Source organism: Streptomyces sp. CA-111067, from assembly GCF_050956065.1.
Classification (GTDB): Bacteria; Actinomycetota; Actinomycetes; order Streptomycetales; family Streptomycetaceae; genus Actinacidiphila.
Genome location: NZ_CP192103.1, coordinates 2,597,438 through 2,711,550 on the forward strand (window position 1 = coordinate 2,597,438; position 114,113 = coordinate 2,711,550).

The 114,113-nt window shown below is 72.1% G+C and carries 97 protein-coding genes, 1 tRNA gene and 1 pseudogene (1 of these 99 cut by a window edge); 46 read left to right on the forward strand and 53 right to left on the reverse strand.

Annotation, left to right across the window (positions count from 1 at the left end):
- Both ACQPW6_RS11240 and ACQPW6_RS11245 read right to left on the reverse strand, forming a co-directional pair.
- Positions 1–243: the start of an ABC transporter ATP-binding protein gene (locus ACQPW6_RS11240; protein WP_433889431.1), read on the reverse strand. It extends 1,515 nt beyond the left edge of the window; only the first 243 of its 1,758 coding nucleotides appear in the window; it begins with the start codon at positions 241–243; its stop codon lies beyond the left edge, outside the window.
- The gene (locus tag ACQPW6_RS11245) at positions 240–2,069 is read right to left on the reverse strand and encodes an ABC transporter transmembrane domain-containing protein (RefSeq protein WP_433889432.1); all 1,830 of its coding nucleotides are present in this window, start codon (positions 2,067–2,069) and stop codon (positions 240–242) included. Before ACQPW6_RS11245 ends, ACQPW6_RS11240 begins: the two co-directional genes overlap by 4 nt.
- 201 nt (positions 2,070–2,270) lie before the next feature.
- Between ACQPW6_RS11245 and ACQPW6_RS11250 the strand changes: the two genes are divergently transcribed.
- Entirely contained in the window at positions 2,271–2,642 is a 372-nt protein-coding gene (locus tag ACQPW6_RS11250) for an STAS domain-containing protein (protein WP_433889433.1), read from the forward strand.
- Positions 2,643–2,679: 37 nt separating this feature from the next.
- Here ACQPW6_RS11250 and ACQPW6_RS11255 read toward each other — a convergent pair whose 3' ends face one another.
- Positions 2,680–4,200, reverse strand: a complete 1,521-nt coding sequence (locus tag ACQPW6_RS11255) for a VWA domain-containing protein (RefSeq protein ID WP_433889434.1) — start codon at positions 4,198–4,200, stop codon at positions 2,680–2,682.
- A 196-nt stretch (positions 4,201–4,396) separates the two neighbouring features.
- Between ACQPW6_RS11255 and ACQPW6_RS11260 the strand changes: the two genes are divergently transcribed.
- Positions 4,397–4,720, forward strand: coding sequence for a hypothetical protein (locus tag ACQPW6_RS11260; protein WP_433889435.1), 324 nt, complete (start codon positions 4,397–4,399; stop codon positions 4,718–4,720).
- A gap of 279 nt (positions 4,721–4,999) precedes the next feature.
- Complete coding sequence (locus ACQPW6_RS11265) at positions 5,000–5,491, forward strand: MarR family transcriptional regulator (protein ID WP_433889436.1); 492 nt, start codon at positions 5,000–5,002, stop codon at positions 5,489–5,491.
- A gap of 50 nt (positions 5,492–5,541) precedes the next feature.
- Here ACQPW6_RS11265 and ACQPW6_RS11270 read toward each other — a convergent pair whose 3' ends face one another.
- Complete coding sequence (locus tag ACQPW6_RS11270; RefSeq protein ID WP_433889437.1) at positions 5,542–5,949, reverse strand: hypothetical protein; 408 nt, start codon at positions 5,947–5,949, stop codon at positions 5,542–5,544.
- 39 nt (positions 5,950–5,988) lie between these two features.
- Positions 5,989–6,393, reverse strand: a complete 405-nt coding sequence (locus tag ACQPW6_RS11275) for a nitroreductase family deazaflavin-dependent oxidoreductase (protein WP_433889438.1) — start codon at positions 6,391–6,393, stop codon at positions 5,989–5,991.
- Between the two features lie 198 nt (positions 6,394–6,591).
- Here ACQPW6_RS11275 and ACQPW6_RS11280 point away from each other — a divergent pair.
- Positions 6,592–6,795: pseudogene (locus ACQPW6_RS11280) on the forward strand (sigma factor-like helix-turn-helix DNA-binding protein); the annotation flags it as partial.
- Here ACQPW6_RS11280 and ACQPW6_RS11285 read toward each other — a convergent pair.
- The 21 genes from ACQPW6_RS11285 to fabD form a co-directional block, all read right to left on the reverse strand.
- Positions 6,780–8,198: a cation:proton antiporter gene (locus ACQPW6_RS11285; protein ID WP_433889439.1), complete on the reverse strand. Its 1,419-nt coding sequence runs from the start codon at positions 8,196–8,198 to the stop codon at positions 6,780–6,782. The pseudogene ACQPW6_RS11280 and the gene ACQPW6_RS11285 overlap by 16 nt on opposite strands.
- 45 nt (positions 8,199–8,243) lie before the next feature.
- The gene (locus ACQPW6_RS11290; RefSeq protein WP_433889440.1) at positions 8,244–8,609 is read right to left on the reverse strand and encodes an antibiotic biosynthesis monooxygenase family protein; all 366 of its coding nucleotides are present in this window, start codon (positions 8,607–8,609) and stop codon (positions 8,244–8,246) included.
- A 75-nt stretch (positions 8,610–8,684) separates the two neighbouring features.
- On the reverse strand, positions 8,685–9,233 hold the full coding sequence (locus ACQPW6_RS11295; protein ID WP_433889441.1) for a flavin reductase family protein: 549 nt from the start codon (positions 9,231–9,233) through the stop codon (positions 8,685–8,687).
- The gene (locus tag ACQPW6_RS11300; RefSeq protein WP_433889442.1) at positions 9,230–10,528 is read right to left on the reverse strand and encodes a cation:proton antiporter; all 1,299 of its coding nucleotides are present in this window, start codon (positions 10,526–10,528) and stop codon (positions 9,230–9,232) included. Before ACQPW6_RS11300 ends, ACQPW6_RS11295 begins: the two co-directional genes overlap by 4 nt.
- A 76-nt stretch (positions 10,529–10,604) precedes the next feature.
- Entirely contained in the window at positions 10,605–12,116 is a 1,512-nt protein-coding gene (locus ACQPW6_RS11305; protein WP_433889443.1) for an FAD-binding oxidoreductase, read from the reverse strand.
- Between the two features lie 88 nt (positions 12,117–12,204).
- Positions 12,205–13,902, reverse strand: coding sequence for an NAD(P)/FAD-dependent oxidoreductase (locus ACQPW6_RS11310; RefSeq protein WP_433889444.1), 1,698 nt, complete (start codon positions 13,900–13,902; stop codon positions 12,205–12,207).
- Between the two features lie 263 nt (positions 13,903–14,165).
- Positions 14,166–14,816, reverse strand: a complete 651-nt coding sequence (locus ACQPW6_RS11315; protein WP_433889445.1) for a hemerythrin domain-containing protein — start codon at positions 14,814–14,816, stop codon at positions 14,166–14,168.
- A gap of 43 nt (positions 14,817–14,859) precedes the next feature.
- Positions 14,860–16,518, reverse strand: a complete 1,659-nt coding sequence (locus tag ACQPW6_RS11320) for an MFS transporter (RefSeq protein WP_433889446.1) — start codon at positions 16,516–16,518, stop codon at positions 14,860–14,862.
- A gap of 152 nt (positions 16,519–16,670) precedes the next feature.
- On the reverse strand, positions 16,671–17,486 hold the full coding sequence (locus tag ACQPW6_RS11325; RefSeq protein WP_433889447.1) for a dienelactone hydrolase family protein: 816 nt from the start codon (positions 17,484–17,486) through the stop codon (positions 16,671–16,673).
- Positions 17,487–17,545: 59 nt separating this feature from the next.
- Positions 17,546–17,770, reverse strand: a complete 225-nt coding sequence (locus tag ACQPW6_RS11330) for a hypothetical protein (RefSeq protein WP_433889448.1) — start codon at positions 17,768–17,770, stop codon at positions 17,546–17,548.
- A 78-nt stretch (positions 17,771–17,848) separates the two neighbouring features.
- On the reverse strand, positions 17,849–18,493 hold the full coding sequence (locus ACQPW6_RS11335) for a nitroreductase/quinone reductase family protein (RefSeq protein ID WP_433889449.1): 645 nt from the start codon (positions 18,491–18,493) through the stop codon (positions 17,849–17,851).
- A 57-nt stretch (positions 18,494–18,550) separates the two neighbouring features.
- Positions 18,551–21,811, reverse strand: coding sequence for an FAD-dependent monooxygenase (locus tag ACQPW6_RS11340; protein ID WP_433889450.1), 3,261 nt, complete (start codon positions 21,809–21,811; stop codon positions 18,551–18,553).
- A 1-nt stretch (position 21,812) separates the two neighbouring features.
- The gene (locus tag ACQPW6_RS11345; RefSeq protein ID WP_433889451.1) at positions 21,813–22,757 is read right to left on the reverse strand and encodes an aromatase/cyclase; all 945 of its coding nucleotides are present in this window, start codon (positions 22,755–22,757) and stop codon (positions 21,813–21,815) included.
- Positions 22,758–22,829: 72 nt separating this feature from the next.
- The gene (fabG, locus tag ACQPW6_RS11350; RefSeq protein WP_433889452.1) at positions 22,830–23,615 is read right to left on the reverse strand and encodes a 3-oxoacyl-ACP reductase FabG; all 786 of its coding nucleotides are present in this window, start codon (positions 23,613–23,615) and stop codon (positions 22,830–22,832) included.
- 143 nt (positions 23,616–23,758) lie between these two features.
- A complete protein-coding gene (locus ACQPW6_RS11355) occupies positions 23,759–24,019 on the reverse strand; it encodes an acyl carrier protein (RefSeq protein ID WP_433889453.1) in 261 nt (86 codons plus the stop codon).
- Positions 24,020–24,086: 67 nt separating this feature from the next.
- On the reverse strand, positions 24,087–25,304 hold the full coding sequence (locus ACQPW6_RS11360) for a ketosynthase chain-length factor (RefSeq protein WP_433889454.1): 1,218 nt from the start codon (positions 25,302–25,304) through the stop codon (positions 24,087–24,089).
- Positions 25,301–26,557 (reverse strand): beta-ketoacyl-[acyl-carrier-protein] synthase family protein, encoded by a 1,257-nt coding sequence (locus ACQPW6_RS11365; RefSeq protein ID WP_433889455.1) that lies wholly within the window; start codon positions 26,555–26,557, stop codon positions 25,301–25,303. The genes ACQPW6_RS11360 and ACQPW6_RS11365 overlap by 4 nt, the downstream gene beginning before the upstream one ends.
- Positions 26,558–26,611: 54 nt before the next feature.
- On the reverse strand, positions 26,612–26,944 hold the full coding sequence (locus ACQPW6_RS11370; RefSeq protein ID WP_433889456.1) for a TcmI family type II polyketide cyclase: 333 nt from the start codon (positions 26,942–26,944) through the stop codon (positions 26,612–26,614).
- A gap of 78 nt (positions 26,945–27,022) precedes the next feature.
- The gene (locus tag ACQPW6_RS11375; protein ID WP_433889457.1) at positions 27,023–27,940 is read right to left on the reverse strand and encodes a hypothetical protein; all 918 of its coding nucleotides are present in this window, start codon (positions 27,938–27,940) and stop codon (positions 27,023–27,025) included.
- The gene (locus ACQPW6_RS11380) at positions 27,937–28,746 is read right to left on the reverse strand and encodes a response regulator transcription factor (protein WP_433889458.1); all 810 of its coding nucleotides are present in this window, start codon (positions 28,744–28,746) and stop codon (positions 27,937–27,939) included. The genes ACQPW6_RS11375 and ACQPW6_RS11380 overlap by 4 nt, the downstream gene beginning before the upstream one ends.
- Before the next feature lie 158 nt (positions 28,747–28,904).
- Positions 28,905–29,891: an ACP S-malonyltransferase gene (gene fabD, locus ACQPW6_RS11385; protein WP_433889459.1), complete on the reverse strand. Its 987-nt coding sequence runs from the start codon at positions 29,889–29,891 to the stop codon at positions 28,905–28,907.
- A gap of 1,306 nt (positions 29,892–31,197) precedes the next feature.
- On the opposite strand from fabD, the gene ACQPW6_RS11390 reads away from it, so the two are divergent.
- The 8 genes from ACQPW6_RS11390 (at position 31,198) to ACQPW6_RS11425 (ending at position 39,053) form a co-directional block, all read left to right on the forward strand.
- Entirely contained in the window at positions 31,198–31,881 is a 684-nt protein-coding gene (locus ACQPW6_RS11390; protein WP_433889460.1) for a hypothetical protein, read from the forward strand.
- Entirely contained in the window at positions 31,878–32,099 is a 222-nt protein-coding gene (locus ACQPW6_RS11395; RefSeq protein WP_433889461.1) for a hypothetical protein, read from the forward strand. The genes ACQPW6_RS11390 and ACQPW6_RS11395 overlap by 4 nt, the downstream gene beginning before the upstream one ends.
- A 206-nt stretch (positions 32,100–32,305) precedes the next feature.
- The gene (locus ACQPW6_RS11400) at positions 32,306–33,229 is read left to right on the forward strand and encodes an SIS domain-containing protein (protein ID WP_433889462.1); all 924 of its coding nucleotides are present in this window, start codon (positions 32,306–32,308) and stop codon (positions 33,227–33,229) included.
- A 327-nt stretch (positions 33,230–33,556) separates the two neighbouring features.
- Entirely contained in the window at positions 33,557–34,432 is an 876-nt protein-coding gene (locus ACQPW6_RS11405) for a class II fructose-bisphosphate aldolase (RefSeq protein WP_433889463.1), read from the forward strand.
- Positions 34,433–34,584: 152 nt separating this feature from the next.
- Positions 34,585–35,985, forward strand: coding sequence for an NAD(P)/FAD-dependent oxidoreductase (locus ACQPW6_RS11410; RefSeq protein WP_433889464.1), 1,401 nt, complete (start codon positions 34,585–34,587; stop codon positions 35,983–35,985).
- Positions 35,986–36,083: 98 nt separating this feature from the next.
- A complete protein-coding gene (locus ACQPW6_RS11415) occupies positions 36,084–36,809 on the forward strand; it encodes a DUF1365 domain-containing protein (RefSeq protein ID WP_433894502.1) in 726 nt (241 codons plus the stop codon).
- Entirely contained in the window at positions 36,806–38,194 is a 1,389-nt protein-coding gene (locus ACQPW6_RS11420; RefSeq protein ID WP_433889465.1) for a class I SAM-dependent methyltransferase, read from the forward strand. The genes ACQPW6_RS11415 and ACQPW6_RS11420 overlap by 4 nt, the downstream gene beginning before the upstream one ends.
- Before the next feature lie 46 nt (positions 38,195–38,240).
- Positions 38,241–39,053 carry a DUF1295 domain-containing protein gene (locus ACQPW6_RS11425; protein WP_433889466.1) on the forward strand — a complete coding sequence of 271 codons (813 nt, stop codon included), beginning with the start codon at positions 38,241–38,243 and terminating at the stop codon, positions 39,051–39,053.
- A gap of 53 nt (positions 39,054–39,106) precedes the next feature.
- Here ACQPW6_RS11425 and ACQPW6_RS11430 read toward each other — a convergent pair whose 3' ends face one another.
- Genes ACQPW6_RS11430 through ACQPW6_RS11440 form a run of 3 tightly spaced genes read right to left on the reverse strand, consistent with a single transcriptional unit; the run spans position 39,107 to position 41,845 of the window.
- Positions 39,107–40,495, reverse strand: a complete 1,389-nt coding sequence (locus ACQPW6_RS11430) for a cryptochrome/photolyase family protein (protein ID WP_433889467.1) — start codon at positions 40,493–40,495, stop codon at positions 39,107–39,109.
- Positions 40,488–41,261, reverse strand: a complete 774-nt coding sequence (locus ACQPW6_RS11435) for an anti-sigma factor (protein ID WP_433889468.1) — start codon at positions 41,259–41,261, stop codon at positions 40,488–40,490. Before ACQPW6_RS11435 ends, ACQPW6_RS11430 begins: the two co-directional genes overlap by 8 nt.
- Positions 41,258–41,845, reverse strand: a complete 588-nt coding sequence (locus ACQPW6_RS11440; RefSeq protein ID WP_433889469.1) for a sigma-70 family RNA polymerase sigma factor — start codon at positions 41,843–41,845, stop codon at positions 41,258–41,260. The genes ACQPW6_RS11435 and ACQPW6_RS11440 overlap by 4 nt, the downstream gene beginning before the upstream one ends.
- A gap of 258 nt (positions 41,846–42,103) precedes the next feature.
- On the opposite strand from ACQPW6_RS11440, the gene ACQPW6_RS11445 reads away from it, so the two are divergent.
- Entirely contained in the window at positions 42,104–42,307 is a 204-nt protein-coding gene (locus ACQPW6_RS11445) for a helix-turn-helix transcriptional regulator (protein WP_433889470.1), read from the forward strand.
- A gap of 3 nt (positions 42,308–42,310) precedes the next feature.
- Here ACQPW6_RS11445 and ACQPW6_RS11450 read toward each other — a convergent pair whose 3' ends face one another.
- Entirely contained in the window at positions 42,311–44,545 is a 2,235-nt protein-coding gene (locus ACQPW6_RS11450) for an MMPL family transporter (protein ID WP_433889471.1), read from the reverse strand.
- A gap of 123 nt (positions 44,546–44,668) precedes the next feature.
- On the opposite strand from ACQPW6_RS11450, the gene ACQPW6_RS11455 reads away from it, so the two are divergent.
- Positions 44,669–45,304, forward strand: coding sequence for a TetR/AcrR family transcriptional regulator (locus ACQPW6_RS11455; protein ID WP_433889472.1), 636 nt, complete (start codon positions 44,669–44,671; stop codon positions 45,302–45,304).
- Positions 45,305–45,350: 46 nt separating this feature from the next.
- On the opposite strand, the gene ACQPW6_RS11460 is transcribed toward ACQPW6_RS11455, so the two are convergent.
- The 7 genes from ACQPW6_RS11460 to ACQPW6_RS11490 form a co-directional block, all read right to left on the reverse strand.
- Positions 45,351–46,172, reverse strand: a complete 822-nt coding sequence (locus ACQPW6_RS11460; protein WP_433889473.1) for a DedA family protein — start codon at positions 46,170–46,172, stop codon at positions 45,351–45,353.
- A gap of 151 nt (positions 46,173–46,323) precedes the next feature.
- Positions 46,324–47,073 (reverse strand): SDR family NAD(P)-dependent oxidoreductase, encoded by a 750-nt coding sequence (locus tag ACQPW6_RS11465; RefSeq protein WP_433889474.1) that lies wholly within the window; start codon positions 47,071–47,073, stop codon positions 46,324–46,326.
- Between the two features lie 425 nt (positions 47,074–47,498).
- A complete protein-coding gene (locus ACQPW6_RS11470; RefSeq protein ID WP_433889475.1) occupies positions 47,499–48,788 on the reverse strand; it encodes a citrate synthase in 1,290 nt (429 codons plus the stop codon).
- Positions 48,789–48,912: 124 nt separating this feature from the next.
- A complete protein-coding gene (gene recD2 / locus ACQPW6_RS11475) occupies positions 48,913–51,129 on the reverse strand; it encodes an SF1B family DNA helicase RecD2 (protein WP_433889476.1) in 2,217 nt (738 codons plus the stop codon).
- A gap of 287 nt (positions 51,130–51,416) precedes the next feature.
- Positions 51,417–52,256 carry a sugar phosphate isomerase/epimerase family protein gene (locus ACQPW6_RS11480; RefSeq protein ID WP_433889477.1) on the reverse strand — a complete coding sequence of 280 codons (840 nt, stop codon included), beginning with the start codon at positions 52,254–52,256 and terminating at the stop codon, positions 51,417–51,419.
- Positions 52,257–52,282: 26 nt separating this feature from the next.
- Positions 52,283–53,437 carry a dihydrodipicolinate synthase family protein gene (locus ACQPW6_RS11485; RefSeq protein WP_433889478.1) on the reverse strand — a complete coding sequence of 385 codons (1,155 nt, stop codon included), beginning with the start codon at positions 53,435–53,437 and terminating at the stop codon, positions 52,283–52,285.
- Entirely contained in the window at positions 53,434–54,585 is a 1,152-nt protein-coding gene (locus ACQPW6_RS11490) for a Gfo/Idh/MocA family protein (protein ID WP_433889479.1), read from the reverse strand. The genes ACQPW6_RS11485 and ACQPW6_RS11490 overlap by 4 nt, the downstream gene beginning before the upstream one ends.
- 275 nt (positions 54,586–54,860) lie before the next feature.
- On the opposite strand from ACQPW6_RS11490, the gene ACQPW6_RS11495 reads away from it, so the two are divergent.
- From ACQPW6_RS11495 to ACQPW6_RS11510, 4 genes are all read left to right on the forward strand, one after another.
- Positions 54,861–55,949 (forward strand): LacI family DNA-binding transcriptional regulator, encoded by a 1,089-nt coding sequence (locus tag ACQPW6_RS11495; protein WP_433889480.1) that lies wholly within the window; start codon positions 54,861–54,863, stop codon positions 55,947–55,949.
- 214 nt (positions 55,950–56,163) lie between these two features.
- Positions 56,164–56,586, forward strand: coding sequence for an ester cyclase (locus tag ACQPW6_RS11500; RefSeq protein WP_433889481.1), 423 nt, complete (start codon positions 56,164–56,166; stop codon positions 56,584–56,586).
- Positions 56,587–56,634: 48 nt separating this feature from the next.
- Entirely contained in the window at positions 56,635–56,946 is a 312-nt protein-coding gene (locus tag ACQPW6_RS11505) for a putative quinol monooxygenase (protein WP_433889482.1), read from the forward strand.
- Between the two features lie 146 nt (positions 56,947–57,092).
- On the forward strand, positions 57,093–57,542 hold the full coding sequence (locus ACQPW6_RS11510) for a VOC family protein (RefSeq protein ID WP_433889483.1): 450 nt from the start codon (positions 57,093–57,095) through the stop codon (positions 57,540–57,542).
- 255 nt (positions 57,543–57,797) lie between these two features.
- Here ACQPW6_RS11510 and ACQPW6_RS11515 read toward each other — a convergent pair whose 3' ends face one another.
- A complete protein-coding gene (locus tag ACQPW6_RS11515; RefSeq protein ID WP_433889484.1) occupies positions 57,798–59,324 on the reverse strand; it encodes an MFS transporter in 1,527 nt (508 codons plus the stop codon).
- Between the two features lie 314 nt (positions 59,325–59,638).
- Between ACQPW6_RS11515 and ACQPW6_RS11520 the strand changes: the two genes are divergently transcribed.
- A complete protein-coding gene (locus tag ACQPW6_RS11520; RefSeq protein WP_433889485.1) occupies positions 59,639–60,790 on the forward strand; it encodes an acyltransferase family protein in 1,152 nt (383 codons plus the stop codon).
- A 107-nt stretch (positions 60,791–60,897) separates the two neighbouring features.
- Here the strand turns inward: ACQPW6_RS11520 and ACQPW6_RS11525 are convergent, their stop codons facing one another.
- Complete coding sequence (locus ACQPW6_RS11525; RefSeq protein WP_433889486.1) at positions 60,898–61,824, reverse strand: ScbA/BarX family gamma-butyrolactone biosynthesis protein; 927 nt, start codon at positions 61,822–61,824, stop codon at positions 60,898–60,900.
- 147 nt (positions 61,825–61,971) lie between these two features.
- On the opposite strand from ACQPW6_RS11525, the gene ACQPW6_RS11530 reads away from it, so the two are divergent.
- The 3 genes from ACQPW6_RS11530 (at position 61,972) to ACQPW6_RS11540 (ending at position 64,741) form a co-directional block, all read left to right on the forward strand.
- A complete protein-coding gene (locus ACQPW6_RS11530) occupies positions 61,972–62,595 on the forward strand; it encodes a ScbR family autoregulator-binding transcription factor (RefSeq protein ID WP_433889487.1) in 624 nt (207 codons plus the stop codon).
- Positions 62,574–63,560 (forward strand): NAD-dependent epimerase/dehydratase family protein, encoded by a 987-nt coding sequence (locus ACQPW6_RS11535; RefSeq protein ID WP_433889488.1) that lies wholly within the window; start codon positions 62,574–62,576, stop codon positions 63,558–63,560. Before ACQPW6_RS11530 ends, ACQPW6_RS11535 begins: the two co-directional genes overlap by 22 nt.
- A 203-nt stretch (positions 63,561–63,763) precedes the next feature.
- Positions 63,764–64,741 (forward strand): hypothetical protein, encoded by a 978-nt coding sequence (locus ACQPW6_RS11540; RefSeq protein WP_433889489.1) that lies wholly within the window; start codon positions 63,764–63,766, stop codon positions 64,739–64,741.
- A gap of 32 nt (positions 64,742–64,773) precedes the next feature.
- Here ACQPW6_RS11540 and ACQPW6_RS11545 read toward each other — a convergent pair whose 3' ends face one another.
- Complete coding sequence (locus ACQPW6_RS11545; RefSeq protein ID WP_433889490.1) at positions 64,774–65,991, reverse strand: IS701 family transposase; 1,218 nt, start codon at positions 65,989–65,991, stop codon at positions 64,774–64,776.
- 390 nt (positions 65,992–66,381) lie between these two features.
- Between ACQPW6_RS11545 and ACQPW6_RS11550 the strand changes: the two genes are divergently transcribed.
- Positions 66,382–66,972, forward strand: a complete 591-nt coding sequence (locus ACQPW6_RS11550; protein WP_433889491.1) for a ScbR family autoregulator-binding transcription factor — start codon at positions 66,382–66,384, stop codon at positions 66,970–66,972.
- 142 nt (positions 66,973–67,114) lie between these two features.
- Positions 67,115–67,768: a DsbA family oxidoreductase gene (locus tag ACQPW6_RS11555; protein WP_433889492.1), complete on the forward strand. Its 654-nt coding sequence runs from the start codon at positions 67,115–67,117 to the stop codon at positions 67,766–67,768.
- A gap of 77 nt (positions 67,769–67,845) precedes the next feature.
- Here ACQPW6_RS11555 and ACQPW6_RS11560 read toward each other — a convergent pair whose 3' ends face one another.
- The 6 genes from ACQPW6_RS11560 to ACQPW6_RS11585 form a co-directional block, all read right to left on the reverse strand.
- Positions 67,846–68,682 carry an SDR family NAD(P)-dependent oxidoreductase gene (locus ACQPW6_RS11560; protein WP_433889493.1) on the reverse strand — a complete coding sequence of 279 codons (837 nt, stop codon included), beginning with the start codon at positions 68,680–68,682 and terminating at the stop codon, positions 67,846–67,848.
- Between the two features lie 79 nt (positions 68,683–68,761).
- Entirely contained in the window at positions 68,762–70,306 is a 1,545-nt protein-coding gene (locus tag ACQPW6_RS11565; RefSeq protein ID WP_433889494.1) for a GMC family oxidoreductase, read from the reverse strand.
- Positions 70,307–70,341: 35 nt separating this feature from the next.
- Positions 70,342–71,817, reverse strand: coding sequence for an MFS transporter (locus ACQPW6_RS11570; RefSeq protein ID WP_433889495.1), 1,476 nt, complete (start codon positions 71,815–71,817; stop codon positions 70,342–70,344).
- Between the two features lie 206 nt (positions 71,818–72,023).
- Positions 72,024–73,412, reverse strand: a complete 1,389-nt coding sequence (locus ACQPW6_RS11575) for a maltokinase N-terminal cap-like domain-containing protein (protein WP_433889496.1) — start codon at positions 73,410–73,412, stop codon at positions 72,024–72,026.
- The gene (gene treS, locus ACQPW6_RS11580; protein ID WP_433894503.1) at positions 73,409–75,118 is read right to left on the reverse strand and encodes a maltose alpha-D-glucosyltransferase; all 1,710 of its coding nucleotides are present in this window, start codon (positions 75,116–75,118) and stop codon (positions 73,409–73,411) included. The genes ACQPW6_RS11575 and treS overlap by 4 nt, the downstream gene beginning before the upstream one ends.
- Before the next feature lie 128 nt (positions 75,119–75,246).
- The gene (locus ACQPW6_RS11585) at positions 75,247–77,199 is read right to left on the reverse strand and encodes an alpha-1,4-glucan--maltose-1-phosphate maltosyltransferase (RefSeq protein ID WP_433889497.1); all 1,953 of its coding nucleotides are present in this window, start codon (positions 77,197–77,199) and stop codon (positions 75,247–75,249) included.
- A 295-nt stretch (positions 77,200–77,494) separates the two neighbouring features.
- On the opposite strand from ACQPW6_RS11585, the gene ACQPW6_RS11590 reads away from it, so the two are divergent.
- The 10 genes from ACQPW6_RS11590 (at position 77,495) to ACQPW6_RS11635 (ending at position 88,836) form a co-directional block, all read left to right on the forward strand.
- Positions 77,495–78,322 (forward strand): type 1 glutamine amidotransferase domain-containing protein, encoded by an 828-nt coding sequence (locus tag ACQPW6_RS11590; RefSeq protein ID WP_433889498.1) that lies wholly within the window; start codon positions 77,495–77,497, stop codon positions 78,320–78,322.
- Between the two features lie 88 nt (positions 78,323–78,410).
- Positions 78,411–80,018 (forward strand): thiamine pyrophosphate-binding protein, encoded by a 1,608-nt coding sequence (locus ACQPW6_RS11595; RefSeq protein WP_433889499.1) that lies wholly within the window; start codon positions 78,411–78,413, stop codon positions 80,016–80,018.
- A 71-nt stretch (positions 80,019–80,089) separates the two neighbouring features.
- Positions 80,090–80,563, forward strand: coding sequence for a nuclear transport factor 2 family protein (locus tag ACQPW6_RS11600; RefSeq protein ID WP_433889500.1), 474 nt, complete (start codon positions 80,090–80,092; stop codon positions 80,561–80,563).
- A gap of 165 nt (positions 80,564–80,728) precedes the next feature.
- Positions 80,729–81,340 (forward strand): DJ-1/PfpI family protein, encoded by a 612-nt coding sequence (locus ACQPW6_RS11605; protein WP_433889501.1) that lies wholly within the window; start codon positions 80,729–80,731, stop codon positions 81,338–81,340.
- 21 nt (positions 81,341–81,361) lie between these two features.
- Entirely contained in the window at positions 81,362–83,182 is a 1,821-nt protein-coding gene (locus ACQPW6_RS11610) for an AGE family epimerase/isomerase (RefSeq protein WP_433889502.1), read from the forward strand.
- Between the two features lie 123 nt (positions 83,183–83,305).
- Positions 83,306–85,342 carry a glycogen debranching protein gene (locus tag ACQPW6_RS11615; RefSeq protein ID WP_433889503.1) on the forward strand — a complete coding sequence of 679 codons (2,037 nt, stop codon included), beginning with the start codon at positions 83,306–83,308 and terminating at the stop codon, positions 85,340–85,342.
- 3 nt (positions 85,343–85,345) lie between these two features.
- The gene (locus tag ACQPW6_RS11620; protein ID WP_433889504.1) at positions 85,346–85,684 is read left to right on the forward strand and encodes an STAS domain-containing protein; all 339 of its coding nucleotides are present in this window, start codon (positions 85,346–85,348) and stop codon (positions 85,682–85,684) included.
- A gap of 52 nt (positions 85,685–85,736) precedes the next feature.
- Positions 85,737–86,534 (forward strand): sugar phosphate isomerase/epimerase family protein, encoded by a 798-nt coding sequence (locus ACQPW6_RS11625; RefSeq protein ID WP_433889505.1) that lies wholly within the window; start codon positions 85,737–85,739, stop codon positions 86,532–86,534.
- 29 nt (positions 86,535–86,563) lie between these two features.
- The gene (locus ACQPW6_RS11630) at positions 86,564–86,914 is read left to right on the forward strand and encodes a hypothetical protein (RefSeq protein WP_433889506.1); all 351 of its coding nucleotides are present in this window, start codon (positions 86,564–86,566) and stop codon (positions 86,912–86,914) included.
- A 95-nt stretch (positions 86,915–87,009) separates the two neighbouring features.
- Positions 87,010–88,836 (forward strand): glycoside hydrolase family 3 protein, encoded by a 1,827-nt coding sequence (locus tag ACQPW6_RS11635; protein WP_433889507.1) that lies wholly within the window; start codon positions 87,010–87,012, stop codon positions 88,834–88,836.
- A gap of 69 nt (positions 88,837–88,905) precedes the next feature.
- On the opposite strand, the gene ACQPW6_RS11640 is transcribed toward ACQPW6_RS11635, so the two are convergent.
- Positions 88,906–92,787, reverse strand: a complete 3,882-nt coding sequence (locus tag ACQPW6_RS11640) for an ABC transporter ATP-binding protein (protein ID WP_433889508.1) — start codon at positions 92,785–92,787, stop codon at positions 88,906–88,908.
- Positions 92,788–92,976: 189 nt separating this feature from the next.
- Positions 92,977–93,936: an agmatinase gene (gene speB, locus ACQPW6_RS11645; RefSeq protein WP_433894504.1), complete on the reverse strand. Its 960-nt coding sequence runs from the start codon at positions 93,934–93,936 to the stop codon at positions 92,977–92,979.
- Between the two features lie 172 nt (positions 93,937–94,108).
- Between speB and ACQPW6_RS11650 the strand changes: the two genes are divergently transcribed.
- The 3 genes from ACQPW6_RS11650 (at position 94,109) to ACQPW6_RS11660 (ending at position 96,847) form a co-directional block, all read left to right on the forward strand.
- Positions 94,109–94,909: a phosphatase gene (locus tag ACQPW6_RS11650; protein WP_433889509.1), complete on the forward strand. Its 801-nt coding sequence runs from the start codon at positions 94,109–94,111 to the stop codon at positions 94,907–94,909.
- A 73-nt stretch (positions 94,910–94,982) separates the two neighbouring features.
- Positions 94,983–95,666 carry a response regulator gene (locus ACQPW6_RS11655; protein ID WP_433889510.1) on the forward strand — a complete coding sequence of 228 codons (684 nt, stop codon included), beginning with the start codon at positions 94,983–94,985 and terminating at the stop codon, positions 95,664–95,666.
- Positions 95,663–96,847, forward strand: a complete 1,185-nt coding sequence (locus tag ACQPW6_RS11660) for a sensor histidine kinase (protein ID WP_433889511.1) — start codon at positions 95,663–95,665, stop codon at positions 96,845–96,847. The genes ACQPW6_RS11655 and ACQPW6_RS11660 overlap by 4 nt, the downstream gene beginning before the upstream one ends.
- A 148-nt stretch (positions 96,848–96,995) precedes the next feature.
- On the opposite strand, the gene ACQPW6_RS11665 is transcribed toward ACQPW6_RS11660, so the two are convergent.
- From ACQPW6_RS11665 to ACQPW6_RS11675, 3 genes are all read right to left on the reverse strand, one after another.
- Positions 96,996–97,850, reverse strand: coding sequence for an acyl-CoA thioesterase (locus tag ACQPW6_RS11665; RefSeq protein ID WP_433894505.1), 855 nt, complete (start codon positions 97,848–97,850; stop codon positions 96,996–96,998).
- 71 nt (positions 97,851–97,921) lie between these two features.
- Entirely contained in the window at positions 97,922–99,079 is a 1,158-nt protein-coding gene (locus ACQPW6_RS11670; protein ID WP_433889512.1) for an acyl-CoA dehydrogenase family protein, read from the reverse strand.
- 56 nt (positions 99,080–99,135) lie between these two features.
- Positions 99,136–99,747 (reverse strand): SACE_7040 family transcriptional regulator, encoded by a 612-nt coding sequence (locus ACQPW6_RS11675; protein ID WP_433889513.1) that lies wholly within the window; start codon positions 99,745–99,747, stop codon positions 99,136–99,138.
- Between the two features lie 85 nt (positions 99,748–99,832).
- On the opposite strand from ACQPW6_RS11675, the gene ACQPW6_RS11680 reads away from it, so the two are divergent.
- From ACQPW6_RS11680 to ACQPW6_RS11695, 4 genes are all read left to right on the forward strand, one after another.
- Positions 99,833–101,461 carry a carboxyl transferase domain-containing protein gene (locus ACQPW6_RS11680; RefSeq protein WP_433889514.1) on the forward strand — a complete coding sequence of 543 codons (1,629 nt, stop codon included), beginning with the start codon at positions 99,833–99,835 and terminating at the stop codon, positions 101,459–101,461.
- Positions 101,462–101,531: 70 nt separating this feature from the next.
- The gene (locus tag ACQPW6_RS11685) at positions 101,532–103,580 is read left to right on the forward strand and encodes an acetyl/propionyl/methylcrotonyl-CoA carboxylase subunit alpha (RefSeq protein ID WP_433894506.1); all 2,049 of its coding nucleotides are present in this window, start codon (positions 101,532–101,534) and stop codon (positions 103,578–103,580) included.
- Complete coding sequence (locus ACQPW6_RS11690; protein WP_433889515.1) at positions 103,577–104,566, forward strand: hydroxymethylglutaryl-CoA lyase; 990 nt, start codon at positions 103,577–103,579, stop codon at positions 104,564–104,566. The genes ACQPW6_RS11685 and ACQPW6_RS11690 overlap by 4 nt, the downstream gene beginning before the upstream one ends.
- Positions 104,567–104,568: 2 nt before the next feature.
- A complete protein-coding gene (locus tag ACQPW6_RS11695) occupies positions 104,569–105,735 on the forward strand; it encodes an acyl-CoA dehydrogenase family protein (RefSeq protein ID WP_433889516.1) in 1,167 nt (388 codons plus the stop codon).
- Between the two features lie 88 nt (positions 105,736–105,823).
- Here ACQPW6_RS11695 and ACQPW6_RS11700 read toward each other — a convergent pair whose 3' ends face one another.
- The gene (locus tag ACQPW6_RS11700) at positions 105,824–107,509 is read right to left on the reverse strand and encodes a beta-N-acetylhexosaminidase (RefSeq protein WP_433894507.1); all 1,686 of its coding nucleotides are present in this window, start codon (positions 107,507–107,509) and stop codon (positions 105,824–105,826) included.
- Between the two features lie 246 nt (positions 107,510–107,755).
- On the opposite strand from ACQPW6_RS11700, the gene ACQPW6_RS11705 reads away from it, so the two are divergent.
- Both ACQPW6_RS11705 and glmS read left to right on the forward strand, forming a co-directional pair.
- Positions 107,756–108,031: a hypothetical protein gene (locus tag ACQPW6_RS11705; RefSeq protein WP_433889517.1), complete on the forward strand. Its 276-nt coding sequence runs from the start codon at positions 107,756–107,758 to the stop codon at positions 108,029–108,031.
- A gap of 67 nt (positions 108,032–108,098) precedes the next feature.
- Positions 108,099–109,913, forward strand: a complete 1,815-nt coding sequence (gene glmS, locus ACQPW6_RS11710) for a glutamine--fructose-6-phosphate transaminase (isomerizing) (RefSeq protein WP_433889518.1) — start codon at positions 108,099–108,101, stop codon at positions 109,911–109,913.
- 285 nt (positions 109,914–110,198) lie between these two features.
- On the opposite strand, the gene ACQPW6_RS11715 is transcribed toward glmS, so the two are convergent.
- The gene (locus ACQPW6_RS11715) at positions 110,199–110,720 is read right to left on the reverse strand and encodes a universal stress protein (RefSeq protein WP_433889519.1); all 522 of its coding nucleotides are present in this window, start codon (positions 110,718–110,720) and stop codon (positions 110,199–110,201) included.
- 828 nt (positions 110,721–111,548) lie between these two features.
- Here ACQPW6_RS11715 and ACQPW6_RS11720 point away from each other — a divergent pair.
- The 3 genes from ACQPW6_RS11720 to ACQPW6_RS11730 all read left to right on the forward strand — a co-directional run bounded on the left by ACQPW6_RS11720 (position 111,549) and on the right by ACQPW6_RS11730 (position 113,714).
- A complete protein-coding gene (locus ACQPW6_RS11720; RefSeq protein ID WP_433889520.1) occupies positions 111,549–112,910 on the forward strand; it encodes a GlxA family transcriptional regulator in 1,362 nt (453 codons plus the stop codon).
- Between the two features lie 10 nt (positions 112,911–112,920).
- Positions 112,921–113,565: an oligoribonuclease gene (orn, locus tag ACQPW6_RS11725; protein ID WP_433889521.1), complete on the forward strand. Its 645-nt coding sequence runs from the start codon at positions 112,921–112,923 to the stop codon at positions 113,563–113,565.
- A gap of 76 nt (positions 113,566–113,641) precedes the next feature.
- Positions 113,642–113,714: transfer RNA gene (locus ACQPW6_RS11730), tRNA-His, on the forward strand.
- Positions 113,715–114,113: the final 399 nt, after the last annotated feature.

A 114,113-nucleotide genomic window follows, 5' to 3' on the forward strand; every position in this document is an offset into this window, starting at 1 on the left:
CAGGACGGTGAAGACGACGATGAGCAGCGCGTAGCGGTCCACGGTGTGCACCGCGGACGGTCCCGGCGACTTCTTGACGGTGTTCACGATGTCGCCGAGCAGCCGCGGGCCGACCAGGCCGGCCGCCGCCGCGCACGCGTTGAGCAGCAGGATCAGGGCGAACGCCCGCCGGTCGACGCGGATCTCGCCGCCGAGGGCGCGGCGGACCCGGCCGGCGTCGGCGACCGGCAGCGACTGGCTCATCGGGACGGCTCCAGGTCGGCGTCCCGCGGATCGTCGTCCGGCGAGTCGTCATCACACAGGCCGTCCGGCAATTCGTCCCGCATGTCCTCCCGCGAGTCGTCCCCCGCGCCGTCCCCCTGGTCGTCCTCGTCGCGGGAGACCAGCGCGCGGTAGCCGGGATCCGCGGCGAGCAGGTCGTGGTGGGTGCCGGTGGCCGCGGCCCGGCCGCCGACCAGGTGGATCACCAGGTCGGCCTGTTCGAGCACCAGCGGCGAGGTGCTGGTGACGACCGTGGTGCGACCGCCGCGGGCGGTCCGCAGCCCGGCGGCCATCGCGGCCTCGGTGTGCGCGTCCACGGCGGAGGTCGGCTCGGCGGCGAGCAGCACGTCGGGGTCGGCGTGCAGGGCGCGGGCCAGCCGCAGCCGCTGCCGCTGGCCGCCGGAGAGCGTGCGGCCCTGGGTGGTGAGCGGGGCGTCGAGGCCGCCGGGCAGCGCGTCCACGACGTCGGCCGCGACGGCCGCCTCGATCGCGGCCCGCACCGCCTCGTCATCCGGCTGCTGGCGGCGGCCGGCCACGCTGTCCCTGACCGTGCCGGCGAAGAGGTACGCGTCGGGGTCGGCGACCAGCACCCGGTCGCGGAGCCGGCCGAGCGCGACGGAGTCCAGCCGGATGCCGCCCCAGTGCGCGTCGGAGTCGGTGTAGCGGCCGAGCCGTTCGATGACGGCGGCGCCGTCGGCGGGGCGGGCGGCCGCCAGCACGGTCAGCAGCCCTGGCGGCACCTCGACGCCGGACCGGGGGTCGGACAGCACGCCCGACGGCAGCGGGCCGTCCGGCTGCTCCGCCGGGCCGGCGGGCAGGTCGGGGGTGAGGGACAGGAAGCGGATCGCCCGGGCGGCGGCGACCTTGCCGGCCGCGAACTGGGCGCCGCCCTCGATCATGGCCTCCACCGGGACGACGAGGACGGCCACGTAGCCGTACACCGCGACGAGCTGGCCGATGCTGATCGAGCCCTCGGCGGCGGTCCGGGCGGCGAGCCAGGTCACCGCGGCCAGGAAGAGCGCCGGCAGCCCGGTGGCGAGCGCGCCCACCCAGCTGTTGATGGCGCCGACCCGGTACCCGCTGTCGCGCAGCGCCGCCGAGTCGCGGTGGTAGCGGGCGGCGTAGGACTGCTTGCCGCCGAGGCCGTTGAGGATGTGCAGCCCGGTGACCAGGTCGACCAGCCGGGCGGTCAGCGCGCCCTGCTGCTCCCGGTAGCCCGCGCCGACCTGCTGCAACCGGTTCAGCAGCGGTCCGACGGTGACGGCGAGCAGCGGCACGCCGGCCAGCACCACGACGGCCAGCAGCGGGGAGATGGTCAGCAGCAGTACGGCGACCACGACGTAGGCGACGGCGCCGCCGATCCCGGGACCGGTGATGGTCAGCGTCTCGGCGACGGTGAGCACGTCGCTCATCCCGATCGAGACCACCTCACCGGTGCTGACCTGCCGCTGGAGGCTCGCGCCGAGCACGGTGGAGTGCCGGACGGTGGCCCGCGCGGTCCTGAACGCGGCGTCCATCCTGATCCGGGTCATGGTGCGGTGCCTGGTGATGCCGATCAGCGCGTTCAGCACGCCGACGCCGCACAGCAGCGCCGTCCAGCCGGCCAGTGCGCCGCCGTCTCCGGTGCGCAGGCCGTCGTCGATCGCGTGCGACAGCAGGTACGGCGGCACCGCGAGCCCCACCATCCAGGTGATACCCAGCGTCGCCCCGGCCGAGATCCGGCGCCGCTGGCTGACCACCAGCCACCACAGGAACCGGACCGGGCCACGGATGTCGGCTGGTCCTGGCGGGGTGAAGTCGGCGGCCATCAACTCACCCTAACGGCTCACCGCCGCAGGCCGGAGCCGGGTCAGAACGGGGCCGGAGCCGGGTCGGCGCGGGGTCGGCGCACGCCGGCGGGCGGTGCGCACCCCCGAAAAAGGCCCCGGACATCGCGGTCAGGCGACAGTTGTACACGCGTTCGGGGATTGGGGATCTACGGCGCGGCCCCGCGGCCCATAATGCTGGTCATGTCGATCAGCGGCGAAGACTGCGAGTCGGATCCCCCCGTGCCGGGGCAGGTCGTCGCGGGGCAGTACCGGGCCGGCGGGGCGTGGGTGATCACCGCTCGGGGGGACCTGGATCTGGAGAGCCTGCCGCCGCTGCGGGCGGCGCTCGATGCGGCCGCGGCGGCGCACCCGGTGGTGGTCCTGGACGTCGGCGCGGTGACCTTCGGCGACTCGACGTTCCTCGGGGTGCTGCTGGCCGTGCGGCAGCTCACCGCGCTGCGGGTGGCGGGCGCCGGGCAGACGCTGCTGCGGCTGTTCTCGGTGGTCGGCGCGGATCTGGTGCTCGACCTGTACGGCAGCGTCGAGGAGGCGCTCGCCGCCGAGCCGGCCTGACCCGGGAGGCCCCCGGGCCCGACCGGGCCCGACCGGTTCAGCGCAGGATGCCGGCCGCCCGGGCGGCCTTCAGCCAGGACGGGAACTCGGTCAGCAGCCGGTCGTACAGCTCCGCGTCGGACAGCGTGGCGATGTCGTCCACGGCGAAGAAGCCGACGTTGTCCACCCGGCGGCCGGCCATCGTGTCGAAGCGTTCGAGCACGCCGTAGTTGGAGTGGCCCATGCCGACGAACTGCCAGAACAGCGGCTCCTCGACGGCCCCGCGCAGCTGGCTCTCGATCTCGTCGTTGCGGTAGACCCCGCCGTCGGAGAAGAACAGCACGAACGTCGGCTCGGGCACCGGGTTGGCGCGGACGTAGTCGCGGACCTGCGCGATGACCTTCTGCTCCTCGTTGCCGAAGCCGACCTGCCGCATGTCCACCTGGCCGGGCTTGAGGCCGCGCGGCGGGCGCTTGCGGAACAGGCCGAGGGCTCCGACCCGTACGTGCAGCGGGATCCACTCGGGCAGGTCGCCGAGCGACAGGTCGGGCAGCCGGGCCGGGTTGCTGGCGAAGGTCCACGCCTGGAGGACGCCGTCGTCGTTGAGCTGCGCGGCGACCGCGGCCATCCGCTCCACCACGCCGGCCACGACGCCCCTGGAGTACAGGCCCGACATCGAGCCGGACGCGTCGAGCACCAGCACGATCCGGGCCCGCACGGACTCGGCGCCGTGCTTGCGCAGGCTGACGGCGACCTGCTCCTTGCGCAGCGACAGCCGCTTGCGCATGTCGATCGGGAGCTGGTCCTCGCCCTTGACCATCCGCGGCGGACCGGCCTGCGGGCCGGGCTGCGGTGCCGCCTGCGCGGGGGCGGCGGGGTACGGGGGCGGGGCCGCGGCGCCCGGCGGGGGCGGCAGCGGCGCGGCCGGGCCCTGCGGGGGCGGCGCCGCCACGGGCGCGGGCCAGGTCGCGGGCCGGGTGGGCGGAGCCGGGGGCGGCGGCGGGGGTGACGGGAGCGGCGCGGCTGCCGCGGCGGCGCTCGGCGGCTCCTCGTCCACGGTGATGCCGAAGTCGGTGGCGAGCCCGGCGAGCCCGGCCGCGTATCCCTGGCCGACCGCGCGGAACTTCCAGCCGCCGCCGCGCCGGTACAGCTCGCCGCCGACGAGCGCGGTCTCGCTGCCCGCGGTGAAGGGGAAGGACGCCAGCTCGGCGCCGCTCGCCGCGTCCAGCAGCCGCAGGCCGAGGCCCGCCATGCTGCCGAAGGTGCCGCCGTCGGCGGACGCGCAGAGCAGCACCCGGTCCACGGCGGGCTCGACCCGGTCGAGGTCCACCTCGATGGTGTCGGTCACACCGGCCGGGGTGCCGCGCTGCTTGCCGGCGTGCCGGACCGCGCCCGAGGTGTGCCGGGGCTGGTTGTAGAAGACGAAGTCGGCGTCGTCACGCACCCGGCCGGCCTCGGTCAGCAGCAGCGCGGAGGCGTCCGCGTCCACTCCCCCGGACTCCGTCCAGCTCAGTACGGCCCGCACCGCGGGGACGGCGACCGGCACGTTGGCACCCTTGCTCAGCGGCGTAGACGTCATGCGGCCAGTCTGCCGCCGATCGGGCCCGGATGTGCGGCAGTCGGGGCGTTATCCGAGGTGACCCGCGGTGCCGGACGGGGCGGCCGTCACCCCTGGTGACCTGAGGTGACCGCGTTGTTCGGGTGCCGGAACCGGCCACACGCCGACCCGCCTCGCTTATCGCACAGACGTTCGAACATGTGCCAGAATCATCGGCATGCCCCACACCTTCCCCGCCGACCTCGTCCAGGCGCAGCGCGACTGGTACGCCACCTACCGCCAGCTCGCGGGCACGAGCACCGCACCGGGCAGCGGCGGTACCCAGGCCACCGTGCTGCGCCGCCGCCTCGTCCGCCTCTCCGTCCAGGTCACCGCCCATCCGTACTGGACGACGATCCCCGGCACCGCCCCCGCGGCCCGGATGGAGCTCAAGCAGCTGGCCTGGGCGGAGGAGCCGGGTCCCGAGTGGGACAGAACCGGGCGGGAGCCCGCGAACCGGCCGTGGGCGGGCGGCGGCGGGCGCGCCGCGGCCGGCGGCTGACGTCCGCGGCCGGCAGCCGGCCGTGCCGGAACTGTGCGCCGGCTGAGAATGCCGCTGCCATCACGCTGTCCCCGCCTGTCCCAAGGACCGGGCGGGGGCAGGATTGTTTTGTGGAACTCGTATCAGTTGGTATTGCGGCTGTGAGAAGGTGTCGACTTGGCGCAACAGTGCCGGCGGCCGATACGGCGGCCGGCAACCCGAAGGCCGCCCGGCAGCCGATTCGGGGCCATGAGGTAGCTTTTACTTCTCCGCGTGCTATCGATGCGAGGATCGTTACGTATGGATTCCACCCTGCCCGGGGCCGCGTCTGCAGCACGGCGGCGGCGGCGGTTGAACCACCGGATCAAGGACGCTCTGCGAGACCTGAGCGTCCAGCTGGCGCTGCTCAACCACCAGGTGGGCGCGCATCTGGATCTGCGGGACGCCGACCTGGAGTGCCTCGACCTGATCAGCCGCTACGGGCCGCTGGGCCCGACGGCGCTGGCCAAGCGCGCCGGGCTGCACCCGGCCACGCTGACCGGGGTGCTCGACCGGCTGGAGCGCGGCGGCTGGGTGGTGCGCACACCCAACCCGAGCGACCGCAGGGCGATCCTGGTCCAGGTGATCAAGGAGCGGGAGACCGAGGTGGCCCGGCTGTTCTCCGGGCTGAACAACGCGATGGACGGCATCTGCTCGGACTACGACGACTCCGAGCTGGTGATGATCGCCGACTTCCTGCTGCGGACCGCGCGGGCGGGCCGGATCGCGACCGACGACCTGGCCGAGAGCTGAGCCCCGCTCCGCAGCCGGTGCGGGGCCCGTCGGAGAGGGGAGGCGGACGGTCAGCCGTCCGCCCGCCGCTCCGGGTGCCAGTGCGGGGCCGCGTCCGCCAACGAGCCGCCACCTGAACCCTCCAGCCCTGACAGGTCCTGGCTGCCGCGCAGACCGCGCAGATCGCGCAGCACCGCGGGGTCCTTCAGTCCGCCGGGTTCGATCCGGCCGTCGCTGATCACCGACCTGAGCCCGGACTCCTCCGAGGTGCCGACGCCCTCCCACCAGTTGTCGGCGCGGGTCCGCCACCAGCCGGGCATGGCCACTCCGGTGGCCACCGCGCCGAGCGAGATCAGGCTGCGCATCAGCAGCCGCCACAGATAGCGGGCGGCGGACCGCCCCAGCGAGCCGGCCGACCAGCGGAGGACGGGCCGGCTCGGCGCAGCACGGTCGGGCGCGGGCCTGCGGGACACGGGCATGGCAAACCTTCCCTGCGGCAGGCGGGTTCAGGATACGGGTCAGACCGGCTGCCCGGTACGGACCTCCTCGTCCACGATCTTCAGCGAGAGGAACTCCACCGCGTTGAACCGGCGCAGCGACCAGGCCAGCACCCGCGGGATGTCGGGGCTCTCGTCCACGTAGACCTGCGGGGCGACGACCGGAATCCGCCGGCCGCGGGTCTTGATCTCGCAACCGCCGGCCGCGACCACGTTCTTGACCCAGTCGGAGTCGGAGCCGTAGGGCAGCGACAGCACGATGTGCCCGTTCTTCCGGAACACCTTGACCGGTGTGCGGTATTCGCGGCCGGATTTGCGGCCCTTGTGGTAGACCGCGCCGAAACCGGGCATCAGGGGGATGATCCGGCCGACGATCCTGTTGCCGAAATACTTGTTCAAACGGGCCAGCCGCCGACGAACGGACATGCCTGTGCTCCTTCTTTGATGGACGGTCACCGGAAAGGAAAGAAAAAGAGAAGCAGCTGAAAGAACAGGAACACATCGCGTGTGTTTCCCGTGCGATGTCACACTCGCCCGGCGCCGGCCATCTCAGGAGCGCAGGGGTGGAAGTGCGCGTGCCACGGGAGGGCGACCATGTCAGAGGAACCGGCGCGACCGCCGGACGACGGGGTGTCGACGGCGCTGCTGGTGGTGCTGGAGACGCTGACCCCGCTGGAGCGGGCGGTCTTCCTGCTGCACGAGGTCTTCGGCTACGGGCACGGCGAGATAGCCGAGATCCTGGACAGCAGCCCGTCGGCCGTCGGGCAGTTGGCGCTCCAGGCCCGCGAGCAGGTGCAGAACCGCAGGCCGCGCTATCTGACAGGACCCGACGGGCTCTCCTGACGGAGCTGGGTCTGCCGCGCGGCGAGCGCCTCCGCGGGGGCCGCGTGCGCGGCGGCCTCCGGCACGCCCTGGAGGGCCAGCACCCGCTGCTCGCGCAGCTCCTCCTCCACGGTGTGCTCGATCCGCTTCATCGCGATCCGCAGCAGCGGCGGCGCCATCAGCGGGGTGAGGATGGCGATCAGCACGATGATGCTGTACATCGCGGTGGTCAGCAGGCCGAGTCTGACGCCGACCACCGCGATGACGATCTGGATCACCCCGCGGGCGTTGATGCCGGCGCCCAGCGCCAGCATCTCCCAGCGGCTGAGCCGGCCGAACAGGCCGCCGACGAAGGCGCCGAAGAACTTGCCCGCGACCGCGACCAGCAGGGCGATCAGGCCCCACATCGCGATCTTGGGGTGGGTGAGCGAGGTCAGGTCGATCCGCAGCCCGGCGAGCGCGAAGAACAGCGGGGCCAGGAACGACATCACGGTCGCGTTCAGCGGCTCCAGCCGCCTGGCCTGGTTCTCCGGGGCGGTGGCGCCGATCAGGATGCCGCACAGGAAGCCGCCGAAGACGGCCTCGAAGCCCAGCGCCTGGGTGCCGGCGCCGGCCAGCACGATCAGGATGACGGTGGCGCCGATGGTGGTGCCGCGCGAGTCGGAGCGGCTGGCCGCCGCCATCACCCGGCGCACCAGCCAGCGGCCGACGGTCAGCAGGACGACGATGACCACCACGATGTGCCACAGCGGGGTGGCGATCTCGTGCGCGCCGACCCCGGTGACGGCCATGGCCGTCACCACCGAGACCAGCAGCCAGCCGACGGCGTCGTCGATGGTGCCGACGACCAGGATCAGCTGGCCGACGTTGCGGTGGATCAGCTTCATGTCCACCAGTACCCGGCCGATCACCGGGATCGAGCTGACGCACATGGCCACCCCGACGAACCAGGCGAACACCGTCGGATCGGCGTTCGCCGGCCGCAGGCCGGCGGGCAGCGCGTAGCCCAGCCAGAGGCCGAGCGCCATGGTGGGCAGCAGGTCGGCGGCGCTGACCGCCGCCGCCCTGCCACCTTGTCTGCGGACCACGCCGAGGTCCAGGTGCATGCCGGTGAACCCGACGAGCAGCAGGACGCCCAACTGCCCGACGGCGTCGAGCAGGTGCATCTGGGTGGCGTCCTGCGGGAAGAGCCAGCCGGACAGGCCGGGGGCCGCGTGCAGCAGCAGCGACGGCCCGAGCAGCACCCCCGAGGCCAGCTCCCCCACGACGGTTGGCATACCGCACCGCTGGGCCAGCCGGCCCAGGACGAGCGCCAGCACGAGCAGGGCGCTGATCTGGAGCAGGAACACCAGCAACGTGTGCTGGGGAAGCGGGTCGACGGTCTCGCCGGCCGTACTCACCAATCTCATCCGACTGCTCCTCGCTGAGGCACGATGGCGGGGTCCGGTGAGCGGTCAGGCGACGCAGATGCCCTCGACGGCGACCTTCTCGCACAGGTACGGGCGGACGATGACGCCCTCGGGGTAGCCGGCCGCCTTGGCCTGGAACTCCGGGTCGCTGAACGCCTTGAACAGCGTCTCGGTGGACTCCCAGACGGCGACGTTGATCAGGATGTCGCTGCCCGCGGTGCCGCGGTGCAGCTGGGTGGAGATGCAGCCCGGCGCGGCCTTCATGAAGGCCGCGTCCACCGCCCAGCTCTCCAGCACCTCGTCCATCAGGCCGTCGGGCACGATGACGGTGTTCACCAGGACGACGGTGCCGGTCTTCTCCTGGAGCTGGGCCTCGAACGGGATCTTCTGGTCAAGGGACTCGAACTGCATGACGTTTCCTCTCGGTCGGACTACCTGAGATGAACTGCCTGACATGGCTCGGGTGCGGTGCTCTGTGCTCGGTGCTCAGCCGTCGAAGATCGGGTGCACGCCTCGCGGCTCCTCCTCCAGCGCGCCCAGCGAGCCGCGGAAGAAGATGAGCGGTTCCTGGTGCTCGCGCGGAACTCCCAGCTCCACGACCTGACCGAGGAAGATGGTGTGGTCGCCGCCGTCGAACTCGCTGACCAGCCGGCAGGCGAGGAACGCCAGCGCGTCGCTGAGCACCGGCATCCCGTCGGCGGACCTGTGGTGCTTGACGTCGGTGATGGCCGCGGTGCCCCGGCCGGCGAAGGCGCGGGCCAGCGGTTCCTGCGGTCCTGACAGGAAGTTGACGACGAAGGACCCGGACTCGTCCACCACCGCCCGCAGCCTGGACTCCTTGTGCAGGCAGAACAGCACCAGCGGCGGATCCAGCGAGACGGAGGTGAACGAGTTGACGGTGGTGCCCTCCGAACTGCCCTCGGCGCCGCTGGTGATCACCGTGACGCCGGTGACGAACAGCCCGCAGACGTTGCGCAGCAGCCTGCCCTCGACCGGCTCGGGCTGGTGCAGGGCCTCCGTGCTCGGGGCGGTCATGGGGTGGCCCTTTCCGGGGTGCCGACAGGGACGTCCACGGTGGCGCCGGCCATCAGCTCGCTGGCCTTGGGGAGCAGTGGTCCGGCCAGCGCCGTGGTGACCAGCGCCATGATCACCATCATGGTGAACATCTGGCCGTCCAGGACGCCGAGTTGGACCGCGGTGTTGAGGATGATCAGCTCGGTCAGGCCGCGGGTGTTCATCAGCAGGCCGAGCGCCCCCGACTCCCGCCAGCCGAGGCCGGCGATCCTGGCCGGCAGTACCGCGCCGACCAGCTTGCCCGCGCAGGCGACCGCGACGATCGCGGCCAGCTCCGCGTACTGGTAGGCGTGCAGGCCGCCCAGGTCCACGCCGAGGCCGGTGATGATGAAGAACACCGGCAGCAGCACCGTACTGATGTGGCCCAGCGGCTTGCGCAGGTTCTCGGCGAGCTTGACGGCGGGCTCGCGCGGCATGATGAAGCCGAACAGGAAGCCGCCGAAGATGCTGTGGATGCCGATCCAGGTGGTGGCGTAGGCGGACAGGAAGGTGCCGGCCGCCAGGATCACCAGCAGCTGGCGCCACTGCTGGCGGTCGGAGAAGTACCGCACGACCGCCGCCAGCAGTGGCCGGACCACCCAGAACATCGATAGCACGTAGCCGGCGCTGAGCCCGAGCACCTGCACCAGGTCCGACGGGCCGCCGGAGGTGACCAGCGCGGAGACGTAGGCCAGCATGCACCAGGCGAGGATGTCGTCCACGGCGGCGCTGGCCAGGGCGAGGGTGCCGACCCGGGTGTGGGTGAGCCGGTTGTCGGTGAGGATCCGGGCGAGGACCGGGAAGGCCGTCACCGACATCGCGGCACCCATGAAGGTGGAGAAGACCAGGAACGAGATGTGGTGCCCGTTCACGGTGTTGTGGTGCGGGTAGAGCAGGGCCGACACCCCGACGCCGAGGCCGAAGGCGAGGCCGACCGAGCACACCGAGACGGCCGCGGCCATCCCGCGGTGCGGGCGCAGCAGCCGCTTCTCGAACTCCCAGCCGACCATGAACATGAACAGGGTCAGGCCGACCTGGGAGACCGCGTTGAGCAGCGGACGCACGTCGGTCGGGAACAGCTTGTGCGACAGGTCGCCCGGCAGCAGGCCGAGCAGGCTGGGGCCGAGCGCGATCCCGGCCAGGATCTCGCCGATGACCGCCGGCTGCCTCACCTTCTTGGCCAGGGTGCCCAGCAGGATCCCGACGAGCAGGACCATGGCGATTCCGGCCAGCATCGTGGCCATCTGCAGATCGGAGTGCGGCGCGAGGCTCTTCATCGGCAGTCCTCCTGGGGACCGGGGAGATGACAGCGGTCGTCAGACCTGGGCCGGCGTCAGCGGATGCCAGAGGCGGTCACAGGACGCTCTGGGCGAAGGAGAAGGCGCCGTGCGGGTCGTACTTGAGCTTGGTCAGGGCCAGCCGCGGGAAGTTCTCCGCGTAGTACGACTGCCGCCAGTCGGCCAGTTCGGGGTCGATGAAGTTCTGGTAGGTCTCACCGGCGGACTGCGGGTCGACGATGTCGAAGCCGTCGTCCACGAACTGCTGGCCGGCGGCCCGGCCGGCCGGATCGGCGGCGGCCGCGGTCTCGATGTCGGTCAGGAAGTTGACCGTGAACAGCGCGTCGCGGTGCACGAACGCGGTGTCGGTGCGGCGCAGGTCCTTGACGGCGCCGCCGAGCGGCAGCACCTCCATGATGTGCGCCTGGCCGGGCACCCGCAGCGTCTCGAACAGCGCGGCGGCGTTCTCCCACACGCTCTTGGACGGCAGCCGGTTGAACATCCGGCTGCGCTGGAGGCCGAAGACCGGCCGGGTCAGCTGGCCGCCGGGGGTGGTGTCGGCGCGGTGGCAGCCGGTGATGTTGTCGGCCGCGCACCGGTAGAAGCTCAGCATCACGTCCTGGTACGGCAGCACCGCGGCCGGTGTCTGCTGCACCGGGGCGCCGGTCAGCGCGATCAGCCTGGCCACCTCGCTGTTGAGCTCGGCGGTGGTCCCGGTGGAGGCCAGGAAGGCCATCGGGATGCCGGGGGCGCCGGGGGCGGCCTCGGGCAGCTGCAGGAAGGCGCCGCCGCCGATGGTGCGGGGCGCGTCCACCGACCAGCGGGCGTAGCCGTCGAGCATGTCGGCGGCCTTGGACCAGTCCCAGACCAGGTTGACCAGGCCGACCTGGGAGATCGCGGCCGGGGTGATGTCGTAGGAGGTGACGACGCCGAAGTTGCCGCCGCCACCGCCGCGGACCGCCCAGTACAGGTCGCGGTTCTGGGTCGCCGAGGCGGTGACGGTACGGCCGTCGGCCAGCACCACCTTGGCCGCGGTGATCCGGTCCGAGCCGACGCCCGCGGCGCGGGTGAGCAGCCCGAGGCCGCCGCCCTGGTAGTAGCCGCCGACGGCCACCGTGGGGCAGTAGCCGCCGGGTATCGCCAGGCCGCGCGGGGACAGGGCGCTGATGGCGTCCACGCCCTGGACCCCGGTGCCGACCGTCACCTTGTTCTGGCCCACGCTGATCGAGTTCAGCCGGGAGACGTCGATGACCAGGCCGGTGGAGGTGGAGTACCCGCCACCGCTGTGCCCGCCGCTGCGGATCGCGAACGGCAGGCAGTTGTCCTGCGCGAACTTCAGGCTCAGCGCCACGTCGGCGGAGCCGGCGCAGTAGGCCACCGCCTGCGGGTGGACGACGTCGAACTGCTGGAGGTCCAGCTGCTTGGCCGTCTGGTACCCGGGGTCGGTGGGCAGGACGAGCTGACCTTGCAGGTGCGAGCGCAACTGGCTCCAGGGGAGCCCGCTGCCGGCGAATCCGGCGGTGGTCCGCAGGCCGGTCAGCGCCACGGCGCCCGCGCCGGCACCGAGGACTGTTCTTCGACTGATCATGCTTCGGCTCAACTTTCGGTCAGGTGGTCACCGGGTGGGAGGGACGATCAGTTCAGACAGTGGCCGACAGCGGGCCCGTACGGGGCGGTCAGAGCAGCTTCTTGCCCTTGATGCCGGAGCGGACGATTCCCGACAGGGTGTCCCGGGCCAGTTCCTTCATCTGCTCCGGCGCCTTGCGGGTGCCCCAGTACATGAACCTGGCCATCATCAGAGTGCTGGGCAGCACGAACTTGACCTCGGGGTCCGTCCACTGGAACACCGGGTTGACCAGCTCGCAGTCGCGCAGGCTCTTCATGATGATCTCGGCGGCCTGGTCGCCGTCGAGGCTGCCGGCCTCGTACTTCTCGCAGGTTTCTGCCATCAGGTCGAGGATCTGTTTGAACTCGTGGCTCTCGGGCCACCACAGGCCCGGGTGCAGGGTCTCCTCGAGCGCGTCCAGCCACTTCACGTCCCGGTCCAGGGCGTAGTTCTGCCGGGCCCGGGTCAGCCGCATCACGCCGGGGGTCAGGAAGGCCGACCAGACGCGGAAGACCGCGTTCCACAGCGGGAAGTGGTTGAACGAGATGTACGAGCTGTTGACCAGCGCGTCGTTGTAGTGCAGCAGCCCGCGTTCGAGGGTCTCGACGTACTCGAACCGCTCGACGGCGAAGTCGTCCTCGTCCAGGGCCGGCAGCAGCCGGGTCATGAGGGCGTAGACCACCTCGAAGGTGTTGGACAGGCCGCGGGAGAACAGCGGGTCCAGGAAGCCGGCCGCGTGCGACATCAGGCACCAGCGGTGGCCGATCGACTGCTTGGAGCTGTACTGGAGCCGCTCGGTGGAGATCCACTCGCGGACCCGGGTGGCGCCCTCGAACTGCCGCTTCACCGCCGGGTACATGTCCAGGTACTTGTTGAACTCCTCTTCGGGAGTCATGTCCTTGGGCTTGGGGTACAGCCGCTCGTCGAAGGTGAGCCCGACGCTGGTGATCGGGTTCATCGAGTCCTTGAAGTTGTTGAACGGGATGATCCAGAACCAGCCGCGCTCGATCATGTGGTGCATCGTGCCGCCGCTCCACGGGGCCGCGGCCGGCGGGCGCAGGCTGTTGGGGTGGTGGCAGACGTCGTCGAACGGCTTGACGCCGATGTAGTGCGTGAACAGCGACCGCGAGTGGTGCTTGAAGCGGGCCGGGGTCTCGCGCAGGTCGAACTTGTCGGCCAGCAGCGAGCGGAAGCCGGAGGCGTCGATCAGGTAGCGGGCCCGGAAGACCTCGCCGTTCTGGCCGGTGACGGTGACCCCGTCGTCGTCGAAGTCCAGGTCGGAGACCCGCCAGTTCTGCCGGGTCACGGTGCCGTAGCTCGCGGCGACGTTGAAGTAGTACGTGTCGGTGTCCTGCCGGAACAGGTGGCTGGCCTCGGTCAGCAGCTTCGGGATGACGAACTGGGTCGCCTCGCGCGGGTCGGGCTCGTTGCCCGGGGTGTGCCGCATGAAGCCGAAGCTCTGCTTGCGGCCGTGGTGCGGGCCGATGTACTTCGTGACCGCCTTGATGTCGAGCAGGTGCTTCAGCTCGGGCACGTCGTAGCGCAGCGCGAGGATGTGCAGCCACTCGATCAGCTGCGGGGTCATCGACTCGCCGATGGCCATCCGGGGGTGGCTGGCGGCGTCCACCATGACCACCTTCTTGCCCTGCCGGGCGAGGATCGACGCGCTCACCGAGCCCGCCAGGCCGGAGCCGATGATCAGTACATCGCACTCCTCGGCCGCCTTGGTGTTTACCGCCGGCACTGCTTCCTTGGGCTTGCTGGGCACGGAGCGCCCCTCTCTCCTCGAATCAGTGTGGGATCAGCTCGCGGTACGCGCGGCGCGCCGGAAAAGGGCATGCGATTGCGTACCCGAATCGAACGGCAAGCGCGCATGAAAAAAATCGCCGGGCCGACCTTCGCGGTCATGGCCCGGCGATCTGAATGGGGGTGGGAGTCACGGTCGTTCGGACATACCTCGACCGCCCGGAAAAGGGTGACACGCGGCCGTCGCCGGTGTCAACGAATGCTGGTTCAGCTGGTTCAGCTGGTTCAGAAGCTCCACAGGTCCCGGCTGCGATAACGCGCGTCCCAGGAGACCTTGTTGAACAACCGGAGCGGAGCGGGCATACGGGCCAGCCACTTCTGCGCGTCCGCGGGCGTCATCCCGTCGGTGATCCACGGGATCCACACCGAGGCGCCGCCGAGCTTCTGCTTGCGGGCCATGGCGCGGCTGAAGCCCTTCCAGTCGGCCGGGGTCATCACGGAGTCGATCAGCGGCAGCGCGTCCCGCTCCTCGTGCGACAGGTGCGCGTCCAGGACCGCGGTCAGCTCCGCGACCCGGGCCGGCAGATCCGCCGAGCGGTTCCTGATCCCCTCGTCGACCGAGGCCAACTGCGGGTCGAGGACGGCGTGTTCGGCCTCCATCTGCTCCAGCAGCGCCAGGTCGTCGGGCCGGCCGGCCACCAGCCGGGTCAGCCGGGGCCACAGCCAGGTGTCCTCCACGGTGTGGTGGACGTGCAGCTGCTGCTTGAAGTTCTCCCAGCCGTCCCGGACCTGCGGGCTGTCGGCCCGGCCGGCCGCGGCGGCCGCGGCCAGCCGCTCCAGGTCGCGGCGGAAGCCGTCGTGGGTGACGTACATCTCGGTGAAGTTGATCCGGTCCGCCGGGTTGGCGGTCACGATGCGCTGTGTCTCGGTGGTCATGATTCCCTCTTGATTCGTGGGTCCGGCGGGCCGTGGTCGCCCGTCAGCCGTGTGCGGTGGACGATCCGGGCTGCGCGACGGTGCCGGCCTCGGCGGTCTGGTCCTCGTCGGGCACCGGCAGCCCGTGCGGGTTGGCGGACGGGCCGCGCGGGCTGACGATCACCAGGCAGGCGATCACCCCGAGCAGCAGCACCCCGAACGGCACGAGCATGGTGGGCTTCATCGCGTGGGTGAAGCCGTGCCCGAACACGGCGGTGGCCGCGTCCTGCACCCGGTGCGCGGCCGAGGCGGGTATGCCGGACGGCAGCTTCATGCCGCCGCCGCTCTGGCCGCCCACCGCGAGGTGCTTGCCCTCCTCGGCGAAGTTGCGGACGAACTGGCCGCGGTACGGGGCCGGCAGCGAGCCGGCCCGGGCCTGCGCCTGGTCGTTGAGCGAGGACACCAGCTGGTTCTGCAGCACCGCGCCGATCACCGCGCCGGCCAGTACCGAACCGACCTGCCGCAGCGCGTTGTTGACGCCGGAGGCGGCGCCGGTGAGCTTCGGCGGCACGTTGCGCATGACCTCGGTGGCCATCGGGGTGAAGGTGCAGCCCATGCCCATGCCGATCAGCAGCACCGGGCCGATCAGCGCGGTCCAGCTCTGCCCGACCTCGGCGGTGGTGACGATCCAGATGATGCCGCCGGAGAACGCCGTCAGGCCGCCCATCAGGATGTACTTGCCGCCGAACTTGTCGGCCAGCACCCCGGACGGGCCCGCGGTGATGATCGAGCCGACCGCCATCGGCACCAGCACCCCGCCGGCCTTCAGCGCGCTGAAGCCCAGCACCGACTGGAGGTAGATGGTCAGCGGCAGGATCAGTCCGACGACGCCGAACGACACGGCGACGCCGACGAAGTTCACCACCGAGAAGTTGCGGTCCCTGAACAGCACGTAGGGCACCAGCGGCTCGTTGTCCTGCTGGCCGCGCTGGTAGACCAGGAACACCGCGAGCACCACCGCGGCGGCGGCCAGGGTGCCCCAGATCCAGCCGTTCCAGTCGTACTTCTGCCCCTCGATCAGGCCGAAGGCGAGCAGGAAGAGCGCGACGGTCGCCAGGATCACCCCGGGGATGTCGAAGCGGTGCCGCACGGCGCGCTTCGGGGCCGGCATCAGCAGCGCCGCCCCGATCACCACGATCACCCCGATCGGGATGTTGACGAAGAAGATCCACCGCCAGTCGAGCTTGGTGACCAGCAGGCCGCCGAGGCTGGGTCCGGCCACCGAGGCGAGTCCCGCCACGGTGCCCCAGATGCCGAGCGCGACACCGCGCTTCTCCTCCGGGAAGACGTCCACCAGCATCGACAGGGTCTGCGGCATCAGCAGCGCCGCCCCGATGCCCTGCACCGCGCGGTACGCGATCAGCTGGCCGGGGTCCTGCGCGAGCCCGCAGGCCAGGCTCGCCAGCGTGAACACGCTGACCCCGGCGATGAACAGGTACTTCTTGCCGCGCAGGTCACCGAGCCGGCCCGCGGTGATCAGCAGGACGGCCAGGCCCAGCGTGTAGGCGTTGACCACCCACAGGATCTGGTCCAGTGACGCGTCCAGGCTGTCCACCATGTCGGGGATGGCGATGTTGACGATCGTCAGGTCAAGCAGGGTCATGAAGAACCCGAGGGACAGGATCACCAGGATCGCCCACGGATTGCCCTTCCACTTGCTCACAACTTCCTCCTAGCCGTGCGTGGCGTGGTACGGGCCGCACGGCGTCCCGCGACGCTCAGCCCCTGGTCCGTAGAGACCGGCCGGTTCGGCGGTGTGACATCGCCTGCCGGGTTTGAGACACAGGCCACATATGCGCAGGAGGTGCCCGGAGGTCAGCCGGCGGCCGGCGCCAGCCGCTCGCGCAGGAACTCCACCACCCGCTCGCGGGCGGCGAGCGCGGGGTGCCCGGCGGTCTCCCTGACCTCGCCGGTCAGCACCGAGTGGGCGCTCTTGGCGAAGCCGCCGGCGTTGCCCTTGGAGGAGTCCAGCTCGATCACCTCGAAGGCGTCGCCGAGGCTGCGCCGCAGGGTGGCGAACCGGGCGCGCTGGGAGCCCTTGTCCTCGCTGAAGCGCAGGCCGAGCACGCACAGGCCGGAGTCCTTGGTGCGCTGGACGACGGTGTCGAGTTCCTGCTCCGACACCCCCGGGTCGGCGGCCCGCCGGCCGCCCACCGGGAACGGCAGCGCGGGCTGGCTGAGCACCGGCGCCAGGACGACGTCGTCCACCGCGGCGGCCAGTGCGAAGCCGCCGGTGAAGCACATGCCGATGATGCCGACGCCGGGCCCGGGGGTGCGGGCGGCCAGGTCCCGGGCCACCGCCTTGAGGTAGTCGGCGATCGGCCGGTGCGCGTTGGTGGCGAAGGCCCGGAACTCCGCGGAGACGCAGAGCTTGGCGAAGGTCTGGATGCCGTAGCCGGCGCTGGCCTTGCGGCCCGGGTCGCCGAACGGCGACGGGATCGCCACGGTGAAGCCCTGCTTGACGATGTGGTCGGCCAGGCCCAGCACCTGGGGCGTCATCCCGGGGATCTCCGGGACCAGGACCACCCCGGGCCCGTCGCCCTTCTCGTACACGTCATGGGTGAGTCCGGCCCCCGTGAACGGCGTCCGGCGCCAGCCGGTGAGATCGGAGGTCGGTGCGGATCCGGTCACGAGGGGTCTCCTTCATCAGGTCGTATGCGTCAGGTCGTACGTCCCTGCGGTGCCGGCCGCTACGAGGCCGGCGTCTTCCGCCTGCGCCCCGCCCGGACGGCGAGCACGAAGAAGGCGGTCCAGCTGGCGATCACATCGACGTGATCGACGTAGTCGGTGGACCCGTTGGACCTGCGGGTCTTGTTGGCGGCCCCGACCAGGCTGACGGTCAGGGTGCCGAGCGTGAGCAGGGTGCGCATCGGCGTCGGCCCGGTGCGGGGCTTCGGCTGCACGGCAGCACTCATGGTAGGGGCGCCTCCTCGCGGCGGGGTGGATACCGGCCAGGCGGGCGGGGGCCCGAAGCGTCACGGGCCCCCGGCCGGTCACATCTTCGGCGGCAGCATGTCCTTCGGGGTGAACCTGACCACCGGGATCAGCCGGCTGGCCCGGTTCTGGAACTCCCAGATGAACGGGTACACGTCGGTGTACATCTTCCAGATCCGGTCCCGCTCGGCGCCGGTCACCTCGTCGGCGACGACGTCGATCACCTCACGGCCGATATTGATCTTCACCTCGGGGGTGGCCTTGACGTTCAGGTACCAGGCCGGGTGGATCGCCTTCGGGCCGCCGGGGACGTCGAAGTGGCCGGGCACGGCGACCGCGTAGAAGATGCCGTTCTCGAACTGGTAGCCGAGCGGGACGATCCGCTCCTTGCCCGACTTGCGGCCCTGGGTGTGCAGCAGCAGCGCGTCCAGGTCGCCGAAGCGACCCATCAGCCGGCCCTGGGAGCGCTGGTAGGCCACGATGTTGACGTTCAGGAAGAACTTGTTGATCCGCTTCTGGATGCCGCTCGGCGGCTTGGAGTAGAGGTAGACGTTGAAGCGCACGAACGCCCGCATCAGCGGCCCTGCGTTGAGCTCGGGGCGGGTGGTGGACCAGGAGGTCAGTGCGTTGGTCTCCCGGATGACCGAGGTGTCGCCCATCGGCTCGGCCGTCGTGTCGGCCATGGGCTTCGGCGTGGTCTGCATGGAGTCGTGCCTTTCAGGTCGCGGGAACGGGTTGCGGAGCCGGGGCTGGGGCGGCGGTCAGAGCAGCTTGCGGCCCTTGATGCCGGCCCGGATCGATCCGGTGAGGGTGGCCGAGGCGAGGTCCTTCATCGCCGGCGGGGCCTGGGTGACGCCCCAGAACATGAACCTGGCCATCATGTAGGTGGTCGGCACGATGAACCGGGTGTCCTCGGGGGACTTCCAGCCGAAGTGCGGGTTCAGCAGGTCGCAGTTGTTCAGCTTGTCGAAGATGATGTCCGCGGCCTCGTCGCCGGTGAGCACGCCGGCCTCGTACTTCTCGCAGGACTCGGCGGTGAGTTCGAGGATCTCCCGGAAGACCGGGTTGGGGTACCACAGGCCCGGGTACGGGTTCTCCTCCTCCAGCTGGTGCTCCAGCTGCTTCACGTCGCCGGTGAGCGCGTAGTTCACCCGGGCGCGGGTCAGCCGCATCACCCCGGGGGTCAGGAAGCCGCCCCAGACCCGGAAGACCGCGTTCCACAGCCGGAAGTGCGAGAAGGCGATGTAGGAGCTGTTGACCAGCTGGTCGTTGTAGTAGAGGAGGCCGCGCTCGAGGCGGTCCACGTACTCGAACCGCTCCACCGAGAAGTCGTCGTCCTGGAGGGCCGGCAGCAGCCGGCTCATCAGCGAGTAGACCACCTCGAAGGTGTTGGACAGGCCGCGCGAGAACAGCGGGTCCAGGAAGCCGGCCGCGTGCGACATCAGGCACCAGCGGTGGCCGATGGACTCCGAACTGCTGTACTGGAGGCGGTCGGTGGAGACCCACTCGCGGACCCGGGTGGCGCCCTCGAACTGCCGCTTCACCGCCGGGTACATGTCCAGGTACTTGTTGAACTCCTCTTCGGGAGTCATGTCCTTGGGCTTGGGGTAGACCCGCTCGTCGAAGGTCAGCCCGACGCTGCACACCGGGTTCTTGGATTCCTTCACGTTGTTGAACGGGATGATCCAGAACCAGCCGCGCTCGATCATGTGGTGCAGGGTGCCGTTGTTCCACGGCGACACCTTCGGCGGGCGCAGGCTCTGCGGGTGGTGGCTGACGTCGTCGAACGGCTTCACGCCGACGTAGTGCGTGAACAGCGACCGCGAGTGGTGCTTGAAGCGGGCCGGCTTGTCCCGCAGGCCCTTCTTCTCGGCCAGCAGCGAGCGGAAGCCGGAGGCGTCGATCAGGTAGCGGGCCCGGAACACCTCGCCGTTCTGGCCGGTGACGGTCACCCCGTCCTCGTCGAAGTCCAGGTCGGCGACCCGCCAGTTCTGCCGGGTGGTGGTGCCGTACTTGGCGGCGACGTGGAAGTAGTAGGCGTCGGTGTCCTGCCGGAACAGGTGGCTGGCCTCGGTCAGGATCTTCGGGATGACGAACTGGGTCGCCTCCCGCGGGTTCGGCTCCTTGCCCACGTCGTGCTTGATGAAGCCGAAGCTCTGCTTCTTGCCGTGGAACGGGCCGATGTGCTTGGTGACGGCCTTCACGTCGAGCAGGTGGTGCAGTTCGGGGATCTGGAACCGCTCGGCGAGGATGTGCAGCCACTCGATCAGCTGCGGGGTCATCGACTCGCCGATGGCCATCCGGGGGTGCGAAGCGGCGTCCACCAGCACCACGTTGGCGCCGTTGCGTGCCAGGATCGCCGCGCTGACCGAGCCCGCCAGGCCCGAGCCGACGATCAGGACGTCGCAGTTCTGCGCCTTGCTTGAGTTCATGGCCGGGACAACTGCCTTGGCTTTGCTGGGCACGGAGGCGCCCCTCTCTGCTCGGGTTGGCCTGTCTTGGTCGGGTACGGGTTGCTCTGCCGGTGCGCCGAACCAGCGGCGCAGGGCCGGGGCCGGGTCGATCGCGCGGACGGCGGCCCAGGCGACATAGCCGTCGGGGCGCAGCAGCACCGACTTGGTGCCGTCGAGCGCCGTACCGGGCGCGGCGATCGCGGTGACCACGTCCACCCGGCCCGACCAGCCCGCGGCGGTGCCGGCCAGCTTCGCCGGCCGCCTGGCGTCGCCCGACAGGTCGAGCAGCACCCCGCGGCCGGTGCGCAGCAGCTCGGTGGTGCTGGTCGGGCCGTCCTGGGTGGCGAGTTCGACGTGCGGCACCCGGCCGCCGGTCAGCGGGTGGCCGTTGCTCTCGTAGTGGATGTCGAGGCCGCTGATCATGCCGGCCAGATGGCCGCGGACCACCGGGACACCGCTGATCAGCTCGCCGGTGGCGGCCCTGACCGCCTCGACCTCCTGGCCGCCGAACAGGATGACGGTCTGCGCCTCGATGTTGGCCAGTACCCGCCGTCCGACCGCGTGCCGTTCGGTGTGGTAGGTGTCGAGCAGCCCGTCCGGCGCCCGGCCGGTGACCTGCGCGGCCAGCTTCCAGCCGAGGTTGACGCCGTCCTGCAGGCCCAGGTTGAGCGCCTGGCCGCCGACCGGCATCTGCCGGTGCGCGGCGTCGCCGGCCAGCAGCACCCGGCCCCTGCGGTAACTCGCCGCCTGGCGGCTGGTGTTGCCGAACGCGTTCAGCCAGGTCGGGGTGCCGCCGGTGATGTCCTCACCGGTGACCCTGGCCCAGACCTCGGCGATCTCGGCGTAGGGCGGCTCCCCGGTGCGCGGCCGCACCTCGCGGCCGAACTCGTGCACCATCACCCGGGTGACGCCGTTCCGGGTGGCGGCGATGGCCACCCCGTTCGGCATCCGCTCGAAGCGCCGGTTCGGGATCTCCAGGCCGCGCACGTCGCAGCGCAGCAGTTCCTTGGTGGCGTCGGAGCCGGGGAACTCGAACCCCGCGAGCCGCCGTACGGTGCTGTCCTCGCCGTCGCAGCCCACCAGGTAGTCGGCGGTCAGCCGGCCGACCCCGTCGGGGGTGGCGACCTCGACCTCCACCCCGTCGCCGTCCGCGGTCAGGCCCAGCAGCTCGTGCTCGCGCCTGACCTCGGCGCCCAGCCCCGTCGCCCAGCCGGCCAGCAGCCGCTCCACCTCGGCCTGCGGCACCTTCCACTGGCCGGGGTAGCGGGTGGTGGGCTCGCCGAGGTCCAGCGGCAGCCCGCCGAAGTGGCCCATCGGGTCGTTCGGCGGGTCGCCTAGCTCGGCGAGCAGCCCGCGCTGGTCGAGGATCTCCATGGTGCGGGCGTGCAGCGTCGAGGCCCGCGACTCCGTGGTCGGCGCGGCCAGCCGCTCCAGCACGATCACCGAGGCGCCGCCGAGCCGCAGTTCACCGGCCAGCACCAGGCCGACCGGCCCGGCGCCGACGACGATGACCTGGGCGTCGTGCCCGGTGCCCGGGGAGCCGTCGCCCCGGGTCTCGGTTGCGTCCATGTCAGCGCCGGCCTTCGGCGTAGTCCTTGGCGTGGCCGAGCGTGGCACGGCTGTTGGTGCTCAGCGCGTTCTGCACGTACTGCTTGGCCTCCGCGACACCGGCGCCCTCGCCGAGGATCTTCGTGATGTTCGCGGTGTTGATCACCACCGTGTGCTGCGAGCTGGCGGAGACGCCGTCGGCGTCCTCCTCGAACAGCCAGTAGCCGGTGTGCAGCGTCATCAGGGCCGGCACGGTGATCTGCTTGTAGACGATCCGCGCGTGCGGGAAGCAGACCCGCACCGACTTGGTGGTGTGGGTGGACCCGTCCTTGGTCATGGTGTCCATCTCCAGCACCTGCAGGCCGGGGGTGTCCTCGTCGAGCTGGACCCGGGCCACGTGCGGGAGGCGGTCCTTCCAGAACTGCGCCTCGTTGATGAAGTCGTAGACGTCCTTGACGTCGCCGTCGATCCGGACGGTGTCGATGAACGACAGCAGCAGGTCGTCGGATGCCACCGCGAGTTCGACGTTGGTCTTCAGCGCCGCCAGCTCCGAGCGGCTGTTGCGGTCCACGGCCTGGTCGATCCACTCCAGGCCGGCCGGGTCGTCGTCGACGGCCCGGTAGTCGTGCAGCAGCCGCACCCGGCTCTCGTCGTCGTCCAGCGGCTCGATGATCCAGGTGCCGCCCATCGCCGCCACCGGCGGCGCGGACACCTCCTGCCGGAACTCGATCCGCAGCGCCTTCGGGTCGAGCACCCGGCGCGAGGTCCAGTTCTTCGCGGCGCCGTTGGCGGTCGCCCAGATCCGGATCCGCTCCTCGTCAGCGGACAGCTCCACCTGGTCCACGAACACCGTCGGCGGGAAGATCCGCGGCCAGTTCTCCACCTCGGCGATCAACCGGTACACGGCGGCGGCCGGCGCGTTCACCGTGATCTCGTGCTCCACCTCGCGGTGGCCTGTCAGCGTCATGCCCGTTCCCCTCACGCGAGTGGTCAGAAGTCGTCAGAAGTGGTCCGAATGCCCGGAAGCCACCAGCAGTGGTCAGAAGTTGCCGAGGCCGCCGCAGACGTTGATCGCCTGCGCGGTGACCGAGGCCGCCGTGTCGGTGGCCAGATAGGCGACCATGCCCGCGACCTCCTCGGGCGTGGAGTACCGGCCGAGCGGGATCTTGGCCTGGAACTTCTGCAGGATCTCGCCCTCCGAGGTCGAGTACGCCGCCGCGTAGCCCTGCCGGACCCGCTGCGCCATCGGCGTCTCCACGTAGCCGGGGCAGACCGCGTTCACCGTGATGCCGGTCGGCGCGAGCTCGTTGCCCAGCGCCTTGGTGAAGCCCACCACCCCGTGCTTGGAGGCCGAGTACGGAGCGCCCAGCACCACGCCCTGCTTGCCGGCCGTCGAGGCGATGTTGATGATCCGGCCGCGGTCCCGGTAGCGCATGCCGCCGGTGTTCAGCACCTCGCGGGTCATCAGGAAGACGCTGTTGAGATTGGTGTTGACGACGTCGAACCACAGCTCGTCGTCGATGTCCGCGGTCACCCCGCCGCCGCTGCGGCCCGCGTTGTTCACCAGCACGTCCACCGGGCCGAAGCGCTCGACGCCGGCCAGGACGAACGCCTTGATGTCGGCGGGCGACTTCACGTCGCAGGCGGCGCCGTCGACGTCCAGGCCCTCCTGCCGCAGTTCCTTGACGGTGACCTCGACGCCCTCGGGTGTGCGCGCGCAGATGAACACCTGGTGTCCCTGCGCCGCCAGCGCCCTGGTGACGGCGAGCCCGATTCCGCTGGTGGCCCCGGTGACGAGAGCGACCCGCTGCCCCTGATCCGACATGACTGCTCCTCCGACTCGTGTCCCTTGCGTGGCTGGTCGGTGCCGCCGCCGCTCCTCGGGAGCGCGGCGGCGGCACCGGATGTGGGGGCCGCTCAGGCCGCCCGGTCGCTGTGGCCGTCAGGCCGTGGTGACCGGTGGGGCGCTCAGGCCGCGTGTTCTGCGGCGAGCTGGCCGTTGACCACCGCGAGCAGCGCCCGCGGGGTGTCCACCTCGCTGACGGTGGTGTCCTCCAGCTCGATCCCGTGCTCGCGCTCGATGCGGCTGCCGGTCTCCAGCAGCGCCAGCGAGTCGTAGCCCAGGTCCTCGAAGGTCAGGTCGAGGATGTCGCCGTCGAGGTCGATCCCCTCGTCCTCACCGGCCGCTTCCCGCAGGATGCGCTTGAGGTCTTCGATGGTGAGTTCCATGCCGGCTCCAGGTCCCTTCGTTGAATGGCGCGACAGTGCGACGGTCGTGCGCGGTACGGGTCCGGGGTCAGCCGGCCCGGCGCACGACCATCGCGGAGTTGAAGCCGCCGTAGCCGCGGGCCAGTACCAGGGCCGCGTTCACGGTGGCCTGCCGGGGCGTGTCCACGACCAGGTCGAGGCCGTACCCGGCGGCCGGCCGCACATTGGTGGTCGGCGGGATGACGCCGTCCCTGATCGACAGCAGCGCGGCGGCCGTGTCGAGCGAGGCGGCGCCGGAGTAGAGCCGGCCGGTCATCGTCTTGGGCGCGGTGACCGGCACCCCGCCCGGACCGAACACCGCGCTGAGGGCGTCGGCCTCGATCCGGTCGAGCTCGGGTTCCGCGGCGGCGTCGGCGAAGACCACGTCGATGTCGGCCGGCGTCAGCTCGGCGTCCCGGAGCGCGATCTCGATGCACCGGCGCAGCCCCGGCTCCCGGCCGCTGCCGGGCCTGGGGTCGAACGTCGAGCCGTAGCCGGCGATCTCCCCGTAGACCCGGGCGCCGCGCTCCCGCGCGGACTCGGCGTCCTCCAGGATCAGCAGCGCGCCGCCCTCGCCGGGTACGTAGCCGGCGGCGTCGGCGTCGAACGGCCGGTAGGCGGTGTCCGGGTCGTCGCCGGTGCTCATCCGGCCGGTGGCGACCTGCGCGATCCAGCCCCACGGGCAGATCGAGCCGTCCACCCCGCCCGAGACGATCAGCCGGCTGCCCTTGCGGATCTGCCGCCTGGCCTGGGCGACCGCGTCCAGGCCGCCGGCCTGGTCGGAGACGACCACCCCGCTGGGGCCCTGCATGCCGTTGCGGATCGAGATCTGGCCGGTGTTCACCGCGTAGAACCAGGCGAAGGACTGGTACGCGCTGACGTAGCTGCCGCCCTGGCTCCACAGCTTGCGCAGCTCGTTCTGGCCGAACTCGAAACCGCCCGACGAGCTGGCGGTGACGACGCCCATGTCGAACTGCTTCCACTCCTTGGGCGTGACGCCGGCGTCGGCCAGCGCCCAGTCCGCGGCGACCAGCGCGAGCCTGGTCATGTGGTCGGTCTGCGGGATCAGCCGGCCCGGCAGGTGGTCCTCGGCGGTGAAGCCGGGCACCTCCCCGGCCAGCGTGGACGGGTAGCCGCTCGCGTCGAACCGCTTGATCGGCGCGATGCCGCTGCGGCCGTCCTTCGTGGCGGCCCAGTACGGCTCCGTACCGAGCCCGTTGGGCGCGGTGACACCGACTCCGGTGACGACCACCGAGGTGCCGCTCATGCCGCCCTCCGAAGCACCATCGCGCTCTGGAAGCCGCCGAAGCCGCTGCCCACGGTCAGCACCGTGTCGGTCAGGTGCTCCCTCGCCTTGAGCGGTACGTAGTCCAGGTCGCAGTGCGGGTCCGGCTCGTGCAGGTTCGCCGTCGGCGGCACCAGGTTGTTCTCGATGGCCAGCGCGGAGGCGGCGATCTCGATCGAGCCGATCGCGCCGAGCGAGTGCCCGACCATCGACTTGATGGAGCTCATCGGCGTCCGGTACGCGTGGTCGCCGAGTATCCGCTTGACCGCCGCGGTCTCGTGCCGGTCGTTCTGCTTGGTGCCCGAGCCGTGCGCGTTGACGTAGTCGATCTGCTCGGGGTTGACCCGCGCCTCGTCCAGCGCGGTGCGGATCGCCTCGGCCATCTCCCGGCCGTCGGGCCGCAGTCCGGTCATGTGGAAGGCGTTGGAACGGGTCGCGTAGCCGGCGATCTCGGCGTAGATGTGCGCGCCGCGCGCCTTGGCCCGCTCGTACTCCTCCAGGACGAACATCGCCGACCCCTCGCCCAGCACGAAGCCGTTGCGGGAGTTGTCGAACGGCCGGGAGGCGTGCTCCGGGTCGTCGTTGCGCGAGGTCGTCGCCTTGATGGCGTCGAAGCAGGCCACCGTGATCGGCGAGATCGGGGCGTCGGTGGCGCCCGCGATCATCACGTCCACGCTGCCCTCGCGGATCAGCTCGGTCGCGTAGCCGACCGAGTCGAGGCCCGAGGTGCAGCCGGTGGACACCACGGTCGCCGGCCCCTCGGCGCCGGTGGACCAGGCCACCTCGGTGGCGAACGAGCTGGGTACCAGGTAGTCGTACAGATGCGGCACCGCGTACCGGTGGTCGTTGAGCGCCAGCCGGCCGCCGTCACTGGTGACGCGGTACTCCTGGTCCAGGCCCATCGTGGCGCCGACGGCGCTGCCGACGGTCACCCCGGTGCGGTACGGGTCGAGGTCGGCCAGTTCCAGGCCGCTGCTCGCGACCGCCTCCGCCGCGGTGACCACCGCGAACTGCGCGGCCCGGTCCATCCGGCGGATCTCCTGCGGGCTCAGTCCCAGGGCCTCGGGGTCGAAATCGACCTCGGCGGCCACGCGGGAACGGAACGGGGCGGGATCGAAAAACGTGATGCCTCTGGTCGCGGTGCGGCCCTCGCTGAGCAGACTCCAGAAGTCCTTGACGCCGACACCCCCCGGCGCCACGACCCCAATGCCGGTTATCACCACTCGCCGTCCCATGTGGACGCCGCTCCCTTCGGGAAAATGTTCGCGGTTAGTGCGGCACGGCCGGAACTACTGCTCCGACCTGTCCCAGTGGTAGAAGCGCTGCGCCATCGCGTCCTTCGGCGACCGCCAGGTCGCCGGGTTGTACGCCTCGATGTACGGCTTGAGGTCGGCACTGACCTGTACGAAGAGCGGGTGGTTCTTGGTCTCCTCGATGGTGGTGTTGCCGGCCTCGGTGTCGAAGTCCTGGAGGTGGAAGTAGAGGCCGTTGTAGGAGAAGAGCTCCCGGCGTCGGGTGCCCATCAGGTCGGGCATGCCGGTCTGGTCGAACTCGCCGAAGATCTTGGACACTTCCTCGGCGGACTGCGGCAGCATGCGCGCGACGATCAACGTGCTGTGCATCGTGGGCTCCTTGGCTTCCTCGTGGCGGGCTTGGGGCAGGCTTGCGGCGGGCTGGTCTGCACGGTCCCCGGCGAGGCGTCAGCCCTGCCGGGACCGCTGTGCGCGGCGGCTGAAGCAGTCGTGCGCGTCGGCCTCGGAGTAGAAAGTGCGGCCCGACCGGTGCTGCCGGCGCCAGCGCTGCTCGCTGGCCAGCCGGTAGACGGTGCCGACCGGGGTGTCCCACAGCCGGGCGATGTCGGTGGCGGCGAGCCAGCGTTCGGCGACGGCTCCCTGGGCGGGGTTTTCGCCGGGGGCGCCGGCCCCGGCCCTTGTCGCGGCGCGCGGCATCAGCCGGCGCAGCTGCGTCCACTGGTGGCCGGCCCAGCTGTGCTGCGGATCCGCGTCGCAGTTCACCGCCGGGTGGCCGCCGGCCGCGCCGCCCGGCACGGTCGCCGACAGCAGCCCGGCGCAGCCCGGCACCACGCAGCCGCCGAGCCCGATCCGCCGGCTCTGGTCCGGGTGCGCGACCCGGTCGGCCCGCACCACCAGCCGGGCCACCTCCCTGGTCGCCTCGGCGGCGGCCGGGTGCGCGGCGAGCCAGTCGGTGTGCCGCAGCAGGAAGACCGACAGGGCGGTGATGCCGCGCTCGGGCGGCCGCAGCCGCCGCTCCTGCGCGACCAGCCCGCTCCACGAGCCGAGCACCGTCATGATCGCGGCCCTGGCCTCGGCGGCGGCGGCGTTGAACGGCAGCCCAGGCAGCGGTCCGCCCGAGGTGCGCTCCCGCAGCCCCTTGGCGGAGGCACCGCCGAGCACCCGCTCGCAGTCCCGGTACAGGCCCGGCAGCCGCCTGATGTCCTCGGCCAGCCTGCGGTGGCACCCGGCGCACAGCCGGTGGCCGCCGGTCGCGCGGCCCGCCGGACGGCCGCCGGCTCGCCGCGTGCCGCACTCGTGGCCGACGCAGCCGGTGCCGCTCGTGCCACTTGTGCCGCTCGTGCCTGTTCCGCCTGCGCCGCTCATGCCGGTGACCCGGACTGGGTGGACTGGCCGCCGAGCCCCAGGCCGAGCCGGAAGCCGACCCCGCGTACGGTGACGATCCACTCCCGGGCGCCGAGCTTGGTGCGCAGGCTGCTGACGTGCGTGTCCACGGTGCGCCGCGACCAGGAGTCGCCCCACACCTGCTGCATCAGCCGCTTGCGGGTGATGACGATGTCCGGGTGCGAGGCGAGCAGGTACAGGACGTCGAACTCCTTGCGGGTGACGTCGATCCGCCGGCCGCTGAGCCGTACCTCGCGGGAGCCCGCGTCGATCCGCAGCGCGCCGGCCGAGACCACCCGGGCGGAGGCCGGCGCCGGCCGGGCCCGGCGCATCACCGCGTCCATCCGCGCCATCAGCTCGCGGAAGCCGTAGGGCTTGACGAGGTAGTCGTCGGCGCCGGCCTGGAGGCCGAGCACCCGGTCGAGCTCGGTGCCCCGCGCGGTGACCGCGATGACGGCCACGTCGCAGACCGAGCGGATGCCGCGGCAGACCTCGAGGCCGTCCAGGTCGGGCAGGTCGAGGTCGAGCAGCACCAGGTCGGCGTCCTCGTACACCTGGAGCGCCGCGCCGCCGGTCGCCACCGACACGACCTCGTGCCCGTGCCGCCGCAGTCCGCGGACCAGTGACTCGGCGTCCACGGCGTGCGGTTCGACGACCAGCACCCGCCAGTTCGCCGACGGTCCCGGCACCGCGTGGACGGGCTGCGCGGTACGGGCGTGGGCGCGATTGAGGGGTGCGGACGCGACCGGGGCCGGTGTATGAGGTTTCAGAAGGTCTGTCTGACTCATGGGTCCGCCCTTTGTGGCTGCTCGGGCCGGCTTGCGGCCTCGCCTGATCGGTTCGTTGGACTGTTCGTCGCCCTCCACCGCCGCTCGTTCCGGCACGCCCGCGCGGGTCCCGCGCTGCCGCGCGATCCGGCGCCCTCAGCGCGCGGCGCCGGCCGCGGTCAGGAACCCGAGTGGCCCGAGTAGTCAGCCGCGAGCGGGAGCGCGCCGAGTGCCGAGGCGAACTGCCGTGCGTCGTAGGTCGCGTGCACCTGCGCCCCGGGGGCGATCCGGCGGCACAGGCCGCCGAGCACCTTGCCGGGTCCGGCCTCCACGAACCGGTTCACGCCGTCGGCCGACATCCGGCCGACGGTGTCGGTCCAGCGGACCCGCCCGGTGAGCTGGCGGCGCAGCACCCGCCGGGCCTGCGCGCCGCCGGTGACCGGGGCCGCGGTGACCGAGGAGACGAGGTCGACGCCGGCCGGGTCGCGGAACTCCACCGCGTCCAGCGCCGCCGCGAACTCCTCCTCGATCTCGGCCATCAGGCTGCAGTGGAAGGGGGCGCCCACCTCAAGCGGTACCGCGCGGCGGGCGCCGGCCGCGAGGGCCGCCTCCACCACCAGGCCGACCGCGCCGGCCTGGCCGGAGACCACCACCTGCGCGGGCTCGTTGTCGTTGGCGATCTCGACGACCTGCCCGCTGCCGGTGGCGGCCAGCGCGCAGATCGACTCGACGTCGGCGAGCGGCAGTCCGAGCACCGCGGCCATCGCGCCGGGAACGCGCTCGTTGACCCCGGCCATCAGCCGGCCGCGCAGCCGGACCAGGCGCAGCGCGTCGGTCCAGTCCAGGACGCCGGCGGCGACCAGCGCGGTGTACTCGCCGAGGCTGTGCCCGGCGACGACGTCCGGCTCGACACCTTCGGCGCGCAGCGCGTGCCAGGTGCACAGGCTGGTGAGGAACACGGCCGGCTGGGTGACAGCGGTGTCCCGCAGGGCTTCCGCGGGGCCGTCCCAGCACAGTCGTGACAGCGGAAGGCCGAGGATCTCGTCAGCGGCTGTGTAATAGGTGTCGATCAATTCCGGATACCGTCCGGCGAGATCGAGACCCATACCTACACGCTGTGATCCTTGGCCCGGGAAGACGAAGCCGATCCTGTCCATGCGCCGCATGGCTCCTTCCGGCCTTTTGGCGGTGCCAGGCTGGTTTCCGGGCAGCACCCGGCTGGTTTGCGGGCGGTGTCCGGCTGGTTTGCGAGGTGCGCCACGGAGAACGGGCATAAATGCGCCGCTCGGGCGCCGCACATACGAGACCCCGTGGCGGTGAACCGCACACGGGGTGAGAGATCAGGTGTTCGATACCTGGTGCTGGGGAGCCGACATCCAGAAATCGCTCCGGGAGCGGAACCGGGCATGGCTCGGCCGCTGAAAGCATCGTGACAGTCCTCCGCTGCGGATGTCAACTCCCTTCCCCACCAGCACGTTTGCCCAGGCCCCCGGCTGCGGGCGGCTGACCGGCGGCTATGCGGGGGCAATGATGGTTGCACCCTCCCACCAGTTTTGCGTGACACTCCCGATCGCGGATAGCGCCGGCACATCGGTGAGCATTTCGGTCACTCCGGACCCAAAGACACCGACTGACATGACATCGGAACGAAGATTCCGGAACGCTTGCGGACGGTGCCAGTCACCGGTGTCACGGACATGGGCACCCAGCTTTTACACTTCACCAACGCTCCAATGGACCCCCGCCCGGACCTGTCGTTCTCCCTGATCGTCGCAGGTAGAACGGGTATGGACGACTCATGGGTTTGCATGTATCGTCGCCTGCCAAACGCGAACATCCGTATGCTGCAAGCCGTACATGACTCGGGAGCGGGGGTTCCGGATCGTTATGAACACGGATTTAACGCGACAGACCCAACAGGACTCACCACGGTCACCGGGGCGTTTCCAGCCACCGGTATCCTCGCCCTCAGGGCAGGACCGGTCAGGCACGCCCGATGAGTCGGTCACCTCAGGGCACGCCCGTCAGCAGGTCCCTTCGCGGGCCAGCCGCTGCCGACCCGACTGAGGTCAGCGCAGCCGCGAGCGTGACAGCTCGCCGGATCACACACGGCCGGGTTCGACTCCGCCGGCCGTTCACGATGAGCCATGAGCCATGTGCTCGCAGAAGTCAGCTCCGGTAATTCCCTGTGCCTGCAAAGTACGTCGAAAGGTACGTCGAAAGATTCCGGACCACACGGCGGCGCCGATGCCGATGCCTGCCATCAGCGCTGTCCGATAAGAGGCCAGACACCGCCGAGGCGTCCCGTCCTGCACGGACGACGCCCTCGGCAGGTTCTGCCTGACGGGTGCACACCTGCCCGGTCGTCCGGATGAACAGCGAGTTCGCTCTGCGACAGCCACCCTTCCGACATCATGACCTTCAGGTGACGACATGAATTCATCTTTATGTGTGGGACAGAAATGCGGCAGCATGCCGCACGGCACGCGACCTCGTCGCACCGCGGCCCCCGGGCTGCGGCTCTGCACCTCGTGCTACCACGATCTCAAGGCCAATCTGATGGAGCTGCCGGAGATCTACGACGACTGCGAGTCCGCACTGCACCCGAAGCGCAATCCGACCATGCAACGGGTCAGCGGCAGCCGGCAGTCGCCCGGTATCAGGCTGGACGAGGGCGCGATCAGCGCCCGGTCGAGCATCGTCGGCTTCCTCGCCTCGTGGGCGGCCATGGTCGCCGACGAGCGCTCGGTCACCAGACCGGCGCACCGCAGTCCGGGCGTGCTCGCGGACTTCCTGGTCACGCACCTCAACTGGCTGCTGGCCCACCACACGGCGGCGGACTTCGCGGCGGAGATCTCCGAGCTGTCCCACCACGCCAGGCGGTCGGCCTACACCCAGCCGTCGTTGCGCATCGACCTCGGCCAGTGCGTGCGCTCGGACTGCGACGCGGTCATGACGACGGCGCCGGCCGCGCCGCGCGAGGGCCTGCGCAGCCGTGAGGTGAGCTGCACGGCCGGGCACAGCTGGCAGCCGCACCAGTGGCTGCTGCTGTCCCGGCAGATCCAGCAGAAGCAGTCCCAACAGAAGCAGTCGCAGAAGCAGGCGCAGCAGAAGCAGACCGAGCAGTCCCCGACGACCCGGGGCGGCCGCTCATGAATCCTTCACCGCGCAACAGAAGCAGCAGGGGCAGAAGCCGGCTGGTCCCCACGCAGCTCGCGGCCCTGGCCGCGGGGGTGTCGGAGGCGACGATAAGGAAATGGGCCAGCCGCGGGAAGATCACCCGCTACGGCAGCCCCGGCAGGGCGCAGTACGACCTGGACGAGCTGCTCGACCGGGTCGCGGCCCGGTCGGAACAGGCGGCCGGACGGGAGTGAGGCGAGGGAGCCGCGGCGCTGGGGCGTCGCGGCTGCGTCGTCCCATGGGCAGGGTGTGTGCGTGAATCTGCTCGATGCGGGCTCGTTTTGAGCAGAATCAATCATCTACACTGACAATCGCACTGCACTGAGCCGCACCGCACAGCGCCGTTCTGGCGTGGCGCCGTGCCGGTCCGCGCAACCGCCCGCCGTCCTGAGGAGCCCGCATGCCCGCCTCGCTGACCACCGCCGAGATCGCCACCCAGCCCGACTGCTGGCAGCGGGCGGCAGAACTGGCTCCGGCCGAGGCGGCGAAGCTGCCGCGGGACGGCGAACGGGTCGCGGTGATCGGCTGCGGCACCTCGTGGTTCATGGCCCAGTCGTACGCGGCGCTGCGCGAGCAGGCCGGCGCCGGGGCCGGGTCGCCGTCCGGGGCCGGCGGGCGCGGCGAGACCGACGCGTTCGCCGCGTCGGAGTTCCCGTTCGGCCGCAGCTACGACCGGGTGCTGGCGATTACCCGGTCCGGCACCACCACCGAGGTACTGCTCGCCTGCGAGCGGCTGCGCGCGGCCGGCGTGCCGGTCACGGCCGTCACCGCCGATCCGCGCACTCCGGTGATGAAGGCCGCCGACGAGGTCGTGGTGCTGGACTTCGCCGACGAGGAGTCCGTCGTACAGACCAGGTTCGCCACCACCGTGCTCGCGCTGCTGCGCGCCCACCACGGCCACGACCTGCGCGGCGCGGTCGCCGACGCCCGCGAGGCCGTCACCGGCGAGCTCCCCGCCGCGCTGCCCGCGGCCGAGCAGTTCACCTTCCTGGGCACCGGCTGGACCTACGGCCTCGCGCAGGAGGCCGCGCTGAAGATGCGCGAGGCGGCGGGCGCCTGGACCGAGAGCTACCCGGCGATGGAGTACCGGCACGGCCCCGTCAGCATCACCGGGCCCGGCCGCGTCGTCTGGGCGTTCGGCGAACTGCCGCCCGGGCTGGCCGAGGACGTCGCCGCGGTCGGCGGCACGCTGGAGGCGCGGCCGGACACCGACCCGCTGGCCGACCTGATCCGCGCGCAGCGGCTCGCGGTGGCCATCGCGGAGCGCCGCGGCTTCGATCCGGACCGCCCCCGCAACCTGACCCGGTCGGTCGTCCTCCCCTGACGCAGCCGCGCCGGTACCGCGTCCACGGCCGTCCGCACCCGCCGCGACCGCGGCACCCGCCGTCGTGACCACCGGGCGGACCGCTGAACGGCGCGGCCCGATCGCCGTGTCGCCGCGGGGGCGGCTGCCCGATCCGCCGTATCCGCCGTGGCGGGACCACCGAGAACCCGCCACGGCCACGACGTCGCCGGCGCCGTCCGACCCGCCACAACCGTCCGACCCGGCACGGCCTTCACGTCGCCAGCACCGTCCGACCGCCACGCGGCGACCGCCGTCCGACCGGCCACCGCCGTCCGACCCGCCGCACCCGCCTTTTGCGAGGACCCCATGACTGCCGCCGTAACCGCAGAACTCGTGACCGCCGCCCGCGCCGGCGGGCACGGCGTGGCCGCGTTCAACGTGATCACCCTTGAGCACGCGGAGGCGATCATCACCGCCGCCGAGGCCGCCGGGCTGCCGGTGATCCTCCAGGTGAGCGAGAACGCGGTGGCCTTCCACGGCGGGCGGCCCGAGCCGCTGCTCGCCGCGGTGGCGGCGCTGGCCCACGCGGCCGGGGTGCCGGCGGCCGTCCACCTGGACCACGTCGAGAGCGAGGACCTGCTGCGGGCCGGGGTCGCGGCCGGCGTCCGCTCGGTGATGTTCGACGCCTCGAAGCTGCCCTACGAGCAGAACGTCGCCGCCACCGCGCGGATGGTGCGGTGGGCGCACGCCCGGGACGTCTGGGTCGAGGCCGAGCTCGGCGAGGTCGGCGGCAAGGACGGCGCCCACGCCCCCGGGGTCCGTACCGAGCCGGCCGAGGCCGCCGCCTTCACCGCCGCGACCGGCGTCGACGCGCTCGCCGTCGCCGTCGGCAGCTCGCACGCGATGACCGAGCGCACCGCGCGGCTCGACCACGAGCTGATCGCCCGGCTGCGGGACGCCGTACCGGTGCCGCTGGTGCTGCACGGCTCCTCAGGGGTGCCCGACGAGGAGCTGCGGGCGGCGGTCGCGGCCGGCATGGCCAAGGTCAACATCGGCACGGCGCTGAACATCGCCTTCACCGGCGCCGTCCGCGAGCGCCTCGGCGCCGATCCGGCCGTGGTGGACCCGCGGCGCTATCTGCGGGCGGCGCGGGAGGCGATGGCCGGTGCGGCCGGCCATCTGCTGGAGGTCGTCGCGGGCCGGCCGACCGGCGGCGGGCAGGGCGCCGGCCGTACCGCGTAGCGGACGGCGTCCGGCATCCCATGTCCGGTGTCCGGCCGCCACCGCCTCCCACGCCCGGCCGCCACGGACCAATCCGCGTTCCCCGCCGCGACGAATGATCAGTGAGGGCCGCCCACCGGCGGCCGCTGACCACGCGCTGCGGGAGGTAGGGCATGGCGGGCGCAGCACCACCGTCCGGGCCCGGGCAGGTAGGGGACGACGGGCCGCCGGACAGCCGGAAGGACGACCGGCACGACGATCGGCACAGCGACCGGCACGACGACCGGGAACCGTACGGCCGGCGCCGGATCGCGGTGATCGGCAGCGGCATAGCCGGGCTGACCGCCGCCCACGTGCTGTGCCGCTCGGCCGACGTCACCCTCTTCGAGGCCGACGACCGGGTCGGCGGCCACGCCCACACCCACGACATCGCCGACCCGGCCGGCGGCAACCCGCTGCGGGTCGACTCCGGCTTCATCGTGCACAACGCCCGCACCTACCCGTATCTGCTCCGGCTGCTGCGCGAACTCGACGTGGCCACGCAGGAGTCGGAGATGAGCATGTCGGTGCGGTGCGAGGGCTGCGGCCTGGAGTACGCGGGCGCGCTCGGCCCGCGCGGGCTGTTCGCGCAGCCGCGCAACGCGCTGCGCCCGCGGTACCTGCGGATGCTCCTCGAGGTCACCGCGTTCCACCGGGCGGCCCGCCGGCTGCTCGCGGCGGACACCGAGCGGGAGGCGGGTGACGACTCCACGCTCCGCGCGTTCCTGGTCCGCGGCGGCTTCTCCGCCTACTTCACCGCCCACTTCATGACCCCGCTGGTCTCCGCCGTCTGGTCCTGCTCCCCCGCCACCGCCCTGGACTTCCCGGCCCGCTACCTGTTCCGGTTCATGGACCACCACGGCATGCTCTCGGTCGGCGGCTCGCCCGTCTGGCGCACGATCACCGGCGGTTCGCGCAGCTACGTGGAGCGCGTCACCAAGCAGCTGGCCGCGGTCCGCACCTCCACGCCCGTGCACTCGCTGCGCCGGCTGCCCGGCGGCGGCGCCGAACTCGGCACCGGGGACGGCACGGTGGAGCGGTTCGACGCGGCCGTGGTCGCCGTCCACCCCGACCAGGCGCTGCGGCTGCTCGCCGAGCCGACCGCGGCCGAGCGCGAGGTACTCGGCGCGTTCCGCTACACCGCCAACCCCGCGTTGCTGCACACCGACACGAGCCTGCTGCCGCGCGCGTCCGGCGCCCGCGCGTCCTGGAACCACCTGCTGCCGTCCTGCTCGGCCGACGCGGGAAACGTGCTGGTCAGCTATGACATGACCCGGTTGCAGCGGCTGCCGGGGGCGGAGACGTACGTGGTGACGCTGAACGGCGCCGAGCGCGTCGCCGACTCCCGCGTGCTGGCCAGGATGGACTACGCGCACCCGCAGTACACCCCGGAATCGGTGGCCGCCCAGCGCCGGCTGCCGTCCCTGAACGGGCCGGTGATCGCCTACGCGGGGGCATACCACGGGTGGGGCTTCCACGAGGACGGCTGCCGGTCGGGCGCGGCGGCGGCCGGCGCGCTGGGGGTGTCGTGGTGAACGGGCCGGCGGTGAACGGGCCAGCTGTGAAGAGGCCCTCCGTGAAGGGGCCGCCGGCTCCGGAGCCGGCGGTGAACGAGCCGGCGGCGACGGGTCAGGTGGTGCCCGCGCTCTACGACTGCGTGATCGGCCACGCCCGTACCGGCCCGGTGCGGCACTCCTTCAGGTTCCGCACCTACCTGTGGCTGGTGGACGTGGACCGTCTGCCGCGGCTGCCCCGGCTGCTGCGCCCGCTGGCCGGGTTCCGGTCCCGTGACCACTTCGGCGGCGGCGCGCCCAGTATCAGGGCCGGGCTCGACCGCTTCCTGGCCGCGCGCGGCGCCGAGCCGGTGACGGGTCGGGTGCTGATGCTGGCGCACGCCCGGGTGCTCGGCCATGTCTTCAACCCGCTGACGGTGTACTGGTGCCACGACGCCGACGGCACCCCCCGCGAGGTGGTCGCCGAGGTGCACAACACCTACGGCGAACGGCACTGCTACCTGCTGCACCCCGACGAACGCGGGCGGGCCGACACCGCCAAGGAGTTCTACGTCTCCCCGTTCTTCCCGGTGGACGGCGACTACCGGATGCGGCTGCCGGCCCCCGGCGAGCGGCTGTCACTGACCGTCCGGCTCGACCGTGAGGGCGGCACGCCGTTCACCGCGACCGTCAGCGGGCGGCGGCAGCCGGCCAGCACGGCCGGTCTGCTGCGGGCCGCGGTCCGCCATCCGTGGTCCACGCTCATGGTCTCGGCAGGGATCCGGCTCCACGGGGCAGTCCTATATATGCGCGGACTTCCCGTCCGGCCACGTCCCCGGCACGACCTCCAGGAGGGATTGCGTTGACCCTGTCGTCCACTTCGCCTGCTTCGCCCGCCTCGCCCGTCTCCGCTGTCTCCGTCTCCGCCCCGGCGCCCGGCTCCGGTGGGCCGGCGCCCGACCCCGGCGGCGCCCCCTCGGCCGGGGTGGCGCTGCCGCGGACGGCGGTGGACCCGAAGCGCTGGCCGGACGTGGCGGTGCTGCCCCGCTCGTCGCCCGCGCGCACCGCAGTCGCCCGCTCCCTGGTGAGCCGGGCGCTGGACCGGCTGCCGCTGCGGGTACGGCTCGACGGTCCCGGCGGCGGCCGGACCCTCGGCGCCGGCGGCCCGCTGCTGCACGTCATCGAGCCGGACTCGTTCTTCCGGCGGATCGGCGCCGACGGCCTGATCGGCTTCGGCGAGTCCTACCTGGCGGGCGAGTGGACCGCGGACGACCTGACCGGCGTGCTGACCGTCCTCGCCGGCAACGTCAGCACCCTGATCCCGCCGTCCCTGCAACGGCTGCGCGGGATGTGGGCCCGCCGCAAGCCCACCGCGCAGCGCAACACCCGGCACGGCGCGCGGCAGAACATCCAGCGCCACTACGACCTGTCCAACGACCTGTTCGCGCTCTTCCTCGACCAGACCATGTCGTACTCCGCGGCCGTCTTCCGCGGCTTCCCCGCCGCGGAGCACACGCTGCCCGCCGCCCAGCACCGCAAGATCGACCTGCTGCTCGACGCGGCCCGGGTCGGTGCCGGCACCCGGCTGCTCGAAGTCGGCACCGGGTGGGGCGAGCTGGCGCTGCGCGCGGCGGCCCGCGGCGCGCACGTGACGACCGTCACCCTCTCGCGCGAGCAGCAGCAGCTGGCCCGGCGGCGGATCGCGGCGGCCGGCCTGGAGGACCGGGTGGAGGTGCGGCTGTGCGACTACCGCGAGGTGACCGGCTCGTATGACGCGGTGGTCAGCGTCGAGATGATCGAGGCGGTCGGCCGCGAGTTCTGGCCGGTGTACTTCAGCACGCTGGAGCAGCGGCTCGCGCCCGGCGGCCGGATCGCGCTCCAGGCGATCACCATGCCGCACGACCGGATGCTCGCCACCCGCTCCACGTTCACCTGGATCCACAAGTACGTCTTCCCCGGCGGCGACATCCCCTCGGCCGAGGCGATCGAGGAGGTGTGCGCGGCCGGCACCGGGCTGCGGATCGTCGCGGCCGACGCCTTCGGGGCGCACTACGCGGAGACCCTGCGGCTGTGGCGGGAACGCTTCGAGCAGGCCGCGCCGGAGGTCGAGGCGCTCGGTTTCGACGCGGTCTTCCGGCGGCTGTGGACCTTCTACCTGGCCTATTCGGAGGCCGGGTTCAGGTCCGGGTACCTGGATGTGCGGCAGTTCGTCCTGGCCGGCGCCTCGACCGGGGCGGGTGCGGAGCGGTGAGCGTGCCCCCTGCGGTTGCCGCCGGACCGACCTCTGGAGGCACCGGATGAACGGTTTCCCGTGGGCCGCCTTCTGCGGCGGTCTCGCGGCCTCGCTCGGCGCCGCCCTCACCGTCATGCTGCTGACCTTCGCGGTCGCGGTGGCCAAGGGGATGCACCGGGTGGTGGACGTGGCCTGGGGCCTGGCGTTCGCCGCGGTGGCGGTCACCTCCTACGCCCTGTCCTCGGGCCACGGCGACGACGGCCGGCGGCTGCTGGTCACGGCCCTCACGGTGGTGTGGGGGCTGCGGCTGGCCGGGCACATCGCCTGGCGCGGCCGGGGGCACGGCGAGGATCCCCGGTACGACAAGATGCTGGCCAAGGCGGGCTCCGGCTCGCGCAACGCCTACGCGTTCCGCACGGTCTACCTGCTGCAAGGCGCGCTGGTGTGGGTGGTGTCGCTGCCGGTGCAGGCGGCCTGCTACGCACCGGGCGCGCTGGGTCCCGCGGCCGTAGTCGGGACGGCGCTGTGGGCGCTGGGGCTGGTCTTCGAGGCGGTCGGCGACTGGCAACTGGCCCGGTTCAAGGCCGATCCTGCACACAAAGGCCAGGTGATGGACCGCGGGCTGTGGTCCTGGACCCGGCACCCCAACTACTTCGGCGACTTCTGCGTGTGGTGGGGGCTGTTCCTGCTGGCCTGCGACGCCGGGAGCTGGCAGCCGGTGGCCCTCGGGGTGGCCGGGCCGCTGATCATGACCTTCCTGCTGACGCGGGGCAGCGGGAAGGCCCTGCTGGAACGGCACATGGCGGACCGGCCCGGCTATCGCGAGTACGTGGCCCGGACGAGTGGTTTCTTCCCCCGGCCGCCGCGCAAGGTGTGAGGCGCGAGCGCGGGGCGGGGGTGTGCGGCGTGCGGCGTGCGAGTGAGGCGTCGTCAGTCCAGGCCCCGGGCGCGGACGAACCGGGCGTGCGCGTCGGCGAGGCCCACGATCGGGTCCGGGTAGTCGTAACGCGCCCGGTCCAGCCCGCGGAGCTTCCACGGCTGGTGCACCGCCCGGCCCGGCAGCCCGGCCAGCTCGGGCACCCAGCGCCGTACGTAGTCGCCGTCCGGGTCGAAACGGGACGCCTGGAGCAGCGGGTTGAGCACCCGGTTGGGCCGGGTGTCGGTACCGGTGCCGGCCGCCCACTGCCAGTTGAGCTGGTTGTTGGCGATGTCGCCGTCCACCAGCAGGTCCAGGAAGTGCCGGGCGCCGACCCGCCAGTCCACGTACAGCGTCTTGGTGAGGAAGCTCGCCGCCAGCAGCCGGGCCCTGTTGTGCATCCAGCCCTCGTGCAGCATCTGCCGCATGCCCGCGTCCACGATCGGGTATCCGGTGCGGCCCTCCCGCCAGGCCGCCACCTCCTCGGGCGCGGTGCGCCAGCGGTCGCCCCGGTTGCGGTAGTCGCGGTGGGCCGCCTCGGGGCGGGCGGCGAGCACCTGGTGGTGGAAGTCCCGCCAGGCCAGCTGCCGGACGAACGCCTCCGCCCCCGGCCCCTCCGCCTCCCGTCCCTGCCGCACCAGTTCGGCCGGTGAGACGCAGCCGAAGTGCAGATACGGCGACAACCGCGAGGTGTCGTCGCCGGCCAGGTCGTCGTGCTGCTCCTCGTAGTCGGCCATCAGGGTGCGGCGCCACGCGGCGGACAGCTTGCGGCCCGCCGTCTCACCACCGCGCGGCAGCCCCGGTGACGGGCTGCCGCCGCCGGGTCCCGTGAGGTCGGCCGCCGACGGCAGCGGGTCGCCGGCCGCCTCGCCGGGTACGTTCATCTGCCGCGGGGTGAGCCTGGTCGGCCTGATCCGCTCGGCGCTCCAGCGGCGGAGGTACGGGGTGAACACCGCGAAGTGGTCGCGGTCCGCGGGGGTGACGGCACCGGGCGGCAGTGCGGTGACCACCGCGTCGTGCACCACCAGCTCGCAGCCCGACCCGGCCAGCTCCTTGCGCAGCAGCTCCTCGCGGCGCGCGGCGTAGCCGCTCACCCCGGCGGCCAGGTGCACCTGGCCGGCGCCGGTGTCCCGGACCACCCGGCCGACCACCTCGGCCACCGCGCCGCGCCGCACCACCAGCCGCCCGCCGCGTTCCCGCAACGCCCCGTCGAGGTCGGCCAGCGTCTCGGCGAGGAACGCGGCCCGGTTCGGCACCGCGAATCCCGCACCCGCGATCCCGCTGTCCACCACGAACAGCGGCACCACCCGGCGGCCCGCGGCGACGGCTGAGGCCAGCACGGGGTTGTCGTGCACCCGCAGGTCGGAGGTGAACAGCGCGACGGCGACATCCGTCTCAGGCACGGGGCGCCCCCGGGAACTTCAGCAGGGCCACCGGATCACTGGTGGGATGGGCGGACCCGCCGGCCGGCTCCACGGTGACGCCCACCCCGGACGCCGCCTCCACCGGGCCGGCCAGCACCACCGCCTGATCGGGGCTCCTCGGGTCCATCAGACCGGCGGGCCGCATGGTGCCGGCGTCGTCGTACCAGAGCTGGTAGGTCCGCCCCGAGGGCAGCCCGGCCATCCCGCTGGCCAGGAACGCGGCCTTGCCCAGGTGCTGGGACACCACCACGGTCGCGCTCGAACCGTCGGCGAGCCTGCTGGTGCTGCTCCGCGCGTCCGGCGCGGCCAGCACCTGCGACAGCGCCGTCGCCGACTGCTCGGCCCGGCTGGCCCGCTGCCTGGCGTCGTCGGCCTGCTGGTGCTGCCAGACGGCCACACCGCCCAGCGCCACCGCGCCGGCCAGGCAGGCCGCCAGCACGAAGCGCGGCAGCCGGCGCAGCAGCCCGGGCCGGTCGCCGCCCGCCCGCCGGTCCCGGCCGGCCGGGACGGTGGGCGGATCCTGGCGTACGGTGCTGATCCGGCGCAGCACCTGCTCCTTCAGCTGCGGCGGCGGCACCACGGAGGCGGCCAGTGCCAGCCGGTCGGCGGTCGCGGACAGTTCTCGTACCTCCTGCTCACAGGCCGGGCAGTCGGCCAGGTGCTGCTCGAACTCGGCACGTTCCCGGTCGGACAGTGCGTGTACGGCGTAGGCGCCGGTCAGGGTGTGCAGCTCGGCGGTGCTCATACGATCACTCCCAGGCAGTCGCGCAACCGGATGAGGCCGTCCCGCAGGCGGGTCTTGACGGTGCCGAGCGGTGTCGCCAGCAGCTCGGCGACCTCCCGGTAGGTGAGGCCGCGGTAGTAGGCGAGGGTGACCGACTCGCGCTGGAGTTCGGTCAGGGTGCGCATGCAGCGCCTGACCTGCTCGCGTTCGAGCCTGCTCTCGACCTGCTCGGAGACCTCGTCGAAGGCGGGCGTCCGGTCCAGCAGCGCCGCCTTCTGCTCCCGGTCGGAGGACGCCTGCGCGGAGCGGACCCGGTCCACCGCCCGCCGGTGCGCCAGCATCATCACCCAGGTCATCACCCCGCCCCGGTTCGGCTGGTAGCGGGCGGCGGTCTGCCAGATCTCGACCAGCACCTCCTGGGCCACCTCCTCGGACTGCGCGGGATCGCGCAGCACGGATCGCACCAGGCCGAGCACCGGTCCGGCGACCGCGTCGTAGACCCGGCCGAAGGCGTCCTGGTCGCCCTTGGCCACCGCGGCGACCAGTTCCTTGAGGTCAGGACCGCCGGCCCCGGCGGCACTGTCCAGGCGTACGGCTTCCCTCATCTGCGATCCATTCCGTCCTGACCCGCCCACGCGAGTCTCCACGGGACATTCGTAGCGGGAACGGGGACGGATTGCCCGCAACCCGCGTTTCCTGCCGGGTCGCCGCGCCGCCCGACCCCTTGTCACCCATTGGCCACGTTTGTCACCGTTACGCGGGTTCCGGGTAACAGAAGATCAACAAGCCCATGCGGCCGTCGTTCGCGGGTCGTTGGCCGGACGAGGGTGCTGATCACCAGCCCCCGTCGCTTGGAGGTCCCGATGACCGACCGGACGCTTTGGTCCTACGCCGAGATCGCCGCACACATCCGCGTCCAGGTGGACACCGTACGCTCGTACCGCAAACACGGGCACCTTCCGCCGCCCGACCATGTGGAGGGCGCCAAGCCGCTCTGGTACGCCGACACCATCAGGGCCTGGAGCGCCCGGCGACCGGGAAACCGCGGCCGCCGGGATCCGGACTGAGCCTCAGTCCCTGCCGGCCGGCTCGAGGTCCCGACGCCCATCGGCGTCCGGGGCCTCCGTGCCGTCCGGGGCCGCCTCGCCCGCGCCGCCCTCGGCTATGCCGAACCGCTCGTGGAACCTGCGCAGCACCGGCGGCGCCCACCACGTCGCCCGCCCGGTCAGCCGCATCACCGCGGGGACCAGCAGGGTCCTGATCACCATGGCGTCCATCAGCACCGCGAGCGCGATACCCAGGCCGAGCATCTTGGTGTTGGCCACCCGCGAGGTGCCGATCGCGACCATCACCACCGCCAGGATGACGGCCGCCGCCGAGATCAGCCCGCCGGTGCGCTGCAGGCCGAAGACGATGGACGCCCTGTGGTCACCGGTCCTGTCGTACTCCTCCTTGATCCGGGACAGCAGGAACACCCCGTAGTCCATCGACAGCCCGAAGGCCACGCAGAACATCAGCACCGGCAGCGTGGTCTCGATACTGCCGGTCGCGGTGAAGGACAGCAGCCCGGACAGATGGCCGTCCTGGAACACCCAGACCACCGCGCCGAACATCGCCGTCAGGCTGAGCGCGTTGAGCGCGATGGCCTGGAGCGGGATCAGCACGCTGCCGGTGAGCAGGAACACCAGCAGCAGCGTGACCAGGGCGATGATCCCGGCGGCCCATGGCAGCCGTTCCCCGATGGCGTGTTTGGAGTCCACCAGCACCGCGGCCTGACCGGTCACCGACGTGCGGAAGCCCGCGGGCGTGGCCCGGATGTCCCGCACCAGGGACTGGGTGCCGGAATCCACCGCCTCGCCCTTGGGCAGCACGGTCACATAGCCGTCGCGGTCACCGGCGGCGGTGAACGGGCCCTCGACCCGCACCACGCCGGGCAGCGCCGCCACCCGCTTCTGGTAGGCGGCCAGCTGGGACCGGTCGGCGCCCTCGGCGAACACCGTGATCGCCCCGCTCGGGCTGCCGGGGTACTCCTGCCTGATGTCCTGCTGCACCACATGCGACTCGGCCGCCGTGGGCAGCTGCCGGTCGTCCGCACTGCCGAACCGCACCTGGAGGAAGGGCAGTCCGAGCAGCAGCAGGGCCGCGATCGCGCCGATGGCGAACAGCGGTGCCCGGCGCATCACCAGCCGCGCGACCCTGGCGTACCCGGCCCCCGGCTCCGCTGACCGCTCCCGGCGGCTCCGCCGCCGCAGCGCCTTGCGCAGATCCAGCGCGTTGACCCGCTGTCCGAGCAGCACCAGGGCGGCCGGCAGCAGCACCAGCGCGGCGCCGGCCGCCAGCAGCACCACGGCGATCCCGGCGTAGGCGAAGGAGCGCAGGAAGTACATCGGGAAGACCAGCATGGCCGACAGCGAGGCGGCCACGGTGAGCGCCGAGAACAGCACCGTCCGGCCGGCGGTGCGCAACGTCACCGCCACCGCCGACCGCGGGCTGACCCCCGGCACCAGCTCCTCGCGGAACCTGCGCACGATGAACAGCGCGTAGTCGATGGCCAGGCCGAGACCGAGCGCGGTCGTCAGGTTCTCCGCGAAGACCGAGACATCGGTGAACCCGGTGATCGCCCGCAGCACCGCGCTGGTGCCCAGGATCGCCACGATGCCGATGCCCAACGGCAGCAGGGCGGCGATCGCGCTGCCGAACACCATGACGAGCAGCAGCAGGGTGATCGGCACCGCGATCAGCTCGGCCCGCACCAGATCGTCCTGGATGGTGGACTGCAGCTCGTTCTGCACCGCGGCGGTGCCGCCGACCTTCACCCGCACCGGGCCGTGGTCGCCGCGGTAGGCGGGCGCCATCCGTTTCGCCTCGTCGGCCACCGCGTTGTCGTCGCCGCGCAGCCTAGCGGTGATCATCGCCGAGCCGCCGTCCTTGGCCCGCAGCTCCGGCGCGTGCGTGCTCCAGTAAGAGGTCACCCCGGACACCGCCGGGTCGGCGCCGAGCCTCTGGGCCAGTTGCTCGGCCTGCGCGGCCACCGCCGGGGTGTCCACACCCGCGCCGCGGCCGTCCACCAGCAGCACCAGATTCGGCTGCGAGGCCGGAAAGTGCTCGGCCAGCGCCGCGGTGGCGTAGGAGGACTGCGAGTCCGGCGCCGCCCAGCCGCCGCTGGACAACCGGTCCGCCACCCCGTTGCCCGCGACCACGGCGAGGGCGGTGAACAGCAGCGCGAGCAGCAGGGTCAGCCGGGGCCGCGCCGTGACGGCCCGCGTCCAGCCTCCGACCCGGTCCACGCGGTTGACATTGGGCATGGCAGAGGTGTCCTCTCCCCCGTAGCACGACGTAGAATCGAAACACGAGCATCCGCTCGCATAACTAGAATGCGAGCGAGCTCTCGCGTTTGTCAATCCTCCCTGGGAGCTAATGTGTCCGAGGTGGACGAGAAGCCGCGCCGCCGCCAGGCCCGCGGAGAACGGCGCATCAGCCAGCTGCTGCAAGCTGCCGCGACGGTCTTCTGCACGGTCGGCTACACGGCGTCCAGCACCAACGCCATCGCCCGCGAGGCGGGCGTGTCACCGGGCACGCTCTACCAGTTCTTCCCGAACAAGGAAGCCATCGCGGTGGAGCTGGGCAGCCAGCTCGTTCAGGCGATGGAGTCGGCCCACGGCCGGGTCTTCACCGAGGAGAACGCCCGGCTGCCGCTGGACGAGATGATCGACGCGGTGTGCGATCCGTTCATCGAGTTCAACACCGCCAACCCGGCCTTCCTCGCCTTGATCAAGGGGCCGGACGCGCCGGGCAAGGTCGCCGAGGACCACGACGAGCTGCACGCCGGGCTCCAGCAGAGCATCGCCGACCTGATCGGGATCCGTCAGCCGGCGCTGACCGGGCTGGAGCGCCACCTGATCGCGGAGATGTCGTTCGCGATGTTCAAGGCAGGCGTGGACCTGATGGTGCAGAGCGGGAAAGAGGCCGACAAGGCCGCCTACACGCGGGAGCTGAAGGGCATGCTCTACCGCTATCTCGCGCCGTATGTCGGCACCGGCGCGGTGCCGGTGGCATCGCCGTGAACGGCGATCACGCCGCGGCGGCCCGCGGCTGAACGGCCGTCGCCGCTCATGAAAAAGGGCGCGGCCTGTCGCCGCGCCCCGTCATGGATGTCATCGAGCAGATGAACCTCTCCGTGCCCTCTTCCGGTGGCGCCTGCACCGCCGGCGGCGGAATCGGCGGGCCGTCGTCGGCCGGCACCACGGCCGGCGCGACCACCGAGGCGCGGACCACGGCCGACGGCCTGGCCGCCCCGCCGGACGCGCGCTGCTGCCGGCGCTCGCGGGTCCGTGAGACCCACTGCGCCGCCGTGCCGGCCCCGGCCACCAGCAGGGATATGCCCATGCCCAGGGAGACGGCGTAGAGCGAGTTCGAGGCGGCCCGGCCGCTGAGGTAGCCGGCGCCCACCGAATACGTGGCCCAGACGGCCTCGGCCACGCCCGCGCCTATCGCGTAACGACGGGCCGGGTAGCGTACGACACCTGCCGCCAGCCCGCCGATCACCCGGCCGCTGGGCAGAAACCGGACTCCGATGACAAACGGCACTCCGTGCCGCTGTATCCGCAGAGCGGCCCAATTCAGCAGCGCCGCCTGCCGGGGCTTGCGTTCCATCCGGCGCAGCACCCGCCCGCTGACCGCGCGGCCGGTGCGATGGATGAGCAGGTCGCCGACCACCGCGCTGGCCGCCACCACGAGCAGCACCAGGGCCAGGTCGAGACGGCCCTCGGCCGCCATCACCCCGCCGGTCACGAGCAGCACGGAGTTGGGCACGAGCGGCGGTGCCGTCGTCGCGGCCAGCAGCGCGTACGCCCAGAAGACGTGTCCACCTCGCAGGTACTCAGCGAGACCCGAGGTGAAGTCAAGTGACTGCACGCCTAGTGCAACGTCCATTCCACCGCCCCTCTTCCCGCCCTCGTCCCCGGATTCCACGCTGACAGCGGTCGGGGCCGATCGGCAAGCGGGTTTACCGGCGGATCAGGGAAATGCCCGGGAAGGCGCGTTCAAGGTCATCCTGCGGTCCTACACCCACGGGAGTACGGCACTAGCGGCCGAGCAGTTCGCCGCCGTTGCACTGCAGGATCTCGCCGGTGATGAAGCCCGCCTCGGTCGAGGCCAGGAAGAGCACCGCCGCGGCCACGTCGGCAGGGCGGCCGACCCGTCCCACCAGCGTGCGGCCGGCCCGCCGGGTCAGTTCGGCGTCGTTGAGCCGGGAGCCGAAGAACTCGGTGCCGGCCACCGTGCCTGGCGCCACGATGTTGCAGGTGACCCCCTGCGGACCGAGCTGGGCGGCGAGCGAGTGGTTCCAGGCGTGCAGGGCGGCCTTGGAGGCCCCGTAGGAGCCGCCGCCGCGCAGCGCCGCCACCGAGGTCACGGTGACCACCCGGCCGTTGTCGGTGGTGAACCGGTCCCGCAGCGACTCGGTCAGCAGCACCGCGGTCAGCACATTGCGCTCGAAGTCGCCCCGCCAGCGGGCCAGCAGCCCGTGCGGCCCGGTGCCGACCGCCAGCTCGCGGCTGCCGGCGTTGTTCACCAGGACGTCCACCCGCTCGGGAAGGTGCGGCAGCGCCGCCTCCACGTCGTCGGGGTCGGCCAGGTCGCAGACCACCGGGGTCACGTCGAGACCCTGCTCGCTGCGCATCTCCTCGACGGTGGCGTGCAGCACCTCGCGGCGCCGGCCGACGATCGTGACATGATGGCCGTCCTGGGCGAAGCGGGTCGAAATGGCCCGTCCGATGCCCGTGCCGCCTCCGGTGACGACAATGCTGCGGGCCGCCGTCGCGTTCTGTGCCATCTGCTCCGCCCCTCGGGAAGAGACAGCACGCTACGGGATCGGCCCGCGCCGGTCGCGAGCGGGGTAGCCTGCGAAAACAGACCCGACGAAGAGACCTAGATCACAGGCCTCAGGGCGTAACCTTTACGATGGTTCATGGGTCTTATGTCTTGAGCACCGCGCTCCCGGCGGAGCCGGTGGGGGGCTGTATAAAGGGACTGTCTTGGGGGACGGTCCTGGATTGCGTCGCCGGGGCGACGCCCGGGGAGCTTTGAGCGGCCCCTCCGGGCCGTTTTCGTCCCGGCAACGGCGCAACAGCAGCCGCCACAAACGCCCGGTCGGACCCGTGGGGGGATCCGTTCCGGGAGACGGGAGCGCCCCGTGCCGGACCCGTGGGGGGATCCAGCGCGGGGCGCTTCTTCACTTCCCGTCGTCGAGCCGAGGGCTCAGCGGGCCTCGACGTCGATGTAGTCGCGCTCGACGACACCGGTGTAGATCTGCCGCGGGCGGCCGATCCTGGAACCGGGCTCCTTGATCATCTCGTGCCACTGGGCGATCCAGCCCGGCAGCCGGCCGATCGCGAACAGCACGGTGAACATGCTGGTCGGGAAGCCCATCGCCCGGTAGATCAGCCCGGTGTAGAAGTCCACGTTCGGGTAGAGCTTGCGGGAGACGAAGTAGTCGTCGCTGAGCGCGTGCTCTTCGAGCTTGAGCGCGATGTCCAGCAGCTCGTCGGACTTGCCCAGCGCGGACAGCACGTCGTGCGCCGCGGACTTGATGATCTTCGCCCGCGGGTCGAAGTTCTTGTAGACGCGGTGCCCGAAGCCCATCAGCTTCACGCCGTCTTCCTTGTCCTTCACCCGGCGGATGAAGGAGTCCACATCGCCGCCCTCGGCCTTGATGCCCTCCAGCATCTCCAGCACCGACTGGTTGGCGCCGCCGTGCAGCGGGCCCCACAGCGCGCTGATGCCGGCCGAGATCGAGGCGAACTGGTTCGCCTGCGAGGAGCCGACCAGCCGGACGGTGGAGGTCGAGCAGTTCTGCTCGTGGTCGGCGTGCAGGATGAACAGCTTGTCCAGCGCGCTGACCACGACCGGGTCGAGCTCGTACTCCTCGGCCGGCACGGAGAACGTCATGCGCAGGAAGTTCTCCACGTAACCGAGGTCGTTGCGCGGGTAGACCACCGGCTGGCCGGCGGATTTCTTGTACGCGTACGCCGCGATCGTCGGCAGCTTGGCGAGCAGCCGGATCGTGGACAGATGGCGCTGCTGCGGGTCGAACGGGTTGTGGCTGTCCTGGTAGAACGTGGACAGCGCGCTGACCACGGACGACAGCATCGCCATCGGGTGTGCGTCCCGCGGGAAGCCGTCGTAGAAACGTTTGACGTCTTCGTGCAGAAGAGTGTGCTGGGTGATCTCGCCCTTGAATTCCGCCAGCTGGTCAACCGTCGGCAGCTCGCCGTTGATCAGCAGGTAGGCGGTCTCGATGAACGTGCCTCGTTCGGCGAGCTGCTCGATCGGGTAACCGCGGTAGCGGAGAATTCCCTGCTCGCCGTCAAGGAAAGTGATCGCGGACTTGTAGGCCGCGGTGTTCCCGTAACCGCTGTCCAGGGTCACCAGACCGGTGTCGGCGCGCAGCTTGCCGATGTCGAAACCCTTGTCGCCGACGGTGCTGTCGACCACCGGGTAGCTGTGCTCGCTGTCCCCAAACCGCAGTACTACAGAGTTGTCGCTCACGTCATTCCCTCACCGACGGTGTTGCCTCTTCTTCGAGGTGCCCTGACTACGTCCACTGTCCCCCATTTGGCACTGGTGCGTGCACTCGGGGTCGGCCATCGGGCCGAAAAGTGGCACGGAGTGCCTATTCTGCGCCCCGGGAGAGCCGGTGGTCGAGAGCTGTGAATCTTCGGCCGGCCGACACCGTGCGGACCGCCTGGGCGATCGCCCGGCGCGAGCCGACCAGCACGACCAGGCGTTTCGCCCTGGTCACAGCGGTGTAAAGCAGGTTGCGCTGGAGCATCATCCAGGCGCCGGTGGTGACGGGGATCACTACGGCCGGGTACTCGCTGCCCTGCGAGCGGTGGATCGTCACCGCGTAGGCGTGAGTGAGCTCGTCCAGTTCGTCGAAGTCGTATCCGATCTCCTCGTCCTCGTCGGTGTGCACGGTGAGCCGCTGCTCGTCCGGGTCGAGCGCGGTGACGACGCCGACCGTGCCGTTGAAGACCCCGTTGGCGCCCTTGTCATAGTTGTTCCTGATCTGGGTGACCTTGTCGCCCACCCGGAAGATCCGGCCGCCGAACCTGCGCTCGGGCAGGTCCGGGCGGGCCGGGGTGACGGCCTGCTGGAGCAGCCCGTTCAGCGCCCCGGCCCCGGCCGGGCCGCGGTGCATCGGGGCCAGCACCTGGACGTCCCGCCGCGGGTCCAGGCCGAACTTTGCCGGGATCCGCCGGGCCACCACGTCCACGGTGAGCCGGCCCGCCTCCTCGGAGTCCTCCTCGGGGAAGAGGAAGAAGTCCGGCAGGCCCTGGGTGAGCGGCGGCACCCCGGAATTGATCCGGTGCGCGTTGGTGACCACCCCGGACTGCTGGGCCTGCCGGAAGATCCGGGTCAGCCGGACGGCCGGCACCGGGCCGCCGTCGGCCAGCAGATCCCGCAGCACCTCGCCGGCGCCGACGCTCGGCAGCTGGTCCACATCGCCGACGAACAGCAGGTGCGCCCCGGGCGGCACCGCCTTCACCAGCTTGTTGGCCAGCAGCAGGTCCAGCATCGACGCCTCGTCGACCACCACGAGGTCGGCGTCGAGCGGCCGGTCCTTGTCGTACGCCGCGTCGCCGCCCGGCTTGAGCTCCAGCAGGCGGTGCACGGTGGACGCCTCGGCGCCGGTGAGCTCCGCCAGCCGTTTGGCGGCCCGGCCGGTCGGCGCGGCGAGCACCACCTTGGCCTTCTTGGCCTGGGCCAGGGCCACCACGGAGCGCACGGTGAAGGACTTGCCGCAGCCGGGGCCGCCGGTGAGCACGGCGACCTTCTCGGTCAGCGCCAGCCGGACCGCCGCCTGCTGCTCGGGCGCGAGCTCGGTACCGGTCCGGTCCGCGAGCCAGGCCAGGGCCTTGTCCCACTCCACGTCCCGGAAGGCCGGCAGCCGGTCCTCCGGGCCGCGCAGCAGCCGCAGAACCTGCGCCGCCAGCGATATCTCCGCGCGGTGGAACGGCACCAGGTACACGGCCGTGACCGGATCGCCGCCGTCGGCCGCCGGCACGCTCTCCCTGACCACGCCCTCCTCCTCGGCCAGCGCGCCCAGGCAGTCGATCACCAGGCCGGTGTCGACCTGGAGCAGCTTCACCGCGTCGGCGATCAGCCGCTCCTGGGGCAGGAAGCAGTTGCCGCTGTCGGTGGCCTGCGAGAGGGCGTACTGGAGACCCGCCTTGACCCGCTCGGGGCTGTCGTGCGGTATCCCGACCGCCTGGGCGAGCCGGTCCGCGGTGAGGAAGCCGATCCCCCAGACCTCGGAGGCCAGCCGGTAGGGCTGGTTCTTCACCACGGAGATGGACCCGTCCCCGTAGTTCTTGTAGATCCGCACCGCGATGGAGGTGGACACACCCACCCCCTGGAGGAAGACCATCACCTCCTTGATCGCCTTCTGCTCCTCCCACGCGGCGGCGATCAGCTTGGTGCGCTTGGGGCCGAGGCCCGGCACCTCGACCAGCCGCTTGGGCTCGCCCTCGATGATCTCCAGCGTGTCGGTGCCGAAGTGCTCCACGATGCGCTCGGCGATCCGCGGTCCGATGCCCTTGATCAGCCCGGATCCCAGGTAGCGGCGTATCCCCTGGATCGTGGCCGGCAGCACCGTCGTGTAGTTCTCCACCGTGAACTGCTTGCCGTACTGGGGGTGGGATCCCCAGCGGCCGTGCATCCGCAGGGACTCACCGGGCTGCGCCCCGAGCAGCGCGCCGACCACCGTCAGCAGGTCGCCCGAGCCGCGGCCGGTGTCCACCCGCGCGACGGTGTATCCGTTGTCCTCGTTGGCATACGTGATCCGCTCAAGTACGCCTTCCAGTACGGCGAGTCGCGTGTCCGTCATCCCGGCCTCCCTCCCCCGGCTTCGATCTGATCCGAAGGTACCGGCTGGGACGGACAGCCCGTTTCCGGCTTGTGGATAACTCCGGGCGGGCGGACGGATCCGGGCAAGCGAAAGGGGCCCGGCTCGCGCCGGGCCCCTTTCACGTTCCCCCCTACTACCCCCGAAGCCCCCCTCGGGCGTAACTCCGTACTGGCTCCTCGAACCCCTCCCAGGAGCCGTTGTGTTGAGTAAGACCCACCACCCCGCAGAAGGGTTGTAGTACGAGCACCGAAATTCTCAAGATCTTTTCAGAGTACGTGCGACCGGTATCTGGCGGCGATCTCGGCCAGCACCTCGGACCCGTCCCTGGCCCACAGCGCGGGGCTGAAGATCTCCACCTCCACCGCGCCCCGATACCCGGCCGCGTCCACCTGCTCGCGGAACCCGCGCAGATCGACGCAGCCGTCCCCGAGCTGCCCGCGCCCCAGCAGCACGCCCTCCGGCAGCGGGGTGACCCAGTCGGCGAGCTGGAAGCAGGCGATCCGCCCGGCCTCCCCCGCGCGGGCGATCTGCGCCGGCGCCGTGTCGTCCCACCACAGGTGGTAGGTGTCCACGACCACCCCGACCTGCTCGGCCGGGAACCGCTCCGCGATGTCCAGCGCCTGGCCGAGGGTGGAGACCACGCAGCGGTCGGAGGCGTACATCGGGTGCAGCGGCTCGATCGCCAGCCGCACCCCGCGCTCCGCGGCGTAGGGCGCAAGGACCCCGATCGCGTCGGCGACCCGCTCCCGCGCGCCGGCGATGTCGCGGTCACCGGCGGGCAGTCCGCCGGAGACCAGCACAAGGGTGCCGGTTCCCAGTGTCGCGGCCTCGTCGATCGCCGCGCGGTTGTCGTCGAGCGCCACCGCCAGCGGGCCCGGTTCGGCCGCGGTGAAGAAGCCGCCCCGGCACAGCGAGGTCACGGTGAGCCCGCTGTCCCGCATCAGGCGCGCGGCGCGCTCGACGCCGTACTCCTGCACCGGTGCGCGCCACAGGCCGACCGAGCCGACCCCGCTCGCGGCGCAGCCCTCGGCCAGCTCGGGCAGCGACCACTGCTTGACGGTCTCCTGGTTGATGCTCAGCCGGGCGAGGTCGCCGGGTGCCGCCATATCTGTGTCCGTTTCCGTGCGCGTGGTCATGAGTCCGCCCCGTACACGGCCAGCAGCCGGCGCATCCGGTCCTCGGCGAGCCCCGGGTCGGGGAACAGCCCGACGCGGTCGGCGAGTTCGTACGCCCGCGCGAGATGCGGCAGCGAGCGGGCCGACTGGAGGCCGCCGACCATGGTGAAGTGCGACTGGTGGCCGGCCAGCCAGGCCAGCAGCACGACACCGGTCTTGTAGTAGCGGGTCGGGGCACCGAACAGGTGCCGGGACAGTTCGACGGTCGGGTCGAGGATGCGGCGGAAGCCGGCGCTGTCACCGGTGTCCAGGGCGCTGACCGCGGCCGCCGCCAGCGGCGCCAGCGGGTCGAAGATGCCGAGCAGCGCGTGGCTGAAGCCCCGCGGGTCGCCCTCGATCAGCTCGGGGTAGTTGAAGTCGTCGCCGGTGTAGCAGCGCACCGCCGCGGGCAGCCTGCGGCGCAGCTCGACCTCGCGCCCCGCGTCCAGCAGCGAGATCTTGACGCCGTCCACCTTGTCCGGATGCGCGGCGACGACGTCGAGGAAGGTCGCGGTAGCGGTGTCCAGATCGTCGCTGCCCCAGTAGCCGGCCAGCGCCGGATCGAACATCGGGCCGAGCCAGTGCAGGATCACCCGGTCGGTGGACTGGGCGAGCAGCCTGCCGTACACCTCCAGGTAGTCGTCGGGCCCCTTGGCCACCGCCGCCAGCGCCCGGGACGCCATCAGGACGGCCTGCCCGCCGGCCGCCTCCACCAGCGCCAGCTGCTCCTCGTAGGCGGCGGTCACCTCGGCGAGGGTGCTCGCGGGGCCGGTCAGCTGATCGGTGCCCACCCCGCAGGCGATCCGGCCGCCGACCGACCGCGCCTCGGCGCAGGACCGGCGGATCAGCTCCGCCGCCCCCGCCCAGTCGAGGCCCATGCCGCGCTGCGCGGTGTCCATCGCCTCCGCCACCCCGAGGCCGTGCGACCACAGATGGCGGCGGAAGGCGAGAGTGGCGTCCCAGTCGAGGGCGGCGGGGCCGTCCGCGGTGGTGCGCAGCGGATCGGCCACCACATGCGCGGCGGAGTACACGACCCGGCTGCGCAGCGGCAGACTCGCCGCATAGGCGGCGGGTTCCGAACGCGGCACATAGGTGCGCGATCGGCCGGAGGTGTCGGGGAGCGTGATGGTCACAGCGACAGCTCCGGAACGTCGAACCGGCGGCCCTGGGCCGAGGACCGCAGCCCCAGCTCGGCGAGCTGCACCCCGCGGGCACCGGCCAGCAGGTCCCAGCGCCAGGGCTCGTCGAGCACCACATGCCGCAGGAACAGCTCCCACTGCACCTTGAAGCCGTTGCCGAAGTCGGCGTTGTCCGGAACCGGCTGCCATTGCGTGCGGAAGTCCTCGGTGGCGGGCAGATCGGGATTCCACACCGGCTTGGGCGTGGCCGAACGGTGCTGTGCCCGGCATTCGCGCAGCCCCGCGACGGCCGACCCGTGGGTGCCGTCCACCTGGAACTCCACCAGCTCGTCCCGGTTGACCCGCACCGCCCAGGAGGAGTTGATCTGCGCGACGGCGCCGCCTTCGAGCTGGAAGATGCCGTATGCGGCGTCGTCGGCGGTGGCGTCGTACGGCTTGTTCCGCTCGTCCCAGCGCTGCGGGATGTGGGTGGTCGCGAGCGCCTGAACGGTGCTGACCCGGCCGAACAGCTCGTGCAGCACGTACTCCCAGTGCGGGAACATGTCCACGACGATGCCGCCGCCGTCCTCCGCGCGGTAGTTCCAGGACGGCCGCTGGGCGCTCTGCCAGTCGCCCTCGAAGACCCAGTACCCGAACTCGCCGCGCACGGACAGGATCCGGCCGAAGAAGCCGGAGTCGACCAGCCGCTTGAGCTTGAGCAGCCCCGGGAGGAAGAGCTTGTCCTGCACCACGCCGTGCTTGACCCCGGCCGCGGTGGCCAGCCGGGCCAGTTCGAGGGCGTCCTCCAGCGAGGTGGCGGTGGGTTTCTCGCAGTAGATGTGCTTGCCCGCCGCGATGGCCTTCTTCACCGCCGACTCCCGCGCGGAGGTCACCTGCGCGTCGAAGTAGATCTCCACTGCGGGGTCGGCGAGCACCGCGTCCAGGTCGGTGGACCAGTGCTCGATGCCGTGCTGCTCGGCGATGGCGCGCAGCGCGTGCTCGCGCCTGCCGACGAGCACCGGCTCCGGCCACAGCACGGTGCCGTCGCCGAGGTCGAGGCCGCCCTGCTCGCGCAGGCTCAGGATGGAGCGGACCAGATGCTGCCGGTAGCCCATCCGTCCGGTGACGCCGTTCATGGCGATCCGCACTGTCCTGCGTGTCACGTGGAGTCCTCGCTTCAACGATTCGGTGCTCGGCGGCAAGCTGGATAGCAAGCGCTTTCTTTCCGGTCACGCTAGCCCGTGCACGGCAAATCCGGCAAGGGCGTGCCTGGCGCCGATGGCAAGCGCTTGCCACGCTGTGCGACCTGGCTGCGGCGCTCCCCGCCCCCGCCCCGGGGTGAGAGCATGAGCCACGGCCGGTGCGGCTCGCGTCGCGTGCCGCACCGGGCCGCAGCCCCTTTCCCCGATGCCACCCGTCCGAGGAGGACCGCACCGAGATGGCAGTGACTCTGGCCGATGTCGCGGCACATGCCGGGGTGTCGTCGGCGACCGTCTCCCGCGTCCTCAACGGCAACTACCCGGTGGCCGGCCCCACCCGCGAACGCGTCCAGCAGGCGGTCGCCGAACTCGACTACGTCGTCAACGGCCAGGCCCGGGCGCTCGCCGCGGCCACCTCGGACCTCGTCGGGGTACTGGTCAACGATGTGGCGGACCCGTTCTTCGGGCTGATCGCCAGCGCGCTCCAGGCCGAGATCGGCGCCGGAGCCGCCGAGCGGGGCGGCGGCAAGCTCGCCGTCGTCTGCAACACCGGCGGCTCACCGGCGGCCGAGCTGACCTATCTGACCCTGCTGGAGCGGCAGCGCGCGGCCGGCGTGGTGCTCACCGGCGGCGCGGTGGAGAACGCGGAGCACACCGCCGCGGTCACTGCCCGGCTGGCCAGGCTGGCCGCCTCCGGCACCCGGATCGTGCTGTGCGGACGGCCGGCGCCCGCCCCCGGTGACGGCGAACAGCTGGTGACCACGGTCGCGTTCGACAACCGCGGCGGCGCGCGGCGGCTGACCGAGCACCTGCTCTCGCTCGGCCACCGCAGGATCGGCCAGGTGACCGGGCCGATGGAACGCAGCACCACCCGGCACCGGCTGGAAGGCCATCGCGCGGCGCTGGCCGGCTACGGCCTCGGGCCCGGCACCGAGCCGGGGGCGCATGCGGAACGGCTGACGGTGCACGGGAGTTACGACCGCTCGTCCGGCTATGACGCCGCGCTCGAACTGCTGCGCAGGGATCCCGCCCTCACCGCGATCGTGGCCGCCAACGACACGGTCGCGCTCGGCGTGTGCGCCGCGCTGCGGGACCGGGGGCTGAGCATCCCCGGCGACGTGTCGGTGGCCGGATTCGACGATCTGCCGTTCAGCGTCGATGTCTCTCCGGCGCTGACCACGGTCCGGATCCCCTTGCAGGAGGCGGGTGCCAGGGCCGGCCGGCTGGTGATGGGGCGGCAGGCGCCGCCGCCGGGCGGGGTGGCCACGATCCGCACCGAATTGATGGTCCGCGCGTCGACCGCGCCGCCGTCCGGCACCGCCCGCTGAAACCCGCGATCACCGCCGCTGAAAGTCGTCCACCGGCCGGCAAATAGGGCTCCCGCCCGGCCGCGGCCCGGTTCTCCCGCGGCCCGAATTCCACTCCCTTGCTCGGGAGTTGCCACAGTGCGTGGGGTTTCCTTGCCACCGTTCGGCGCCGGCTGCGAGCCTGCCAGGGAAAGATTTCCGTTTCCCCACCCGGCACATGACTGGAGGAATGCGCATGCCGAACGACGAGGACACCGGCAATGTCGCACTGATAAGCAAGCTCAACGACGTGGTCAACGAACGCCGTTACGACGACATGGACGAATTGTTCGATCCGGCGTTCGTCGACAACAACCCGGCCTGGAGCGTCAGCAGCCTGGCCGAGCTCAAGGAACTCCTCGCCGGAGCACACGAGGCGATGGATTTCACGTCGCACCACGACCTCATCTATGCGGCGGACGGCGGAAAGGTCGTCATCCACATCACTTTCAGTGGCCGCCACATGAAGCCGTTCATCGGACAGCAGCCGACGGGCGACGCGCTGCGGTGGACCAGCATCGAGGTCTACCGGATCGTGGACGGCCGGATCGCCGAGCGCTGGGTGCAGGCCGACACCACGGGTCTGCTGGCCCAGCTCGGCGTGCCGCTGCCGGCCTGACCGCAGGCCCGCGCTCCCCGTGAGACCCCGACTTCCAGGAGGACCACCGTGCCCGACTTCCTGCTGACCATCAACGTCAAGCCCGGGCGTGAGGACGTCGCCCTCGAGACGCTGACCGAGATCGAGCGGATGTCGCGTCAGGACGAGGGGTGCGTCACCTTCGTCTGGCTGCGGCACCACGACGACCCGCTGCGCTTCACCCTCTTCGAGCAGTGGCAGACCCAGGAGCACCTCGACCACCACCTGTCCCGGATCATCCCGCGCTGGCAGCAGTTCGAGCCGGAACTGGCCGGCGAGCCGGTGTCGCAGCAGGTGCAGCCGGTGGCGGACGCGCGGATGGAGCGTCTGGCCGGCGCCTGACCCGCCGCGTACCGCGGCATCCCCGTCCCGGCCCCGGGCGTGACAGAGCCCGGGGCCGGGACCGCGACCGCACTCGGACCCGAACCTCGGACCCGAACGCGGACCCGTATCAGACCGGATCCCGGACCAGAGAGGAACAAGGCGACATGAAGTGGTCCCACACCGCGCTCAACTGCACTGACCTGGCACGTACCGAGGAGTTCTACACCCGGTGGTTCGGATTCCGCCGGGTGCGCGCCATCGATCTGGGTGACACCCAGATCGTGTTCCTGAAGCTGGGCGACGCCTATCTTGAGCTGTTCTCCGGCACCGCGGTCGGCGCGGCGGACGGCCGGCAGGCGAAGGCGGACGGGCCGGACCTGCCCGGTCACACCCGCCACCTGGCCTTCCAGACCGACGATGTGGACGCCGTGCTGCGGGAGATGGGTCCGGCCGCCGAGGTGACCCACGGCCCGCTGGACTTCGACGGCTTCATCCCGGGCTGGCGCAGCGTCTGGCTGGCCGACCCGGACGGAGTCACCGTCGAGGTCAGCCAGGGCTACCAGGACGACCCGGAACTGGTCGGCGCCGCATCCGCCACCGCCGGCGGTGCCTGACCCGTCACCGGCGCGGCAGCAGGGCCCGTCGTGGTGCTCCGGCACCGCGGCGGGCCTTTGCCGACTGGTCCGGCGCCCCGCCGCCTGCGGAAGCGGGCGCAGACCCGCGCCGGTCCTGACGGGGGGCAGGACCGGCGCGAGGGCTTTGCGGATACGGGTACGAGTACGGAGCGGAGACGGGCGGTGCGTACGGAGCGGAGACGGGCGGTGCGTACGCCGCCCGCCGGCGGCAGGCGGCGCACGGCTACCGGCGCGTCAGACCGCCACCGCCGTCTCCTCCTTCGCCGGCGCCGCCTTGGGCGCCCGCAGGGCGACCAGGCCGACGAGCGAACCGACCACGCCGACCGCGAAGGACACCCCGAGCGCCAGCCGGTAGCCGCTGACCAGCGCCGGGTGCCCGGCGTTCTCCAGCGCCACGCCGTGCGGGAGCAGGCTGGAGGTGCGGGCCGAGGCGATGGCCGCGAAGGCCGCCACGCCGATCGCCGCGCCGAGCTGCTGGGCGGTGGACAGCAGCGCGCTGGCCAGGCCCTGCTGGTGGTCCGGCACGCCGGCGGTGCCCGAGATGGTCACCATGACCACGCCGGTGACGTTGCCGAAGCCGACCAGCGCGGTGCCGACGAGGATCAGCGCCAGGTCGCCGCTGTGCGGCAGGAACGCGCAGACCAGCATGCCGACGGACTGCAGCGCCAGGCCCGTGAAGGCGGTCACGCTCAGCCCGAACCTGCCCGCCAGCTTCGCCGCGACCATGCCGGCGCCGACCGCCGCGAAGCCGAGCACCGAGAAGGTCAGACCGGTGGCCAGCGGCGAGTAGCCCTTGACGAGCTGCAGGTACAGCGTCAGCACGTACGTCACCGCGACGAACGAACCGACCATCAGCAGGTAGACGATGTTGGCGGCCGTCAGGGAGCGCATCCGGAAGACGGACAGCGGGATGAGCGGCGCGCTGACCCTGCTCTCCACCACGAGGAAGGCCGCCAGCAGGACCGCGCACCCGGCGAAGGCGCCCAGGATCTCCCCCGAGGCCCAGCCGGCTGCCTGGCCGCGGGAGACCGCGTAGACCAGCGCCAGCACCGAGCCGGTGATGGCGACGGCGCCCGGTACGTCCAGTCCGTGGCTCGAACTCCGGTCGCCCTTGCTCTCCTTGAGCAGGGCCGGGGCGATCGCGCCCGCGGCCAGGCCGATCGGCACGTTGACGAAGAACACCCAGCGCCAGCTGATCAGGTCCGTCAGCACGCCGCCGGCGATCACCCCCGCCACGAAGCCGAACGACAGCACGGCGCCGTACACGCCCAGCGCCCGGTTGCGCGCCTCGCCCTCGGCGAAGGTGGTGGTGAGCAGGGACAGCGCGGCGGGCGCGACGAGCGCGGCCCCGAGCCCCTGCGCGGCGCGCAGCGCGATCAGCTGGTCGGCGTTCTGCGCCAGGCCGGCCACCAGCGAGATCAGCGCGAACGCGATGAGGCCGCCGATGAACAGCTTGCGCCGGCCGTAGAGGTCCCCGATGCGGCCACCGAGCATCAGGAAGCCACCGAAGGCCAGCGCGTACGCGCTCACCACCCACTGCAGGGCGCCGGTGCTGAAGCCAAGGCTGGCCTGGATGTCGGGGAGTGCGACATTGGTGATCGAGAAGTCCAGAACGATCATGAATTCCGCGACGCAGAGCAGCAGCAGCACCAGCCCCGGTCGGGCGACGCCGCCGTCAGCGGCGCCGGTCGGGACGAGCTGCTCCGCGCTCTGGACATCTCGCGGCGGAGAAGCGGACGGAACGTCGGCTGTTTGGGACATAACCACACCTCGGCGGGAATCGGGCGGACTCAGGCAGAGCACATCAGTTGCGGGCAACACTGCCCGCCGGCCCGCCCGCGGCGCTTCTCTCGCGCGTGGTCCCGCGGAGACTCTTGCGAGTTGGACGAATGTGCCGCGTATGAACGGAGCTCTCTTGAGGTCCGTCACGGGCCATGGATTGACTGTCAGTCACCACGCCGAGTCGGCGTCGCGCCTTCGACAGGAGTCATCTCATGCCATCAGCCGCGGAGGGCAGAACCAGGCCCGGATCCGGATCCCGCCCCGATTTGAGCCGGTTGCCCTCACTCACCGGAATGCGCATCATCGCCGCCCTCATGGTGTTCTTCTTTCACGCGCTCTACGAAGCCCCCTTTTCGTCCAAGCGCGTGACACACGCGTACAACGCCGTATTCGGCCAGGGCGGTTGGGTCGGTGTCGGATTCTTCTTCCTGCTGAGCGGATTCGTGCTCACCTGGTCGGCGCGCCCCACCGACACGACGCGGCTTTTCTGGCGGCGCCGTTTCTTCAAGGTGTTTCCCAACCACGCCGTGACGTACCTGGCGGCCGTGGTGCTGTTCCTGGTCATCGGCCAGAGCCTGGGCGGCTGGAAGGCGGTGCCGAACTTCTTCCTGCTGCACGCCTGGTTCCCGCAGTTCGACGTGGAGACCAGCGTCAACCCGGTGTCCTGGTCGCTGTCGGTGGAGGCACTGTTCTACGTCACCTTCCCGTTCTGGCTGCGGCTGGTGACGCGCATCCGCCCGCAGCGGCTGTGGTGGTGGGCCGCCGGCCTCGCCGCCTCGCTGTACGTGGTCCCGGTCATCGCCTGGGCGCTTCCGAGCAAGCCCGGCCTGTTCTTCGCGCCGGCGTCCTCGTGGCAGTTCTGGTTCGTCTACGTGCTGCCGCCCGTCCGCTGCCTGGACTTCGTGCTCGGGATGGTGCTGGCGCTGATCGTGCGCCGCGGCCTGTGGCCCGCCCGATTCGGTCTGCTGCCGGCGCTCGCCCTGGCGGTCGGCGCGTACGCCCTGTCCTCGCAGGTCAGTTGGACCTACGGGCTGGTCGCGGTGATGGCCGCGCCGCTCGGGCTGCTCGTCGCGGCCGGCGCGAACGCCGACGTCACCGGCGCCTGGTCGCCCTTCCGCAGCAGGGCGATGGTGTGGCTGGGCGAGATCTCCTTCGCCTTCTACCTCTGGCACCGGCTGGTCATCACCGAGACGCACCGCATCCTGGGCGGCCCGACCAAGTCCTGGGGCACACCGGGCGCGGTGGGCTTCATCGCGCTGGTCTTCACCGTCACGCTGCTGCTGGCCTGGGCGCTGCACACCCTGGTCGAGAACCCCCTCATGCGGCACTGGAGCCGGCCGCGCTCCAGCCGCCGCACGCCGGGCCCGGTGCCCGCGACGCCCGCCGCCACCCCGGCGGTCGCCACCGTGGCAGGTGAACGGGAGGACAGCGCACTGACCGGGTGAGCCGAACAGCGGTGCCCGGCCACCGGATCCCGTAACGGCCTCCGCCTCGATCGAGGCGGAGGCCGTTACGGGTCGGCGTTGCGGACGGCCGTCCCGGCGGCGGCCGGCTAGCCGGGAATCGCGGCGGCCGGACTGCGGGTGGTGCTGCACGAGGCGCTGAACGCCTCGTCGCCGTCCTGGTGCACGCTCACCCGGATCGCCGAGTCGCCGGCGCCGCCGGCCGGCGGCGGGACGGCCTCGACCCAGCAGGGCCGGTGCAGTTCGGCGTAGTAGTTGAAACGTGCGTTGAGTTCGAGCAGGACGCTGTCGGCGCCCGTGGTGGCCTGGGCGGCCTGGCGTGCGGCCTCCAGCAGGAGCATCCCGGGCACGTGGTCGACGGGGTGGTCGAAGATCACCGGGTGTGTGGTGTCGGCGCGCAGCTGCCAGCGGTTCGGGGTGTCCGTCGACGCCAGCACCACGTCCTGCTCGCGGTAGCGGGCGACCTGGGCGGCGGGGATGGCGGGCGGCGGCGGTACCGCGCGCGCCATGGCCGGCAGGGCGTCGGTGTTGCCCGCCCGCAGCCGGTTGTAGATGGCGGGGGCGACGCTGGTGAAGCCCGCGTCGGCGACGCCGAGCGGTTCGCCGTCCCGCTCGGCACGGATCGTCATGCCGAGGCTGGACAGCTGGCCGCGACGGTATCTGACCTCGTGACAGGTGATGTGCAGGGTGACCTCGGCGCAGACCTCGCGGATCCGCAGCGCTTCCGGGTCGACCCGGAAGCTGATCCCGTTCCACACCAGGTGGTGGCCGAACGGCACGTCGTAGGCGACGTGGGACAGCAGGGGCATGCTCTGACGCACCGTCTCCACCAGGAGCAGCGGGTCGTGCAGGCCCTGGTGCGCCGAGTAGAAGCTGTGCGCCCGCGGCCACTGCGCGGTGACGACGAAGGCGTCGGGCGCGGGCAGTTGCTGCCAGCCGGTGAGGAGGACTTCAGCCATGGCCGCCTTGTGGACGTAGCGCCGGGCCACCGCGTCCCCACCGAGCGAAGCGGGCATTTCGGGCGTGGATAAGTTGAGCGAGCTCATCGATGTACCCCCATGAACGAGAAAACAGGCAGAGGCCTGCTCGCAGCGCTGGTGTGCCGCGATCGCTGCCAGTAAAATAAAGGAAGTTCGTTTTGTTTGTCGAGGGGTAGGCGGAGCATGGCTGATAAACAGCAGGAGCGCGCGGTGCGCACCCGGGCGAAGGTGCTGCACGCCGCGGCCGAGGTGTTCGACGAGTACGGATTCAGCGGCGCGAGCATCAAGAAGATCATGGAGCGGGCGGGCGTGACCCAGGGGGCGATGTACTTCCACTTCGCCTCCAAGGAGGCGATGGCCCGCGCCGTGATGCTGGAGCAGGCCGACGACCTGCTGCTGCCCACCCAGGAGCACGGGCTCCAGCAGCTCATCGACATCACGATGTACATCGGGCACCAGTTGCAGGTCAGCTCGCTGCTCCGGGCCGGGGTCCGACTCGCCGTCGAGCAGGGCGAGTTCGGCATGCGGGACGACACGGCCTACCAGCAGTGGGCCGAGCGGTTCGCCGAGGAGCTGTACGCGGCCAAGCGGGACGGGCAGCTGCTGCCCAGCGTCGATGTGCGCGAGCTGTCCCAGCTGCTCGTCGGGGCGTACAGCGGCACCCAGTTGTTCAGTCACATAGCCACCAACCGGGAGGACCTGCCGGAGCGGGTCGCCGCGCTGTGGCGCTACCTGCTGCCGGGCATCGCCCCCGCGGAGGCGTGCGCGTCGCTGACGGTGCGGCCGTGGTCGGCGGAGACGGTGTGACCGCCCGGCGGATCGTCGTCACCGGGGCGACGGGGTTCGTCGGATCCCAGGTGGTGCGCAGGCTGCTGTGCCGTCCGGTGGAGGTGCGGGCCGTCGCCCACCGGTCGGCGCACCCGGCCGTGGAGCACGCCACCGGCGGCGGCCGGGTGAGCTGGTCACGGGCCTCGGTGGCGGAACCGGCAACGCTGCGCGGCCTGTTCGACGGCGCCGACGCCGTCGTGCACCTGGCCGGCTACGTCGGGCGCGACGAGGCGCGCTGCGAGGCGGTCAACGCCCGCGGCGGCCGGGCGGTCGCCGAGCTGGCGCACCGGTCCGGCGTGCCGAAGCTGCTGTACGTGTCCACGACCGCGGTGTACGGCCCCGGTCCGCACCGGGGCATCGACGTCGACGAGGTGCGGCCCGCGCCGGTGTCGGCGGCCAGCCGCACCCGGCTGGCCGCCGAGAGCGCGTTCCTGGCCGTCGGCGGCACCGTGCTGCGCCCCGCCCTGGTGCTGGGCGCCGACGACCGCTGGGTGGTCCCGGCGCTCGCCGAACTCGTCCGGCGGGTGCCGACCGGGTGGGACGGCGGGCACGCCCTGCTGTCGGTCACCGCGTCGACCGACCTCGCCCGGCTGGTCGCGGAGCTGGCCTGCGCGCCCGGCCGCGGGCCGGGGGGCGTCCATCACGCCGCGCATCCCGAGCCGGTGCGCAGCGGCGACCTGCTGCGGGAGCTCACCGGCCACGGCCTGCTGCCCGCGGTGAGCGGCGACCTGCCCTGGGACCAGTGCCTGGCGCGGCTGCGCGCGGTGCCCGGCGAGATGACCGAGCGGCAGTTCGCCCTGCTGGCCCGCGACCACTGGTACCGCAGCGACCGCATCTGGCAGATCGCGTCCTGCCGGCCGGGCCCCGGCCCCCTGCGGCGGCTGGCCGACGCCGCCGACTGGTATCGCACGCACCTGGCCGAACGGGGAATGCCCGCGGCGTGACGGCGACCGGCGGCCCGTTCCCTGGCCCGGTGACCCAGACGTGCCCAAGACGCGTCCGATGTCCGGTGACGCGTGTCACCGGGCGTGCGGCGCGGGTAGGTTCGGTTTGCCGCCACCCCCCGCGGCGGCGGCCACCGGGCACAAGGGCGAGCCGTGCTCCACGGCCGCTCCTCCGGCCCGGGCCGTGTCAGAAGGGACACCCGATGGCCGATGCCGCCCACTCGCCCGTCCCGCCGGGCGCGGTGCCCGTTCCCGGGGTGACCCACCCGCCGACCTGCGCCGGGATCGCCGCGCTGATCGACTCACCCGGCACCTCGGCGCTGGTCCTGGACGTCGAGGGAATCCTCGTGACGTACCGGGCCGGCCGGCCCGCGCTGCACGACGGGTTCCCGCCGGTGCTGGCCCGGCTGGCCGACCGCCTGGGCCAGGTGCTGCTGATCACCCGCCGGCCGGTCACCGACCTGTTCCGCGGGCACGCCGGCCTGGCACCGCTCAGCGACCGGCTGTACGTGCTGGGCAGCTGCGGCACCCAGGCCTGGGATCCGGCCACCGGCCGGGTCCACACGCCCGTCGGACCCGCGCCGATGGCCTGGTTGCGGGCCGAACTGCCGTTCCTGCTGGAGAAGTTGCGGCTGTCGGCCTGGGTGGAGGTGGAGGACCGCGGCCCCATGGTGGCGCTGCACCCGCTGCCGGAGGGCGACGCCGCCGAGATCGCCGAGCGGTTGCGCACACCGCTGACCCGGCTGGCCGCCCGCCACCACGTGCACTGCGAGGTCAGCGCGGAACGCATCGAACTGGGCCGCTCGTGCGTGCACCTGGGCACCTCCCTGCCCGCCTTCCTGATCGCGCACGACGCGGGCCCGGTACTGTACGCGACGGCCGGTGCGGTCGACACCCGGGCCGCGGCGGCGCTCGGCGGCCTGCGCCAGGCCGGCGTACCGGTGACGATGCTGCACACCGCGGACACGCCCTGCCTGACCCCGGTGGACGAGGAGGCCTTCCAGGGCTGTCACGCCGACACGGCGCTGGCCGACCCGGACGCCGTCCTGGCCGTCCTGGCCCAGTTCGCGGACGCGCTGGAGGGGAGTTCGCCGCGCCGCCGGCCACCGGGACGCGACCGTGCGGCGGACCCGGCGCCGTGGGGCGACGCCGTCGGCCGGCGCCGCCGCCCCGGCCTCTGACCTCCTCTCCGGGCCGGCGGACGCGGCGGGAGTCAGGCCAGTTGGCGGAGGTCCTCGGCCGGACCGGGAGCACCGGCCGGGGCGGCGGCGCCGGCCAGTCGGCCGAAGGCGAAGGCGGCCGACACCAGCGTCATGTGGTGGTGCCAGCCGGGGAAGGAGCGGCCCTCGTAGTCGATCAGTCCGAAGTCCCGCTCCAGCGCGCGCTCGGTGGTCGCGGTGCCCGCGTGGTGGCCGGCGAGGACCAGCAGCTCGTCCAGCCGGCGGTGGACGAGGTTGGTCAGCCAGATGCGGCCCGGCGGACGGTCGGCGGACACCCGCTCGGCGAACAGCCGGTAGGTCGGCTCGGCGGCCGGCCCGTACTGGTGCCGCGGCTCGGGCAGCCGGACCAGGGCGGAGACGATGTGCAGCGGCCGGGACCGGCCGTTGCGGCTGTGCACGACGACGGTGTGCGGCTGGCCGCGGTGCTGGGACAGCACCTCCTGCGCGCTGACGGCCGGTAAGCGCTTGTCGCCGCGGGCGCCGCCGGCCGGCGGGCGGCTGTCGGGCAGCACCCGCAGGGTGCCGGGGACGGCCACCACGAGGTCGTGCTTGGCGAAGGCGCGCAGCAGCGGCTGGGCCTCGGTGCTGGCGCCGCTGATGTCGGCGACCACGGGGGCCGGCAGGATCACCCGGTGCGCCGCCGCGGAGTCGACCAGGTCCCGTACGAGAGCCCAGGTCGGCAGCACCGGGGCGTCGTCGGGCACCCGGGTGCGGCTGCGTAACTGCGTGTCCTGCGCCCACGGTCCGGGCAGCAGCAGCCGCCAGTCGACCGGGAACGCGCCGTGCTCGGTGGACAGGAACAGCCCGACCCCCAGCTGGCAGGTGATCACCCGGCCCAGTGCGGGCACGAAACGGCGGTGCACCCCCACGGAGTGGCCGCCGCGCTTGGGCAGCGCCGCGGAACCGATCGTCCAGGCCGCGGGAGGCGCGTACTCGCAGATCCAGCGCGCCAGTTCGAGGCGCACGGGCCGCCAGTCCCACGGGCTGGTGTTGACGAACTGCTGCAGCGACTGGCAGGCCGTCGCGGACGACGACACGCTCGCGGCGATCCTGCGCACCGACTTCTTGCCGTCGGTGGTCAGCAGCCCCTGCAGGTAGAGATGAGCCCATCTGCGCTGATCGGCCCTCGGAAGCTGATCGAACACGGCTTCGGCGAAGGCAGTGAGTCCCACATCGGCGCTCCTTGCGGGTCCCCCGTCGTATGCGGTCATCGGCGTAACCCCCCTCTCACCTATCGGTCCGGCGAAGACCACTGCTAGAAGAATACAGAACGATTGCTTTGTTTCGCCCGACCGGGAGGCAGTCCCCGCTACTTCGAGAGGTCGCCTGGCCGCAAACCCATAAAGGCCGGTAAAATCTGGCTCATGGCGAAAAGGCCGACTCGTCAACTTCTCCAAGTCGGAGTTGGCGAGGCGGAGGTTCCGGAGGATGATCTTCAAGGGCCCCTGACCAGAGGGCGTCCCGCCTGGTCACCGGGCAGAACCACCCTTGTTGCGAAGGTCATTCATGGCTATGCACCGTCCAGCCCCAAGCATCCCGCCCGTCCCGCGCACCCCCTGCTCCGGCCGAATAGCCCCGCGGCTGCCGGGAGGGGTGGCCCGATGAGACAGGAACGCGCCGCGCGCACCCGCAGCTCGCTCATCCGGGCCGCCGCCGCCGAGTTCGACCGGCACGGCTTCGCGGGCGCCTCCCTGTCCCGGATCAGCGGCACCGCCGAGATCTCCACCGGGGCCCTCACGTTCCACTTCGCCACCAAGGGCGAACTCGCGGCGGCGGTACAGCAGCAGGGCGGCCTGGTGACCACCCGCTCGGTACGCCGCGCGGCGGCGGCCCCGGAGCCGGCCGTGCAGCGGGTGATCTCGCTGACGCTGACCCTCGCCGCCCTGCTGCAGGACGAGACGGTGGTGCGGGCCGCCGCCCGGTTGTCGCGCGAGGCCGTGGTGACCGGTCCTGACTGGACCGGCCTGTGGATGCCGTACGTCAGCGACCTGCTGGCCGCCGCCGTGCGGGACGGCCAACTCCGGCCGCACGTAAGCTCGGAGACCGTCTCAGCCTTCGTCGTCCACCTCGTGACAGGTCTGGAGGAGGGCATACGCACGCAGGCCGGCGGACCGCACGCCGTGGGCGCCGTCGAGGAGCTGCGGAACATCTGGGACCTGGTCATGACCGGAATCGCCCGCACCGACGGCTGACACCGGGCCGCGGCGCTTCTTGCCCAAGTCCGCATTGCCGCTTCCGGGACGCGCCCGCGACGATGGACGCCTGCACCGGCCGGGCCGCGCGGAGGGTTCCGACCGCGCCGCGGCCGGCGCACCCACCGCCCCTGGAGGACCCGTGGAAGCGCGCATCGACTTCTGGTTCGACTACGTCTGCCCCTACAGCATGATCAACCGTCAGGTGCTGTCCAAGGTCAGCTCCGCCACCGGTGTCCCCGTCGTCTGGCACCCGTTCGAGCTGCACCCCTACGGGCCGGCGGACGGCGGGGAGTACCCGCGCGAGCTGTGGCAGGACCACATCCGCCCGCAGGCGGCCGGCGTCGGCGTGCGGCTGAACGGGGGCCCTCCCGGCACACCGCTGCGCCGCAGCCGGCTGGCCTTCGCCGGATACCAGTACGCGTTGGAGCACGGGGTCGGCGCGGCGTACAACAACCGGGTCTTCGACGCCTACTTCAGCGGCTGGTCGGACATCTCCGACCCCGTCGAACTCGTCGCCGTCGCGCGGGACCTGGGGCTTGACCAGAAGGAGTTCAGGGCCGCCCTGATGTCCGCCGGCTACGCGGCCCGGCACCTGCACGCGGTCGCGGTCGCCCGTGAACAGGCACACGTGCTGACGGTGCCCACCATCGGGATCGGCACCTGGCGGGCGCAGAAGCTGGTGCACCCACGGGAGGTGCTGGACGCCCTGCGGGCGGTCGGCGCGGTGGACGACGCCACGGTCGGCGCGGTCAACGGCGTGGCGGTCGGCGCCCAGGACCCGGCGGCAGCCTGAGCCGTCCGGTCACACGCCGGGGCGCGCACACCCGCCACGGGTGTGCGCGCCCCTCGCGCGCGTTCAGCCGCACGCCGTCAGGTCCAGGGCAGCACCCTGCGGTGCTGGACGAGCTCGCCGTGCGGCTCCCGGGTGCCGGCCGGAAGGGTCGCCAGCCACACCACGTCCACCGCGGCGTCGTCGGGGCTCTGCGCCTGCGACATGTCGGCGAACCAGGGCCGCGAGGCACCGGTGTCCACCAGGCCCGGGCACGAGGCGTTGACCAGGATGTCCCGCTTGACGGCCTGCTCGCCCAGCGACTGCTCGAAGATCTTCACGGCCGCGACCTGGGCGATCTTGGACGGTACGTTGATCCAGTCCGGCCAGCCCTCGTCGGCCGCGCGCTCCTCCTGCACGGCGCGCACGTAGTCGTCCATGACGGCGTCCAGGCCGTCCAGCGAGATCGCGCCGACGTCGAACCGCGAGTGCAGCCGCGGGTCCAGTTCGCGCAGCGAGCCGAAGGAGCTGGCCATGACCACCAGCCTGGCCCCGTCGTTGAGCAGCGGGCCGAAGGCGTCCAGGATCCGCCGGGTGCCGCGGTTGTTGGTGTCGACCATCCCGGCCACCTGCTCCGGGAAGGGCACGTCGCGGGCGATCCGGCTGGTGGCGTTGGAGATCAGCACGTCGATCCCGCCGTGCTCGCTCGCGATGGCGGCCGCGCAGGCCCGCACGCTCGCGTCGTCGGACACGTCCATCAGGTGGAAGGCCGGCGACAGGCCCTCCGAGCGCAGCAGCTCCACGGCCTCGCGGCCCCGCTCCTCGTGGCGTGCCGTCAGGTAGACGGTGCTGCCCGGCTCCAGCGTGCGGCACAGCCTGCGTACCACGGCCAGACCGAGTCCCTGGTTGGATCCGGTCACCAGTGCTGTCCTGGTCATCTGTCGAACTCCGTTGTCTGCGAGTGGGTTACGGGGTGGCGGGGCGGCCGGGGAGCGGGTGCGGGAACCGGTGGACGGACTACACCTCTTCGAGCAGCCACTCGGCGGCCCGCTCTCCGAGCATGATGCAGGTGAGGTTGGTGTTGACGCGGATCGTGCCGGGGAAGACGGAGGCGTCGGCCACCCGCAGCCCCGCGACGCCGTGCACCCGCAGCCGGCTGTCGACGACCGCCTCCGGGTCGCCGGCCGGCCCCATCCTGGCGGTGCTCATCGGGTGGCAGTGGGTGTCCACCGTAGCCTTCATGAAGGCGTCCAGGTCGTCGTCGGACTCCAGCACCTCGGGTGTCGGGACCACCTGGCCGGTGGAGAACAGCGCCAGCTGCGGGGTCCGCGCGATCCGGTGGGCGACCCGCATGCCTTCGCGCATCCGGCGCAGGTCCTCCGGGTGTTCCAGGTAGCCGAAGGCGATCCGCGGCGGCACGGCCGGGTCGGTGCTGACGATCTGCACGCTGCCCTCGGACAGCGGCCGCTCCACCCCGACGGAGATCATGAACACCTTGTCGGTGCCGATCTCCGCCAGCAGCTGCGGGGCGAACCCGTTGAGGTCGACGTAGTTGAAGAGGTAGTACTGCATGTCGTTGGGCTGGTCGGAACCGGGCGCCGAGGTCTGCAGCAGCACCTGGGTCACCGGCAGCGAGTCGTCGTAGACGCCCGGCCGCGGCTTGAGGGTGACCAGGCAGGTCGGGTGGTCGCGCAGGTGGGCGCCGACCCCGGGCAGGTCCGCGACCACGTCGATGCCCAGCGCCCCGAGCGGGCCGGCCGGGCCGATGCCCGAGCGCTGCAGGATCGCCGGTGAGCCGATCGAGCCGGCGCACAGCGTGACGCGGTCGGCGGTGACGGTCTCCTCCACGCCCTCGGTGATCACCCGCACCCCGGTGGCCCGGCCGTCGGCCACCAGGATCCGGTCGACCAGGGTCAGCGGTCGGATCTCCAGGTTGTCGCGCTTGCGCGCCTCGGCGAGGTAGCCGATGGCCGTGGAGATCCGCACCCCGTCGACCAGGTTCTGGGCCAGCGGGCCGACGCCCGTGGAGCCGGGCGCGTTGTGGTCCTCCGTCTGCGGGAATCCCAGCTCCGTGCAGGCGTCCATCATGGCCCGCTGCAGCGGCGGGAGTTGCTCGTCCTTCCAGCGCCAGACCGGGATGGGGCCGCCGCGGCCGTGGTGCGGCGCCGCCCCGAAGTCCTGGTCGTCCTCGATCCGCCGGAAGTACGGCAGGACGTCCTCCCAGGTCCAGCCGTCGCTGCCCAGAGCGGTCCACTCCTCGAACTCGATCGGACCCGGCCGGACCGCCAGCGCGGTGTTGATCGCCGAGGTCCCGCCGACGACCTTGCCCCGCCGCAGGTTGATCTCGCGGCCGGCGACCGCCTCGGCCCGGAACCCCCAGTTGTGCGACAGGAAGGCGGGGTACCGGCCGTTCCTCAGGTCCGCCGGCAGTTCCTCCGGGTCCGGGTAGTCCGGTCCGGCCTCGATCAGCAGGACCGTGCGGTCCTCCCGCTCCGACAGGCGCGCGGCGATGACCGCGCCGGTGGAGCCGGCGCCTATGACGATGTCCGTGTACTGGGTCATGGAAGAACTCCTGGGGTGAGAGGGTTTCGATGTGCTCAGCCCTGGCCCGGCTCGGCCGCCCACCAGCGGTCGCGTGCGGTCACCACGACGGTGACGACGGCCAGCGAGATGGTCCAGAGCAGGCCGGCGGCGAAGGCGTGGCCGTAGGCCGACGAGGTGCCGGTGTCTCCGAGGGAGCCGTAGAAGATGATGCCGAGGATCGCGACGCCCAGCGCGCCGGCGACCTGCTGCACGGTGGACAGCACCCCGGAGGCGGAGCCGGCGTGCTGCGGGTCCACGCCCAGCAGGATCTGCGAGATCAGCGGGGCGGCCACGGCGCCGATGCCGGCGCCGGTGACGGCCATGAACAGCGAGAACAGCGGCAGGTCGACCTTGCCGTCCCCGTGGATGGCGGCGGTGGTCACCGCCAGGCCGGCCTCGCCCGCGATGACGGTCGCGGCGCCGTAGGTCAGCGTGCGGCGGCCGAACGCCGCGGTCAGCCGGCCGGCGTACTTGGACGCGGCGAAGAAGGTCACGCCCATGGGGAGGAAGGCGACCCCCGACTGCAGCGCGGAGTAGTGCAGGCCGTCCTGCAGGAACAGCGCCAGGATCAGCATCAGCGAGGCCATTCCCATGTACACGGCCAGCAGCGTGATCAGGCCCGAGGTGAAGGACCGGTCCCGGAACAGGCTGGGCTCCACCAGCGGTGTGCCGCCGCGCCGGCTGAGCAGCGCCTGCTGGCGCAGGAACAGGCCGAGCACGGCGACGGCCGCCGCCAGGCTCAGCCAGGTCCAGGCCGGCCAGCCGCTCTCCCGGCCCTCGACCAGCGGGACCAGGAGCAGCAGCAGCGCCGGGACGACGTACGCGATGCCGGCCAGGTCCAGCCTGCGGGCCTGGTCCGAGCGGGACTCGGCGACCAGGACCGGCAGCAGCGCGAGGGCCGCCGCGCCGACGGGCACGTTGACCAGGAAGCAGGTCCGCCAGCCCAGGCCGAAGATGTTCGCGGCGATCAGCAGACCGCCGATGAGCTGCCCGCTGACCGAGGCGAGGCCCAGCGCGACCCCGAAGCCGGAGAACGCCCGCGGGCGGTCCGCGCCGGTGTACGTGACGTTGATGATCGACAGCACCTGCGGGAACATCAGCGCCGCCGCCAGGCCCTGCAGGACCCGGGAGGCGACCAGCATGTCCGCGTTCACCGCCAGCCCGCACAGCGCGGAGGAGGCGGTGAAGGCCGTCAGCCCGATCGCGAAGACCCGGCGGCGGCCGTACAGGTCGCCGAGCCGGCCGCCGGTGATCAGACCGCTGGCGTAGGCCGTGCCGTACCCGGCCACGACGAACTGGATCTGCGCGTCGGAGGCGTGCAGGTCCGACTGCGCCGAGGGGATCGCGACGTTCACGATGAAGAAGTCGAGGATCGTCATGAAGGTGCCGGTGAGGATCACCGGCAGGGCCCACCAGCGGCGGTCCGCCCGGCGGTCGGCGGACGCCGCGGCCGGGCCCGTGGCGAGGCTGGGCGGTGAGAGCTTGGACATGGGCATCGCTCCGTTACGAGGTGCCGGCCGCCGCGCGCGCTGGGAAGGCGCCGGTGCGCGGGCGCGGCGGCCGGCGGGCATGGAAACCAGTGAAGTGATCCGCCGCGCACCGCGGCAACACAGCTGGGCCGCACGGCCGCCACTAGGGCAACTTGGCGAAGCCGCGGGTTTTTCCGCCGGCTGCCGGGTCCACCGGCGGGTCGCGGTCAGCCGCCCAGCAGCCGGCCGATCGCCCCCAGCGGCACCGCCAGCAGTTCCGGCCGGTTGCCGGCCTCGTACACGGCTTCGTAGACGGCCTTGTGCAGCGTGTACGCGCGCAGCAGGACGGCCTGCTCGCGCGGGTCGGCCCGGGCCTCCCGGCGGTAGCCGCGGCAGAACGCCTCCGCGCAGCGGCTGCTCCAGCGGAGCCTGGCCCGCTCCTCGGCCCGGCTGCGGACCTGCGGGTGCTCCCCGGCGGGAGCGTACTGGGCCGCGTAGTCGAAGGAGCGCAGCATGCCGGCGACGTCCCGCAGCGGCGAGTGCTGCCGGACCCGTTCCCGGATCGGCAGCGCCGGCTCGCCCTCGAAGTCGATCACCGTCCAGCCGTCCGGGGTGTGCAGCACCTGGCCCAGATGCAGGTCGCCGTGCACCCGCTGGGCAGGCACCGGGCCCGGCAGTTCGGCCACCGCCCGGTAGACCGCGCGGATCCGGTCCGCGTACGGGGCCAGCGCCGGTACGGCGGCCAGTGCCGGGCCGAGTTGCTCGTGCATGGTGTCCGCCAGGTCGCGCAGGCCGGCCGCGTCGAGCCAGGCCGCTCCCAGCGTCTCGGCCAGGCCGCGGTGCATCCGCGCGACGACCGTGCCCAGGTCGTGGGCGTGGGCGGCGAACGGCGGGCTGCTCGGCGCGGCCGGCAGCCCGTCCGGCCGGGACAGGCCGTCCAGCGCCATCGCCCAGCCGTCGGTCGCGTCGGCGAGGTAGGAGTGCACGACCGCGTACGTCAGCGGGGCATCAAGCCAGGTGCCCTCCACCGCGCCGTGCAGCGGCACCGTGACGGCGGCCCCGGCCCGGGACAGCGCGCGCTGCACCTCCAGTTCGGGGTTGACGCCCGGGTGCAGCCGCCGGAAGAACTTCACCAGGTACTGGTCGTCGACCAGCACCGAGGTGTTGCTCTGCTCGACGGAGAGCGGCCGGCTGGCGGCCTCCCGGCCCGCTGGGGGCGCCGGCGGCTCGCCGGTGGCGAGGCCGACCAGGGCGCGGACGAGGGCGTCGTCCCCGAGGGCGTCGTAGACGACCCGGTCGTCCAGGGCCGCGATGACGTGGCGGGCGTGCGGCGGTTCGAGATCGGCGCGCAGCCCGACCGGCACGTGGTAGTGCTCGCTGCCGCCGGTGTCCTGGTACGTCACCCGCACCACCAGCATGGCGCCGGTCCGGCCGCTCCCCCCGCCACCGCTGTCGTCGGGGCCGCCTTCCGGGACCTGGCCGGTGAAGACGGTGGAGTGCGCGACCTCCGCGGCGGCCAGCGAGCGGCCCTTGCCGGCGAACCAGCGCTGCCGCGGCAGCCAGGCGGCCAGCGGCGTCGACAGCCGCGCGGTGACGGTGTCGGCCAGCCCGGTCATCGGCTCTCCCGGTCCGGGCACGCGCAGAACCAGTAGAAGCCGTGGCCCTTGAGCGTGAGCCGGTACGGCTCCCGGTCGATCTCGGGAAACGGCACCATGCCCGCGACCTCGACCGGGACCCGGCCGGCGAAGTGCGACAGGTCCAGGCCGACCGGCTGCGGGTGGCGGGAGAAGTTGTTGACGCACACCACGGTGGATTCGGCGCCCGTTTCGGTGATGTACGTGCGCGAGTAGGCCAGCACGGCGTCGTTGTCGGTGGTGATCTCCTTGAAGTCGCCGCGGCCCAGTGCCAGGAAGCGGCGGCGCGCGGCGAGCATGTTCCTGGCCCAGTGCAGGAGGGAGGACTCCGACGCCTGCTGCCGCTCGACGTTGACGGCCTGGTAGCCGTAGATCGGGTCCATGATGGTCGGCAGGCACAGCCGGCCCGGGTCGGCGGTGGAGTAGCCGGCGTTGCGGTCCGGGGTCCACTGCATGGGGGTGCGCACGCCGTCCCGGTCGCCGAGCCAGATGTTGTCGCCCATGCCGATCTCGTCGCCGTAGTAGAGGACGGGCGAGCCGGGCAGCGACAGCAGCAGGGCGGTGAACAGCTCGATCTGGTTGCGGTCGTTGTCCAGCAGCGGGGCCAGCCGGCGGCGGATGCCGATGTTGGCCCGCATCCGCGGGTCCTTGGCGTACTCCGCGTACATGTAGTCGCGTTCCTCGTCGGTGACCATCTCCAGGGTCAGCTCGTCGTGGTTGCGCAGGAAGATGCCCCACTGGGCGGAGGCGGGGATCGCCGGCGTCTTGGCCAGGATCTCCGAGACCGGGTGCTTGGACTCCCGGCGCACCGACATGAAGATGCGCGGCATCAGCGGGAAGTGGAAGGCCATGTGGCACTCGTCGCCGCCCGAGGCGAAGTCCCCGAAGTAGTCCACGACGTCCTCGGGCCACTGGTTGGCCTCGGCCAGCAGCACCCGGCCGGGGTATCCGTCGTCGACCAGCGCCCGCACCCGGCGCAGGAAGGCGTGGGTGGCGGGCAGGTTCTCGCAGTTGGTGCCCTCCTGGGCGTACAGGTACGGGACCGCGTCCAGCCGGAAGCCGTCCACGCCCAGGTCCAGCCAGAACCGCAGCACGTCCAGCATCGCCTGCTGCACGTCGGGGCTGTCGTAGGCGAGGTCCGGCTGGTGCCGGAAGAACCGGTGCCAGTAGTACTGCTTGCGCACCGGGTCCCAGGCCCAGTTGGAGGTCTCGGAGTCCACGAAGATGATCCGTGCGTCCTTCATGCCGGTGTCGTCGTCGGCCCACACGTAGAAGTCGCCGTAGGGGCCGTCAGGGTCGCTGCGCGAGGCCTGGAACCACGGGTGCTGGTCGCTGGTGTGGTTCATCACCATGTCGATGATCACGCGCATGCCGCGCCGGTGGGTCTCGTCGAGCAGCGCGACGAAGTCCTCCAGCAGGCCGAACTCCGGCAGCACCGCGGTGTAGTCGGCGATGTCGTATCCGCCGTCGCGCAGCGGGGAGGCGAAGAACGGCGGCAGCCAGAGGCAGTCCACGCCGAGCCACTGCAGGTAGTCGAGCTTCTCGGTCAGGCCCTTCAGGTCGCCGGTTCCGTCGCCGTTGCTGTCGTTGAAGGACCGCACCAGGACCTCGTAGAACACGGCGTCCTTGTACCAGTCCGTCGACTGCGGAGCGGGGCGGGCGTGCGGAAGCGCCTCCAGCACGGTCACCGCGTCGGGCACGGCGTCCGGCACGGCGTCGGGCACCGCCTCCGCGCCGGATCCGGGTCCGCCGGGGGCGGGTTCGGCGGCGGGCTGGGCGGGCGAGGTCTCCGGGGGAGATTCCACGGGCGTCGTTGTCAACGGTTCCTCCAGGTGAAGACGTGCGCGACGGACTCGTGCGGGTCGATCTTGAGGTCGAGGTCCGGGCCGAGATCGGTGCCCGCCCCCGTGACCTCGTCGAGCGCGCGCACCGCGGTGCGCGAGCCGAGGAGTTCGGGGTCCAGCCGGACCCGCCCCTGCTGCGGGAGGCGCGGATCGAGGGTGACGACGCACAGCACGGCGTCGCCCGTGCCCGGGTCGGTCTTGGAGAAGGCGATCAGCGCGTCGTTGTCGACGGGGTGGAACCGCAGCGTGCGCAGCCCGCGCAGCGCGGGGTGGTCCCGGCGCAGCCGGTTCAGCACGGTGATCCACGGTTCCAGGGAGCGGCCGGCGGCGAGCGCGGCGGCGAAGTCCCGGTGCCGCAGCTGGTACTTCTCCGAGTCCAGGTACTCCTCGGAGCCCGGTGCCACCGCCCGGCCCTCGTACAGCTCGAACCCCGCGTACACCCCCCAGCTCGGCGACAGCAGGCCGGCCAGGGCGGCACGCACCGCGAACACCGGCGCCGCGGCGTCCCGCAGGTGGCCCGGGAGGATGTCGGGGGTGTTGACGAAGAAGTTGGGCCGCAGCCAGTCCGCCTGGCCGACCAGCTCGGTGAGGTACTCGGTGAGCTCCTGCTTGGTCTCGCGCCAGGTGAAGTACGTGTACGACTGGGTGAACCCGCGCTTGGCCAGACCGTGCAGCACCGCCGGGCGGGTGAAGGCCTCGGCGAGGAACAGCACGTCGGGGTGCGCGTCCTTGACGGTGCGGATCAGCCAGTGCCAGAAGTCCGGCGGCTTGGTGTGCGGGTTGTCGACCCGGAAGATCCGCACTCCGCAGCCGATCCAGCCCTGCACGACCCGCAGTACCTCGGCCCTGAGGCCGGCGGCGGATCCGTCGAAGTCCAGCGGGTAGATGTCCTCGTACCTCTTGGGCGGGTTCTCGGCCGAGGCGACGGAGCCGTCGGGGCGGCGGACGAACCACTCCGGGTGCTCGCGCACCCACGGGTGGTCGGGGGCGCACTGCAACGCGAGGTCGAGGGCGACCTCCAGGCCGAGCTCCGCGGCCCGCGCGGTGAAGTCGCGGAAGTCCGCCAGGGTGCCGAGCAGCGGGTGGACGCTGTCGTGGCCGCCGTCGGCGGAACCGATCGCCCAGGGCGAGCCGACGTCGTCCCGCTCCGCGGTCAGCGCGTTGTTGCGGCCCTTGCGGTGCACGGTGCCGATCGGGTGGACGGGCGGCAGGTACACCACGTCGAACCCCATGGCCGCGATCCGCGGCAGCTCCCGCGCGGCGGTGCGGAAGGTGCCGTGCACGGGCCGGCCGTCGGGGCCGGTGCCGCCGGTCGAGCGCGGGAAGAACTCGTACCAGCTCCCGAACAGGGCGCGTTCACGGTCGACGTCGACATGATGGGGCCGCCCCTCGGTCACCAGCTCGCGCAGCGGCCGGTCCGCGGCAAGCGCCGCCACCTCGGCGGACAGCGCGTCGCGAGCCCGGTCAGCCGGCGGCGTACCGGGGTCGCGCAGCCGCGCCGAGGCCGCGCGCAGCGCGGGGCGCGCGCCGGCGGCGGCCTGCCCGGCGAGCCGGTCCAGCAGCACCCCGCCCTCGGCCAGGTCCACCTCGGTCAGCGGGGCGCCCGCATCGAGCCGGGCGGCCGTCGCCGCGCACCAGGTCGCCCAGGGGTCGCCCCAGGCCAGAACGCGCAGCGTCCAGCGGCCGGGAGCATCGGCGACCACGGTGGCGGCGAAGCGGTCGGCGCCGGGGTCCGCCAGGACCATCGGCACCTCCTGCGCGGGCCGGCCGGGGCCGCTCCACCGCACGGCCACGCCCAGCGCGCCGTGCCCCTCGCGCCACACCGTCGCGGCGACCGGCAACTGCTCGCCCACCACGGCCTTCGTCGGCCAGTCCCCGTATCCGGCATTCGGCGACACATTGTCGATCGCTAAACGGCCGCTCATCAATTCCTCCCTTTCTCGACGGGCAGAGCTCCCAGCATCGGCGCGGCCCGGCCGCAATGGCGAGAACCGGGAATCCACTGTGGCAAGTGCTGTCAGTCGCACCGCCGGCACAGCGCCCGTCCCAGGTCGGACGGCAGGAGAACACCACTGTGGAAAGTCCGGTAAATAGCGGCCGCCGCGGCTTCCGCTATTGCCGGTGGTGAAGCGCGGCGGTTTCACTCGAGCCATCCGAAGCACCCGGCCGCCGACCGCGGCCGACCGCACCGGAAAGACCTCTATCCGCAGGGAGATACCCGTGACCAAACGCATCCTCTTGGTGCTTTCCGAGTACGGCTACTGGGGTGAGGAACTCGTCGGACCCGTCGAGGCCTTCGACGCCCGCGGCTACCGGACGACGTTCATCACCCCCAACGGCAAGCGCCCGCACGCCCTCCCGCCGAGCCTGGACTCGGAGTACATCGACCCCCCGCTCGGCCGTTCCGTCACCACCCGGGACATGGCCCGCCGGGCCCGCACCCTGGACGACTCCAGCCGGCTGGACAACCCGCTGAGCCTGGCCGAACTCATCCCCGAGCGCCCCTACTTCAGCGCGCTGAACCACCTGCGCGACCTGGAGGAGTACAACCGCCGGCTGGCCGCCGCCACCGGCGAGCTGGTCTGCGCCTTCGACGCGCTGGTGATCGTCGGCGGCAGCGGCCCCATCGTGGACCTCGCCAACAACGAGCGGCTGCACGGACTGGTGATGGCCTTCGTCACCGCCGACAAGCCGATCCTCGCCGAGTGCTACGGCGTCGCCGTGCTGGCCTTCGCCCGCGACTGGGAGAGCCGGCAGAGCATCCTGTGGGGCAAGCACGTCACGGGGCACCCCAAGGAGTACGACTACAAGGACGGCACCGGCTTCCTGGGCGTCGAGTTCAACATGGGCCCGCCGCCGTACCCGCTGGAGTACATCCTGCGCGACGCCACCGGCCCCCAGGGCGGCTTCCACGGCAACGTCGGCAAGGAGACCTCGGTCATCGTCGACCACCCGTTCGTGACCGCCCGCTCCACGCCCGACTCGCTGCCGTCGGGCGAACTGCTGGTCCGCGTACTGGAAGACGGTCTGCGCCGCTACGGCTGGTAGTCCCCCGCCGGCGGCCGGCTTGCGACCGGCGCCGGGACCGTACCGAAGTCCCCCGTACCGAAGTCCCCCCGTGAAGGAGGCGATACCGATGTCCGCCAGATCCGGCAACCAGGCGCTGTTCGAGCAGCTCGCCGCGGACGGCATCAGCTACATGTTCGGCAACCCCGGCACGGTCGAGCAGGGGTTCGTGGATCTCGCCGACGCCAGCGGCACCGATTTCGTCCTGGCCCTGCACGAGGGCGTCGCCGTGGGCATGGCGGACGGCTACGCCCGCGCCGCCCAGCGGCCCGGGCTGGTCCAACTGCACAGCGGCGTGGGCCTGGGCAACGGCATCGGCATGCTGTACCAGGCCAAGCGGGGCGGGTCCCCGCTGGTGGTGCTGGCCGGCGAGGCCGGTGTCCGGTACGACGCCATGGACGCCCAGATGGCCGCCGACCTGGTGGCCATGGCGCGTCCGGTGACGAAGTACGCGACGCGGGTCCTGGACCCGGGCTCGGTGCTGCGGGTGCTGCGCCGGGCCGTGAAGATCGCCATGACCCCGCCGCGCGGGCCGGTGCTCGTCGTGCTGCCCGCCGACGTCATGGACGGCCTCACCGAGGAGGCCGCCCTGCCCACCGTCGTACCTTCTGCCGGCGGCGTACCGGCCGCCGGCGACGTCCTGCGCGCCGCGCGGGCACTGCACGGTGCCCGCGATCCGATCGTCCTGATGGGCGACGGCATCGCGGCGGGCGGTGCCCAGGACGCCCTCACCGCGGTCGCCGAGCGGCTGGGCGCGACGGTGTGGGGGGTCAACTCCTCAGAGGTCAACTTCGACACCGCGCACCCGCTGTTCGGCGGGAACCTCGGCCACATGTTCGGCGCCGACAGCGCCCCCGTGGTGGCCGGCGCGGACGCGGTGCTGGTCGTCGGCACCTACCTGTTCCCCGAGGTGTACCCCTCGCTGACCAGCCCGTTCCGCGACGACGCCCGGATCGTGCAGATCGACCTGGACGCGTACGAGATCGCCAAGAACCATCCGGTGGACATCGGCCTCGTCGCCGATCCGCGGCTCGCCCTGGAGGCACTCGCCGCGGAGCTGTCCCGGCTGGACGGCGGCGCCCCGCCGCCCGAACCGCCGGCCCGTCCGACCGCGCAGGACAGCGGCCCCGAGGGGCTGATGGACGTCTTCGCCCGCGAGCTGGCACTGCGGGCACCGGACAACCTGGCGGTGTTCGACGAGGCGCTGACCTCCTCCCCCGCGCTGACCCGGCACCTGCCGCCGCGGGTGCCGGGCCGGTACTTCCAGACCCGCGGCGGATCGCTGGGCGTCGGCATCCCCGGCGCCCTCGGTGTCAAGCTCGCCCGCCCCGACCTGGAGGTGGTCGGCTTCACCGGCGACGGCGGCAGCATGTACACCATCCAGGCGCTGTGGACCGCCGCCCGGCACGGGATCGACGCGTCCTTCGTGATCTGCAACAACCGGCGCTACCGGCTGCTCGACCTGAACATCGAGCAGTACTGGCGCGAGCAGGGCGCCCAGCCGCACGCCTACCCGGACGCCTTCGACCTGTCCCGGCCGGAGATCTCCTTCACCGACCTGGCCGGCGCCCTGTCGGTGCCCGCGGTCCGGGTGGAGAAGCCCGAGCAGGTGCCGGACGCGGTCCAGGCCATGCTCGGCCACCGCGGCCCGTTCCTGGTGGACCTGCTCACCGGCTGACCCCGGACCCGGGTCCGGCCCGCTGCCGGCCGGACCACCACCCACCGCCTACCTGACAAGGAGCACCGCCCATGTCCGTGTCCCCGTCCGCCACCGCGCCCGGCGCACAGCCGGCCGACCCCGCCCTGACGCAGACGCTCACCGAGTTCGCCGGCACCTGGTACCAGGCGCTGGACCGGCACGACCCGCTGGCCGCGGTCACCCCGTACCTGGCCGACGAGGGCCTGGTGATGAACTTCCCCGAGGGCCGGTCGCGCGGCATCGCCGGCTTCGCCCAGTGGTACGAGGCCGTCACCCACCGGTTCTTCGACGAGGAGCACACCGTACTGAAGGTGGAGGTGCAGCAGGTCCGCGAGGACACCGCGGACGTCCTCGTCGTCGTCAACTGGCAGACCAAGGTCTGGAACCCGCCGGCCGCCGCGAGCGTGTGGATGGGCTTCGACGCCTACCAGAGCTGGACCGTGCAGCTCGGCGAGGCAGGCCCGCGGATCCTGACCTACACCGTGGACGCGCTGACCCCGATGCCGGGCTCGCCCGACCTGTAGGGCCTGCCGGCCCCCGTATCCGCACCCCGACCCGCGGCCCCCGGCCTCCCCCGCCGGGCGCGCCGCCCCGGGCGGCCGCAGCGTTCCCCGCCCGGCGCTCTGGCGCCACCGCTGCGGCCGCCCCCTCCTCCCGTTCCGACAGACCACGTGATTGCGGGCCTAGCCATGGGTAACGTCCAACCGCTGATGACCGGCCGACTCGCCGGGAAACGCATCGGCATCCTGATGGAGAGCGACTTCGTCGAGGACGAGATCGCCTACTACCAGCGCCGCTTCGCCGAGGACGGCGCACCGGTGGTCCTGCTCAGCCGGCTCTGGGGCCGCTCCTCGCAGGTCTTCACCGGCCACGAGCACCGGGGCACCATCGAGGTGGAGGGCGACCTGGAGTCGCTCGACTACCACGAACTGCGCCAGTTCGCCGCTCTCGTCATCCCCTCGGGGATGGTCGCCGACCGGCTGCGCTACACCGAGGACATCGAGCACGACGCACCGGCGCTGGAACTGCTGCGCCGGGCCTTCCGGATACCGCACCTGGTCAAGGCGTTCTCCTGCCACGGCCTGATGCTGCTGTCGGGAGCCCCCGACCTGGTGCGCGACCGCCCGGTCACCTGCCACAACAACCTGGTCGGCGACGTCCGCAACATGGGCGCCGTCTACCTCAACCAGGACGTCGTGGTCGACCGCGACCTGATCACCTCCCGCTCGGTGGACCACTGCCACCTGCTGGCCCGCACGGTGATCGAGAGGCTGGCCGTCCCCGAGTTCGATGCGGCCTGAGCCCGCCAGAAGGAGACTCCCGTGCCCACCGAACTGCCCCTGTCCTTCTCCGACACCGTCGCCGGCTACGTGCGCGAGCACCGCGGCAGCCGGATCGTGCTGGAGACCCCCGAAGCCGGCGAGGTCACGGTCCACCTCACCGACACCACCAGCGCGCAGCTGCTGCGCAACCTGGGCGAGCCCTACCTCGACGCGACCGGCCGGATCGGCGAGCTGCTGACCCCCGGCACGCTGGTCTTCAGCTACGGGCCGGTGTACGCGACCGGTTCCGGCCGGCACTTCCAGGTCGACCGGCTGCTGATCGCCGGCGACGGCGACCGCTCCTTCCCGCCCGAGACAGCCGGCTGGTGGGTGAACCAGCTGGACCGGCTGGCCGGCTTCTACCGGCGCTCGCAGTTCGGCGACGGGCCGGTCGACTTCGCCCAGTACCGCACCACCATCGGCAGCACCGGGCACAAGTCCGCCGAGCACATCCAGGAGACGGACACCCTGTCCCGCATGGTGTACGGGATGGCCAGCGCCTATCTGCTCACCGGCAAGGAGGACTACCTGGAGGTCGCCGAGCGCGGCTCGCAGTACCTGCACGACCACATGCGCTTCCGCGACGAGGCCGAGGACGTCGTGTACTGGTACCACGGCGTCGACCTCACCGGCACCAGGGAACGCAAGCTGTTCGCCTCCGAGTTCGGCGACGACTACCGGGCGATCCCCGCGTACGAGCAGATCTACGCGCTGGTCGGGCTGACCCAGACCTACCGGCTGACCGGCGACCCGGTGATCAAGAAGGACATCGAGGACACCGTCGCGCTGTTCGAACGCCACTTCCGCGACTCCCGGCTCGGCGGCTACTTCTCGCACATCGACCCGGTCACGCTCAGCCCGCACCACGACGGGCTCGGCCCCAACCACTCGCGCAAGAACTGGAACTCGGTCGGCGACCACGCCCCCGCGTACCTGATCAACATGTACCTCGCCACCGGCGAGGAGCGCTACCGGCGGATGCTGGAGCACACCTTCGACATGATCGCCACCTACATGCCCGACCGCGGGCCCGGCGGCAGCCCGTTCGTCAACGAGCGCTTCTACGCGGACTGGACGCCCGACCACTCCTGGGGCTGGCAGCAGAACCGGGCGGTGATCGGGCACAACCTCAAGATCGCCTGGAACCTCACCCGGATGAACGCCGCCGTCCCCAAGCGCGAGTACCAGCAGCTGGCGGGCGAGATCGCCGCGAACATGCCCTCGCTCGGACGCGACGTCCAGCGCGGCGGCTGGTACGACCTGGTGCAGCGCGAACCCGAGGACGGCAGGCACGCCTTCGTCTGGCACGACCGCAAGACCTGGTGGCAGCAGGAGCAGGCGATCCTGGCCTACCTGGTGCTGGCCGGCCACACCGGCCGGGAGGACTACCTGCGGCATGCCAAGGAGGCGTCGGCGTTCTACAACGCCTTCTTCCTCGACCACGACGAGGGCGGCGTCCACTTCACCGTGCTGGCCCAGGGCCTGCCGTTCATCATGGGCAACGAACGCCTCAAGGGCAGCCACGCGATGGCGATGTACCACAAGGCCGAACTCTGCTATCTGGCCGAGGTCTACACCCAGCTGCTGGTCAACCGCGGCGCCCTGGACCTGTGGTTCAGCCCGCGCCCGGACGCGGAGTACCCGGACGGGCTGCTGCGGGTGGCGCCGGACATCCTGCCGTACGGCAAGATCGTGATCGACAGCGTCCGCATCGACGGCGCCCCCTACGACGTCTTCGACGCCGAGGCGATGACCGTCAAGCTGCCCTCCTCCCGCCACCGGCTCACGGTGCGGGTACGGCTGCGGCACACCGGGGACTGAGCCGTGATGCCTGCTCCCGCCCCGGCCGCCGCTCCTGCTCCGCCGCTCGCCCCGGATCCCCCTCCCGCCGCTGTCCGGGACCGGAGGGGCATAGCGGCTCGCCCCTCCGGTCCCGGCCTGCGGGTGACCGCGGGCAACCCGCTGCTGCCCGGGGCCACCCCGGTGCCGGGCGGCGTCAACTTCAGCGTCGGCTCACCCGCGCGCGGCCCGCTGTCACTGGTCCTGCTGGACCCGGTCACCGGCGCGGAGACCGGGTCCATCCGGTTCCCGCGCCGGTACCGGGTCGGCGACGTGCACACCATGACCGTGCTCGGCCTGCGGCCCGGTGCCTTCGACTACGGATACCGGGCCCCGGGCACCGGCCTGCTGCTCGACCCGTACGCGCGGCTGCTGCACGGCGGCGAGACCTGGGGCCGGCGCCCCGCCTACCGCTGTGCGGTGCCCGCCGAACCCTTCGACTGGCAGGGCGACACCCCGCCCCGCATCCCCGCCGAGGATCTGGTGGTGTACGAGCTGCACGTGCGCGGCTTCACCCGGCACCCCTCCTCCGGCGTCGCCCACCCCGGGACGTACGCCGGCCTGGCCGAGAAGATCCCCTACCTGCTGGACCTGGGGGTCAACTGCGTCGAACTGATGCCGACAGCGGAGTTCGACGAGACCGACAACCCGGTGCCCGTCCCGGCCGGCCGGCCGCCGCTGGCCGACTACTGGGGTTACAACCCGGTGGGCTTCTTCGCGCCCAAGGCCGGCTACGCCGCCGACGCCCACGGCGAGGGGCCGGTCCGCGAGCTGAAGACGCTGGTGCGCTCGCTGCACCGGGCCGGGATCCAGGTGCTGCTCGACGTGGTCCTGAACCACACCGCCGAGGGCGACGAGCGCGGCCCGACGCTGTCACTGCGCGGCCTGCACGACCAGGCGTACTACAGCCACGCCGAGGACGGCAGCTACCGCAACCTGACCCGTACCGGGAACACCGTCAACGCCAACCACCCGGTGACACGGGCGCTGCTGCTGGACTGCCTGCGGCACTGGGCGACCGAATACCACGTGGACGGCTTCCGCTTCGACATGGCGCCGATCCTGGCCCGCGGTCCGGACGGCGCCCTGCTGGCCAACCCACCGCTGCTGGAGGCCATCGCACACGACCCGGTGCTGGCCGGCCGCAAGCTGATCGCCGAGCCCTTCGACGCCGACGGGCTCGACCTGGTCGGCCGCTTCCCCTCCTACGGCCGCTGGGCGGAGTGGAACCCGGGCTTCACCTACGCCCTGCGGCGGTTCCTGACCGGCACCCCGGGCAGCGCGGGCGATCTCGCCGACCGGCTGGTCGGCTCGCCGGACACCTACGGGCACCGCGGCCTGACCGCCGGCGTCAACTTCGCCGACTGCCACGACGGTTTCACGCTGGCCGACTGGGCCTCCTACGACCGCCCGCACAACGAGGCCAACGGCGAAGGCGGCATCGACGGGCCGCAGGACAACGCCAGTTGGAACTGCGGTGCGGAGGGTCCCACCGACGACCCGGACGTGCTGCGGCTGCGGGCCCGGCAAGTGCGCACCGCCCTGCTGCTGGTGCTGACCGCGCACGGCACGCCCATGCTGGCCGCCGGCTGCGAACTGGGCCGCACCCAGCGCGGCAACAACAACACCTACTGCCAGGACAACGAGATCAACTGGCTCGACTGGACCGCGCTGGACCGCGACCCGTCCCTGCACCACTTCGTGCGGGCCTGCCTCGCCTACCGCAGGGCGCACCGCGCGCTGCGCCGCGACACAGTGCCCGAGGACGCGGCCACCGGCCCGGGCCGGCTCCCGTACCCACGGCTGAGCTGGCACGGTCGGCGTCCCTGGCAGCCCGACTGGAGCGCGCAGTCGCGGCTGGTCGTGCTGCTGCACCATGAGCCGGCCGATGACGAGGGCCGCCCCGACGACACCGTCCTGGTGGCCGTCAACTCCGCGTCGCAGCCGGTGGCGGTGGACCTCCCCCCGCCGCCGCCCGGGACCCGTTGGCACACGTTCGCCGACACGGCCATGGAACCCGGTCACGAGGCGCACGCCCCCGGCACGGAACCCGCACTCCCGGCCGGCGCGCCCGTGCTGCTGGCCGATCACTCGGCGATCGTACTGACCGCGCTCCCCCAAGAGCGCAGAGAGAAGGAATGAGCCATGGCATTCGACGCATACCTCGGCTTCAGCGGAGCCGTCGCGACCGTCTACCTGTCCGGCGAACTCACCGAACGGCGGGTGCCCGCCCTGCGGGCGCTGCTGGAGCAGGCCGTCACCCAGCCGCCGAACCGGCTGGTGGTGCGCATGCACGATCTGGAGTCGATCTGCGTGGGCGCGGTGCGCTGCCTCGCCTTCATCCAGCAGCAGCTGCCGGGCGGCGTGGATATCGTGCTGGACGGCCCGAGCGAGCGGGTCCGCCAGCTGCTGCGCGACAGCGTCTTCGACCAGGGGGTGACGATCATCCGCGAAGCCGTGTCCTTCAGCGACGAAGCCGCCTGATCACGGTGGACGATGGTTGACCAGGCGCGGGCCCGTGCCTAGTGTCCGGCGAATGAAACTCGCCTTCTCCACCCTCGGACTTCCCGCACTGCCCGTCGAGCAGGTCCTGCAGCTGGCCTCGGAGCACGGCTTCCACGGCGTCGAACTGCGCGCGAGCGAGGAGGAACCGGTGCACACCGGCCTGACTGCGGACGAACGCAGCCGGGTGGCCGAGCAGTTCGCGAAAGCCGGGGTCGAGATCCTGACCGTCGCCTGCTACGCCAAGGTGGCCGCAGCGGGCGACGACGGACCGGTACTGGACGAGGTCGGCGCCGCGGTCCGGCTGGCCGCCGACCTGGGTGCCCCGTACGTGCGGGTCTTCCCGGGCGGCGGCGACCTCGGGACGGACGAGGCGGACGCGCTGGCCGCCCGGCGGCTCGCGGCGGCGGCGCCGCTCGCGGCCGACGCCGGGGTGCGGGTGCTGCTGGAGACCCACGACTCGCACCGGTCGGGGGCCGACGTGGCGCGGGTGCTCGGCCGGGTCGGGCACCACGGCGCCGGGGCGATCTGGGACCTGATGCACACCTGGCTGGCCGGTGAGCAGCCGTCGGCGACCTTCCCGGTGCTGGCGCCCTATCTCGGCTACGTCCAGGTGAAGGACATCGCCTCGGCGGCCGACACGGCGCCGCTGCCGCTGGGCGACGGAGTGCTGCCGCTGGCGGAGACCGTCGAGGTGCTGGCCCGGGCGGACTGGGACGGCTGGCTGTGCTGGGAGTACGAGAAGCGCTGGTACCCCGACGCCGCCGACCTGGGCGGGCTGCTCGGCCCGGCGCGGCAGCACCTGGCCCAGCTGCTGGCCGAGTCCGCCTGAGCGACCCCGCGAAGACCGGCACCCGTGCCGTGTACTTCTCCTCCTCGGTGCCGGCCGGCGCCGAGACGCACCAGGTGCTGCGCGACGGCGGCGAGTTGCGGCGCTTCGCGCAGTCCGCCGCCCCGCGGGACGGCCACGCGGCGACGGCCATCGTGGCCGCCGCCGACCGGACCGACTTCACCAGCCGGGTACTGGTCGGCCGGACCCGCACCACCGGGTGCAGCCAGGCCACCGCGGCGAGCCTGGCGATCGCCGGCGACCGGCTGTCGCTCCAGGTCAGGCAGCCGAAGCCAGCCGCCGAATGCCTGACGGCGTTCCACCTCACGGTGGTGTTCGGGGTGCCCGCGGAACGGATACCCGCGCACCCCGTTTTCGACTGAGGCATTGACTGGCGAAAACTTCCCGGATATCCGTGTACCCCTGGAAGTTTCCTTCAGAAGAGCGTGCACCCTCCTCCGTCCCGAAGGAGTCCGTCATGCCCCACCCCCACCCGTCCCGCCGTGCCGTCCTCACCACCGCCGCGGCCACCACCGCGGCGCTGGCCGGCACCATCCCCGCGGCGGCCGCCCGCGGATCGTCACCGACCGCCGCCGACAGCCGGCGGATCCGCGAGGTCATCCGCCGGATGGGCCTGGAGGAGAAGGTCGGCCAGCTCTTCGTGATGCGGATCTACGGCAGTTCCGCGACCGACCCCGACCCCGCCGACGTGGCCGCCAACCAGAGCGAGATCGGCGTGGCGAACGCGGCGGAACTCATCGCGAAGTACCACGTCGGCGGCATCATCTACTTCGCCTGGGCACACAACACGCAGAACCCCGACCAGATCGCCGACCTCTCCAACGGCATCCAGCGGGCCGCGCTCGCGCAGGCCACCCCGGTCCCGATGTTCATCTCCACCGACCAGGAGCAGGGCGCGGTCGAGCGGATCGGCGCGCCCGCGACGACCTTCGCCGGCGGCATGGCGCTCGGCGCCAACGGCAGCCCGGGCGACGCCCGCACGGCGGCCCGCGTCATCGGCACCGAACTGGCCGCGATGGGCGTCAACCAGAACTACTCCCCCGTCTCCGACGTCAACATCAACCCCGCAAATCCGGTGATCGGGGTCCGGTCCTTCGGCGCCGACCCGCAGGCGGTGGCCACGCTGGCCGCCGCGCAGGTCAAGGGCTACCAGAGCGCCGGAATCGCCTCCACCGCCAAGCACTTCCCCGGCCACGGGGACACCGGCACCGACAGCCACTTCGCGCTGCCGATCATCACCCACACCCTGGAGCAGTGGCAGCAGATCGACGCCCCGCCGTTCCGGGCGGCCATCGCGGCCGGCATCGACTCGATCATGACCGCGCACATCCTGGTCCCGGCCCTGGACGACTCGGGCGACCCGGCGACGCTCTCGCACCCGATCCTCACCGGCATCCTGCGCGAGCAGCTCGGCTACGACGGCCTGGTGGTCACCGACTCGCTCGGCATGGAGGGGGTGCGGGAGAAGTACGGCGACGACCGGGTGCCGGTGCTCGCGCTCAAGGCGGGCGCGGACCAGCTGCTCAACCCGCCGCTGCTGGACGTCGCCTACCAGGGCGTGCTGGACGCGGTGAAGTCCGGCGAGCTGACCGAGGAGCGGATCGAGGTCTCGCTGACCCGGATTCTCGGGCTGAAGTTCCGCAACGGTCTGTTCGCCGACCCTTACGTCACCCACGCCGGGGTCCGCCGGTCGGTCGGGACGCGGTCCCATCTGGCCACCGCCGACCGGGTCACCGACCGCGGCATCACACTGCTCACCAATGACGCCGGGCTGCTGCCCTTCCCGCGCCGCTCGCACCGCGATCTGCTGGTGGTCGGCGCGGACCCGGCGGCGCCCTCCGGCACCGGCGGGCCGCCGACCGCGGTGCTGGCGAAGGCGTTCAGCGAACTGGGCCACCCCGCCCAGGCGCTGTCCACCGGCACCGCGCCCAGCCAGGCGGTGATCGACCAGGCGGTGGCCGCCGCCCAGGGCAAGGACGCGGTGATCGTGGCCACCTACAACGTCACCGCCGCCGCGCCGGAGCAGATCGCGCTGGTGACCGCGCTGACGGCCACCGGCGTGCCCGTCGTACAGCTCGCCATCCGCAACCCGTACGACATCGCCTATCTGCCGCCGGTGGCCGCGTCGCTGGCGGGCTACGGCTGGACCGATGTCACGCTGCGCGCCGCCGCCCGGGTCATCGCCGGCACGGTGCGGCCGACCGGCCGGCTGCCGGTCGCGGTGCCGCGCGCCGACGACCCGGCCACCGCGCTCTATCCGATCGGCTACGGGCTGCGCTACTGATCAGCCCGCCCGCGGGACCGGCCGGCACGATCACCGGCCGGTCCCGCGGGGACGTTCGCTGAGCGGCCGTCAGGCGACGGCCTGCACCTCGCCGGTGAAGGTGCGCCACAGCTCCGCGTAGCGGCCGTCGCCGGCGAGCAGCGACTCGTGCGTGCCGTCCTCGATCACCCGCCCGTGGTCGAGCACCACGACCCGGTCGGCGCGCGCGGCGGTGCTCAGCCGGTGGGCCACCACCAGTGTCGTACGGCGGACGGCCAGCCGGTCGGCGGCCTGGTTGACCAGGGCCTCGGTCGCCAGGTCGAGCGCGGCGGTGGCCTCGTCGAGCAGCAGGACCGCGGGATCGACCAGTTCGGCGCGGGCCAGGGCGATCAACTGCCGCTGCCCCGCCGAGAGGTTGCGGCCCCGCTCGGTGACCCGGTGCAGGTAGCCGTCCTCCAGGGTCGCGATCATCTCGTGCGCGCCGACCGCCCGGGCCGCCGCCTCGACCTCGGCGTCGGTGGCGTCCGACCTGCCGTAGGCGATGGCCTCGGCCACGGTGCCGGGGAACAGATACGGCTCCTGCGGTACGACGCCCAGGCGCTGCCGGTAGCCGGCCAGGTCGAAGTCGCGGATGTCGGTGCCGTCGACCAGCACGGCGCCGGCGGTCGGGTCGTAGAACCGCGCGACCAGCTTGACCAGGGTGGACTTGCCCGCACCGGTCTCGCCGACGAAGGCCACCGTCTGCCCCGCCGGTATCCGCAGGTTGACGCCGCTGAGCGCCTCGGTGCCCTCGGCCTGCGAGCCGCCGTAGCGGAAGTGCACATCGCGGAAGGCGACCTCGCCGCGCAGCGGTCCGACCGCCTTCGGTTCGGCGACGGCCGGGGTGGTGGTCGGCTCGCGCAGCAGCTCCCTGATCCGGCCGAGCGAGACCGATGCCTGCTGGTAGCCGTCGAAGACCTGCGAGAGCTGCTGCACCGGGGAGAAGAACAGGTCGATGTAGAGCAGATACGCCACCAGGGCGCCCGCGGTCAGGGTGCCGTCGTTCACCCGGTTCGCGCCGACGGCGAGCACCAGGGCGGCGGCCACGCTGGACAGCAGCTGGACGAACGGGAAGTAGACCGAGATCAGGAACTGGCCGCGGACCCGGGCCTGGCGGTACTCGTCGCCGCGCCGCGCGAAGCGCTCGCTGCCGCGCCGCTCGCCGCGGAACGCCTGCACGATCCGCAGGCCGGCGACGTGCTCCTGGAGGTCGGCGTTGACCACCGCGACCCGCTCGCGGGCCAGTTCGTAGGCCCGCACCGACTTCCGGCGGAACACCCAGGTGGCGATCACCAGCGGCGGCAGCGCGGCGAAGACCATCAGCGCCAGCTGCACGTCGATGGCGAGCAGCGCCACCAGGATGCCGACGAAGGTGAGCAGGCTGACCAGCGCGGTGACCAGTCCGGTCTGCAGGAACGTGGACAGCGCGTCCACGTCGGTGGTCATCCTGGTCATGATCCGGCCGGTCATCTCGCGCTCGTAGTAGTCGAGCCCGAGCCGGTGCAGGTGCGCGAAGATCTTCACCCGCAGCGTGTAGAGCACCCGCTCGCCGGTGCGGCCGGTCAGCATGGCCGAGCCCCACTCCGCTCCCCACTGCGCGACGACCAGGACGAGGCCGAGCAGCGAGGCCGCCCAGACCGCGCCGAGCGCGGCCTGCCGGACACCCGCGTCGATCCCGTGCCGGATCAGCACCGGCAGCAGCAGTCCCGCCACCGCGTCCACCGCCACCAGCAGCAGGCTGAACAGCAGCGGGGCGCGGAAGCCGCGCAGCAGGCTGCCGAGGCCGAACCTCTCGTCGGCGGTCCTGGCCCGCCGCTCGTCCACATCGGGGGTGTCGAGGGCCGGCGGCAGCGCGGCGACCTTCTCCAGCAGGTCGGGGGTGGCGGGCATCCCGGCCAGCGCTCCGGCCATACCGCCCCCGGCCGCCGGGGCGGCGGACGCGGCCGACCCGGTCTGCTCGTCGGCGGCCGGCCGGCGGTCCGCGGGCCACAGCTCAGGGGTGATCCCGCCGGCAGCCGGCTCGGCGATCCGTGATGCGGACGCCGGCTCCTGCGGCTCGTCCGCGAGCAGGCAGTCACCCTCGGGGCACTCCTCGCGCCCGTCCGGGCCGACCGTCACCCTGCCCTCCACGCCGGCCGCGGCGATCGCGCCCGCCGGGTCAGGCTGCACCACGTCGGCGCCGAGCGCGTCGGGGTCGGTCAGCAGCGCCCGGTACAGCGCGCTGCGCTGCTGGAGTTCCTCGTGCGTGCCCACGTCGGCCAGCCGCCCGTGGTCCAGGACCGCTATCCGGTCGGCGAGCGCCAGCGTCGAGCGGCGGTGCGCGATCAGCAGCGTGGTGCGGCCGCGCATCACCTCGCGGAGCGCGTCGAAGATCTCGGCCTCCACCCGGGCGTCGACCGCGGAGGTGGCGTCGTCGAGGAGCAGCAGCCGGGGGTCGGCGAGGATCGCGCGGGCCAGCGCCACCCGCTGGCGCTGGCCGCCGGACAGGGTGAGCCCCTGCTCCCCCACGACGGTGTCGTACCCGTCCGGCAGCGCCGAGATGAAGCCGTCGGCCTGGGCGGCGCGGGTGGCGGCCAGGATCTGGTCCTCGGTGGCCTCCGGGTGGCCGTAGGCGATGTTGGCGCGGACCGTGTCGGAGAACAGGAAGCTGTCCTCGGGGACCAGCCCGATGGCCGACCGCAGCGAGTCGAAGGTGAGCTCGCGGACGTCCATGCCGCCGATCCGCACGGCGCCGCCGGTGACGTCGTACAGCCGGGGCAGCAGCAGCGAGACGGTGGACTTGCCCGACCCCGACGAGCCGACGACGGCCACGGTCTCGCCGGGTGCCAGTGTCAGGTCGAAGCCGTCGAGGACCGGGCGCTCCTTGGTGTACCCGAAGGAGACCTGGTCGAAGTCGACGGTGGCGGGGGCGTCGGGCGGCAGTTCCTTGGTGCCCTCCTCCAGCGTCGGTTCGGTGTCGATGAGTTCGAAGACCCGCTCGACGCCGGCCCGGGCCTGCTGGCCGACGGTCAGCATCACGGTGAGCATCCGGACCGGGCCGGTGAGCTGGGCGAGGTAGGTGGAGAAGGCGACGAACGTGCCCAGGGTGATCTGCCCGCGGGTGGCCATCCAGCCGCCGAGCGCCAGCATGCCGATCTGGCCGAGCGAGGGCACCGCCTGGAGCGCGGGGCTGTAGCGGGCGTTGAGCCGGACGGTGCGCAGCCGGCCGGCGAAGAGCCGCCGGCTGACCGTCTCCAGCTTGTCCATCTCCTGCTGCTCCTGGCCGAAGCCCTTCACCACCCGGACTCCGGTGACCGAGCCGTCCACGATGCCGGCCACGGCCGCCGCCTGCCCCTGTGCGTACCAGGTGGCGGGGAACAGCCGCTTGCGCGACCTGCCGGCGATGAACCACAGGGCCGGGGCCACGGCGAGCGCGACCAGGGTGAGCAGCGGCGACAGCGTGAGCATGACGACCAGCGAGAGCAGGAACAGCAGCACGTTGCCGATCATCATCGGCAGCATGAACAGCAGGCCCTGGATGAGCTGGAGGTCGCTGGTGGCCCGGCCGACCACCTGGCCGGTGCTCAGCTCGTCCTGCCGGCGGCCGTCGAGCCGCATGATCGACCGGAACATGTCGTTGCGCAGGTCGTACTGGACGTCCAGCGCCAGCCGGCCGGCGTAATAGCGCCTGGCGTAGGTCAGCACGTAGACCACGACCGCGGCGCCGACCAGCGCGAACGCCCAGGGGGCGAGCGGCTTGTCGTGCTTGACGATCACGTCGTCGATGATCAGCTTGGGCACCAGCGGGATCAGCGCGGTGACCGCCATGCCGGCCAGTGAGGCCCCCAACGACAGCAGCACGTTGCGCCGGTACCGCCAGCAGTGCGCGCTGAGCCGGCGCAGCCAGCCCTGCTCGCGCTCCTCGGGTCCCGGCCGCTCTTTCGCCGTCGTCACGCGTTCCTCCCGCTGATCGTCCACCACTCGTCCCCCCGCTCGCCTCGTCGGCTGTCCCAACGCGCCGGCATGCGCGTTTCATCCTCCTGCAACAAATCAACGACCAAGGTCGCACAGGAGTGCGACATTGGTCGTAATCCGTTCAGGTGAATCGGCTCAGGGGTTTCGGTGGCTCGGCGGCTCAGCGGCTCAGCGGCTCGCGGCGATCTGCCGGGACATGATCGTCGTGAGCTCGTAGGCGGTGTGCGAGGCCGCGACCGAGGTGATCTCGGCGTGGTCGTAGGCCGGGGCGACCTCCACCACGTCCGCGGAGACCAGCCGGCAGTCGGCCAGGCCGCGCAGGATCTCCAGCAGCTCACGCGAGGTGAGGCCGCCGGCCTCCGGGGTGCCGGTGCCGGGCGCGTGCGCCGGGTCGAGCACGTCGATGTCCACCGAGATGTACAGCGGCCGGTCGCCGATCCGCTCCCGCAGCTGCTGCGCCACCTCGTCCACCCCGCGCCGCATGACGTCGGCCGAGGTGACGATGCCGAAGCCCATCTTCTCGTCGTCGTCCAGGTCCTTGCGGCCGTACAGCGGCCCCCTGGTGCCGACGTGGCACAGGGCGGAGGTGTCGAGGACGCCCTCCTCGACCGCCCGGCGGAACGGCGTGCCGTGCGTGTAGGCGGCGCCGAAGTAGGTGTCCCAGGTGTCCAGGTGCGCGTCGAAGTGCAGCAGCGCAACCGGGCCGTGCCGACCGGCCACCGCGCGCAGCAGCGGCAGCGCGATGGTGTGGTCGCCGCCGAGCGTCATGAGCCGGGCGCCGGTGCCGAGCAGGTCGGCCGCCGAGGACTGGACGGTCTCCACCGCCTCGCCGATGTCGAACGGGTTGACGGCGATGTCGCCGGCGTCCGCGACCTGGGCGAGCGCGAAAGGCGACGCATCTTGCGCCGGGTTGTAGGGGCGCAGCAGCCGGGACGCCTCCCGTACGGCGTTGCCGCCGAACCGCGCGCCGGGCCGGTAGGAGACCCCGCTGTCGAACGGGACGCCGACCACTGCCACGTCCGCTGTGCCGACCTCGTCAAGACGCGGCAGCCGGGCGAAGGTCGCCGGACCGGCGTAGCGCGGGACGCGGGACGAATCGACGGGGCCGCGCGGCGTTGCGCTGCTCATGGTCATGCCTCTGCTCTCCCCCATAGGTGCACGCTGAGTGAACATCCCGACTCTACGTGACCACCTGGAGACGGTGGACTGTACGTTTCCTCCAATCGGCGCCGGTGATTACGCCTCGGCGTCGATCCGGGGCACCTCGCGTGCCGGAGAAGCGGGGCGGGACAATGTGCACATGCCCTTGGATCCCGCGCCCGCCGTGCCCACTCGCCAGTCCCTCGCCGACCACCTGATACGCGCCCGGATCTCCGGCGACGTCGCCACCAGCCGGGAGAACAACCTCAGCCACTACCGGGAACTCGTCGAAGGCAACCGCAACTTCTGGCTCGGCCTCGAACTGGGCGACCGCTGGGACGAGGCGGCCGTGCTCGAGCTGATGGCCGAGCGCTGCGGAGTGGTGGCCGATCCCGCCCACCTGCACGGCCAGGACACGATCGACGTGGACCTGACGATCGGCGGCCTCGACCGGATGGCGGCCGTCATGCACAAGGCGGCGGAGAACGGCTCCCGGGTGCTGGTCGCCACCGGACACCCTGCCGGCGTTTTCGCCGTGCACCAGGTGGTGGCCGCCGCGCTGCGCGACGCGGGCTGCACGCTGGTCACCCCCGCCGACCACCTCTACGCCGACGGCGGCGAGATCCGGCACATGGCGTCGGTCGCCGTCCTGCACCGCGGCGGCAGCCTGATGCACACCCACTCCCCCGACCCGATGCGGGAGGTCCTGGACGCCCTGGAGCGGGCCGGCGAGCCGCTGCCCGACCTCGTGATCGCCGACCACGGCTGGGCGGGCCACGCCGGCGGCAGGGGCATCGACACCGTGGGCTACGCGGACTGCAACGACCCGGCGCTCTTCGTCGGCGAGGCGGAAGGCACCCTCCTGGTGACGGTTCCGCTCGACGACAACGTTCCGCCGCACCTGTACGCGCCGATGACCGCGTATCTGCTGGCCGCGGCGGGTCTGAAGCAGCCGGCCTGACCGCTCGGACCTGACGTGACCTCCGTCTCTCGTTACGATCAGTGAAGGAGAGCGAGGAAAGGCAGGCGACACCGTGGTCCAGGTAGCGATCGTCGATGACGAGGCGCTGGTCAGGGCCGCCCTGCGGAGCATTCTCGGGTCCGCGGACGACATCCAGGTGGTCGCGGAATGTGACGGGCACCGGGCGGTCGCGGCCGTCGCGCGTACCTGCCCGGACGTGGTGCTGCTGGACGCGGTGATGCCGCCGCCGGACGACGGCCTGACGGTGCTGCGCGCGCTGCGGGCGCTGCCCCGGCCGCCGGTCGTCGCCATGCTGACCGCCTTCGACACCAGCGCGCACATACGGGCCGCCATGGCGGCGGGCGCCGGCGGATTCCTGCTCAAGGACACCGCGGTCGGCACCCTCATCGACGCGGTGCGGGTACTGGCCGGCGGCGGCACGGTCTTCACGCCCACGGTCGGCCGCGCGGTCGTGGACGGCTTCCTCGGGGAGCCCGCGGAGGAAGCCGCCCCCGACCCGTCGGCGGCCGGATCCGAGGCCGCGATGGGCCGGCTCACCGGCCGCGAACGCGAGGTGCTGCGGCTGCTGGCCGTCGGTCTGCCGAACGCGCTGATCGCCGCGGAGCTGAACATCTCCGTCGGCACCGTCAAGGACCACGTCAGGGCGGTACTGCGCAAGCTGGACGCTCCCAACCGGGTGGCGGCGGCGGTCGTGGCGCACCAGGCGGGCCTGGCAGCGGCTCCGGAACGCCCGTGAGGCGGCGCGTCACCCTCCCCGACGCCGCGCTGCTCGCACTGTCCGCGGTCGAGGTGTGGGCGACCCGGTCCTTCGGCGGGCCGGTGGCGCTGGGTTTCGCCTGCCTGGGCACGTTCGCACTGCTCTTCAGGCACCGGTTCCCGCTGACCGCGCTGGTGGCGACGCTGCCCGCGCTGGCCCTCGGCTACATCTGGTTCTCGCCGATGGGCGCGCTCTACCAGGTCGCCGCGGACCGGCCGGAGCGAAATCGCGCACAGAGGTGGTGGGTGAGCCGCCGGCTGCCCGAGGGGGTCTCGCCGCGGGCGGTGCTGATCGGCGGCTGCGCGCTGACCGTCGCAGTGGTGTCGTGCGTGCCGTGGCCGTTTCGCGAACCGGTCAGCTGGGCGCTGTCGGACACCATCCTCGCGGTGATGCTCTCCGCGCTGCTGGCCGTGGCACCCACCGCGCTCGGGCTGCTGGGCTACTCGCGCCGCGAGCTGGCCGCCCGGCTGGCGGAGCTGGCGGCCAGCCGGGAACGGGAACGGGCGCTCGACGCGGAGAAGGCGGTGGTACGGGAGCGCGCCAGGCTCGCCCGCGAGATGCACGACACGGTCGCGCACCACATCAGCCTGATCGCCGTGCAGTCCGGCGCACTGGAGGCCACCGCGCAGGGGCCGCAGGCGCAGTCAGCCGCGGCGGCCGTACGGGATCTGAGCCGGGACGCGCTGGACGAGCTGCGCCGCATGGTGGGGCTGCTGCGGCTGCCGATCACGGCGGCCCACGACCTGGAGGCGGGCCCCGGGCTCGCCGGGGTGCCCGCGCTGGTGGCGGCGGCCGGCCCCGGCACCCACGGCGAGCTGCCCGCCGTACGGGAGGCGGCGGCCGGGACGCTGCCTCCCGACGTCCAGCACGCCGCGTACCGGATCGTGCAGGAGGCGCTGACCAACATCCGCAAGCACGCGCCGGGCGCGCAGACCCGCGTCCTGGTGCGGCGCGACGGCGACGCGCTGCTGGTGGAGGTGCGCAACGGCCCCGGGGCCCCGGACGCCCCGGCCCCGCTGCCGTCGGGCGGGCACGGGCTGGCCGGGCTGCGGGAGCGGGCGGCCCAGCTGGGCGGGGACTTCACGGCGGCGCCCGCGGCGCCCGGCGGCTTCCTGGTGCGGGCCACCCTGCCGCTAGGCCCGGCCGCCGAAGCGGCCTGAGCGACCCGAGCAGCCCGAGGTGCCTGAGCGGCCCGAGCAGCCTGAGCGGTGCCGGGCCTCACCCGTACGGCGGTGAAACCCGCATCCATGGTGTCGGATCGCGCGCTCACCCCGTCGGGTGAGCGCGCGGTGCACAGCCTGCGGGGTGTCAGTCGCGCGGGACCCTGACCAGGCCCTCCTGGATCACCGAGACCGCCAGCTGCCCGTCCCTGGTGTAGATGCGGGCGGTGGCCAGGCCCCGGCCGCCGGAGGAGGACGGGCTCTGCTGGTCGTAGAGCAGCCACTCGTCGGCGCGCAGCGGCCGGTGGAACCACATGGCGTGGTCCAGGCTCGCGCCGACCACGTCACCGACCGCCCAGCCGCCGCGGCCGTGCGCGAGCAGTATCGAGTCCAGCAGCGTCATGTCCGACACATAGGTGGCCAGGCAGACGTGCAGCAGCGGGTCGTCGGCGAGCTTGCCGCGGGTGCGGAACCACACCTGGGAGCGCGGTTCGCGCTTGACGCCCGCGGTCAGATACGGCGGATCGTCCACATAGCGCAGGTCGACGGCCGCCCTGGTCTCCAGGATCCGGTCGATCACGGTGGGATCGGGGAACCTGGCGGCGTTGGCGGGCAGCAGGTCGTCGGCGGTGGGCAGGGTCTCCGGGTCGGGCGCGTAAGGCATCGGCTCCTGGTGGTCCAGGCCGTCCTCGTGCACCTGGAAGGAGGCCGACAGGTGGAAGATCGGCTTCCCGTGCTGGATGGCGACCACCCGCCGGGTGGTGAAGGAGCGGCCGTCCCTGATCCGGTCCACCTGGTAGACGATCGGCGCGCCGGGGTCGCCCGGCCGCAGGAAGTACGCGTGCAGCGAGTGCGCGGCGCGGTCCTCGGGGGTGGTGCGGCCGGCGGCGACCAGCGCCTGCGCGGCGACCTGGCCGCCGAACACCCGCGGCACCACCACGGAGCGGCTGGTGCCGCGGAACAGGTCCCGGTCGATCCGCTCCAGGTCGAGCAGCTGGAGCAGTGACTGGAGCGGATCGGGGCGCTCGGCGCGCTGCGTCCCGTCCGCCGGTCCGACCGGTCGCGGCCGCTCGTTCACAGGCCCATGGACTTGGCGATGATCGACTTCATGACCTCGCTGGTGCCGCCGTATATGCGGTTGACGCGGTTGTCGGCGTAGAGGCGCGCGATCGGGTACTCGTTCATGTAGCCGTAGCCGCCGTGCAGCTGGAGGCAGCGGTCGATGACGCGGCCGGCGACCTCGGTGCAGAACAGCTTGGCGGATGCGGCGTCGGCGGCGGTCAGCTCGCGCCGGTCGTGGGCGTCCAGGGCGCGGTCGACGACGGCCTCGGCGGCGTCCACCTCGGCCTTGCAGGCGGCCAGCTCGAACTTGGTGTTCTGGAAGGACGCGACGGACTTGCCGAACACGACCCGCTCCTGGACGTACGCCTGCGCGAAGCGGATCGCGGCGGCGGCCTGCGAGTAGGCGCCGACGGCGATGGCCAGCCGCTCCTGCGGCAGGTTCTGGCCGAGGTAGGAGAAGCCCTTGCCCTCCTCGCCGAGCAGGTCGTCCAGCGGCACCTTGACGTCGGAGAAGGACAGCTCAGCGGTGTCGGAGGTCTTCAGGCCGAGCTTGTCGAGCTTGCGGCCGACCGCGTAGCCCTCGGACTTGGTGTCCACCACGAACAGCGAGATGCCGGCCCTTCGGTCCTCGGCGGTGGCCGGGGCGGTGCGGGCGCAGACGATGACGCGGTCGGCGTGCACGCCGCCGGTGATGAAGGTCTTGGCGCCGTTGAGCAGGTAGTGGCTGCCGTCGGCGGAGAGCTTGGCGGCGGTCTTCATGCCGGCCAGGTCGGAGCCGGTGCCGGGCTCTGTCATGGCGATGGCGAACATGGTCTCGCCGTTGACGAAGCCGGGCAGCCAGCGCTTCTTCTGCTCGTCGGTGGCGTAGGCCATCACGTAGGGCAGGCACAGGCCGGTGTGCACGCTGCTGCCGCCGAAGCTGACCCCGGCGCGGGCGCACTCCTCGCTGACGACGGCCTGGAACTTGAAGCTCTCCTCGCCGGCGCCGCCGAACTCCTCGGGCACTTCGATACCGAACAGGCCCAGTTCACCGAGCTTGTAGTAGAAGTCGCGCGGGGCCTGTCCGGCCGCCAGCCACTCGTCGTAGACGGGGACGACCTCGGCCTCTATGAAGGCACGTATCGTCTCGCGGAACGCCTCGTGGTCCTCGTTGAACACCGTACGACGCACAGCGCGCCTCCCGTCGGCGAGTGGTGACGATCGAAGATCGAGCAATAAGCAAGCGCTCAGTAAGTTACCTGCCGGTCCGTTGTGCTGTCCAGCGCCCCCAGGGCGCCCAGGGCCAGCCGGTGCAGCAGTGCGGCCATGGCGGACCTGGCCAGCAGGCCGCTGCGGGTGCCCAGGTGCGGGGTGGAGTTCAGCAGGCCGAAGACGGCGTGCACGGCGGCCCGCGCCTCCAGCTCGGTGGCGTCGGGATGCACCCGGCGGACCACGACCACCCACTCCTCCACATACTGCCGCTGGAGCTGGCGGACGAGCTTGCGGTCGGAGTCCCGGAGCCGGTCGAGTTCGCGGTCGTGCAGGGTGATCAGCGGCCGGTCGTCGATCGCGAAGTCGATGTGGCCGCGGATCAGCGCGTCGAGCGCCGCGGCCGGGTCGGCGGACTCGGCCACCCGCATCCGGCCCGCCGTGAGCAGCCGGCCGCTGATCCCGACCAGCAGCTCGGCGAGCATCGCGTCCTTGCCGGCGAAGTGCCGGTACAGGCCGGGGCCGCTTATGCCCACCGCGGCGCCTATCTCGTCCACCCCGACCCCGTGGAAGCCGCGCTCGGCGAACAGCCGGGCGGCCTCGCGGAGGATCTGCTCGCGCCGGCTCTCTGCCGTCTTCGTCGGATTCATGAGGTTCAGTCTAGACAATCCTGTTAGCGAGCGTTAACGTGGAGTCATCACGTTAACGCTCGCTAACATCCCGGGGGGCCGAACCATGGCAGCACCCGCCCTGTCCAGCGCCGCAGATCCGGCGTCGGAGGCGTACCGCGCCAACGCAGAGGCACACACCGCGCTCAGCGCGGAACTGCGCGACAGACTCGCGGCCGCGCGGCTCGGCGGCGGCGAGAAGGCCCGCGCCCGCCACACCGCGCGCGGAAAGCTGCTGCCCAGGGACCGGGTGGACGGCCTGCTCGACCCAGGCTCCCCCTTTCTGGAGCTGGCCCCGCTGGCCGCCGACGGGATGTACGACGGGCAGGCACCCGCCGCGGGGGTGATCGCCGGGATCGGCCGGGTGGCGGGCCGCGAGGTGGTGGTGGTCGCCAACGACGCCACCGTCAAGGGCGGCACCTACTACCCGATGACGGTGAAGAAGCACCTGCGCGCCCAGGAGGTCGCCCTCGACAACCGGCTGCCGTGCGTCTACCTGGTGGATTCCGGCGGCGCCTTCCTGCCCCGGCAGGACGAGGTCTTCCCCGACCGCGAGCACTTCGGCCGGATCTTCTACAACCAGGCCACCATGTCCGCCCGCGGCATCCCGCAGATCGCCGCCGTGCTCGGCTCCTGCACGGCCGGCGGCGCCTACGTCCCGGCGATGAGCGACGAGGCGGTGATCGTACGGAACCAGGGCACGATCTTCCTCGGCGGCCCGCCGCTGGTGAAGGCCGCCACCGGCGAGGTCGTCACCGCTGAGGAACTGGGCGGCGGCGAGCTGCACTCCAGGGTCTCCGGGGTCACCGACCACCTCGCCGAGGACGATCCGCACGCGCTGAGCATCGTCCGCGACATCGTGGCCACCCTGCCCGCCCGCGGCGCCCCGCCGTGGACGGTGCGGCCGGCCGAGCCGCCCGCGGTCGACCCGGCGGGGCTGTACGGGGCGGTGCCCGCCGACTCCCGCACGCCCTATGACGTCCGCGAGGTGATCGCCCGGCTGGTCGACGGCAGTCGGTTCGCGGAGTTCAAGAAGGAGTACGGCACCACCCTGGTCACCGGCTTCGCCCATGTGCAGGGCCATCCGGTCGGCATCGTGGCCAACAACGGCATCCTGTTCGGCGAATCAGCCCTCAAGGGCGCGCACTTCATCGAGCTCTGCGACCAGCGCGGCATCCCGCTGCTCTTCCTCCAGAACATCTCCGGGTTCATGGTGGGCCGGCAGTACGAGGCCGGCGGCATCGCCAAGCACGGCGCCAAGATGGTGACGGCGGTGGCCTGCGCCCGGGTGCCCAAGCTCACCGTGGTGATCGGCGGCTCCTACGGTGCCGGCAACTACTCGATGTGCGGCCGGGCCTACAGCCCGCGCTTCCTGTGGATGTGGCCCAACGCCAAGATCTCGGTGATGGGCGGCGAGCAGGCCGCCTCGGTGCTGGCCACCGTCAAGCGCGACCAGCTCGCCGCGGCCGGGGAGAAGTGGAGCGAGGAGGCCGAGGAGGAGTTCAAGGCCCCGGTCCGCGAGCAGTACGAGACCCAGGGCAACGCCTACTACGCCACCGCCCGGCTGTGGGACGACGGCGTGATCGACCCGCTGGAGACCCGCACCGTGCTGGGCCTGGCCCTCACCGCCTGCGCCAACGCCCCGCTGCCCGCCGCCGATCCCGCCGCGCCCGGCTACGGCGTCTTCCGGATGTGAGACCGCGATGACCGTGAACAACCCCGACCCCCACCCCGCGCACTCGCCGAACACCCCGGCGTACGAGCCCATGTTCGACACCGTGCTGGTCGCCAACCGCGGCGAGATCGCCGTCCGGGTGCTGCGCACCCTGCGCGAGCTGGGAGTGCGCTCCGCGGCGGTCTTCACCGAGGCCGACTGCGACGCCCGGCATGTCAGGGAGGCGGACACCGCCGTCCTGGTGGGCAGTTACCTCTCCGCGCAGGAGCTGGTGCGGGCCGCGGGCGTGGCCGGCGCCCGCGCGGTGCACCCCGGCTACGGCTTCCTGGCGGAGAACGCCGGCTTCGCCAGGGCCTGCGCCGAGGCCGGGCTGACCTTCATCGGACCGCCGGCCGACGCCATCGAGCTGATGGGCGACAAGATCCGCGCCAAGGAGGCGGTCCGGGCGGCCGGGGTGCCGGTGGTGCCCGGCAGCACCGGCAGCGCGCTGACCGACGCCGAACTCGCCGCCGCCGCGGCGGAGATCGGCCTGCCGGTGCTGCTGAAGCCCTCGGCGGGCGGCGGCGGCAAGGGCATGCGGCTGGTGCGGGACGCGGACCTGCTGGCCGAGGAGATCGCCGCGGCCCGCCGGGAGGCCCGCGGGTCCTTCGGCGACGACACCCTGCTGGTGGAGCGGTGGATCGACCGGCCGCGGCACATCGAGATCCAGGTGCTGGCCGACGGCCACGGCAACGTGCTGCACCTGGGAGAGCGCGAGTGCTCGCTGCAGCGGCGGCACCAGAAGGTGATCGAGGAGGCGCCCTCGGTGCTGCTCGACCCGGCGACCAGGGCGGCGATGGGCGAGGCCGCCGTCCAGGCCGCGCGCGCCTGCGGCTACACCGGGGCGGGGACGGTGGAGTTCATCGTGCCGGGCGCCGACCCCGGCGTGTACTTCTTCATGGAGATGAACACCCGGCTCCAGGTGGAGCACCCGGTCACCGAACTGGTCACCGGCCTCGACCTGGTGGCCTGGCAGCTGCGCGTGGCCCGCGGCGAGCCGCTGGACCTCACCCAGCAGGACATCACCCTGACCGGCCATGCCATCGAGGCCAGGATCTGTGCGGAGACCGCTCGGGCCGCCGACGGCCGGGTGGACTTCCTGCCGTCCGCCGGCACCGTGCTGGCCCTGCGCGAACCGGCCGGCCCCGGGGTGCGGGTGGACTCCGGGCTGGCGCAGGACACCGAGGTGGGCACCGCCTACGACCCGCTGCTGGCGAAGGTGATCGCGCACGGTCCTGACCGGGCCACCGCGCTGCGCCGGCTGCGCGCGGCCCTCGCCGGCACCGTGATCCTCGGCCTCGACACCAACACCGGCTTCCTGCGCCGGCTGCTGGACCACCCCGATGTGGTGGCCGGCGATCTGGACACCGGACTGATCGACCGGGACGCGGCGGCGCTGCTGCCGCCCGGGGTGCCGGACGAGGTCTACGAGGCAGCGGCGCTGCTGCGGCAGGCCGCGCTCGCGGCGGCACCCGACCCGGCCGGCTGGACCGACCCGTTCTCGGTGCCGAGCGGCTGGCGGCTGGGCGGCGAACCCGCCTGGACCGTGCACCACTTCCGGGTGCCGGGCCACCAGCCGGTCACCGTCCGGGTGGCCGGCGGCCGGGTGCGGGTCGGCGACGCGCCTCCGGTCGACGCCAGGCTCGTGCTGGACGGTTCGCGGGCGCTGCTGCACCGCGGGGGCACGGTGCTGGCCTTCGAGCACGCCGGCCAGTGGCTGGGACGGGACGGCGACAGCTGGTGGGTGCGGCCGTACGACCCGGTGGCGGAGGCGCTGCGCGGCGGGGCGGCCGGCGCCGGCGGCGGCGCGCTGTCCGCGCCGATGCCCGGCACGGTCACCGTGGTCAAGGTCGCCAAGGGCGACGAGGTCGTCGCGGGCCAGAGCCTGCTGGTGGTGGAGGCGATGAAGATGGAACACGTGATCACCGCGCCGCACGACGGGACGGTCACCGAGATCGACGTCGGCGCCGGCACCACCGTGGCGATGGACCAGGTGCTGGCCGTCGTCACCCCGGCCGAAGCAGGAGCCCCGGCCCCGGCCCCGGACCCGGCCCTGGCGGCCGGCGGCCCGGGGAAGCCGAAGGAGGAGGAGGCGTCATGACCGCGACGACACCGGAAGGCGGCGCCGACGGCCTGCCGCCGGGCCTGCCGATGCCCGTCACCCTGCCGGGGCTGCCGGAGCGGGTGCGGATCCACGAGGTCGGCGCGCGGGACGGACTGCAGAACGAGAAGGCCACCGTGCCGACCGCGGTCAAGGCCGAGTTCGTGCACCGGCTCGCCGACGCCGGGCTGACCACCATCGAGGCGACCAGCTTCGTGCACCCCAAGTGGGTGCCCCAACTGGCCGACGCCGCCGAGCTGATGCCGCTGCTCGCCGATCTGGACGGCCGGCAGCCCGCCGTCCGGCTGCCGGTGCTCGTACCGAACGAGAAGGGCCTGGACCTGGCGCTCGGCCTCGGGGTGCGGGAGGTCGCGGTGTTCGGCAGCGCCACCGAGTCCTTCGCCCGGGCCAACCTCAACCGCACGGTGGACGAGTCGCTGGCCATGTTCGAGCCGGTGGTGGCGCGGGCCCGGGCGGCCGGGGTGCGGGTGCGCGGATACCTGTCGATGTGCTTCGGCGACCCCTGGGAGGGCCCGGTGCCGATCGGCCAGGTCGCCGCCGCGGCCCGCCGGCTGTACGAGCTGGGCTGCACCGAGCTGAGCCTCGGCGACACCATCGGGGTGGCCACCCCCGGCCAGGTGGTGGCGCTGCTGGACGAGCTGACCGGCGGCGGCATCCCCGTCGACCGGCTCGCCGTGCACTTCCACGACACCTACGGCCAGGCGCTGTCCAACACCCTCGCCGCCCTCCAGCGCGGGGTCGGCATCGTCGACGCCTCGGCCGGCGGCCTCGGCGGCTGCCCGTACGCCAAGAGCGCCACCGGCAACCTCGCCACCGAAGACCTCGTCTGGATGCTGCACGGACTCGGCATACACACCGGGATCGACCTCGACCGCCTCAGCGCCACCAGCGTCTGGATGGCGGAGCAGCTGGGACGGCCCAGCCCGTCCCGTACCGTCCGCGCCCTGACTCACCAGGAGCTGTAGCCATGCCGATCGACCATCGCCTTCCCACCGAGTACGAGGAACTGCGCAGCACGGTCGCCCAGTTCGCCCAGGACGTGATCGCGCCGAAGATCGGCGAGTTCTACGAGCAGGAGGAGTTCCCGTACGAGATCGTGCGGGAGATGGGACAGATGGGCCTGTTCGGGCTGCCCTTCCCCGAGGAGTACGGCGGCATGGGCGGCGACTACTTCGCGCTGTGCCTGGCCCTGGAGGAACTGGCCCGGGTGGACTCCTCGGTGGCGATCACCCTGGAGGCCGGGGTGTCGCTCGGCGCCATGCCGGTGTTCCGGTTCGGCACCGAGGAGCAGAAGCGCACCTGGCTGCCGAAGCTCTGCTCCGGCGAGATGCTCGGCGCGTTCGGGCTGACCGAGCCGGAGTGCGGCTCCGACGCCGGCGGCACCCGCACCACCGCCCGGCTGGACGAGGCGACCGGCGAGTGGGTGATCAACGGCACCAAGTGCTTCATCACCAACTCGGGCACCGACATCACCGGCCTGGTCACAGTGACCGCGGTGACCGGCCGCAAGGAGGACGGCCGGCCGCGGATCTCCTCGATCATCGTGCCGTCCGGGACCCCCGGTTTCACGGTGTCGAAGAAGTACAGCAAGGTCGGATGGAACGCGTCGGACACCCGGGAGCTGTCGTTCGCCGACTGCCGGGTGCCGGCCGCGAACCTGCTCGGCGAGGAGGGCCGCGGCTACGCCCAGTTCCTGCGGATCCTGGACGAGGGGCGGATCGCGATCGCCGCGCTGTCCACCGGGCTGGCCCAGGGCTGCGTGGACCAATCGGTGTCCTACGCGCAGAGCAGGCAGGCGTTCGGCCGGCCGATCGGCGCGAACCAGTCGATCCAGTTCAAGATCGCCGACATGGAGATGCGCACCCACACCGCCCGGGTCACCTGGCGGGACGCGGCCTCGCGACTGGTGCACGGCGAGCGCTTCAAGAAGGAGGCGGCGCTGGCGAAGCTCTACTCGTCGGAGATCGCGGTGACCAACGCCCGGGAGGCCACCCAGATCCACGGCGGGTACGGCTTCATGAACGAGTACCCGGTGGCCCGGATGTGGCGCGACTCCAAGATCCTGGAGATCGGCGAGGGCACCAGCGAGGTGCAGCGGATGCTGATCGCACGGGAGTTGGGGCTGACCGGCTAGGGCCGGCAACGGGGGTGGCAAAAGGGCGCGCCGGCGGCCCTCAGGCAGCCGGCGCGCCCCCTCACACCGTGTGTCGGGCCACCGGTGGTCAGGCCGCGGGCCAGGGCACCTGCGGCGAGCGGTAGTAGGTGATGCCGAGCGCGTCCCAGCGCGGTCCCTGGGTGGCCAGCCGCACCTTGTAGGCGTTCCAGTCGTGGCTGGCGGCCGGCGACCAGCCGAGTTCGGCGATCCCGGGCAGCCGCGGGAAGGCCATGTACTCGAGGTCGGACGAGGTTTTCAGCGTCTCCGTCCACAGCGGCGCCTCGACGCCGAAGACCGCGGAGGCCGGCACACCGGGCACATAGGTGTCGGGATTCCAGTCGTAGGAGTCCTTGACCTCGACGTATCCGGCCCAGTTCTGGCCGAGCGGGGTGTCGGCGTCGTACTTCATGTCCAGGTAGGAGCGGTTCGCGGGGGACATGATCACCTTGGTGCCGGCCCGCGCCGCCGCGCCGACGTACGCCTCGCTGCCGTCGGTGCCCCAGTACTGGGCGATCGTGCCCGCTGCCGGGTGCGCCTGGTCGATCTGGTGCCAGCCGATCACCGTCTTGCCGGCGGCGTTGACGATCGGCTGCACCCGGTCCACGAACGTCACGTAGTCGGCCATGCTGGTGGACTTCGCCTCGTCGCCGCCGATGTGCAGATACGGGCCCGGGGTGAGCGCGGCCAGCTCGCGGGTCACGTCCGTCACGAACTGGTAGGTGATGTCCTTGGACACGCACAGCGAGCTGAAGCCGACCTCGGTGCCGGTGTAGAGCGGCGGGGCGGTGCCGTCGCAGTTGAGCTGGGCGTACGAGGCCAGGGCGGCGTTGGTGTGGCCGGGCATGTCGATCTCGGGCACGACGGTGAGGAAGTGGTCGGTCGCGTAGCGGACGATCGCGCGGTAGTCGTCCTTGGAGTACGAGCCGCCGGGGCCGCCGCCCACTTCGGTGCTGCCGCCGTAGGTGGTCAGCCGCGGCCAGGAGTCCATGGCGATCCGCCAGCCCTGGTCGTCGGTCAGGTGCAGATGCAGCGTGTTGAACTTGTACATGGACAGCTCGTCGATGTACCGCTCGACCTGCGGCACGGTGAAGAAGTGCCGGGAGACGTCGAGCATCGCGCTGCGGTAGTCGTAGCGCGGCACGTCCCGGATGTCGGTGCTCGGCACGGTCCAGGCGGCCGGGTGCTTCGCCGAGGCCGAGGCCGAGCCCTCCGTCGAGCCCTTCGCCGGGGCCGCGTGCGCCCCGCCGCCGTCGATCGCGGCGGGCAGCAGCTGCCGCAGCGTCTGCACGCCGTGGAACAGCCCGGCGGAGGTGCGCGCGCTGATCACCACGGAGTGGGACGTCGTCCGCAGCCGGTATCCCTCCTGGCCGAGGCCCCGGTCGGTGTCGCCCAGCGCGAGCACGATGCCGGTCGCGGCGCTGCCGTTCGCGGCGGCCGTTCCCCCGCCGCCCCGGGAGGCGACCACCGGCAGCCGGTAGCCGGTCGAGGGGCGCAGCAGCGCGGCCGCGTAGTCGCCGACCTGCCGGGCCTGCGCCGAGCCGCCGGCCACCGCTATCCGGGTGCCGGGCGCGAGCTTGAACGCTCCCCCGCCCGGCCGCACGGACGCGGGCACCGGCACCACCCGTGAGGTGACGGCCGCGACGGCCGGATCGGCCCGTGGGCCGGCCGACGCCGACGAGGCGGTGGGCACGCCGGCGGCGGTGGCCCCGGCGGCCAGCGCCAGGGCGCACACCAGCTTCCCGGCGAGCGGCATCCACCGGGGTACGTGCCAGACCTCTCGCGCCACTCGCGTTCCACGGACAGCAGGCACACCTTGGGCAACTCGTCGTCGGGTCACGACCCGATGAGTACCGCCGCCCCCGCGCCGGGTCAAGGAGTACGCCGTCAATCGGTCGTCCGTAGCCCGCACTCACCCGTTCGGACGTACCTAACGCGGCAATCCTGCCCGATATCGGGCAGGATTCTTGCAAAGGCAAGATGATCACATCAGTATCGACGAGTGCTCGAACGCCGGACGTCCTACGAAGACCTGATCGACCACCTGGTGCGCACCACGTCACTGCACCGCGGCGAGGCCACCCGGGTCGTGCTGGACGTGCTGGCGTACTTCGACGAGACGACCGAGGAGTACGTCCGCCGCAGACACCGCGAGCTACAGGCGAAAGGGCTGGTCAACACGGACATCTTCCAGCAGATCGCGGAGGAGCTGCCGCACCGCGCGGTGGCACCGGCCGCGCTCTCCCAGCGCCAGCTGCGCCGCATCGTCTACGGCTGACACCACCGGCAAGACAGCACCGGCAACAGCACCCACCGGAACATCACTCGACCGAGAGGTACGGCACATGTGCGGAATCGTCGGCTACATCGGAAGGCGCGACGTCGCGCCGCTGCTGCTCGAAGGCTTGCAGCGGCTCGAGTACCGGGGCTACGACTCGGCCGGCGTCGTCATCACCGGCAAGTCCGGCGAGCTGAAGACCGTCAAGGCCAAGGGACGCGTGCGCGACCTTGAGGCCCGGATCCCCAAGCGGTTCGCCGGTACCACCGGCATCGCGCACACCCGCTGGGCCACCCACGGCGCGCCCAGCGACGCCAACGCGCACCCGCACCTGGACGGCGACAACAAGGTCGCGGTCGTCCACAACGGGATCATCGACAACGCCTCCGAGCTGCGCGCACGCCTGATGGCCGAAGGCGTCACCTTCGCCTCCGAGACCGACACCGAAGTGCTGGCGCACCTCATCGGCCGCTCGCAGGCCGAGACCCTGGAGCAGCGGGTCAGCGAGGCGCTGCGCGCGGTCGAGGGCACCTACGGCGTCGCCGTGCTGCACCAGGACTTCCCCGACCGGATCGTGGTGGCGCGCAACGGCTCACCCGTGGTGCTCGGCATCGGCGAGAAGGAGATGTTCGTCGCCTCCGACGTCGCCGCGCTGGTCGCGCACACCCGGCAGGTCGTCACCCTGGGGGACGGCGAGATGGCCACCCTCAAGGCCGACGACTTCCGTACCTACACCACCGAGGGGTCCAGGACCACCGCCACCCCGACGACCGTGGAGTGGGAGGCCGAGTCGTACGACATGGGCGGCCATGACACGTACATGCACAAGGAGATCTTCGAGCAGGCGGAGGCCGTGGACCGGGTGCTGCGCGGCCGGATCGACGACCGGTTCGCCACCGTGCACCTGGGCGGGCTGAATCTGGACCCGCGGGACGCCAGGAGCGTACGCCGGATCAAGATCCTGGGCTGCGGCACCAGCTACCACGCCGGCCAGATCGGCGCCCAGCTGATCGAGGAGCTGGCCCGGATCCCCGCCGACGTGGAGCCGGCGTCGGAATTCCGCTACCGCAACCCCGTGGTGGACCCCGACACCCTCTACGTCGCCGTGTCGCAGTCCGGTGAGACGTACGACGTGCTCGCCGCCGTCCAGGAGCTCAAGCGCAAGGGCGCGCGGGTGCTCGGCGTGGTGAACGTGGTCGGCTCCGCGATCGCCCGCGAGGCCGACGGCGGCACCTACGTGCACGCCGGGCCCGAGGTGTGCGTGGTGTCCACCAAGTGCTTCACCAACACGGTGGTGGCCTTCGCGCTGCTCGCCCTGCACCTGGGCCGGATCCGCGACCTGTCGGTGGCCGACGGCAAGCGGATCATCGAGGGGCTGCGCCGGCTGCCCGGCCAGATCGACGAGATCCTCAAGGGCGAGCCGGAGATCAAGCAGCTGGCCAAGCACTACGCGGACGCGCGCTCGATGCTGTTCATCGGGCGGGTGCGCGGCTACCCGGTGGCCCGCGAGGCGTCGCTGAAGCTCAAGGAGGTCAGCTACATCCACGCGGAGGCGTACCCGGCCTCGGAGCTCAAGCACGGGCCGCTGGCGCTGATCGAGCCCGCGATGCCGACGGTGGCGATCGTGCCGGACGACGACCTGCTGGAGAAGAACCGGGCCGCGCTGGAGGAGATCAAGGCGCGCAGCGGGCGGATCCTGGCCGTCGCGCACCAGGAGCAGGAGAAGGCCGACGACACCATCATCGTGCCGAAGAACGAGGACGAGCTCGATCCGATCCTGATGGGCATCCCGCTGCAGCTTTTCGCCTACCACACGGCGCTGGCGCTCGGCCGGGACATCGACAAGCCGCGTAACCTGGCGAAGTCCGTGACCGTCGAGTAGCCGAGGCCGGCTGCCCGCAGGTCGCGCAAACAGCGAAGGCCCCCGCCAGCCCGGCGGGGGTCTTCGTATGTCCCACGAGCACCGCTCGTGAAGGCCGTGCGTGAAGGCCGTGCGGGAAGGCCGTGCGGGAAGGCGGTGCACGAGGCCCGCGCGTAAGGACCGGCCGCCCGGCGCACGCCCCTTTCTGCAATCCCACCCGTAAGGGCCACCAATTCTGGCGCACGCCCATTACCTGACCGGCTCCCGGATCGACCGGATCCGGTACCGCCGAGGAAGGGACCCGCTTTACGGGATCACGACGACCGGCCGCTGCGCCCGCCGCGCCAGCCGCCCCGCCACCGAGCCGAAGATCCGGCCGACCAGGCCGTGCGTGCCGCCGACCACGATCGCGTCGGCCTCGTACTCCCGGCCGACCTCCTCCAGCTCATGGCAGATGTCGCCGCCGCGCTCGACCAGCACCCAGGAAAGCTCCGCCAAGTGGTCGGCGCAGGCCAGCTCCAGGCCGAGCACCTCGGTGCGGTGGTCGGGGACGTCGACGAAGACCGGAGGCTCGCAGCCGGCCCACACGGTGGCCGGCAGCCGGTTGGCCACATGCACGATGATCAGCGCCGAATGGCTTCTGCGGGCCATTCCGATGGCGTACGACAGCGCACGCTCGCTGGAAACGGAACCGTCGAAGCCGACCACGACGCCGTGCCGGAAAGCCGGATCACACGCGTGGCGCAGCTCGGGGGCCCGCTCGGGCAGTGCCGCCGACTCGGCAAGCGGCCTGCGGTCGGCGGGCTCGGGAATCTCATGACCGGCCATGATGCGGATTCTCGGCGAGGGCGGCGCTGGCGCGCCGAGCAACGGACAGGACGGTGCCGGTGGGTCGGGTCGTCGGATCAGCCGGTTTCGGCCAGTTCGCCACTTCCCGTCCCACTCTCTCCAGGGTACGGCCGCGAAGACCGCCTGCACAGCCTTGGCGGGCGCTTCACAGGGTTCTGTGTACGGACTCCCGTACCCGGGGTTCCCAGGAGAATGCCGGAGAGGGGCCGGTTGTGCAACGCCATCGCGCCAACCGGCTGCACGGCGCGGCGCAACGGCGCATGACGGGGGCGCACCGATTTCACCGCCCCGGGCAGGACGGCCCGCGGTTCAGCCCCGGTTCAGCCGCGGTCAAGCCGCTCGCCAGGCAACCGTCATGCGCCCGTCAGGCACGCTCCAGAGCCGTGTCGTACGACCTGCCCCGGCCCCCGGAGGGCGCACGGAGGGCCGCACGCGTGCGCCCTCGCACACCTTGTACGCGCACTTGCCTCCTGAACGACGATTTTCAGCCAACTTGCCGCTCCGGCAGGCCTGTTGCCGCTCTCGCCCGCTAACACCTCTGTCACCTGCGGTTCTACGATGCCCGATGGCGCGGAAGACACTTTCCGGGACCGCTGGGGCGAGAGGCGTACTTCCCAGCGGGCTTCTTGAGTGAAACGCTTCGTGATCGAATGCTTTACGCCACGTTGTCTTGTCGACTTAGCGTCAGATGGTGAACTTGTCACTAACGCCCCACCTGACACAGTAGATTTGATCATGGGTGGCCTCGCGGGGGAGAACGTGCAGACCGAGGGGACGACGCGTCGATTCGAGGGGGGCTTGAGCTCCATGAGCCAGGAGTCCGGTTCCGGTACGTTGACGGAGATTCCGTCGCAGGCACAATCGGCATCGCCTCGCGCCATTCGCAAGCTCACCGCACGCCGCCGACCGGAAGTCGTCGCGGTGCTGCTCTTCAGCGGCGGGCCGATTTTCGAGAGTTCCATACCGCTGTCCGTCTTCGGCATAGACCGGCAGGACGCGGGCGTGCCCCGCTACCGGCTGCTGGTGTGCGCCGGCGAGGACGGCCCGCTGCGCACCACCGGCGGTCTCGAACTCACCGCCCCGTACGGCCTGGAGGCGCTGTCGCGGGCCGGCACGGTGGTGGTGCCCGCCTGGCGCAGCATCTCGCAGGCGCCGCCGCCCGAAGCGCTCGACGCGATCCGCCGCGCCCACAGCGAGGGCGCCCGGATCATCGGGCTGTGCACGGGCGCGTTCGTACTGGCCGCGGCCGGCCTGCTGGACGGCCGGCCCGCCACCACGCACTGGATGTACGCGCCCACGCTGGCCAAGCGGTATCCCTCGGTACACGTCGATCCCCGGGAGCTGTTCGTGGACGACGGCGACGTGCTGACCTCGGCGGGCACCGCGGCCGGGATCGACCTGTGCCTGCACGTGGTGCGCACCGACCACGGCGGCGAGGCCGCGGCGGCGCTGGCCCGCAGACTCGTCGTACCGCCGCGGCGGGCCGACTGGCAGACCGGGCAGCGCCACCTCGACCGGTCTTTACCTGAGGAGATCGGCGCCGACCCGCTGGCCGAGGTCGTCGCCTGGGCGCTGGAGCATTTGCACGAGCAGTTCGACGTGGAGGCGCTGGCCGGGCGCGCCTACATGAGCCGGCGCACGTTCGACCGCCGGTTCAGGTCGCTGACCGGGAGCGCGCCGCTTCAGTGGCTGATCACCCAGCGGGTGCTCCAGGCGCAGCGGCTGCTGGAGACGTCCGACTACTCGGTGGACGAGGTCGCGGGCCGCTGCGGCTTCCGGTCGCCGGTCGCGCTGCGCGGCCACTTCCGCCGCCAGCTGGGCTCCTCGCCGGCGTCCTACCGGGCCGCGTACCGGGCCCGCAGGCCGCAGGACGAGCCGGAGCGCGAACGGGAGCGGGAGCGGGACCACCGCGAGCGGGACCGGGAGCGCGAGCACCGGGAGCGGCTGACGCCCGCCTCCACCGCGGAGATGCCGGCGCTGCGCCGCGGCCCGGTGTCGCAGATCCTGACGGCGCCGGGCAAGCCGGAGTCGGACACGTACGCCAGCCGGGTGCCGGAGCAGTCCGGCCGCGCCGAGCCGGCCGACGGGCCGCCGCGGAGCAGGATCCGTACGGTGCGCGGGGTCGGCGCGGTGGCGCCCGGACCGCGGGACCGTCCGGTGGGCCCGTAGGGTGAGGCGTATGAACGACCGGATGGTGTGGATCGACTGTGAGATGACCGGGCTGTCGCTGGCGCATGACGCGCTGGTGGAGGTGGCGGCGCTGGTCACCGACTCCGAGCTGAACATCCTCGGCGAGGGGGTGGACATCGTGATCCGCCCGCCCGCCGAGGCGCTGGAGTCGATGCCGGAGATCGTCCGCGACATGCACACCGCCTCCGGGCTGCTCACCGAGCTGGACGGCGGGGTGTCGCTGGCCGAGGCGGAGAAGCTGGTGCTCGACTACGTGCGCGAGCAGGTCGCGGAGCCGCGGAAGGCGCCGCTGTGCGGGAACTCGGTCTCCACCGACCGGGGCTTCCTCGCGCGTGACATGCCCGCGCTCGAGCAGCACCTGCACTACCGGATCGTGGACGTCTCGTCGATCAAGGAGCTGGCCCGCCGCTGGTACCCGCGGGCCTACTTCAACAGCCCGGAGAAGAACGGCAACCACCGCGCGCTGGCCGACATCCGCGAGTCGATCGCGGAGCTGCGCTACTACCGCGAGGCGGTCTTCGTCCCCCAGCCCGGCCCCGACACGGACACCGCCCGCGCCCTGGCCGCCAAACACGTCCTCCCCGCCGACCCCTCCCACCAGCCCCAGGCGACCCCCCGCACCCCCGCGGAATAAGCGGGTACGACCACCCCCCGCCACCCTGTACACTTTTTCACGCGGCGCCCGACGAGTCCGGTAACCGCCGCACATGGTGGGTGTAGCTCAGCTGGTAGAGCACCTGGTTGTGGTCCAGGATGCCGCGGGTTCGAGTCCCGTCACTCACCCTCACAAAGAGGCCGCCGCCCCGCGAAAGCGGGCCGGCGGCCTCTTGCGTCGCGCCCGAGCGAAGCGGTCGGGCCCGAAAACGGCTGTGCACCTGCCGGCGGCGTGCCGGCAGGTGCACAGACGGCGGGTCCTGGCCTGCCCGGCGTCTGGGGGTTACGCCGGGCTGGGCAGTTGTACGGGCAGTGCCGTGACCCTAGTGGTGGTCGATCAGCCGCACGGCGAGTGTCCAGAGCGCGCGGGCGCTCAGGGCGATGCCCAACCGTTTGGCTAACTCCTGGATCGGTCTCCTTCGACTGCGAGCACTCTCCTTCTCCACCATTCATCACCTCATCTCTTTTCTCACATGGGCCGGGTCACTGGGTATCCAGCGACCCCCAGCCGCCGAATCGCCCTACGGG

Coding starts and splice junctions, on each gene's coding strand:
- ACQPW6_RS11245 (WP_433889432.1), bottom strand. CDS start 2,069: ATGGCCGCCGACTTCACCCCGCCAGGACCAGCCGACATCCGTGGCCCG.
- ACQPW6_RS11250 (WP_433889433.1), top strand. CDS start 2,271: ATGTCGATCAGCGGCGAAGACTGCGAGTCGGATCCCCCCGTGCCGGGG.
- ACQPW6_RS11255 (WP_433889434.1), bottom strand. CDS start 4,200: ATGACGTCTACGCCGCTGAGCAAGGGTGCCAACGTGCCGGTCGCCGTC.
- ACQPW6_RS11260 (WP_433889435.1), top strand. CDS start 4,397: ATGCCCCACACCTTCCCCGCCGACCTCGTCCAGGCGCAGCGCGACTGG.
- ACQPW6_RS11265 (WP_433889436.1), top strand. CDS start 5,000: ATGGATTCCACCCTGCCCGGGGCCGCGTCTGCAGCACGGCGGCGGCGG.
- ACQPW6_RS11270 (WP_433889437.1), bottom strand. CDS start 5,949: ATGCCCGTGTCCCGCAGGCCCGCGCCCGACCGTGCTGCGCCGAGCCGG.
- ACQPW6_RS11275 (WP_433889438.1), bottom strand. CDS start 6,393: ATGTCCGTTCGTCGGCGGCTGGCCCGTTTGAACAAGTATTTCGGCAAC.
- ACQPW6_RS11285 (WP_433889439.1), bottom strand. CDS start 8,198: ATGAGATTGGTGAGTACGGCCGGCGAGACCGTCGACCCGCTTCCCCAG.
- ACQPW6_RS11290 (WP_433889440.1), bottom strand. CDS start 8,609: ATGCAGTTCGAGTCCCTTGACCAGAAGATCCCGTTCGAGGCCCAGCTC.
- ACQPW6_RS11295 (WP_433889441.1), bottom strand. CDS start 9,233: ATGACCGCCCCGAGCACGGAGGCCCTGCACCAGCCCGAGCCGGTCGAG.
- ACQPW6_RS11300 (WP_433889442.1), bottom strand. CDS start 10,528: ATGAAGAGCCTCGCGCCGCACTCCGATCTGCAGATGGCCACGATGCTG.
- ACQPW6_RS11305 (WP_433889443.1), bottom strand. CDS start 12,116: ATGATCAGTCGAAGAACAGTCCTCGGTGCCGGCGCGGGCGCCGTGGCG.
- ACQPW6_RS11315 (WP_433889445.1), bottom strand. CDS start 14,816: ATGACCACCGAGACACAGCGCATCGTGACCGCCAACCCGGCGGACCGG.
- ACQPW6_RS11330 (WP_433889448.1), bottom strand. CDS start 17,770: ATGAGTGCTGCCGTGCAGCCGAAGCCCCGCACCGGGCCGACGCCGATG.
- ACQPW6_RS11335 (WP_433889449.1), bottom strand. CDS start 18,493: ATGCAGACCACGCCGAAGCCCATGGCCGACACGACGGCCGAGCCGATG.
- ACQPW6_RS11340 (WP_433889450.1), bottom strand. CDS start 21,811: ATGGACGCAACCGAGACCCGGGGCGACGGCTCCCCGGGCACCGGGCAC.
- ACQPW6_RS11345 (WP_433889451.1), bottom strand. CDS start 22,757: ATGACGCTGACAGGCCACCGCGAGGTGGAGCACGAGATCACGGTGAAC.
- fabG (WP_433889452.1), bottom strand. CDS start 23,615: ATGTCGGATCAGGGGCAGCGGGTCGCTCTCGTCACCGGGGCCACCAGC.
- ACQPW6_RS11355 (WP_433889453.1), bottom strand. CDS start 24,019: ATGGAACTCACCATCGAAGACCTCAAGCGCATCCTGCGGGAAGCGGCC.
- ACQPW6_RS11360 (WP_433889454.1), bottom strand. CDS start 25,304: ATGAGCGGCACCTCGGTGGTCGTCACCGGAGTCGGTGTCACCGCGCCC.
- ACQPW6_RS11365 (WP_433889455.1), bottom strand. CDS start 26,557: ATGGGACGGCGAGTGGTGATAACCGGCATTGGGGTCGTGGCGCCGGGG.
- ACQPW6_RS11370 (WP_433889456.1), bottom strand. CDS start 26,944: ATGCACAGCACGTTGATCGTCGCGCGCATGCTGCCGCAGTCCGCCGAG.
- ACQPW6_RS11375 (WP_433889457.1), bottom strand. CDS start 27,940: ATGAGCGGCGCAGGCGGAACAGGCACGAGCGGCACAAGTGGCACGAGC.
- ACQPW6_RS11380 (WP_433889458.1), bottom strand. CDS start 28,746: ATGAGTCAGACAGACCTTCTGAAACCTCATACACCGGCCCCGGTCGCG.
- fabD (WP_433889459.1), bottom strand. CDS start 29,891: ATGCGGCGCATGGACAGGATCGGCTTCGTCTTCCCGGGCCAAGGATCA.
- ACQPW6_RS11390 (WP_433889460.1), top strand. CDS start 31,198: ATGCCGCACGGCACGCGACCTCGTCGCACCGCGGCCCCCGGGCTGCGG.
- ACQPW6_RS11395 (WP_433889461.1), top strand. CDS start 31,878: ATGAATCCTTCACCGCGCAACAGAAGCAGCAGGGGCAGAAGCCGGCTG.
- ACQPW6_RS11400 (WP_433889462.1), top strand. CDS start 32,306: ATGCCCGCCTCGCTGACCACCGCCGAGATCGCCACCCAGCCCGACTGC.
- ACQPW6_RS11405 (WP_433889463.1), top strand. CDS start 33,557: ATGACTGCCGCCGTAACCGCAGAACTCGTGACCGCCGCCCGCGCCGGC.
- ACQPW6_RS11410 (WP_433889464.1), top strand. CDS start 34,585: ATGGCGGGCGCAGCACCACCGTCCGGGCCCGGGCAGGTAGGGGACGAC.
- ACQPW6_RS11425 (WP_433889466.1), top strand. CDS start 38,241: ATGAACGGTTTCCCGTGGGCCGCCTTCTGCGGCGGTCTCGCGGCCTCG.
- ACQPW6_RS11435 (WP_433889468.1), bottom strand. CDS start 41,261: ATGAGCACCGCCGAGCTGCACACCCTGACCGGCGCCTACGCCGTACAC.
- ACQPW6_RS11440 (WP_433889469.1), bottom strand. CDS start 41,845: ATGAGGGAAGCCGTACGCCTGGACAGTGCCGCCGGGGCCGGCGGTCCT.
- ACQPW6_RS11445 (WP_433889470.1), top strand. CDS start 42,104: ATGACCGACCGGACGCTTTGGTCCTACGCCGAGATCGCCGCACACATC.
- ACQPW6_RS11450 (WP_433889471.1), bottom strand. CDS start 44,545: ATGCCCAATGTCAACCGCGTGGACCGGGTCGGAGGCTGGACGCGGGCC.
- ACQPW6_RS11460 (WP_433889473.1), bottom strand. CDS start 46,172: ATGGACGTTGCACTAGGCGTGCAGTCACTTGACTTCACCTCGGGTCTC.
- ACQPW6_RS11465 (WP_433889474.1), bottom strand. CDS start 47,073: ATGGCACAGAACGCGACGGCGGCCCGCAGCATTGTCGTCACCGGAGGC.
- recD2 (WP_433889476.1), bottom strand. CDS start 51,129: ATGACGGACACGCGACTCGCCGTACTGGAAGGCGTACTTGAGCGGATC.
- ACQPW6_RS11480 (WP_433889477.1), bottom strand. CDS start 52,256: ATGGCGGCACCCGGCGACCTCGCCCGGCTGAGCATCAACCAGGAGACC.
- ACQPW6_RS11495 (WP_433889480.1), top strand. CDS start 54,861: ATGGCAGTGACTCTGGCCGATGTCGCGGCACATGCCGGGGTGTCGTCG.
- ACQPW6_RS11500 (WP_433889481.1), top strand. CDS start 56,164: ATGCCGAACGACGAGGACACCGGCAATGTCGCACTGATAAGCAAGCTC.
- ACQPW6_RS11510 (WP_433889483.1), top strand. CDS start 57,093: ATGAAGTGGTCCCACACCGCGCTCAACTGCACTGACCTGGCACGTACC.
- ACQPW6_RS11515 (WP_433889484.1), bottom strand. CDS start 59,324: ATGTCCCAAACAGCCGACGTTCCGTCCGCTTCTCCGCCGCGAGATGTC.
- ACQPW6_RS11520 (WP_433889485.1), top strand. CDS start 59,639: ATGCGCATCATCGCCGCCCTCATGGTGTTCTTCTTTCACGCGCTCTAC.
- ACQPW6_RS11525 (WP_433889486.1), bottom strand. CDS start 61,824: ATGCCCGCTTCGCTCGGTGGGGACGCGGTGGCCCGGCGCTACGTCCAC.
- ACQPW6_RS11530 (WP_433889487.1), top strand. CDS start 61,972: ATGGCTGATAAACAGCAGGAGCGCGCGGTGCGCACCCGGGCGAAGGTG.
- ACQPW6_RS11540 (WP_433889489.1), top strand. CDS start 63,764: ATGGCCGATGCCGCCCACTCGCCCGTCCCGCCGGGCGCGGTGCCCGTT.
- ACQPW6_RS11545 (WP_433889490.1), bottom strand. CDS start 65,991: ATGACCGCATACGACGGGGGACCCGCAAGGAGCGCCGATGTGGGACTC.
- ACQPW6_RS11550 (WP_433889491.1), top strand. CDS start 66,382: ATGAGACAGGAACGCGCCGCGCGCACCCGCAGCTCGCTCATCCGGGCC.
- ACQPW6_RS11560 (WP_433889493.1), bottom strand. CDS start 68,682: ATGACCAGGACAGCACTGGTGACCGGATCCAACCAGGGACTCGGTCTG.
- ACQPW6_RS11565 (WP_433889494.1), bottom strand. CDS start 70,306: ATGACCCAGTACACGGACATCGTCATAGGCGCCGGCTCCACCGGCGCG.
- ACQPW6_RS11570 (WP_433889495.1), bottom strand. CDS start 71,817: ATGTCCAAGCTCTCACCGCCCAGCCTCGCCACGGGCCCGGCCGCGGCG.
- ACQPW6_RS11575 (WP_433889496.1), bottom strand. CDS start 73,412: ATGACCGGGCTGGCCGACACCGTCACCGCGCGGCTGTCGACGCCGCTG.
- ACQPW6_RS11585 (WP_433889497.1), bottom strand. CDS start 77,199: ATGAGCGGCCGTTTAGCGATCGACAATGTGTCGCCGAATGCCGGATAC.
- ACQPW6_RS11595 (WP_433889499.1), top strand. CDS start 78,411: ATGTCCGCCAGATCCGGCAACCAGGCGCTGTTCGAGCAGCTCGCCGCG.
- ACQPW6_RS11600 (WP_433889500.1), top strand. CDS start 80,090: ATGTCCGTGTCCCCGTCCGCCACCGCGCCCGGCGCACAGCCGGCCGAC.
- ACQPW6_RS11605 (WP_433889501.1), top strand. CDS start 80,729: ATGGGTAACGTCCAACCGCTGATGACCGGCCGACTCGCCGGGAAACGC.
- ACQPW6_RS11620 (WP_433889504.1), top strand. CDS start 85,346: ATGGCATTCGACGCATACCTCGGCTTCAGCGGAGCCGTCGCGACCGTC.
- ACQPW6_RS11625 (WP_433889505.1), top strand. CDS start 85,737: ATGAAACTCGCCTTCTCCACCCTCGGACTTCCCGCACTGCCCGTCGAG.
- ACQPW6_RS11635 (WP_433889507.1), top strand. CDS start 87,010: ATGCCCCACCCCCACCCGTCCCGCCGTGCCGTCCTCACCACCGCCGCG.
- speB (WP_433894504.1), bottom strand. CDS start 93,936: ATGAGCAGCGCAACGCCGCGCGGCCCCGTCGATTCGTCCCGCGTCCCG.
- ACQPW6_RS11650 (WP_433889509.1), top strand. CDS start 94,109: ATGCCCTTGGATCCCGCGCCCGCCGTGCCCACTCGCCAGTCCCTCGCC.
- ACQPW6_RS11675 (WP_433889513.1), bottom strand. CDS start 99,747: ATGAATCCGACGAAGACGGCAGAGAGCCGGCGCGAGCAGATCCTCCGC.
- ACQPW6_RS11680 (WP_433889514.1), top strand. CDS start 99,833: ATGGCAGCACCCGCCCTGTCCAGCGCCGCAGATCCGGCGTCGGAGGCG.
- ACQPW6_RS11685 (WP_433894506.1), top strand. CDS start 101,532: ATGTTCGACACCGTGCTGGTCGCCAACCGCGGCGAGATCGCCGTCCGG.
- ACQPW6_RS11690 (WP_433889515.1), top strand. CDS start 103,577: ATGACCGCGACGACACCGGAAGGCGGCGCCGACGGCCTGCCGCCGGGC.
- ACQPW6_RS11695 (WP_433889516.1), top strand. CDS start 104,569: ATGCCGATCGACCATCGCCTTCCCACCGAGTACGAGGAACTGCGCAGC.
- ACQPW6_RS11700 (WP_433894507.1), bottom strand. CDS start 107,509: ATGCCGCTCGCCGGGAAGCTGGTGTGCGCCCTGGCGCTGGCCGCCGGG.
- glmS (WP_433889518.1), top strand. CDS start 108,099: ATGTGCGGAATCGTCGGCTACATCGGAAGGCGCGACGTCGCGCCGCTG.
- ACQPW6_RS11715 (WP_433889519.1), bottom strand. CDS start 110,720: ATGGCCGGTCATGAGATTCCCGAGCCCGCCGACCGCAGGCCGCTTGCC.
- ACQPW6_RS11720 (WP_433889520.1), top strand. CDS start 111,549: ATGAGCCAGGAGTCCGGTTCCGGTACGTTGACGGAGATTCCGTCGCAG.
- orn (WP_433889521.1), top strand. CDS start 112,921: ATGAACGACCGGATGGTGTGGATCGACTGTGAGATGACCGGGCTGTCG.